73 protein-coding genes and 1 tRNA gene are annotated in these 88,870 nt (G+C 42.8%); 36 read left to right on the top strand and 38 right to left on the bottom strand.

Annotated elements, in window-relative coordinates; all coding sequences use genetic code 11:
- Positions 1 to 138: 138 nt before the first annotated feature.
- The 9 genes from QVO99_RS04495 to QVO99_RS04535 all read left to right on the top strand — a co-directional run bounded on the left by QVO99_RS04495 (position 139) and on the right by QVO99_RS04535 (position 11,797).
- Complete coding sequence (locus tag QVO99_RS04495; RefSeq protein ID WP_042519608.1) at positions 139 to 891, top strand: ABC transporter ATP-binding protein; 753 nt, start codon at positions 139 to 141, stop codon at positions 889 to 891.
- 18 nt (positions 892 to 909) lie between these two features.
- Complete coding sequence (locus QVO99_RS04500) at positions 910 to 2,148, top strand: ABC transporter permease (protein ID WP_022316408.1); 1,239 nt, start codon at positions 910 to 912, stop codon at positions 2,146 to 2,148.
- Positions 2,145 to 3,257: a sensor histidine kinase gene (locus QVO99_RS04505; protein WP_022316409.1), complete on the top strand. Its 1,113-nt coding sequence runs from the start codon at positions 2,145 to 2,147 to the stop codon at positions 3,255 to 3,257. The genes QVO99_RS04500 and QVO99_RS04505 overlap by 4 nt, the downstream gene beginning before the upstream one ends.
- Positions 3,232 to 3,945: a LytR/AlgR family response regulator transcription factor gene (locus tag QVO99_RS04510; RefSeq protein ID WP_022316410.1), complete on the top strand. Its 714-nt coding sequence runs from the start codon at positions 3,232 to 3,234 to the stop codon at positions 3,943 to 3,945. The genes QVO99_RS04505 and QVO99_RS04510 overlap by 26 nt, the downstream gene beginning before the upstream one ends.
- A gap of 316 nt (positions 3,946 to 4,261) precedes the next feature.
- Positions 4,262 to 4,334 (top strand) — tRNA-Pro (locus tag QVO99_RS04515).
- Between the two features lie 182 nt (positions 4,335 to 4,516).
- Positions 4,517 to 6,130: a CTP synthase gene (locus tag QVO99_RS04520; RefSeq protein WP_044072024.1), complete on the top strand. Its 1,614-nt coding sequence runs from the start codon at positions 4,517 to 4,519 to the stop codon at positions 6,128 to 6,130.
- 50 nt (positions 6,131 to 6,180) lie between these two features.
- Positions 6,181 to 8,076 carry a membrane protein insertase YidC gene (gene yidC / locus QVO99_RS04525; RefSeq protein WP_022316412.1) on the top strand — a complete coding sequence of 632 codons (1,896 nt, stop codon included), beginning with the start codon at positions 6,181 to 6,183 and terminating at the stop codon, positions 8,074 to 8,076.
- Between the two features lie 81 nt (positions 8,077 to 8,157).
- Positions 8,158 to 10,323: a S9 family peptidase gene (locus QVO99_RS04530; RefSeq protein ID WP_288176961.1), complete on the top strand. Its 2,166-nt coding sequence runs from the start codon at positions 8,158 to 8,160 to the stop codon at positions 10,321 to 10,323.
- Positions 10,324 to 10,384: 61 nt separating this feature from the next.
- Positions 10,385 to 11,797 carry an MFS transporter gene (locus tag QVO99_RS04535; protein ID WP_022316414.1) on the top strand — a complete coding sequence of 471 codons (1,413 nt, stop codon included), beginning with the start codon at positions 10,385 to 10,387 and terminating at the stop codon, positions 11,795 to 11,797.
- Between the two features lie 668 nt (positions 11,798 to 12,465).
- On the opposite strand, the gene QVO99_RS04540 is transcribed toward QVO99_RS04535, so the two are convergent.
- Complete coding sequence (locus tag QVO99_RS04540; protein WP_022316415.1) at positions 12,466 to 12,849, bottom strand: DUF3127 domain-containing protein; 384 nt, start codon at positions 12,847 to 12,849, stop codon at positions 12,466 to 12,468.
- Positions 12,850 to 13,068: 219 nt separating this feature from the next.
- On the opposite strand from QVO99_RS04540, the gene dnaN reads away from it, so the two are divergent.
- The 13 genes from dnaN to rho all read left to right on the top strand — a co-directional run bounded on the left by dnaN (position 13,069) and on the right by rho (position 29,585).
- Positions 13,069 to 14,193 (top strand): DNA polymerase III subunit beta, encoded by a 1,125-nt coding sequence (gene dnaN, locus QVO99_RS04545; RefSeq protein WP_022316416.1) that lies wholly within the window; start codon positions 13,069 to 13,071, stop codon positions 14,191 to 14,193.
- Between the two features lie 370 nt (positions 14,194 to 14,563).
- Positions 14,564 to 15,427 carry a 3'-5' exonuclease gene (locus QVO99_RS04550; protein ID WP_022316417.1) on the top strand — a complete coding sequence of 288 codons (864 nt, stop codon included), beginning with the start codon at positions 14,564 to 14,566 and terminating at the stop codon, positions 15,425 to 15,427.
- Positions 15,421 to 16,662 (top strand): bifunctional phosphopantothenoylcysteine decarboxylase/phosphopantothenate--cysteine ligase CoaBC, encoded by a 1,242-nt coding sequence (gene coaBC / locus QVO99_RS04555; RefSeq protein WP_022316418.1) that lies wholly within the window; start codon positions 15,421 to 15,423, stop codon positions 16,660 to 16,662. Before QVO99_RS04550 ends, coaBC begins: the two co-directional genes overlap by 7 nt.
- Before the next feature lie 38 nt (positions 16,663 to 16,700).
- Positions 16,701 to 17,609, top strand: coding sequence for a DUF4835 family protein (locus QVO99_RS04560; RefSeq protein WP_022316419.1), 909 nt, complete (start codon positions 16,701 to 16,703; stop codon positions 17,607 to 17,609).
- 73 nt (positions 17,610 to 17,682) lie between these two features.
- Positions 17,683 to 19,344, top strand: a complete 1,662-nt coding sequence (recN, locus tag QVO99_RS04565; protein WP_022316420.1) for a DNA repair protein RecN — start codon at positions 17,683 to 17,685, stop codon at positions 19,342 to 19,344.
- Between the two features lie 63 nt (positions 19,345 to 19,407).
- The gene (locus QVO99_RS04570; protein ID WP_022316421.1) at positions 19,408 to 21,087 is read left to right on the top strand and encodes a tetratricopeptide repeat protein; all 1,680 of its coding nucleotides are present in this window, start codon (positions 19,408 to 19,410) and stop codon (positions 21,085 to 21,087) included.
- Positions 21,088 to 21,232: 145 nt separating this feature from the next.
- Positions 21,233 to 21,646, top strand: a complete 414-nt coding sequence (locus QVO99_RS04575; RefSeq protein ID WP_022316422.1) for a 2-amino-4-hydroxy-6-hydroxymethyldihydropteridine diphosphokinase — start codon at positions 21,233 to 21,235, stop codon at positions 21,644 to 21,646.
- Positions 21,643 to 22,935 carry a M64 family metallopeptidase gene (locus QVO99_RS04580; protein ID WP_022316423.1) on the top strand — a complete coding sequence of 431 codons (1,293 nt, stop codon included), beginning with the start codon at positions 21,643 to 21,645 and terminating at the stop codon, positions 22,933 to 22,935. Before QVO99_RS04575 ends, QVO99_RS04580 begins: the two co-directional genes overlap by 4 nt.
- Positions 22,932 to 23,600 carry a tetratricopeptide repeat protein gene (locus tag QVO99_RS04585; protein WP_022316424.1) on the top strand — a complete coding sequence of 223 codons (669 nt, stop codon included), beginning with the start codon at positions 22,932 to 22,934 and terminating at the stop codon, positions 23,598 to 23,600. Before QVO99_RS04580 ends, QVO99_RS04585 begins: the two co-directional genes overlap by 4 nt.
- Before the next feature lie 408 nt (positions 23,601 to 24,008).
- A complete protein-coding gene (locus QVO99_RS04590) occupies positions 24,009 to 24,611 on the top strand; it encodes a riboflavin synthase (protein ID WP_022316425.1) in 603 nt (200 codons plus the stop codon).
- A gap of 137 nt (positions 24,612 to 24,748) precedes the next feature.
- Positions 24,749 to 25,360, top strand: coding sequence for a ribosome biogenesis GTP-binding protein YihA/YsxC (gene yihA / locus QVO99_RS04595; RefSeq protein WP_022316426.1), 612 nt, complete (start codon positions 24,749 to 24,751; stop codon positions 25,358 to 25,360).
- Between the two features lie 126 nt (positions 25,361 to 25,486).
- Positions 25,487 to 27,280 carry a ribosomal protection-like ABC-F family protein gene (gene abc-f, locus QVO99_RS04600; RefSeq protein ID WP_022316427.1) on the top strand — a complete coding sequence of 598 codons (1,794 nt, stop codon included), beginning with the start codon at positions 25,487 to 25,489 and terminating at the stop codon, positions 27,278 to 27,280.
- Positions 27,281 to 27,533: 253 nt separating this feature from the next.
- Complete coding sequence (rho, locus tag QVO99_RS04605) at positions 27,534 to 29,585, top strand: transcription termination factor Rho (protein WP_022316428.1); 2,052 nt, start codon at positions 27,534 to 27,536, stop codon at positions 29,583 to 29,585.
- 241 nt (positions 29,586 to 29,826) lie between these two features.
- Here the strand turns inward: rho and QVO99_RS04610 are convergent, their stop codons facing one another.
- The 11 genes from QVO99_RS04610 to QVO99_RS04660 form a co-directional block, all read right to left on the bottom strand.
- Positions 29,827 to 30,354: a 30S ribosomal protein S16 gene (locus tag QVO99_RS04610; RefSeq protein ID WP_022316429.1), complete on the bottom strand. Its 528-nt coding sequence runs from the start codon at positions 30,352 to 30,354 to the stop codon at positions 29,827 to 29,829.
- A 154-nt stretch (positions 30,355 to 30,508) separates the two neighbouring features.
- Positions 30,509 to 31,183: a lipocalin-like domain-containing protein gene (locus tag QVO99_RS04615; RefSeq protein WP_022316430.1), complete on the bottom strand. Its 675-nt coding sequence runs from the start codon at positions 31,181 to 31,183 to the stop codon at positions 30,509 to 30,511.
- A gap of 83 nt (positions 31,184 to 31,266) precedes the next feature.
- The gene (locus QVO99_RS04620) at positions 31,267 to 32,073 is read right to left on the bottom strand and encodes an MBL fold metallo-hydrolase (protein ID WP_022316431.1); all 807 of its coding nucleotides are present in this window, start codon (positions 32,071 to 32,073) and stop codon (positions 31,267 to 31,269) included.
- A 357-nt stretch (positions 32,074 to 32,430) separates the two neighbouring features.
- On the bottom strand, positions 32,431 to 33,018 hold the full coding sequence (locus QVO99_RS04625) for an IMPACT family protein (RefSeq protein WP_288176962.1): 588 nt from the start codon (positions 33,016 to 33,018) through the stop codon (positions 32,431 to 32,433).
- A 112-nt stretch (positions 33,019 to 33,130) separates the two neighbouring features.
- Positions 33,131 to 34,378 carry a DUF1015 domain-containing protein gene (locus tag QVO99_RS04630; protein WP_022316433.1) on the bottom strand — a complete coding sequence of 416 codons (1,248 nt, stop codon included), beginning with the start codon at positions 34,376 to 34,378 and terminating at the stop codon, positions 33,131 to 33,133.
- A gap of 44 nt (positions 34,379 to 34,422) precedes the next feature.
- Positions 34,423 to 35,343 (bottom strand): NAD(P)-dependent oxidoreductase, encoded by a 921-nt coding sequence (locus QVO99_RS04635; protein WP_022316434.1) that lies wholly within the window; start codon positions 35,341 to 35,343, stop codon positions 34,423 to 34,425.
- 127 nt (positions 35,344 to 35,470) lie between these two features.
- Positions 35,471 to 36,538 (bottom strand): 3-phosphoserine/phosphohydroxythreonine transaminase, encoded by a 1,068-nt coding sequence (gene serC, locus QVO99_RS04640; protein ID WP_022316435.1) that lies wholly within the window; start codon positions 36,536 to 36,538, stop codon positions 35,471 to 35,473.
- A 286-nt stretch (positions 36,539 to 36,824) separates the two neighbouring features.
- Positions 36,825 to 37,901, bottom strand: a complete 1,077-nt coding sequence (gene mnmA, locus QVO99_RS04645; protein WP_022316436.1) for a tRNA 2-thiouridine(34) synthase MnmA — start codon at positions 37,899 to 37,901, stop codon at positions 36,825 to 36,827.
- 33 nt (positions 37,902 to 37,934) lie between these two features.
- Positions 37,935 to 38,510 carry a Maf family nucleotide pyrophosphatase gene (locus QVO99_RS04650; protein WP_022316437.1) on the bottom strand — a complete coding sequence of 192 codons (576 nt, stop codon included), beginning with the start codon at positions 38,508 to 38,510 and terminating at the stop codon, positions 37,935 to 37,937.
- Between the two features lie 9 nt (positions 38,511 to 38,519).
- Complete coding sequence (locus tag QVO99_RS04655) at positions 38,520 to 40,118, bottom strand: OmpP1/FadL family transporter (protein ID WP_022316438.1); 1,599 nt, start codon at positions 40,116 to 40,118, stop codon at positions 38,520 to 38,522.
- Between the two features lie 43 nt (positions 40,119 to 40,161).
- Complete coding sequence (locus QVO99_RS04660) at positions 40,162 to 41,097, bottom strand: hypothetical protein (protein ID WP_022316439.1); 936 nt, start codon at positions 41,095 to 41,097, stop codon at positions 40,162 to 40,164.
- 218 nt (positions 41,098 to 41,315) lie between these two features.
- Here QVO99_RS04660 and prmA point away from each other — a divergent pair, with 218 nt between their 5' ends.
- The 5 genes from prmA (at position 41,316) to serS (ending at position 46,877) form a co-directional block, all read left to right on the top strand.
- Positions 41,316 to 42,218 carry a 50S ribosomal protein L11 methyltransferase gene (gene prmA, locus QVO99_RS04665; RefSeq protein ID WP_022316440.1) on the top strand — a complete coding sequence of 301 codons (903 nt, stop codon included), beginning with the start codon at positions 41,316 to 41,318 and terminating at the stop codon, positions 42,216 to 42,218.
- Between the two features lie 172 nt (positions 42,219 to 42,390).
- Positions 42,391 to 42,708: a 50S ribosomal protein L21 gene (gene rplU, locus QVO99_RS04670; protein ID WP_022316441.1), complete on the top strand. Its 318-nt coding sequence runs from the start codon at positions 42,391 to 42,393 to the stop codon at positions 42,706 to 42,708.
- A 21-nt stretch (positions 42,709 to 42,729) separates the two neighbouring features.
- On the top strand, positions 42,730 to 42,993 hold the full coding sequence (gene rpmA, locus QVO99_RS04675; RefSeq protein WP_022316442.1) for a 50S ribosomal protein L27: 264 nt from the start codon (positions 42,730 to 42,732) through the stop codon (positions 42,991 to 42,993).
- Between the two features lie 289 nt (positions 42,994 to 43,282).
- Complete coding sequence (locus QVO99_RS04680; protein WP_022316443.1) at positions 43,283 to 45,496, top strand: RelA/SpoT family protein; 2,214 nt, start codon at positions 43,283 to 43,285, stop codon at positions 45,494 to 45,496.
- 91 nt (positions 45,497 to 45,587) lie between these two features.
- On the top strand, positions 45,588 to 46,877 hold the full coding sequence (gene serS, locus QVO99_RS04685) for a serine--tRNA ligase (protein ID WP_022316444.1): 1,290 nt from the start codon (positions 45,588 to 45,590) through the stop codon (positions 46,875 to 46,877).
- A gap of 136 nt (positions 46,878 to 47,013) precedes the next feature.
- Here the strand turns inward: serS and ilvA are convergent, their stop codons facing one another.
- On the bottom strand, positions 47,014 to 48,207 hold the full coding sequence (ilvA, locus tag QVO99_RS04690) for a threonine ammonia-lyase (protein WP_022316445.1): 1,194 nt from the start codon (positions 48,205 to 48,207) through the stop codon (positions 47,014 to 47,016).
- A gap of 97 nt (positions 48,208 to 48,304) precedes the next feature.
- A complete protein-coding gene (locus QVO99_RS04695) occupies positions 48,305 to 49,225 on the bottom strand; it encodes a glucosaminidase domain-containing protein (RefSeq protein ID WP_022316446.1) in 921 nt (306 codons plus the stop codon).
- Between the two features lie 182 nt (positions 49,226 to 49,407).
- Here QVO99_RS04695 and QVO99_RS04700 point away from each other — a divergent pair, with 182 nt between their 5' ends.
- Both QVO99_RS04700 and QVO99_RS04705 read left to right on the top strand, forming a co-directional pair.
- Positions 49,408 to 49,797, top strand: a complete 390-nt coding sequence (locus tag QVO99_RS04700) for a thioesterase family protein (protein WP_022316447.1) — start codon at positions 49,408 to 49,410, stop codon at positions 49,795 to 49,797.
- Between the two features lie 322 nt (positions 49,798 to 50,119).
- The gene (locus QVO99_RS04705) at positions 50,120 to 50,545 is read left to right on the top strand and encodes a hypothetical protein (protein WP_044075325.1); all 426 of its coding nucleotides are present in this window, start codon (positions 50,120 to 50,122) and stop codon (positions 50,543 to 50,545) included.
- 27 nt (positions 50,546 to 50,572) lie between these two features.
- Here QVO99_RS04705 and QVO99_RS04710 read toward each other — a convergent pair whose 3' ends face one another.
- The 4 genes from QVO99_RS04710 to QVO99_RS04725 all read right to left on the bottom strand — a co-directional run bounded on the left by QVO99_RS04710 (position 50,573) and on the right by QVO99_RS04725 (position 56,674).
- Positions 50,573 to 51,298 (bottom strand): DUF5932 domain-containing protein, encoded by a 726-nt coding sequence (locus QVO99_RS04710; RefSeq protein ID WP_022316449.1) that lies wholly within the window; start codon positions 51,296 to 51,298, stop codon positions 50,573 to 50,575.
- A gap of 47 nt (positions 51,299 to 51,345) precedes the next feature.
- A complete protein-coding gene (locus QVO99_RS04715; protein WP_022316450.1) occupies positions 51,346 to 54,873 on the bottom strand; it encodes a DUF5112 domain-containing protein in 3,528 nt (1,175 codons plus the stop codon).
- Between the two features lie 4 nt (positions 54,874 to 54,877).
- Positions 54,878 to 55,546 carry a bifunctional 4-hydroxy-2-oxoglutarate aldolase/2-dehydro-3-deoxy-phosphogluconate aldolase gene (locus QVO99_RS04720; protein ID WP_022316451.1) on the bottom strand — a complete coding sequence of 223 codons (669 nt, stop codon included), beginning with the start codon at positions 55,544 to 55,546 and terminating at the stop codon, positions 54,878 to 54,880.
- 102 nt (positions 55,547 to 55,648) lie between these two features.
- Entirely contained in the window at positions 55,649 to 56,674 is a 1,026-nt protein-coding gene (locus QVO99_RS04725) for a sugar kinase (RefSeq protein WP_022316452.1), read from the bottom strand.
- 207 nt (positions 56,675 to 56,881) lie between these two features.
- Between QVO99_RS04725 and QVO99_RS04730 the strand changes: the two genes are divergently transcribed.
- The 7 genes from QVO99_RS04730 to QVO99_RS04760 all read left to right on the top strand — a co-directional run bounded on the left by QVO99_RS04730 (position 56,882) and on the right by QVO99_RS04760 (position 65,816).
- Positions 56,882 to 57,946, top strand: a complete 1,065-nt coding sequence (locus QVO99_RS04730) for a LacI family DNA-binding transcriptional regulator (RefSeq protein WP_022316453.1) — start codon at positions 56,882 to 56,884, stop codon at positions 57,944 to 57,946.
- Positions 57,947 to 58,044: 98 nt separating this feature from the next.
- Positions 58,045 to 59,541, top strand: a complete 1,497-nt coding sequence (locus tag QVO99_RS04735; protein ID WP_022316454.1) for a UxaA family hydrolase — start codon at positions 58,045 to 58,047, stop codon at positions 59,539 to 59,541.
- 431 nt (positions 59,542 to 59,972) lie between these two features.
- Entirely contained in the window at positions 59,973 to 61,268 is a 1,296-nt protein-coding gene (locus tag QVO99_RS04740; RefSeq protein WP_022316455.1) for a Na+/H+ antiporter NhaC family protein, read from the top strand.
- 1 nt (position 61,269) lies between these two features.
- On the top strand, positions 61,270 to 62,058 hold the full coding sequence (locus QVO99_RS04745) for a hypothetical protein (protein WP_022316456.1): 789 nt from the start codon (positions 61,270 to 61,272) through the stop codon (positions 62,056 to 62,058).
- 56 nt (positions 62,059 to 62,114) lie between these two features.
- Complete coding sequence (locus tag QVO99_RS04750) at positions 62,115 to 62,831, top strand: glycoside hydrolase family 25 protein (RefSeq protein WP_022316457.1); 717 nt, start codon at positions 62,115 to 62,117, stop codon at positions 62,829 to 62,831.
- Between the two features lie 82 nt (positions 62,832 to 62,913).
- Positions 62,914 to 64,080, top strand: coding sequence for a zinc ribbon domain-containing protein (locus QVO99_RS04755; protein WP_022316458.1), 1,167 nt, complete (start codon positions 62,914 to 62,916; stop codon positions 64,078 to 64,080).
- A gap of 35 nt (positions 64,081 to 64,115) precedes the next feature.
- Positions 64,116 to 65,816, top strand: coding sequence for a bifunctional metallophosphatase/5'-nucleotidase (locus QVO99_RS04760; protein WP_022316459.1), 1,701 nt, complete (start codon positions 64,116 to 64,118; stop codon positions 65,814 to 65,816).
- A 9-nt stretch (positions 65,817 to 65,825) separates the two neighbouring features.
- Here QVO99_RS04760 and QVO99_RS04765 read toward each other — a convergent pair whose 3' ends face one another.
- The 20 genes from QVO99_RS04765 to QVO99_RS04860 form a co-directional block, all read right to left on the bottom strand.
- Positions 65,826 to 66,827 carry an AMP-binding protein gene (locus QVO99_RS04765; RefSeq protein WP_369678106.1) on the bottom strand — a complete coding sequence of 334 codons (1,002 nt, stop codon included), beginning with the start codon at positions 66,825 to 66,827 and terminating at the stop codon, positions 65,826 to 65,828.
- Complete coding sequence (locus QVO99_RS04770; RefSeq protein ID WP_022316461.1) at positions 66,806 to 67,837, bottom strand: o-succinylbenzoate synthase; 1,032 nt, start codon at positions 67,835 to 67,837, stop codon at positions 66,806 to 66,808. The genes QVO99_RS04765 and QVO99_RS04770 overlap by 22 nt, the downstream gene beginning before the upstream one ends.
- 88 nt (positions 67,838 to 67,925) lie before the next feature.
- The gene (gene menB / locus QVO99_RS04775; RefSeq protein WP_022316462.1) at positions 67,926 to 68,753 is read right to left on the bottom strand and encodes a 1,4-dihydroxy-2-naphthoyl-CoA synthase; all 828 of its coding nucleotides are present in this window, start codon (positions 68,751 to 68,753) and stop codon (positions 67,926 to 67,928) included.
- Between the two features lie 6 nt (positions 68,754 to 68,759).
- A complete protein-coding gene (gene menD / locus QVO99_RS04780) occupies positions 68,760 to 70,472 on the bottom strand; it encodes a 2-succinyl-5-enolpyruvyl-6-hydroxy-3-cyclohexene-1-carboxylic-acid synthase (RefSeq protein WP_022316463.1) in 1,713 nt (570 codons plus the stop codon).
- A gap of 45 nt (positions 70,473 to 70,517) precedes the next feature.
- Positions 70,518 to 71,573, bottom strand: coding sequence for an isochorismate synthase (locus tag QVO99_RS04785; RefSeq protein ID WP_288176963.1), 1,056 nt, complete (start codon positions 71,571 to 71,573; stop codon positions 70,518 to 70,520).
- 62 nt (positions 71,574 to 71,635) lie between these two features.
- Positions 71,636 to 72,058: a PaaI family thioesterase gene (locus QVO99_RS04790; RefSeq protein WP_022316465.1), complete on the bottom strand. Its 423-nt coding sequence runs from the start codon at positions 72,056 to 72,058 to the stop codon at positions 71,636 to 71,638.
- Positions 72,059 to 72,198: 140 nt separating this feature from the next.
- A complete protein-coding gene (locus QVO99_RS04795) occupies positions 72,199 to 73,467 on the bottom strand; it encodes a phosphoglycerate kinase (protein ID WP_022316466.1) in 1,269 nt (422 codons plus the stop codon).
- 273 nt (positions 73,468 to 73,740) lie between these two features.
- Complete coding sequence (gene rsmA / locus QVO99_RS04800) at positions 73,741 to 74,547, bottom strand: 16S rRNA (adenine(1518)-N(6)/adenine(1519)-N(6))-dimethyltransferase RsmA (protein WP_022316467.1); 807 nt, start codon at positions 74,545 to 74,547, stop codon at positions 73,741 to 73,743.
- Between the two features lie 51 nt (positions 74,548 to 74,598).
- Complete coding sequence (gene cdd, locus QVO99_RS04805; RefSeq protein ID WP_022316468.1) at positions 74,599 to 75,072, bottom strand: cytidine deaminase; 474 nt, start codon at positions 75,070 to 75,072, stop codon at positions 74,599 to 74,601.
- Positions 75,073 to 75,099: 27 nt separating this feature from the next.
- Positions 75,100 to 76,539 (bottom strand): right-handed parallel beta-helix repeat-containing protein, encoded by a 1,440-nt coding sequence (locus QVO99_RS04810; RefSeq protein WP_231556900.1) that lies wholly within the window; start codon positions 76,537 to 76,539, stop codon positions 75,100 to 75,102.
- A 193-nt stretch (positions 76,540 to 76,732) separates the two neighbouring features.
- On the bottom strand, positions 76,733 to 78,673 hold the full coding sequence (locus tag QVO99_RS04815) for an NAD(+) synthase (protein WP_022316470.1): 1,941 nt from the start codon (positions 78,671 to 78,673) through the stop codon (positions 76,733 to 76,735).
- 28 nt (positions 78,674 to 78,701) lie between these two features.
- Complete coding sequence (locus tag QVO99_RS04820) at positions 78,702 to 79,790, bottom strand: DUF2027 domain-containing protein (protein WP_022316471.1); 1,089 nt, start codon at positions 79,788 to 79,790, stop codon at positions 78,702 to 78,704.
- Positions 79,791 to 79,811: 21 nt separating this feature from the next.
- On the bottom strand, positions 79,812 to 81,029 hold the full coding sequence (locus QVO99_RS04825; RefSeq protein WP_288176966.1) for an S-adenosylmethionine:tRNA ribosyltransferase-isomerase: 1,218 nt from the start codon (positions 81,027 to 81,029) through the stop codon (positions 79,812 to 79,814).
- A 188-nt stretch (positions 81,030 to 81,217) separates the two neighbouring features.
- Positions 81,218 to 81,898: a phosphatase PAP2 family protein gene (locus QVO99_RS04830; RefSeq protein ID WP_022316473.1), complete on the bottom strand. Its 681-nt coding sequence runs from the start codon at positions 81,896 to 81,898 to the stop codon at positions 81,218 to 81,220.
- A 9-nt stretch (positions 81,899 to 81,907) separates the two neighbouring features.
- The gene (locus tag QVO99_RS04835) at positions 81,908 to 84,475 is read right to left on the bottom strand and encodes a BatD family protein (protein WP_022316474.1); all 2,568 of its coding nucleotides are present in this window, start codon (positions 84,473 to 84,475) and stop codon (positions 81,908 to 81,910) included.
- 47 nt (positions 84,476 to 84,522) lie between these two features.
- Positions 84,523 to 85,212: a tetratricopeptide repeat protein gene (locus QVO99_RS04840; protein ID WP_156132542.1), complete on the bottom strand. Its 690-nt coding sequence runs from the start codon at positions 85,210 to 85,212 to the stop codon at positions 84,523 to 84,525.
- A gap of 24 nt (positions 85,213 to 85,236) precedes the next feature.
- On the bottom strand, positions 85,237 to 86,256 hold the full coding sequence (locus tag QVO99_RS04845) for a vWA domain-containing protein (RefSeq protein ID WP_022316476.1): 1,020 nt from the start codon (positions 86,254 to 86,256) through the stop codon (positions 85,237 to 85,239).
- Between the two features lie 129 nt (positions 86,257 to 86,385).
- Positions 86,386 to 87,384 carry a vWA domain-containing protein gene (locus tag QVO99_RS04850; protein ID WP_022316477.1) on the bottom strand — a complete coding sequence of 333 codons (999 nt, stop codon included), beginning with the start codon at positions 87,382 to 87,384 and terminating at the stop codon, positions 86,386 to 86,388.
- Positions 87,385 to 87,394: 10 nt separating this feature from the next.
- A complete protein-coding gene (locus QVO99_RS04855) occupies positions 87,395 to 88,459 on the bottom strand; it encodes a hypothetical protein (protein WP_022316478.1) in 1,065 nt (354 codons plus the stop codon).
- A gap of 30 nt (positions 88,460 to 88,489) precedes the next feature.
- Positions 88,490 to 88,870 (bottom strand): DUF58 domain-containing protein (locus QVO99_RS04860; protein ID WP_441295404.1); only part of this gene is annotated, 381 nt, incomplete at its 5' end.

Below are 88,870 nucleotides of genomic sequence, written 5' to 3' on the forward strand. Positions count from 1 at the left end.
TCGCCAAACATTCACCCCTGAATATAAAATCTCAGCATAAATTGAAAATAATGGTCAAAACATTTGGATATTAACATAGAAAGCGATTTGGGATAAAAACGTGCTTGGAACTTGAATAAATTCATGAATCAGAACAATATGGACAGTAAAAAAGTCGTTATAGAATTACAGAACGTTAAAAGAGAGTTTCTTGTAGGCGATGAGATGGTACATGCCTTGAGGGGCGTCTCTTTCAAGATATACGAGGGTGAATTCGTAACCATCATGGGTAAGTCGGGCTCCGGAAAGTCTACATTGCTAAACCAGCTCGGATGCCTCGATACTCCATCAAGCGGTGAATATCTGCTCGACGGGGTATCGGTGAGAACAATGTCAAGACCACAACGAGCCGTGCTGCGCAACAGAAAAATAGGTTTCATATTCCAGAACTACAATCTGTTGCCAAAGACCACCAGCATAGAGAACGTAGAGCTTCCCCTGATGTACAACTCAGACGTTTCGTCAACAGAAAGACATGACAGGGCAATTGAAGCCCTCAAGGCAGTGGGATTGGGTGACCGCCTATACCACAAGTCCAACCAGATGTCAGGTGGACAAATGCAACGTGTGGCCATAGCCCGTGCCTTGGTGAACAACCCTGCCGTAATACTTGCTGACGAAGCTACAGGAAATCTCGACACGAGGACATCGTTTGAAATCCTCGTGCTCTTCCAGAAACTCTTCGCTGCAGGAAGAACTATAATATTCGTGACACACAATCCCGACCTGGCCAACTATTCGAGCCGTAACATCATGCTCAGAGACGGCAAGGTGATAAGTGACGAATACAACAACAACATACAGTCGGCAGCCGAAGCACTTGCACAATTACCGCCAAGCACCGACGAATAAACCAATGAGGACAGAACAATGAATTATAGCAATCTTTTCAAGATAGCCCTCAGAGCTATAGCCGCCAATAAAATGCGGTCTTTCCTTACAGCCCTCGGCATTATCATTGGCGTGGCTTCGGTCATTGCCATGCTTGCCATAGGCCAGGGATCAAAGAAAAGTATACAAGCAAACATTGCCGAGATGGGCTCTAACATGATAATGATAAACCCTGGAGCCGACATGAGAGGCGGAGTGAGACAGGATGCCTCATCAATGGAAACCCTGAAACTTGCCGACTATCAGTCGCTTAAAGACGAATGTAAGTACATTTCAGCAATAAGTCCGGTGGTGAATAAAAGCGGACAATTCATCTACGGCAACAACAACACCCCATCTACTATCTATGGAGTGAACACCGACTATCTCTCAATCCGCCAACTCAGCGTGAGCGATGGAGATATGTTTTCAGATGAAGACATAAAGTCAAGCGCAAAGGTATGCGTTCTAGGACAGACCGTAGTTGACAATCTCTTTCCCGACGGCAGCGATCCCATCGGGCGTGTGGTGCGTTTCAACAGCATACCTTTCAGAGTCGTCGGAGTGTTGAAGAAGAAAGGATACAACACGATGGGTATGGACCAGGATGATCTCGTGCTTGCCCCATACACTTCTGTAATGAAGAGGATACTCGCACAGACGTATCTCGGAAGCATCAACTGTTCTGCAATAACAGAAGGGCTTACAGACAAGGCTACAGACGAGATAACCACAATACTGCGTCGTAACCACAAACTGAAAGAGGCCACAGACATGCAGGAGACCGACGATGACGACTTCAACATACGCTCACAAGAGGAACTTGCATCAATGATGAACTCAACCACAGATATGATGACCATTCTGCTGGGATGTGTGGCAGGCATTTCACTTATAGTGGGCGGCATCGGAATCATGAACATCATGTATGTGAGCGTGACAGAGAGAACCAAGGAGATAGGACTCAGAATGAGCGTTGGAGCACGCGGAGTGGACATCCTTAACCAATTCCTCATCGAGGCGATACTGCTCAGCGTGACAGGAGGCATTATCGGCGTACTGATAGGAGTCTGTTCATCATATGCCATCAACCTCATTGCCCACTGGCCGATATACATACAGCCATGGAGTATCGTCATGAGCTTCGCCGTGTGTACCTTTACAGGTGTGTTCTTTGGTTGGTATCCGGCAAAGAAAGCAGCACAGCTCGACCCTATCGAGGCTCTCAGATATGAATGATTAAATATAAGAAGAACAAACTCAACGCCATGAACTCATACAAGAAGGCCCTTGTCGCTATCCACGTTGCCGTATGGCTCGTGATATTAATATCCCCGCTCACATTCTTCGATAGAGGTGACCGTTTTGAAGCAGACAAGCTGATACCGATGTTTTCCACACCAATTGCCATGATGCTGGTGTTCTACACCACTTATCTATACCTCACGCCCAAACTGTTGCTCAAAGGACAAAAGCGTAAGTTCTGGACATATACCATAGCATTGGTGATACTAATGGGATTAGGGCTACATATCTGGTTTCAGGTGAGCCATAGGGTATTCTTCCATCCGGAACATCACCTGCATCCGATGAAAAAGATGAGAGAGCCGAATGCGTTGATGGACTTGATATTCATTTTGAGAAACGTTTTCAACATGACTGTTACTGCAGCCATAGCAGCCATGTCGATACTGTCAATCAAATGGCAGTCGTCAGAAACGGCACGTCGGGAAGCAGAGATGGCAAAACAGGATGCAGAGCTGAAGAACCTGAGGAATCAGGTCAATCCTCATTTCCTGCTCAACACCCTCAACAACATCTATGCCCTCACAGCCTTCAACCAGCAGAAAGCACAAGAGGCGATACTGGAACTCAGCGGTATGCTCAGGCATATCCTCTACGATAACCAGCAGGACTTCGTCAGACTCGACGATGAGATTAAGTTTATCCACAGCTATATCAACCTTATGAAAATCCGCATTCCGAAGACTACCAAGATACAAATCGACGTCAACGTGCCCAAAGACACGGAACTGAGGATTGCTCCCCTAATTTTTATCTCGCTGATAGAGAATGCCTTCAAGCATGGTATAGGAACGGCAGAAAACAGTTTCATACACATAAACATATATGCCGACCGCAACCATATCGCATGCGAGATAGAAAATTCAAATTTCCCCAAAAACGACACCGACAGAAGCGGTCACGGCATCGGCCTTGAACAGGTGGGCAAACGCCTCGAACTTGCCTACCACAAAAAGTATACATGGGAAAAAGGAACAAAAGACAATAACAAGATTTATTATTCTAACATATATATTTATGACACTAAACTGCGTGATAATTGATGACGAGCCGCTGGCAGCAGAGCTGCTGGAAAGTTATGCTCAGAAGGTGCCCTTCCTCAGAGTGGAAGGAGTGTACAACAGTGCCACACAAGCAATAAAGACCATACGCGAAAAAAAGATCGACCTGATATTCCTCGACATCCAGATGCCGGAACTCAGCGGACTGGAATTTGCAAGGATAATCAGCAAGGAAACGAAAATCGTGTTCACTACGGCTTTCAACCAATATGCGATTGACGGCTACGATGTCAATGCTCTCGACTATCTTCTGAAACCCATCAGTTTCGAGAGATTCCTGCAGACTGCAAACAAGGCCCTCGAGTGGTTTGACATTCAAGACAGACAGAAGACAATGCGCGAAGACCGGTTCGTGTTCGTGAAAAGCGAATACAAGCTGCAGAAAATCAACTTCGACGACATCCTTTATGTAGAGGGTGTTAAAGACTATGTAAAATTTTATTTCACTGACAGTTCTAAAAACATCATGTCTCTAATGAACATGAAGAAGGTGGAGGAATACCTTCCTTCGCCAGAATTCATGCGCATACACAGATCATACATCGTACACATGCCCAAAGTGGAACTGGTCGATCGCTTCCGCATTGTTATCGGTGACCAATATCTCCCCATCTCAGAAAGCTACAAAAACGAAATGCTAAAATACATTGACAGCCACTCACTAGTATGAGGATAATACAACAATAATGCTTGCAAACCAACAAAGGGGATGTGACAGACCACCATTCGTCTATAATCCATCCCCTTCCCAGCTCTGATATTAATCAGACAATTGCAATACGGGTAAGGTAAAAACAATATTTAATAATGTGGAAATTGTGTTTTTAGGAAAATCTCTGTAAACTATTAAAAAAAGAGCATGCAATTTAATGCTTTTTTCTTGAAAAGTTTTGCAGAAACAAAAAAAATCCGTACCTTTGCACCCGCAATCAAGAAACAAACACAACAAGAGTTGCAGGAACAAGAAGATTGTCAAGACAAACAATCGGGGTGTAGCGCAGTTGGTAGCGTTCCTGGTTTGGGACCAGGCTGTCGCAGGTTCGAGTCCTGTCACCCCGACACAAGGAGAATGATTTCGGTCATTCTCTTTTTTTTATTCTTCTAAACCAACCTCAATCCGCTGACCCATAATTCTTCATAGAAGAAAAAAGCGAAAAAAAGCTAATCCTTTGGCTATAAATGTTTTTATTGTTAACTTTGCAAATCGTTTGAATATTATAAACAATAAAAACAACAAGACCGTGACTGAAACCAAGTACATCTTCGTCACTGGCGGTGTAGTATCATCGCTCGGCAAGGGAATTATCTCTTCTTCAATAGGTAAGTTATTACAGGCAAGGGGCTACAATATCACAATCCAGAAATTCGACCCCTACATCAACATCGACCCAGGAACCCTGAATCCGTATGAACACGGTGAATGCTACGTCACCGTGGACGGTATGGAAACAGATCTCGACCTCGGACACTACGAGAGGTTCACAGGCATTCAGACCACAAAGGCGAACTCACTCACCACAGGACGCATATACAAGGCTGTGATAGACAAGGAGCGACGTGGCGATTATCTGGGAAAGACGATTCAGGTAGTTCCGCATATCACGAATGAGATAAAGAGGAACATAAAGTTGCTCGGAGAGAAGAACCACTACGACTTCGTAATAACGGAAATCGGAGGAACGATAGGCGATATAGAAAGCGCCCCATACCTTGAGGCGATAAGACAGATGAAATGGGAACTGGGCAAGAATGCAGTATGCGTACATCTAACCTACGTACCCTATCTCAAAGCAGCCGGAGAACTGAAGACCAAACCAACTCAACACTCCGTAAAAGAGCTTCAGAGCGTCGGCATACAGCCCGACATTCTCGTGCTGCGAACCGAGAAACACCTCGGAGACGGAATACTCAAGAAAGTGGCATCCTTCTGCAACGTCGACTTCGACTGCGTCGTACAAAGCGAAGACCTGCCTTCCATCTATGAAGTGCCCGTCAATATGCAGAATCAGGGACTCGACTCGGCAATCCTCAAGAAGATGGGCATTGAGCCGGGAGAGACTCCTGCACTCGGACCATGGAAGAGCTTCCTCGAAAGAAGACAGAAAGCCACAGAAGAAGTACATATAGGTCTTGTCGGCAAATACGACCTTCAGGATGCATACAAGAGCATCAGGGAGAGCCTCTCTCAAGCCGGCACCTACAACGACCACAAGACCGTCATTACGTTCATCAACAGTGAGAAGCTCACTGAGGAGAACGTGGCAGAAAAGCTGCAGGGAATGGACGGCATAATGATATGTCCCGGATTTGGACAGCGTGGAACAGAGGGCAAGATCGTTGCAGCCCACTACACCAGGACTCACGACATTCCAACTTTCGGCATCTGTCTCGGAATGCAGATGATAGTTGTGGAATTCGCGAGAAACGTGCTTGGCTATGAAGATGCCAACAGCCGTGAACTCGATGAGAAGACGGAGCACAACGTGATCGACATCATGGAAGACCAGAAGAACATCACCGACTTGGGTGGAACGATGCGACTCGGCGCCTATGAATGTGTACTGAAACAAGGATCACGCGCCTTTGAAATCTACAAGAAGGAACACATACAGGAGCGCCACCGTCATCGCTATGAGTTCAACAACAGCTTCGAGCAGGAATACGAGCGTGCAGGAATGAAATGTGTGGGACGCAACCCAGAGAGCGACCTCGTTGAAATCGTGGAGATACCAGGACTGAAATGGTATATCGGAACACAGTTCCATCCGGAATACTCAAGTACGGTGCTCAAACCGCATCCTCTTTTCCTTGACTTCGTGAAAACAGCTATAGCCTGCAAGAAGGGTAAGAAATGACAACCGGTTAATAACGCAATATTTATCAGAAAAACAACTTATTTTTGACAATGGATAAAAACACCATCACGGGCTTTGTGCTCATCGCAGCATTGCTCATCGGTTTCAGTTGGTACAACAAACCGTCAGACGAGGAAATAGCCCAGCAGCAGAGAGTGCAAGACTCCATAGCCAATGTGGAGAAGAAGAAAGCAGCAGCAAAACAGGTTGCCGATGCAGCCGCAGCCAAGGCAAACGCCCAGGCGCTGGCAACAGACACCACAGCCCTCTTCCATGAGGTGATGTCAGGAAAGGCAACAGACGTGACACTCCGCAACGAAAAGGTAGAACTCACGCTCAACACAAAGGGAGCCACAGTACAGAAAGCCGTAATCAAAGGGTTCGCCGACCGCAACGGCAACAATGACGTGACGCTCTTTGACGCTAAAGACCAGCAACTCAAATTCATGCTTGCAGGCAAGGAGACAAACCTCGTGACGAGTGACATGTATTTCACGCCTTCAAATGTCACCGACTCTACGGTAACGTTCACTGCAGCAACAGCTAACGGAAAATCTCTCACTATTTCATATAAGCTGGGCAAAGACTACATGCTACATGCCTCTATTCAGGCAAACGGCATGGCAGGAATGTTCTCTCCGAACTACAACGCGATTGATGTGGAATGGACAGACAAATGTCGTCAGCAGGAGAAGGGCTTCACTTTCGAGAACCGTTATGCGTCGCTCACATACCATCTGACCGAAGGCGGAACCGACTATCTTAACGAGGGCAAGGAACTGACCGACGAGACTGTTGAGGACAACATCGACTGGGTTGCATTCAAGAACCAGTTCTTCAGTGCCGTAATGATAGCAGAGAAGGACTTCGGCAAGAATGCCAAGATGACAAGTATTCCGCAGGAGAAGGGTTCTGGTTATCTGAAGCAGTACGGAGCAAAGATGAAAACATTCTTTGACCCGACTGGAAAGCAGCCTACAGAATTAGAGTTCTACTATGGTCCTAATGATTTCCGTCTGCTGCAGAACGTAGAGGAAGAGAGCAAGTTCGGCAAAGACCTTGAGATGCAGCGCCTGGTTTATCTGGGATGGCCTCTGTTCCGAATCATCAACAGATGGTTCACCATTTACGTTTTCGACTGGCTCACCAAGCTCGACATTAATATGGGTATCGTATTGATTCTCATCACTATGCTCCTCAAGTTCATCACATTCCCGCTTGTGAAGAAGAGCTACATGTCTTCGGCCAAGATGCGTGTGCTGAAACCAAAGCTCGACGAGATAACGAAGAAATACGACAAGCCAGAAGACCAGATGATGAAGCAACAGGCAATGATGGCAGAATATTCCAAGTATGGCGTCAGCCCCCTGAGCGGTTGTCTGCCAATGCTCATCCAGATGCCTATCTGGATTGCTATGTTCAATTTCGTGCCTAACGCCATACAGCTAAGAGGTGAGAGCTTCCTCTGGATCAGTGACCTATCTACCTACGACCCAATCATAGAGTGGCACACCAATCTGTGGCTCATCGGCGACCACTTGAGTCTCACGTGTATCCTCTTCTGTGTAGCCAACGTATTGTATTCAATGATGACAATGCGCCAGCAGAGAGACCAGATGGTTGGCCAGCAGGCTGAACAAATGAAGGCAATGCAGTGGATGATGTATCTCATGCCAGTGATGTTCTTCTTCATGTTCAACGACTATTCTGCCGGACTGAACTTCTACTACTTCATATCACTCTTCTTCAGCGCTGCAATCATGTGGACATTGCGCAAGACCACAAACGATGAGAAGCTTCTGTCTATCCTCGAGGCCAAATACGAGGAAAACAAGAAGAACCCGAAGAAGACCAGCGGACTTGCCGCACGACTCGAGGCCATGCAGAAGCAGGCCGAGGAACTCCGCAAGCAGCGCGAGGAGATGGAAAGAAGAAAGGGCCACTAAGTATCAAACAACAAGTCTGTAAAGGATTCCAGGCGTTGCATAATGCCGGAATTCCTCGCAGGCTTTTTTACCTTCTATATTATGAAAAAATCAATTATCATCGCCATGGCTCTCTCATTGGGATGCCATAGCCTAAAAGCACAGACCACAGTGGAAACAATCGGAAAGAGCAACGTCACGCTCAGCAGCAACAAGATGACTCCCGAGGCCCTTTGGGCAATGGGACGAATTGCATCTGCCCAGGCGTCACCCGACGGAAAGCTCATCGTATACCAGGTGGGCTACTACAGTGTGAAACAGAACAAGAGTCGCCAGGTAATCTGCATCATGGATGCCAACGGCAAGAACATCCGTCAGCTCACTACAGCTTCTGCAAGCGAGACTGATCCAGCATGGATAGAGGGTGGCAAACGCATCGCCTTCATTTCCGGAGGACAGGTCTGGTCTATGAATGCCGATGGAACAGACCGCAGGCAGCTGACCCACGACAAGACCGGCATAGACGGTTTCAAGTTCTCGCCAAGTGGCACACAGGTAATCCTCGTGAAACAGATAGCCTATCATGAGAGCATCAAGAAGAATCCGTCAGACCTGCCTTTGGCCAGCGGAAGGCTCATCACCGACCTGAACTACCGCCACTGGGACGAATACGTGGAGACTATCCCCCACCCTTTCTTGGCTGATGTCACAGCCGAGGGCATAACCGAAGGCACAGACATCCTTGCCGACGAACCATACGAGTGTCCCATGAAGCCATTCGGAGGTGTGGAGCAGCTGGCATGGAGCCCTGATTCAAAGAGCATTGCATATACATGCAGAAAGAAGTCAGGAGTGGAATATGCCACTTCTACAGATTCTGACATATATCTCTATGAACTGGCTACAAAGCAGACCAAGAACCTCTGCAAGCCAGCCGGATACGTAGCACCCAAGAACGACACTTCAAAGTCAAAGAAATTCCAGGCTGTGAACTCTGCCGAGAATCTGAAGAACAACCCTGGCTACGACATCAACCCCAAGTTCTCGCCCGACGGCAAACGCATTGCATGGCAGAGCATGGCACACGACGGATATGAGAGCGACAGAAACAGACTCTGCGTCTATGACTTCGCCACCGGCACAAAGCTGTATGTCACAGAGAAGTTCGACTCCAACGTGGATGACTTCTGCTGGATGGCAGATTCCAAGACCATCACTTTCATCGGTGTATGGCACGGATGCGTGAACATGTATCGCACCGACCTGACAGGAAAGGTGGAGCAGATGACAAACGACTGCGCAGACTTCGTGTCCGTATCTCTTGCCAACAGCGGCAACAAGCTGCTTGCCATCCGCCAGAGCATGTCGGCACCAAACGACATCTTCGTGGTGACGCCGGAGAAAAAGGCTGAGAAGTCGAAGGTACAGCAGTTGACTTCGGAGAACAAGGAAATCCTTTCTCAACTCTCTCTCGGCAAGGTGACAGAGCGCTGGGTGAAGACTACCGACGGCAAGGACATGCTCGTATGGGTGGTATTGCCTTCTGATTTCGACGAGAACAAGAAATATCCTGCTCTGCTCTTCTGCGAAGGCGGCCCACAGAGTCCTGTATCACAGTTCTGGAGCTACCGTTGGAACATGCAGATAATGGCAGCCAACGGATACGTGGTGGTTGCTCCTAACCGCCGCGGACTGCCAGGTTTCGGTTCTGAATGGAACGAGGAGATAAGCGGCGACTGGACTGGCCAGTGCATGAAAGACTATCTCAGCGCTATCGACGACGCTGCCACACTGCCATTCGTTGACAAAGACCGTCTCGGTGCCGTTGGTGCAAGCTTCGGCGGCTTCAGCGTTTACTACCTCGCAGGCCATCACGACGGACGTTTCAAGTGTTTCATCGCCCACGACGGTGCTTTCAACCTCGAGTCTATGTATACCGACACCGAGGAGGCCTGGTTCAGCAACTGGGAATACGACGATGCCTTCTGGAACAAGGACAAGACTGCCAATGCCAAGAGGACATACGACAACTCTCCTCACCATTTCGTTGACAAATGGGACACTCCTATACTCTGCATCCATGGCGAGATGGACTACCGCATCAATGCCAACCAAGGTTTCGGAGCCTTCAATGCAGCCCGCCTGAGAGGCATTCCTGCAGAACTGCTGCTCTTCCCCGACGAGAACCACTGGGTTTTGAAACCACAGAACGGCGTTCTCTGGCAGCGCACATACTTCAACTGGCTTGACAAGTGGCTGAAGAAATAAACTTTTCAAATGAAAATATAAAAGAAAAAGGAAAATAAAAACAATTAAAAAAAGAATTAAAATGGTTCAAACAGTTAAACAACTATTAAATGACAAGGCATGGGCACGCTGGACAGCCCTCATCCTTATCGCTTCCATGATGTTCTTCGCCTACATGTTTGTCGATGTAATGTCACCAATCCAAGCTCTCATGGAGAGCGAAAAAGGCTGGGGTCCTGACACGTTCGGAACTTATGCCGCTTCTGAGTATATCGTCAACGTGATGGGCTTCCTCATCATCGCCGGTATTATCCTCGACAAGATGGGCGTTCGCTTCACAGGAGTCCTGTCTGCCTCTATGATGTTTATCGGAGCGCTGATCAAGCTCATCGGAATCTCTGATTGGTTTGCCACGACCGGTTTTCACGACTGGCTCAACACCTGGTGGGTGTCTCTTCCTGCCAGCGCCAAGATGGCATGCTTCGGCTTCATGCTCTTCGGTTGTGGTTGTGAGATGGCAGGAACAACAGTTTCAAAGGCCATCGCAAAGTGGTTCAAGGGCAAGGAGATGGCTCTCGCCATGGGTCTCGAGATGGCTATCGCCCGTGTGGGTGTGTTCGCCATCTTCTCAATCTCACCAATCATCGCGAGCAAATTCGGCACTGTAGTAGCTCCTATAGCATTCTGCACCGTCCTCCTGCTCATCGGTCTGATTACGTTCATCGTGTTCACATTCATGGACAAGACACTCGACAAGCAGCTCGGTGTGTCTGAAGAGGCTGGAGAGTCTGAGGAGGAATTCAAGTTCAGCGACCTTGGCAAGATTTTCTCTTCACAGGTGTTCTGGATAGTTGCCCTTCTCTGTGTGCTCTACTATTCAGCCATCTTCCCATTCCAGCGTTATGGCGCAAACATGCTGCAGTGTAACCTCGACGGAATTTCTCCATCCGATGCTGCCAACATCTTCCGTTGGTTCCCTATCGGTGCTGCTGTCATCACTCCATTCCTGGGCAATTTCCTCGACCGCAAGGGCAAAGGCGCTACGATGCTCATGGGCGGTGCGCTGATTCTCATCTGCTGCCATCTCGTGTTCGCATTCGTATTGCCAGAGACAAAGAGCCCGCTGATTGCCTACACCACCATCGTGCTCCTCGGAATCTCATTCGCTCTCGTGCCGGCTGCATTGTGGCCAAGCGTTCCAAAGATTATCGACGAGAAGATTCTCGGTTCTGCATACTGCCTTATCTTCTGGGTTCAGAACATCGGTCTTTGCTTCGTGCCAAAGCTCATCGGCAACTTGCTCGCTTCTACCAATGAGAACAACCCTGCCGTTATAGCAGCCAAGAAGGCGGGTGCAGACTTCATTCCTTACGACTACACGGTGCCACTCGTAGTGTTTGCGAGCTTCGGCGTTGTTGCCCTTCTCTTCGCCATCTATCTGAAGGCACTCGACAAGAAGAAGGGCTTCGGTCTGGAGGAGCCAAACATCAAATAATGACGCACATCATGTGGGGTCCTTTATCAGAAGCCCATATAGCATAATTCTTGCCTTGACATAAAGGCGCATCGGTCATCAGGTGATTGACGGATAGGTCTTGAAGACTATCCACAATTCCTGATGACCGATTTTTATTAGCATATTGGAAACCGACATTTGGAACATTATACCATGTAGGTATCTACGAAAAATGAATAAAAATACTTTCAGAGGCTACCGACGATGAACATATTGTAAAAGTGAATCCATGCGTTTGAATCCGTTTATTTTACAAAATAGTACCAAAAGTACCAAAAGTCCCAAAGTCCCAAAGTCCCATAAGTGCACTATATTTTGTAAATATAATGATAATACATTGATATATAATATATTATAGAAAATGAAGAATCGTCTTGGGACTTTGGGACTTTGGGACTTTTGGGACTATTTTGTAAATTATTTTCAACCACTTACATATTCCATTCCATTAATAAGTACTCATATTTCCTAATTGTTTCAAATAAATTTGCAATTCTATCGTTGTCCGGTTATTCACATATATGGGAAAAAACGAACAATTGCGGACACAAAAAAATGCCGCAAGAAGCATTACACCTCTTGCGACAATATCAATTCCCTGTCACTACAACGGGAAAAACCGTTTGCTCAATCGACGGTTTTCTGCTTTAGAAAGGCAGATCATCAGTAGACTCGCCTGTAGCGGCAGCTTCCGGCTGTGCTGGCGGGAATGGTTCCGGAATTGCCTGTTGCGGAATCTCTGCCATAGGCTCCTGCATTGGCAGCTCCACTTTCCATGCACGGATAGAGTTGAACCAACGGTCATTCCACTGGCGTGCGTCGATATCAAACGACACCTTGACAGTGTTGCCAACAACGAGCATGGAGGCAAACTGGCTGATTCTGTCGTTGCCGAAGACCTCAAAACACATCTTCTTGGGGTACTGCTCCTCTGTCTCTATCACATACTCCTGCACCTTCCATGGGTTGCCCGTCTTTGAGGTTCCCTCACGAGGGGCAAGCACAGCTATAACTTTTCCTTGTATTTCCATTTGTTTTTCCTTCTTTATGGTTTGTTCTGCGAAATTACCAAAATAGTTTTAAAAATAAAAACATTTCATTTTATTTTTTGCTCACCACAAGGTTTTTTTGTATTTTTGTAGTCGTTATCTGCCAGACGCCAACAGGTCGTAAAATAAGAAGAAAATAGCGTCCGGCAAAGCAAGGACAACGATAAACAACAATAAAAAACAACAATAAAATACACAATAATGAGAATCACATTGTCATGCGCGGTGCTAAGCAGCCGCCTTCTTACACTGTCGAAAGTGCTTAACAGCAAGAACTCACTACAGATTCTGGACTGCATCCTTTTTGATGTAAAGGACGGAGTGCTCACGCTCACCGCTTCTGACAAGGAGAACGAGCTCACCACCAGTGTGGAACTCGACGAGGCTGATTCCGACGGAAGGTTCGCCATCAGCAGCCGCACCATCATCGACGCCGTTAAAGACCTGCCGGAGCAGCCAGTCACGCTCACAGTAGACCTGAACACCTACTCCGTGAGCATTACATTCCAGAACGGAGGCTATACCTTCACGGCACAGAATGCCGATGAATTCCCTATGGCACAGCCAGTAGGCGACGGGGCAACGACAATCACCATACCATCCGGCATCCTCGCCGACAACATCTCGCGCACATTGTTTGCCACAGCTAACGAGGAAATCAGACCTGTGATGAACGGTCTCTATTTTGACCTCAACCAAGAGGCATTGGCAATCGTGGCAAGCGACGGACACAAGCTCGTGAGAAACAAGATACTGAGCATCACCAACGAAGAGCCTGTGTCGTTCATCTTGCCGAAGAAACCCGCCACACTGCTCAAGAACGCGCTGACCCACTACGACACACCTGTAGAGATACGCTTCGACAACCTCAATGCAGAGGTGACATTCGCAGCAGGCAACTTGAAGTGCAGACTCATAGAAGGCAGATATCCCAACTACAACTCTGTGATTCCAACCGACAATCCATGCCAGATGACCATCGACCGCAGGGCTCTTCTCGGTTCGGTGAAGCGCATCCTGCCATTCGCAAGCGAGAGCAGCCAGTCCATCCGTCTGCGCCTAGGCATCGGACAGGTGGAGGCGTCGTCAGAGGACATCGACTTCGCGACAAGCGCAAAGGAAACCATAGTATGCGACTACAACGGAACTCCTATGAGTATCGGCTTTAAAGGCCCTTCGCTCGTCGAGATCCTCTCAAGCCTGACAAGCGACGAAGTGTTGATGGAGCTTGCCGACCCAAGCCGTCCGTGCCTCATTTTCCCATCAGAGCAGCCTGAGGGGCAGAATATCCTTATGCTCATCATGCCGATGCTGCTGAACGACTAAAACCAGAAAGGGCAAACATATATAGGCAACAAACAAAACGGCAGGGAATACCGGGGAGCACCGACAAGCCAAGAAGGCCGAGCACCTCTCCCCTATGCCAGACGACAAGGAATAAGAAAAGGAATCAACACAGCCTGACACCATTCTGAATGGCAAAAGACTATGACGTCCTTCTCTTGTTCCTTGGTTCAGATAAGGCATAAACACCATCAGAAAACGTGTACAAACCCTTTGACAACAGAAAAAAGGCTGGTTGCTTGTCAAAAAACAACCTGGTTGCGTATAAAATAATGGTGAGTTGCCCATCTAAAACAGGTAGATTGCATTGACAAAACAATATTAAATTAACCATAACACACATAATATACAGATGAAACTGAATCTGACAAGGCCACTCGTAGTGTTCGATCTTGAGACTACAGGACTCGATATAGTGAGAGACAGAATTTTCCAACTATCATATATAAAGGTATATCCCGACGGAAAAGAAGAGAGGGAGAATATCTTTGTGAACCCAGGAAAGGAGATTCCACAGGAGGTGGTTGAACTGACCGGCACATCAAACGCCGATGTGGCAGACAAGCCCACATTCAAGGCCCTAGCCCCGGAACTGGCAGAGAAATTCGCAAACTGCGACTTCGCCGGTTTTAACTCCAACCACTTTGATCTGCCGATGCTCGCTGAGGAATTCTACCGTGCAGGCATCAACTACGACTTCAGCCAGTGCAGACTAATCGACGCCCAGACGATATTCCACAAGATGGAGCGCCGTAATCTGGCTGCAGCGTACAAGTTCTATTGCGGAAGGAAAATGGAGGACGACTTCGACGCCCACCGCGCCGACCAGGACACTGAGGCTACATATCGTGTGCTCATGGGAGAACTCGACATGTATGCGCCTGGGAAGCAAGAGGAAGAAGAACGCCAGCTGGAGAACGACATGGACGTTCTGGCACAGTTCTCAAAACAGAACGACAACGTGGACTTCGCCGGACGCGTAGTATGGAAGGAAATGAAAGACGCCAACGGACAGCCTATGCTAGACACCGACGGCAAGCCCATGAAACAGGAGGTGTTCAACTTCGGCAAATACAAGGGAGTGCCCGTTGAAGAAGCATTGCGCCGCGATCCGGGTTACTACAACTGGATGCTCACAAGCGACTTCACGAGCGACACCAAGCAGGTACTGACACGCATCAAGATGAGAGATCTGAGGAGGGGGCAAGGATGCTGAAAGGAAAGAAAATCGTTCTCGGCATAACAGGTAGCATCGCGGCATACAAAGCATGCTACATCATCCGTGGACTGATAAAGGCTGGGGCAGAGGTTCAGGTCGTGATAACGCCATCAGGCAAGGAGTTCATCACTCCCATCACGCTGTCGGCACTGACCCACAAACCGGTCATCAGCGAATTCTTCTCTCAGAGAGACGGCACCTGGAACTCACACGTAGACCTCGGTATCTGGGCCGACGCCATGCTCATAGCACCATGCACGGCATCAACGATTGGAAAGATGGCAAACGGCATTGCCGACAACATGCTCATCACCACATATCTCTCGATGAAAGCACCAGTGTTCGTAGCTCCCGCCATGGACCTCGACATGTATCGCCATCCGTCAACACAGCAGAACATGAATACGCTTCTGGGCTATGGCAACCATATCATCGAACCCAAGAGCGGATTTCTTGCCAGCGGACTTGAGGGCAAGGGCAGAATGGAAGAGCCGGAAGAGATAGTGAGACAGCTCGACGCATTCTTCGAAGACAATGACAACGCGTTTGAAGACACGTGCCACACTCCTGCCTGCAAGGAAGGACTGCCACTCAAGGGCAAGAAGATAATGATTACCGCCGGACCTACATACGAGAAAATCGACCCTGTGCGCTTTATAGGCAACTACTCAAGCGGCAAGATGGGCTTCGCCCTGGCTGAAGAATGTGCGAGAAGAGGCGCTGAAGTAACGCTTATCGCCGGACCAGTGACGATGAAATGTTCTGACATGATAAAAAGAATCGACGTTGAGAGCTGCGATGAAATGCATAAGGCAGCCACAGAATGCTTCGCCAGCCAGGATGCAGCGATATTGTGTGCGGCAGTTGCCGACTTCAAACCTAGCCACGTGAGCGACAGGAAGATAAAGCGTGAGCACGACAACCTCGTGATAACGCTAAGTCCGACCCACGACATTGCCGCCGCTCTCGGCAAGGCAAAGCAGGCTGGACAGAAGCTGATCGGATTTGCACTGGAAACCAACGACGAGGAGATGAACGCAAAGAAGAAACTTGCGAAGAAGAACCTTGACTTCATAGTGCTCAACTCCACACGCAATGAAGGCACCACTTTCAGAAGCGATGACAACATGATTTCCATTATTTCGCCAGACGGCAAGAAGGATTATCAGAAAAAGCCGAAGACAGAGGTGGCAAGCGACATCGTAGACGAGATGGAGAAACTTTGGAAATGATGATTTCTCTAACAAAAAGACATAAACCACTACACATCATGAGAATACGACTGATTTGTCTGTATGCACTGCTCATCGTGGCAACGGTATCCGCCGGAGCACAGGAGCTGATAGCCAAGATAACTATCAACCACAACCAGATACAAGGCACCGATGCCAGCGTCTTCGACAATCTGAAGGAGACGCTGGAGCAGTTTGTCAACGACAGGCAGTGGACGGATTATCAATTCCAGAAAAACGAAAGAATCGTGTGCAACTTCAACATAACGGTGACTAAATACGACCAGTCATCGAACAAGTTCACATGCAATGCACTAATACAGGCAAACAGACCGGTATACAACTCGGCATATAACACTACCTTATATAATAATAAGGACAACGACTTCAACTTCGAGTTCGCACAGTTCGACCAGCTCAACTTCAATGAAGAACAGATAGACAACCAACTGACGGCTCTATTCGCCTATTACGCCTATCTCATCATCGGACTCAACCTCGACAGCTTCTCACCAATGGGAGGTGAAGACATACTGCAGCGCTGTATGAACCTCACCAACAATGCCCAGAACCTGAACTTCACGGGATGGAAATCATTTGAGACCGACAGAAACAGATTCGCCATCATAAACGACTACCTCGACGGAGCGATGAAACCGTTCAGACAACTGCAGTATGACTACTACAGAACTGGACTCGACGAAATGGCAAACAATGTGGAACGCGGAAGGACGAACATCACCACCGCTCTCGAAACCAATCTCAAGAAGGCTCATGACGACAAGCCGCTGAGCAGTCTGCCTGCTATATGGACTGACTTCAAGAAAGACGAGCTGGCAAACATCTATAAGGGCAAGGGCACGCAGAAGGAGAAAGAGGCCATATACGAACTGCTGTTCTCCATCAACCCATCGCAGAACAACTCGTGGGAAAAGATAAAAGAATGACAAGGAGGAAGATTTTCAAATGATTTTCTTACCGAATATACTCTCTATTTAACCACTTTAGCAGAAAACAGAAATGCTGAAACAACTATATATCAAGAATTTCGCACTCATAGACACGCTCGATATGGAATTCTTTCCTGGGTTCTCTGTGATAACAGGAGAAACAGGAGCCGGAAAAAGCATCATACTCGGAGCCATAAACCTGCTGCTCGGACAGAGAGCTGACTCCAGACAGATAAAGAAAGGAGCTGACAAATGCGTAATCGAAGCTCATTTCGACCTCTCGAGATACGACATGAAAGCGTTTTTCGACGAGAACGACATTGAATATGATGCCAACGACACCATACTGCGAAGGGAACTTCTGGCTTCAGGAAAGAGCAGGGCATTCATCAACGACACACCGACATCACTCGCCATTACGAGAAAACTCGGCGAACAGCTCATCGACATACACAGCCAGCACCAAAACCTCATGCTAGGCAACGAGGACTTCCAGCTGAAAGTGCTCGACATTATGGCACAAAATGCAATATTACTTGAAGAATACCACTCGGCATACGACAAATTGCAGAAAGCGCGCAACAATGTGGCTGAAGCAAAAAGGGAAATGCAGAAAGCCATAGAGAACGAGGAATTCTACAGATTCCAGCTAAATGAACTGCAGGCTGCAAATCTGCAACACGGAATGCAGGAACAACTGGAAGCAGAACAAGAAAAGCTGAACCATGTGGAAGACATAAAAGGCACACTGTACCAAGTGGACGTCATGCTGAACGGGAACGGCGAGAGAAGTCTCGTAGACGACATACGCGAAGCTGCAAGGACGTTGGCTGGCATCAGCAACGTGTATCCCGAAGCTGCCGGCATGGTAGAGAGAATGGAGGACTGCCATATAGAACTGAAAGACATAGCACAGGAAGTGGGGGCAAGCATGGACGGAATAGAGATAGATCCGGAGAGACAGAAACAGGTAAACGAAACCCTCGACATGATTTACTCACTGGAACAGAAACACCACACGGACTCCGTGGACAGGCTCATAGAAAAAAGAGACGAACTGGAACAGAAGATCCTCAACATTGACAATGGTGACGAAAGACTGAAGGAACTGGAACAGAAACTCTCCGAGGCTAATGCAAACTGCAAGGAAGTGGCTGGCAGACTGACGGCAACAAGACGAAAGGCAGCGACAACGGTGGAGAGAGGAATGAAAGACCGGTTAGTGCCTTTGGGAATACCAAAGGTGAGATTCAGCATAAGCATCGAACCGAGAGAGTTCCAAAGAGACGGCTGTGATGCCGTGGCATTTCTATTCAGTGCCAACAGCAGCAGCGACATGATGCCTATTTCACAGGTGGCATCAGGAGGAGAAATCGCAAGAGTGATGCTCTCGCTGAAAGCCATGATCAGCAACGCCGTGAAACTCCCGACAATCATCTTCGACGAGATTGACACAGGAGTGAGCGGAAAGATTGCCGAAAAAATGGCACTGATAATGCAGGAAATGGCCCAAAGCGAAAGACAGGTGATAAGCATCACCCATCTGCCACAGATTGCTGCAAGGGGAACTACACACTACAAGGTGTATAAGGAAGAAACGGAGAACGGAACTGAAAGCACAATGACAAGACTCAATGATGAGCAACGCGTAAATGAGATAGCGCAGATGCTGAGCGGATCAGACATCACCGATGCAGCAAAGCATAATGCCAAGGACCTGTTGGGAGCATGAAATGCCCGTAAACCCGTTTGCTTGGCAAGAAGAATCCCTTATCAATCCGTCAACAAATATAAAATGAAACATATAACAATTTTCAAACTGATATTCTCATTGGCAGCATTAATTCTGCCAGCAACAGTAAAAGCACAGTCGGCAGCCGTAAAGAAAGCATCGGAAAGCGTGTTCACGCTGACCACATTCAATGCGGACGGAAGCATACATGCCACAAGTCATGGAGTGTTCGTAGGCAAGAGCGGTGAAGCAATAAGCAACCTGAAACCATTCTTAGGCGCCAGCAAAGCTGTAGCAATCGATGCAAAAGGAAACAAGAAGGACGTAACACGCATCTTGGGACTGAACGATATTTATGATGTGGTGAAATTCAAAGTGGATGGCAACACGAAACCTGCAGCCATCGCCAACACTGCAACTACGCCAGGCGGCAAACTGTGGCTTCTGCCCTACTCCAACAAAAGTGCGAAACCAGAAGCAGCGACAGTGAAGAGTGTGGAGAAATTCATGGATAAGTTCTCATACTACATCTTCGACTATTACGCAAAGGAGACAACTGAAGCTTGCCCGTTCGTCAACGACAATGGTGAAGTGGCAGGACTGTTGCAGACATCAACGACATCGACGGAAGCTCACGCCACAGATGCAGCCTTCATAATGCAGCTGACAACAAGCGGACTGTCGGTCACCGATGACACATACAGGAAAATAGGTATACCTGCAGCATTGCCAACGGAAAAGAACCAAGCCATGCTGGCTCTGATGCTCGCCACACAGAGCAACGACTCCCTGAAGAGCGAGGCGACAACAAGCGACTTCATAACCGCCTTCCCCACCCTTGCAGACGGCTATGTGGCAAAGGCTGAAGCTGAGGTAAACAGAAACGACTTTGAAGCAGCACGCAAGACAATGGAGACAGCTGTGGACCGCACAGAACCCAAAGACGAAATCCATTACAACTACGCAAAGCTGATGTATATGAAGGAGTTGTACAGAAGCGATATCGCCTACGCCCCATGGAGTCTTGACAAGGCCATCGACGAAGTGACAAAGGCTTACAGCATAAACGCGCTGCCAATATACAAAGATCTGGAAGGACAGATCCTCTTCGCCAAGAAAGACTACCAGAAGGCTTATGATACATTTATGGCGCTTACAGACAGCAAACTGAAAAACGGCGATCTGTATTACAATGCAGCTCAATGTAAGGACATGATGAAGGCTCCTGACACAGAAGTGCTCGCATTGCTCGACAGCGCAGTGAACAACATCGACACGCTCAACGTGAAAGAAGGCGCAAAATATTTCATCATGAGAGGCGACGTATATAACAGGATGGAGAACTACCGTCAGGCAGTGTTCGACTATACACGCTACGAGGTGATTGAAGGAAAAAGACAAACTCCCCAATTCTACTACGTCAGAGAACAAGCTGAAGTTAAGGCAAAACTCTTCAAACAGGCACTGTCAGATATCGACATTGCCATATATCTAGCCCCTGATGAAACATCCTTCAAGGCTGAAAAAGCATCACTGCAACTCAGACTCAACCTTATCAGCGAAGCCATGCAGACTGCTGAACAATGTGTGAAAGAAGCTCCTGACTATTCAGACGGATACCTCATCCTCGGACTGGCACAGATAAACTCCGGCAAAAAGGAGGAGGGACTGGCGAACCTCGACAAGGCAAAAAATCTGGGCAACAGCCAGGCTACTTCACTGATAGAGAAATACAAGAAATGAAAACAGTATTGATTGACAAGAAACAATAACGAGAAATGCGGTTCTGTAGATTCCACATCCAACTACAAGAGGATAGAATTATCACTTGAACATGGACATGAAATCTACAGGACCGATTCCAGGACCTTATACTAATACGAAAAGGATGGACAAAGGAACAAGAATCATCGTCTCAATAGGCAGCAACTTCAACGCCAAGGAGAATATCACACTGGCAAAGCGGAAACTGGCTTTCATGCTGGGCAACGATACCGTGTTTACCAAAGAAATGTGGACAGACCCCATTGGAATAGAATCGGAGAAGTTTATCAACTGCATCTGTTTCTCCACGACGAAGCATACGTTGTCGCAAATCACGAAAGCATTCAAACAACTAGAAAAACGATGTGAGAGAAGCAAGAAGAATGACTTGATGAACAGAATAACTCTCGACATCGATATTCTGATGTATGGAGAAACGAAACTGCACATAGACGATTGGAACAGAGACTATATCAAGACTCTGATGAACGACTATGACAACAACAAGGAATTATTCATTATCGACAAGACACTATGACAAAAAAGCTATTATTACTCTCAGTCGTGGCTCTTGGATGCCAGACGACATCATTGAAGGCACAAGACTTCAACAAGTATTTCACAGAAAACACCCTGAGAATAAACTGTATCTTCGGAGGTAACGCCAACGAGCAGCATATCTTCGTGGACAACATGAATTCCATTCCAGGATGGTATGGAAGAAAGACAAGACTCGGAGAGTTTCCGGTGGAGGGAAACGCTCAATTTGAAATGAGAGACCACAAGACAGGAAAGGTGATTTACAGAAACTCCCTCTCTACCCTCTTCCAGGAATGGCAGACATACGACGAGGCCAGGACATCAAACAAATCGTTTGAAAATGTCATCCTCATGCCTATGCCTAAAGATTCCGCCGAAGTGACCATCAAACTGAAGAACAACAGGAGAGAAACCGTGGCTTCAATCACTGAGACCATTGCCCCCAAAGACGTGCTGATAAGCAAAAAAGGCAGTCACCCTACGCCATACGACGTCATTCACAAGGCTGCAGACACCTCAAACTGCATCAACATTGCCTTCCTTGCAGAAGGATATACAGAAACCGAAATGGAGAAATACATCAATGATGTCAAGATTGCGACTGACGCAATCTTCGCTCACGAACCATTCTTGGAATACAAAGACAGATTCAATGTCATTGCTGTGAAGTCGGTATCAGAAGAGAGCGGGACGAGTGTACCGTCCAAGGGCATATGGAAGAACACTGCATTGGGATCCAACTTCGACACTTTCCACAGTGAGAGATACCTTACGACACTGAACCTGAAAAAGGTACACGACTGGCTCGCTGGTACTCCATACGAACATATTATCATATTGGTAAACACCGATGTTTATGGCGGAGGAGGTATACTGAACTACTATAACCTGAGTTCCACAGGACACAAATCATTCAAGCCTGTCATCGTACACGAGTTCGGACACAGCTTCGCAGGACTCGCAGATGAATACGCCTACGATTGGGAAGAGATTCCGATGTTTCCTCTCGACGTAGAACCATGGGAGGCCAATATCACCACCCTTGCCGACTTCAAAGGCAAATGGGAAAGCCTCATAGAGAAAGGAACTCCGATACCTACACCTGAGACAAAAGACGAAAAGAAGGCAAAAAACAAAGTGGGATACTTTGAAGGAGCTGGATACAGGACCAAAGGTGTATACAGAGGGGTGCAGGACTGCCGTATGAGAACGAACGCCTGCAAGGAATTCTGCATCGTATGCAAAAACGCTCTCACAAAACTAATTAAATTCTATACTGGAGAATGAGAGGCATCAGAACTCTGATCATCTTCATGTTCATCACTGCTGTCTGCAACACAAGACTGCCAGGACAAACAGTCAATGGCATGCCTGACAAAGAACAGCTGACAATAGCACTGGAATACTTCAGCAGCGGCAAATACATCGAGGCGCGAAATATACTGACGCGCCTCGATAAAAGATACAAGCTGAACCCCAGGTTCAAGGCGTATATTGGATTATGCTTCTATTATACCTGGGAATATGACAAAGCCTGCAGATACCTTGACCCGTATATAGCAGACCTGGAAGTTTATGCCCCACACGAAAGAAGCGTGTACTTCTTTGCAGATGCAGAAAGCCATTTCCTGCTCGAAGAATACGACAGGGCCATACCGCTATATGAGAAAACGCTTACCGTATGCTATGGCAAAGAAAAAGGCGATGTGTTCTTCAGGCTAGCCTACTGCTATATGAACAGCAAAGAATGGCAGAACACTCTCGATTGTCTAGACTCCGCATTATCATTTTATGAACAATTCGGATATCCGGAAGACAAAAGCGCAAGAGTGATTCAGATACAGAAGATGATTGCAGGATGCAAGAAAAAACTCAAACAAGGAAACAAGACAAACAAAGATAATGTAAAGCAAGAAAACACGACTGAAAAAACAAAGATGAAATGCGATTGAAACATAAGTGTATCATGAGAGAAGACAAAACAATTTTCATGTCTTGTTGTAAATGAAAAGCAAAATTTAATGCAAATAATTTGCAATAAGAGAAAATAGCATTATCTTTGCAACACGAAAGAAATACAAAAGAAATAGACCGTATCGGTTCGATCGGGATACTCATCAATAATAAAACGAAAACCGAGATGATTTCTTTTGCTAATGGCGGGCCACATTCCCCAGCAATGAGGATAGCTGTAAAGCCGGTGGATTACAAAGGCGGAGAACTCTCAAATCTTTCTAGCTCGGAGTTTCATCACATCATCGGTGCGGTCTTTTTTTAAATACAAAAGCGGTGGCACTTCGTCAAGACACGAAACACCGCTTTTCTTCTTGAAATTTTAAATCATAAAAACTTTTATAAATATGTTCTCAGGAATAGTAGAAGAATTCGCTACTGTGACCAACATACACAGATATGGTGGCAATATCGATTTTACACTCACATGCTCATTTGTAAACGAACTCAAAATAGACCAAAGCGTATCTCACAACGGTGTATGTCTGACCGTAGTGGAGATAAAGGACAATACATACACCGTGACGGCTATGAAAGAGACACTTGACAGAACGAATCTCTCACTACTCGAAGTGGGAGACAAAGTGAACGTGGAGAGGTCGATGATAATGAATGGAAGACTCGACGGACATATAGTGCAAGGACATGTTGACGAGACAGCAAAGTGCATCGACATGAGAGATGCCGACGGCAGCACATATTTCACCTTTGAATACAAGAACAACAAAGAGATGGCACAGCGTGGATATTTTACAGTGGACAAAGGTAGCGTAACGGTGAACGGAGTGTCGCTCACGGTTTGCGAACCAACCGACAATACCTTCACTGTCGCCATCATACCATACACAAGGGAAAACACGAATTTCTGCGATATACAGGTGGGAACAGTGGTAAACATCGAGTTTGACATTCTCGGCAAATATATAGCAAGGCTGAAACATTTTGACTGATAATGTTTCATGTAAAAAAAGTGAAGCAAAACGACACATAAAGCCTAATCATGAAAACCATACGAAGGAGTCTATGATAAATTGCCATACCCTACACATTTTTTCATGACAGGACAATAACAGAGAAAAACATAAACATGGAAATAAACAAATCGGAATTCGTCATAAGCAGTGCTGAGACAACCAAATGTCCAAACGACAACAAGCCGGAATACGCATTCATAGGCAGAAGCAACGTTGGCAAATCTAGTCTCATAAACATGCTCTGCAGACACAAAGGATTGGCCAAGACATCTGCCACACCAGGAAAGACCCTGCTCATAAACCATTTCATAATCAACAATGAATGGTATATAGTTGACCTGCCCGGATACGGATATGCCAAGAGGTCCAAGACCGTGCAACGTAAGCTCGAACAGATGATACAATCATATATCCTGCAGAGGGAACAGCTTGTAAATCTATTCGTGCTTATAGACATCAGACACGACCCACAGAAAATTGACACCGACTTCATAACATGGTTGGGACAAAGCGGCATACCATTCTCTATAATCTTTACCAAGGCTGATAAAATAGGAAACATGCAGAAGGCGCAAAAAGCAGCCAACAAATATATGGACACCCTAAAAGAAACATGGGAGGAACTGCCTCCCTATTTCGTGACAAGCAGCGACAAGGCTTTGGGAAGAGACGAAGTGCTCGACTACATTGAAGGAATAAACCGGGAATTGACAACAGAAGATTAATATTTGATGAGCATACAAACAAACGAGTTGACAAGACATTACTCAGAAAAACGACAACAAACATAAAATGGTGCGTCAACTTGTCTACTCGTCAATTTGACTATTCGTTTACTAAATACACACACTATGGCAAGTCAGAAACCTTTTCTTGACGTACAGAACCTGACAAAGACATTCGGAGCACAGGTGATTTTCGACAATATATCATTCAGCATTGCAGAGGGACAGAAAGTCGGACTAATAGCAAAAAACGGAACAGGAAAATCCACACTGCTATCCATACTGACAGGCAAAGAAGACTACGATGCGGGAAACATTGTATATAGCAACGGAATAAAAGTAGGATATCTGGAACAATCGCCGACCTTCGACCCAAACGAAAGCGTGCTCGACGCATGCTTCAACCACGACGGCAAAGAAGAAAAGATACTCAAAGCGAAACAGATTCTCACACAACTGAGGATTGCCGACCTCAACCAGCCTATGGGACAACTAAGCGGAGGACAGCAAAAAAGAGTGGCGTTAGCTAATATACTCATCAACGAACCCGACATGCTCATTCTGGATGAACCTACCAACCATCTCGATATAGAGATGACAGAATGGCTAGAAGGATTCATCGGCAGAGGAAACAAAACGCTGCTTATGGTTACACACGACAGGTTCTTCCTCGACAGAGTATGTTCCATAATACTGGAACTCGACGACTTCACCATATATAAATATAAAGGCAACTACAGCTACTATCTGGAAAAGCGACAAGAGCGGATAGACAATATGAGAACTGAAGTGCAGAGAGCTAACAACCTTTATAAAAGGGAACTGGAATGGATGAGAAGAATGCCGCAGGCGAGAGGACACAAAGCGAAATACAGAGAAGACGCATTTGTAGAGCTTGAGAAAGTGGCAAAACGGAAAATCGAAGAAAGACAACTCCGACTCAAATCAAGCAATGTTTATATCGGAAGCAAGATATTTGAATGTCAATACGTGTCAAAGGCTTTTGATGACAAAGTGATACTCAAAGATTTCTACTACAACTTCGCCAGATACGAAAAAATGGGTATAGTCGGAGACAATGGAGCAGGGAAATCAACATTCATAAAACTTCTGTTAGGAAAAATACAGCCAGACTCAGGAAAATTTGACATTGGAGAAACTGTGAAATTCGGGTACTTCTCACAGGAAGGACTCAAATTCAATGAAGAACAGAAGGTGATAGACGTCATAACAAACATAGCTGACTATATAGACGTGGGAGGCAAGAAACATTTGTCAGCATCACAATTCTTGCAATATTTCCTTTTCACACCAGAACAGCAACACAACTACGTGTATAAGCTAAGTGGAGGAGAAAAGCGAAAACTATATCTTTGCACGATACTGATGGCAAATCCCAACTTTCTCGTACTCGACGAGCCAACAAACGATCTTGACATCCAGACACTACAAGTGCTTGAAGAATACCTTGTGGACTTCCCCGGTTGCGTTATCGTAGTAAGCCATGACCGTTATTTCCTCGACAAAACCGTAGACCATCTACTTGTATTCAAAGGAAATGGAGAGATAAAGGATTTTCCAGGAAACTACACCCAATACCGTGATTGGAACAGCATAATAACATCTGAAGAAAGAGAAAAGAAGGAAAAAGAGAAAAAAGTCACCGTACCCTCAAAACATAAAGAAAGCCAACAAGGAGGGAAAAGGAAAATGACTTACAAGGAGAAATGCAAATATGAACAACTGGAAAAAGAAATTACAGAGTTGGAAAAAGAACAGAGACACATAGAAGAAGCTCTCAACTCAGGCACACTAACTGTGGATGAACTGACCAATAAGAGCATCAGATTCTCTGAAATTAAGCAGATAATTGACCAAAAGTCATTAGAATGGCTCGAATTGGCTGAGATTGAAGAATAAAACAAAAATATAGATTTCAACACGACAAACATAGAGGATTCTATAAATTGATTTCAAGTCGCGTCTGAATATAATGATATTTACGACATGACAAGGAACCGCAAGTTAAATTTGGTTAACCAATAGGTAAATTACCAATTAACAAAGCAAATGTTTGAAGAATGTTTTGTATATTTGCAAAATCATTAGAAACACCCTTTGTTTCTGTTTTTTTGAAACGAAAATCATATAATTTTTTCACACATAATTTATTATGTATAGCAAAGACGAATTACTATCGAAGGATATCTCCGAATTGGAGGATATTGCTAACAATATTGGAGCACAGACCACTCCGTCTGACTCAAAAGAGGTTATTGTATACACTATCCTGGACAAACAGGCTGAAGTGGAAGGCAACAAGAATCCTCTTGGCACAAAACGCAAAAGAACAAGGATAACGAAAAAGGAAACTGACAAAGTTTATTCAGTCAAAGGTGCTACTGGGGAAAACTTCGACTTAAAGAAAAGCAAGACGACACCAGCAACCAGCCAATTGCCGCTTTTTGAGGAGCCTGTTGCCGACAGCAAAGACTCTAAGTCTGCAGAAACAGAATCGGCAGAAGAGGCCACTCCTAAAAAAAGGACAAGAAGGACAAAAGCCCAGAAACAAGCTGATGAACTAGCAAAAGAAGCTGCTGAGACCATTCAGGAAATTGCAGAAATGAAGCCAACTCCAGAATCAACCGAGACTGAAGAAAATCAAAATATAGGTGAGACAACAGAAACCATCGCCCCTTTGTCAGCAAACGAAGAACCAAGCATGGAAGAGCCCTCAATATCTAAGAAAACAGATAACACAGACGACATCATGACCGCCACACCTGAGGCACAGTTCGCATTAAGCGACAACGACAGCGAAGACGGTGATATACAGGCTGACCTTATTGCACAGCTTCAGGCGAAAGTGAATGCCCACAACGAGAAAATTGATGAGTCATATGAAGCAGGGATTGCAGAAAATAAAATTGACGAAGTGTGGGAAGGAGATCCTGGTGATGGTACCGACTTCATAACTATAGTAGACTTGCCAATAGAAGACCAAACAGCAATGCCCAACTACGACATGTTTGACAATCTAACCGCATCGGTTACAAATGACAATATGTTTGCAGTTGACGAGAAACAGGAGACTCAATACAATTTTGACGACATAATAACGGCAAACGGCGTATTAGAAATTATGCCTGATGGATATGGTTTCCTAAGATCCAGCGATTACAACTATTTGTCATCGCCAGACGACATATACGTCTCGAACGCACAGGTTAAGAACAACGGACTGAAGACTGGTGACGTGATAGAATGCCATGTGCGACCACCACACGATGGAGAAAAGTATTTCCCTCTGACATCAATAGATAAAATCAACGGAAGGACTCCATCAGAAGTGAGAGACAGAATGCCTTTTGAACACCTTATTCCATTATTCCCTGAAGAGAAGTTCACATTATGCGGCAACCCTGCAACAACAAATCTAAGCACGAGAATTGTAGATCTCTTCGCTCCAATAGGTAAAGGTCAGAGAGCCTTGATCGTGGCACAACCAAAAACCGGTAAGACCGTACTCATGAAAGATATAGCCAACGCTATAGCAGCTAACCATCCAGAAGCTTACCTCATGATGCTGCTTATTGATGAACGTCCGGAGGAAGTTACCGACATGGCCAGAACTGTAAATGCAGAAGTAATCGCCTCTACTTTCGACGAGCCAGCAGAAAGACACGTAAAGATAGCAGGCATCGTATTGGAGAAGGCCAAGCGTATGGTGGAATGTGGCCACGACGTAGTGATATTCCTCGATTCAATAACACGACTAGCACGTGCATACAACACTGTTGCTCCTGCAAGTGGAAAAGTTCTCACCGGTGGTGTTGACGCAAATGCCCTGCAGAAACCGAAACGTTTCTTCGGTGCAGCACGAAACATCGAAAATGGTGGCTCGCTGACCATTATCGCAACAGCTCTTATTGACACTGGCAGCAAGATGGACGAAGTAATCTTTGAAGAGTTCAAAGGTACAGGAAACATGGAGCTCCAACTCGATCGCAGCTTGAGCAACAAACGTATATTCCCTGCAGTAAACCTTGTTGCGTCAAGTACACGTCGTGACGACCTACTACATGACTCTACTACACTGGAACGCCTGTGGGTAGTAAGAAATTCCATTGCCGACATGACTTCCGTAGAAGCAATGAACACTATCGGAGAGTATATGAAGAAAACAAGATCCAACGAAGAATTCCTAATGGCTATCAATTCGTAAAAGGACTTATCAAAACTGATTATACTTCACAATAGACGAGAAAACAAGCAGAAGAGTTAATGTGAGAGTTTTCAGAATATCTGGAACTATTCAAGAAGACAATTTTCCTTGTTTTCTCGTCTTTCCTTTTATACACTCGTCAACATTAGTGTCCCTATTTTAACGGGACACTAATGACGGAAAGTCAATAAAAAAAGGAAGCCATGTGGCTTCCTTAAGTCGTTTTGCAGAAAAGAATAATTTATTCTGCCTCGTTTGAAGTCTCCTCAGCAGGTGCTTCAGATGCTTCGCTTGCCTTAGCAGCTTCAATTGCAGCTTTCTTTTCTGCAACTTTCTTGGCGATAGCTTCATTGACTTTCTTCTCCTCGGCCAAATTCTTCTCGTAAGTTGCCTTCTTTTCATTGGCGACACCATTACGAACTGAATCGAGCTTGGCTGCCTTCTCTGACTTCCAAGCGTCAAACTTAGCCTGTACAGCAGACTCGTCAAATGCACCCTTCTTAACACCACCGCGCAAGTGCTTCATCAAATAAACGCCCTCGCCTTTCAAGATGTTACGAACAGTGTCAGTTGGCTGTGCACCAACTTCTACCCAATAAAGAGCACGATCAAAATTCAAATCTACTGTGGCTGGATTAGTGTTTGGATTATAAGTACCAATCTTTTCAGTAAACTTTCCATCACGTGGAGCTCTAACGTCAGCGATTACGATGCTGTAAAAAGCATAGCCCTTACGACCACCGCGCTGTAATCTGATTTTTGTTGCCATTTAAATTTTTATTTTTAGGTTTGAATTTAATGCCATTAACTCGTAGTGGCGTGCAAAGTTAATAAAATAATATGATTTGTCGAATGTTGTTTCGTAATTTTGAGTATATTTTAACAAATATCACTAAAAAACATCAAGCATTGATTAAAATTAACTATTTCGACTTCTCTAATCTTACTCCGCATTCCATTCCCTCAACACCTGACAGGTATGAACTGATTGTGCCAAGCATAGAATTATTGTACATTGCTCCTGCAGCACTTGCAAATTTAAGGAGCTTTGTCGCATCCATGACAATCAGCAATGAATTACCGTCAATCTGTGTGGTTCCCATTATCTGCTGAATTCCACCTGAATATGTCAGTTTCACATTCTTGCCTTCAATGGTATAGGTTCCGGTGACAGTTTTCTTGGCAATTGCCTGTGTGAAATTGCCTTTCTTGTCAAAGGTCATCTTGAACTTCCCTGCCTTAATGCCATATTTGTTAAATACAGTGTTAAGTTTATTCTCAATAGCTGTTGAAACTAGCTTTCCTCCTGCTTGTTTCAGAAGGCTTGAGCTTTCAAACACCACAGCTGGTTCTTTATAAACCCACGTTCCGACAATCTTGTCAGCAGTAGCGACTTTGCTGTTTTGGAAAATAGATGTAAGCCCCTCATAAATATCTGAAAGCTTACTTCCTTCTGTCTTACTGCCGTTTTGCTTGTTTGACATTCTGTCAGCTACGTTACCCAAGATTCCACCTAGAATATTCTGAGATGATGCAACTGATGCCCCTCCAAACCACAAAGAAGCGACTACCATGGTCTTGATAAATAAATTCCTCATGTTCGTTTTGTTGTTAAATTAACTAAATAATATATGTTATAGTCCTTGTCCTGCAGGATTCATTGCTTGCTCTCGCCAGTGTATCATAACAAGTTGAAAATGCCGGTTGGCTGTCTGCGTCGAAGAATATCTACTTCTATATCGCCTCCCATACGCAAGCCATTTTCTTGAAATTCCTTTTCTATTGTCTTTCTCAATAGCTCAGGATGATTGTTCTCTTCACTTAAATGGCAGAGCCAAATGTGCTTCAAGCCTTTCATATAGCATTCACATATAGTCTGAGCGCATTTTACATTGCTCAAATGTCCATTCCCACCTGCTATTCTATCTTTAAGATATTGTGGATATGGACCATTCTGTAACATCGATTCGTCATGGTTGGCTTCCATAACCAGATAATTGCATTTTCTTATATTGTCTCGGATAGTATCTGTAATATGTCCAATATCTGTCATGAGGCCAAAAACGACGTCATGATATTCTATTGTATAGCCCACATTACCACAACTGTCATGCGGAACGTCAAAAGGAGTGATCTTGAAGTCACCAATCTCTATGGTGTCATCTCCAGGTAAGAAAACCCGTTTGTTTGCCGCATTAATTTTCTTTCGTACACAATAGTTTTTTTGTATTCCTTTGTGGACTGCTTCTGTAGCGTAAACAGGAATCTTGAAATCATTACTTATTGCCCCTACTGACTTGACGTGGTCTGCATGGTCATGTGTCACAAGTATAGCGTTGATTTTAGTAAAGGACAATCCATATTCCTGGAAATATCTTTTCATGGATCTTATACCAACGCCAGAATCCAACATTAATATAGTATTATCCGACATTAACAGATAACTGTTTCCGCTGCTACCGCTGCCAAAAGATATAAATTTTAGCATTTCGTTCGTTATTTTATTCTTTAAATGTGCAGTCTAAAACCTATATGTATTTACCTATCGAACTGCATTAATCGTGCAAAGGTACAAAGTTTTAGGTTAAATAATAAAGAAAACAAAACATTAATTGGCATTTCGCGGAAGTTTTACGCTGGAAAATATGCGACAAATGTACGACATTGGTAATAATTCTATTAAAAGTAGCTTACATTTAAATGAAAAGTAACCTATATTGGGGATATAAGTAACTGTTTTAAATGTGCAGAACAGCTATTTTTATACGCCAAAGAATGCATATTGCGACGACATTGTTTTAAAGACCAACATATCCAATGACTTTGATAGAAGTGTGCCTAAATATCATTCAAAGGACAAGCTGTTCAACTTATTTTTCAGTTCGTCTGCCTTCGATCTCCTTATTGAGAGTGTAATCGTACAGGTGTTGTCAAACTCTTGCGAAATAATCTGTGGTTCCATTGTTTTTACTACTTTCATGACTCCGTTCATCATGACATATGGGAAAGTGAATGTTATTTTTTCCTTAATGTACTTCTCTTCAATAACGCAATGTGACAATGCATCTGCAGCTGCGGTTCTATAAGCTACAATCAACCCTCCGGTGCCAAGATTTACACCTCCATAATATCTTATGACGACTATAAGAATGTCAGTGAGGTCATTTGATACTATTTGTCCATAAATCGGTTTTCCTGCGGTGCTGCTTGGTTCTCCGTCATCATTCATTTTATAGTCTGCCTTATCAGCCCCTAATACATATGCATAACAGACATGTCTTGCGTCATAATATTTTTTTCTATAGATAGATAATATTTCTCTTATTTGTGCTTGTGATTCTACATGATGGGCAAAAGCAAGAAACTTGCTGCGTTTCTCACTGTAGAAACCCTCCCCTATTGTTTTTGTGATTGTCGTGTATTTATCTTCCACTTTTAATACTGTAATTTCTTGATGACGATTATCCTTACTCTGTTTTAATCAAAAGTAGGCGCACCAATAATAAAATTATTGAGTGCGCCTTATTTAGTGTGTTCCTTGTTTCTTATGCTAATTCATGGATGATAAGTCCTGATCTGAGTTTAGGTTCAAACCATGTTGCCTTAGGTGGCATAATCTTGCCACTGTCTGCGATATCCATTATTTGCTTCATTGTTACAGGATAAAGTGCCAAAGCCATCTTCATCTCACCAGAGTCGACTCTGCGCTTAAGCTCTTCCAATCCTCTCAAACCGCCGACAAAGTCAATTCTCTTGTCGGAGCGGAAATCCTTAATTCCAAGAAGTTCGTCGAAGATAAGTCTGCTTGACACATCAACGTCGAGAACACCAATTGGGTCATTTGGATTATAAGTACCCTCCTTAGCAGTCAGACTATACCAATTTCCGTCAAGGTACATAGAGAAATTGTGCAATGCTGTCGGCTTGTACAGGTCAGTTCCCTTGTTTTCAACGATAAAGTTCTTCTCCAAGGCCTTGAGGAAATCCTCTGATGAGTAACCGTTCAAATCTGTCACAACCCTGTTGTAATCAAGAATTGTCAACTGAGAAGCCTGGAAACAAACAGCCATGAAGTAGTTGTACTCCTCATTGCCTGTGTGGTTAGGATTCTGTTTTGCTTTTTCTGCACCAACCAGAGCTGCAGCTGCAGAGCGGTGGTGACCATCTGCAATATACAAAGACGGCATTGCAGCAAATTCATTGGTAATGAGATCTATGTCTTCCTTGTCTGAAATCACCCAGAACTTATGGCCGAAGCCGTCAATAGGAGCTATGAAATCGTATTCCGGCTCTGTCTTCGCATATTTTTCAAGCAGGGCATTAAGCTTTTCGTTATCAGGATATGCAAAGAAAACCGGCTCAATGTTAGCGTTGTTTACGCGAACATGCTTCATACGGTCTTCCTCTTTATCTCTACGTGTAAGCTCATGCTTCTTGATTGTGCCGTTCATATAATCCTCTACACGAGCACCAACCACAATACCATATTGTGTCTTGTTGCCCATTGTCTGAGCATAAATGTAGTAGTGCTCTTCGTTGTCCTGAACCAGCCAGCCGTTATCCTTGAATTTCTTGAAATTCTCAGCTGCCTTATCATAAACACGTGGGTCATACTCACTTGTACCTGGCTCAAAGTCTATCTCTGGCTTTATGATATGATATAGACTCATTTCATTATCGCCAGCTTCTGCTCTTGCCTCTTCTGAATTAAGAACATCATATGGTCTTGATTCTACCTTCTCAACGAGGTTTTTCGGAGGTCTGATGCCTTTGAATGGTTTTATTGTTGCCATATCTTTATGTCAAATTTGAATTATTACAAATATGTTAGCAAATATTATTTGTTAACCTGGAACTTTGTACAACCCTCTGCAAAATAAGCATTGATCTGTTTAGCGGCTGCTATACCTGCATTAATGTTAGCCTCTGCTGTCTGAGCGCCCATCTTCTTAGGGGTGCTGAAATAACGACCTTCTGCCTTCTCTGCAAATTCTGCATCAAGATCAGGCTTGATATCTGTAACGAACTTGAGGTCTGTGCGCTCCTGCAAAAGTGCTACAAGTTCCTCTTCGTTGATAACTTCTTTTCTAGCTGTGTTAACAAGGATACCACCCTTCTTCATCTTGGAAACCAGCTCCTTGTTTATGCTCTTCTTGGTCTCGTTTGTAGCAGGGATGTGTAGTGAAACGACATCACATGTAGAGAACAACTCTTCCTGGTTGTCAACAGCATGAACGCCACTCTGCTCAATTACTTCCTTAGGACAGAATGCGTCATAAGCATAGATATCCATACCAAAGCCCTTAGCAATGCGAGCAACATTTCTTCCTACGTTGCCATAAGCTAAGATACCAAGTTTTTTACCCTTCAGCTCTGTACCAGCCTTGCCGTTGTAGAAGTTTCTGACAGCGTAAACCAATAGACCAAATACCAACTCAGCAACTGCGTTTGAGTTTTGTCCTGGAGTATTTTCAACCACAATACCCTTTTCTTTTGCGTAAGCAGTATCAATATTGTCATAGCCAGCGCCTGCACGTACTACAATCTTAAGCTCCTTAGCTGCATCAAGCACTTCTGGAGTAATCTTGTCTGAACGCACGATAAGTGCGTCTGCATTGGCTACTGCGTCAAGAAGCTGCTGCTTTTCTGTATATTTCTCCAACAATACAAGTTCATGGCCTGCATTGTCAAGCTCTGCCTTGATTCCATTAACTGCTACTGGTGCGAATGGTTTTTCTGTTGCTACTAGAATTTTCATAATTATAAGGTTTAAATTATTACACTTTAAGGTTGACTTATGATTAAATAGTCGAAAGTATTTTTTTAAATCAAAACCCATGCTTCAGTATGGAGCACGGGTTTGATTGATATTGTCTTATTCAGAATTAGTTCTGTGCTTCGAATTCCTGCATGCACTGAACGAGAGCCTTAACACCCTCTACGCTCATTGCGTTGTAGCAGCTTGCGCGGAAACCACCTACTGAGCGGTGACCCTTGATGCCGACCATGCCCTTAGATGTTGCGAAATCAAAGAACGCTTTCTCAAGTTCCTTGTACTCATCGTTCATAACGAAGCAAATATTCATGAGTGAACGGTCTTCTTTTGCTACTGTGCCACGGAACAACTTGTTGCGGTCAATTTCTGCATACAGAAGTTCTGCTCTTTCGTGCGCTCTTCTGTCCATTTCTTCAACACCACCGTTCTTCTTGATCCAACGAAGAGTCTCAAGGCAGGTATAGATAGGAACTACTGGAGGAGTATTGAACATACTGCCCTTGTCAACATGAGTCTGATAGTTCAACATCGTAGGTATCTCACGTTCAACCTTACCCAGAGCTTCATCCTTAACGATAACCAATGTTACACCAGCCATAGAAAGGTTCTTCTGTGCGCCAGCGTAGATACAGTCATACTTTGCAACATCTACCGGACGGCTGAAGATATCTGATGACATATCACCAATCAGAGGAACGTTTACGTTTGGCTCCTCGCGCAGCTCAGTACCGTAGATAGTATTATTAGTTGTGATATGAAGATAATCAACATCATCTGGACAAGTCCACCCCTTTGGAATAAAGGTGTAATTGTCATCAGCAGAAGAAGCTACTTCAACAACCTCTCCAAAATGCTTAGCCTCCTTGATTGCCTTCTTTGACCACACACCAGTGTTCAGATAGGCAGCCTTCTTCTTCAGGAAGTTACATGGAATCATACAGAATTCCAATGAAGCACCACCACCAAGGAACAGAACTGAATATCCTTCTGGAACGTTAAGCAACTCTTTAATCAAAGCTGTTGCCTCGTCAATAACTGGCTGGAAATCCTTTGATCTGTGGCTGATTTCTGCCAAAGACAAACCAATACCGTTAAAATCCAGAATCTGCTTTGCAGTGTTTTCAATTACTTCTCTTGGAAGAATTGAAGGACCTGCGTTAAAATTGTACTTCTTCATTCGAAATAATAGTTTTAGGTTAATGTTTTTCAATTGCGAAGTTACGCCTTTTATTCGAACTCGCAAAATATTTTGAAGGAAATTTCGTTTAAACTGATAAAGACTTCATCTTATTTATATAATAATGTGGGATGATTGTATCAGAAACAATACATAATGACGGTAAGGTAATCCTAATGGAAAGTAAAAACTGTTGAGACACCACGAAAAACACTCTAGACGATTTCAGAATGCGCAATCAAAATGATTGTTAAGGCTTGAAAAGTATTTAAAAATTTACAATTTGTCAAATGGCTGTGATTTCACCACTACCGTAACACCTATGGTGATTTTCGTCATAGATGACGCAAAACTGTCCTGGTGCAACACCATGGATGAATTCTTCTGCATGAACAACAAAATCCGAATCGCCTGTTATCTCAATTCTTCCTTTATGATACTCTGGTGTATGGCGTATTTTAAAAGTTATTTTATCCATATTGACCCTTTCTGTCAAATAATGAAAATCCATAACGGGGAATTCTTTCTTGTATGCAGTCTGAGGGTTATAGCCATGGCTGACATAGAGGATATTGTCTTGCACATTTTTCTTGACAACGAACCATGGTCCACCTCCAAATCCAAGACCTTTACGTTGGCCTATTGTGTGGAACCACAATCCGCGATGTTTGCCAATTATTTTTCCGGTTTCAAATTCTATTACGTCGCCTATGTTTTCACCTAAATACCTGCGTATATATTCATTATAGTTGATCTGACCTAAGAAACAGATTCCCTGACTGTCTTTTCGCTTTGCATTTACAAGTTGTTCTTTTTCAGCGATTATCCTTACCTCGTCTTTCTGGAAGTGACCTATTGGGAATATAGCTTTCCGTAATTGCCATGAATATAGTTGTGCTAAAAAATCTGTTTGGTCTTTTACTGGGTCTGGACTGGTGACAAGCCATTTTCTTCCATTCTCGTCAATCTCAGTCTGTGCGTAATGTCCTGTTGCAATCAGATCATATTTGTAACCAATCTTTTCATGAAATGCACCGAACTTGATCAAACGGTTGCACATCACGTCAGGATTAGGCGTAAGACCTGCCTTGACTTTTTCCATCGTATAACGAGTAACCTCATTCCAGTATTCTTTATGGCAATCGATCACAGCAAGTTTACATCCGTATTTATGAGCTACAGAGGTTGCCATTTCCAGATCTTCTTCTGATGAACAATCCCATTCTTCCTTCTCTTCTGGGCCGATTTTTATGTAAAAACAGTCTGGTGTCAGACCTTTTTCCGCCAGTTCATATAAAACGACAGAACTGTCTACACCACCAGACAATAATACTGCTATTTTCTTATCCTCTAATTTTTCCATTATTATGCTATACAGATATTTGCGTACATTTTACTAGAACTCTTCAGTTAGCGTCTGATAAATACGCTGCACCGGTAATCCCATCACATTGAAATAACTGCCATCAAGATGTTCCACTCCCACATGTCCTATCCATTCCTGTATGCCATAGGCTCCTGCCTTGTCAAATGGTTTGTATTTAGAGACATAATAGTCTATCTCAGTGTCTTGAAGTCGTTTAAATGTCACATTGGTGTTAACGGAGAAAACTTTTTTCTTTTCCTTAGTTGATATGCAGACCCCTGTGATTACTTGATGGGTTTTCCCACTTAACATTTTTAGCATCCTGACTGCATCATTTATGTCGTGGGGTTTACCAAGTATTGTATCATCACAAACGACTATAGTATCTGCCGTTATAACCATAGTGTCACCTGACAGGAGGTCGGTATAAGCAGAAGCCTTCTCTTCGGCAATATAGCGGGCAACTTCCTTGGCCGGCAGGTCTTGAGGGTATGTCTCTTTTATCCCTTCACGTACTAAAACTCTGAAGTGGAGGTCCAAACCGCTAAGGAGTTCCTTGCGGCGCGGACTTCCACTGCCTAAAATGATATTATATTGTTTGATCATAAACACAATTTAGAAATGATAGCCTAAAGTCAACAGCAGCTGATGCCGCTTGTTGCTTACCTTTACGGCATCACATAGATTAGACATGTCTTTTACTTCTGATATATAATCTGTGAAAGCATGGAATTTTCCATTCTGTACAGAATACTGATATGCCAGATCAAGCGAGAATTTGTTCAATGTATAGCCAATTCCGCAAGTTACACGATTGATGGACTCCCAATTGGTATAATCCGTTGTAGACGCATAATAAGACCCTGGAGAGTTGATTGTTCCGTCCTTATAACCCACACTCTCGTATTTAGGGGAAACATAATTGTAGCCTAGGCGTATTGCCAAATTATCATCAGCCTTGAACTCCATTCCGAGTTTCAAGGTACTTACGCCTTTCAGAGTGCTTTCTGTATGGTCGTTCATCTCTCCATCTGACGAACTGTTCGAATAGTAAGTATCATAATACCAGTCATAATCGCCACCATCGTTAATTCTTGAATCGAGCGTACTGTAATCCGAATATTCATAACCTGCACCTATGGCTAGATAATTGTCGAAGGTAGTACCAAGGCTCAAGCCGAACTTCCAAGGAGTGTACAATTTGAAATCATATGACTCCCCGATATTTCCCGTGTCGTAATAGCCGAAATTGTCAGCTAATGAGCGGTTGTCAATAGTGGTGTAATTTGTTGTAGTCAGATCATACCAAATTGGAGTAGCTATCGATAGACCTATACGGAAGGGCGAACTTTCTACCGGACGGAATATAATACCAGCTTTGACATCAAATCCTGTACCAGTCACCTTTCTGTTGTCCGACAATGATGTTTTACCAATACTCTTGTCCGAACTATCTAATAACGCCTCCGTGTATTCTCCATACGATTTGTAGTGAACGTCATGAATTCCAAATGTTATTCCCAAATACACACGGTCATTTATATTGCCACTCAAGTTGAAATCGTATGTTCCGATATATCCACTGTGAGTCCTGTTGAAATCAAAGTCTGAAGCTCCTAAATAACCGTCGATGTACCCCTTGTTCTTATCGTCAAAAGCAACAGGCAAAAGGGTATTTGCATAAAGGTAGTCGACTTGGTTGAACGAGTTGTCGTTTCCGACATAAGCCCCACCCTTGTCAGAAAGGTCAAAGTACTGGTCTTGACTCTTCAGGAATGTTTGCTTGTTTTGCGAAGACAAACCATCCAATTTGCCGGTTGCAGACAATATAAAGTCAAAATTCTTACTTTTGTGATAATTGAATGCGAAATTCATGAATGAGCTACGACCTGTACGCCTGGAATACACGAATCCAATCTGGTCAAAGCTGAGATTTGTCTTTTTACCATTTGCAAAGGTCTTACAGTCTTGTTGCGATACGATGCCGAATGAAACATTGGCAGAAGAGTGTCTGAATAGTCCAATGCCAGCAGGGTTTGAAGATATGGTGGATATATCAGCACCCAACGCATCCAGAGCACCTCCCATACCAATATATCTTGCAGTGCCATTTAAATCCTGATCTGCAATTTTTGCATTTTCATATGTCTCCTGTGCCATGGCGCTAGAATATGCGAACAATGCTACAGCAGAAAACAAAGCTATTTTTTTCATAATCAAATATTATATTTTAAAGTCCAATAATAACGTGTATTTGCTATCTCCTTCCTCCAAAGTGTCCGCCACCGCCGGAGCGACCGCCACCAAAGTTACTTCCGCCAGTGAAGCCACCTCCTCTGTTTACGGAAGATCCTGTGTTGAAAGACGAGTTGTTACGGTACGTAGAATTGCTATCATATTCCCGTGTCCTTATGGTTCTATTCTCTCCAAATTCATTGTTGTTGCGGTTGTTGCGACGATATCCAGAGTTATTGGTGTTCCTCATTCCCTGCCTGTTATAAGCATCTGTATTTCTTCTGTTCGTGCTGGTGCTTCCTCTGTACCCGCTAAAGTTGGTTCTGTTATTGCGAGGATTACCAACCCATCCGTGGTTAGTCGTTCCTGAAACGCCTCCATTGTGAGGATTATGGGCAACCGTTACCCCAAAATATGGCTTGTACCAACCAGAGAACCACGGGTCATACCATCCTGTCCAATAAGTAGAATACCAAGGGCTATACCATCCTCCATACCATCCGTATCTATAAGGCCATCCCCATCTATATCCATAATAGTCATACCAAGAGGCATAATACAAAGGACTTCCTGTTATCCACGGGTCATAAAACCATAGGTCGTCAAAATAACGCCATCTGTTTAATCTTGAATAGTAGTCCCATTCTCCATTATAGTCAATATCACAAGGGGCGTCATCATAAGAATATGCAGAATCCGTATCAACACCGTCAATATTAATGATGTCATTAGTCAAAGAGTCATTGGTCACATATTTATAAGTGTTGCCTAATCCTCTCCTATTGTATTCGTCAACATCCCGGGTGGAGCCAGCGTCGTATTTTGGGGCTTTATCCCCCATGACAATCGTAGTTTTCTCCCTCTTGCTTTGTTTGGGTGAAAAATACATGTCGTCCTGTGCCATTGATACTGAAGGTAAAACTACAGACAATAATAAAGTGAAAACTAATCTTTTCATGTTTTTATCTCCTAAATCTTATATTGCTTGGGATATATATATCCACAAGTGCTGTCGTTAATAATTACTAAATGCAAAAATAGATTACTTTCAAATGCAAAAATACGGAAAAACCCTATATCATGATAGGTTTTCTCCTATTTTTTATAATTTTGCAATAAAATTTACGGAAAGAGAAACAAATTCTCTTCAGAAGAATACAACTAACAATTCAAATAATGAAATATTACAAGACTGTTTTTTTCATAAAAAATACTGATGGGAAAAAAACAATACAGGGGCCGTCTTTTTCCATGGCATGCGATATCTGCGCCGCCTTATGCGGTACGGTAGGATATGAGTCATTTGAAGAAAACGAAGGTGGAATTTCCGGATACATCCAGAAAGAGCTATACGACCGTTCGTCTTTGGAAAAGACTTTGGAGGATTTTCCTTTGGACACCTTCTCCATTTCTTTTGAAACAGAAGAAGTAATAGACAAGAATTGGAATGAGGAATGGGAAAAAGGAGGGTTCAATCCGATTATAATCGGTGACCAATGTATTATACATGACTTGAAGCACCCTTCAGACAAATCATATCCCATAGATATTACAATAGATGCATGCCAGGCGTTTGGCACCGGTACACACAACACCACAAGGATGATTGTTGAAGAATTGCTGAAAATGACATTGCAAGACAAACGTGTGCTGGATTGTGGATGTGGAACTGGTATTTTATCGGTTACCGCAGCAAAATGCGGTGCAGTAGCTGCATATGGATATGATATTGACGAATGGAGTGTTAGCAATACGATACATAATGCCAAACTGAACAGTCTGGAGAATGTTTCAGCGTTGAAAGGGGATTCAACGTTATTGTATGAGGAATTAATGGGGAAATATGATATTGTTTTGGCAAACATAAACCGCAATATTCTTTTAAACGATTTGCCAACATTAGCAAATTCAATGGCAGACAATGGCACTCTCATAATTAGTGGCTTTTATAAAGAAGATGAATCTGTTCTTATTGCAAAGGCTCGTGCGTTGGGGCTAGTTGAAGAAAAGAGAAACTCTTCAGATAATTGGGCTATGATTAAATTCCTAAAAAGACAAGTCAACTTTAGTAAGCATTAGTTTTTCTAATATTAGTTAATATTGCTTAATTAACGATATAAAAATACATTCAAGAGAAAGGAAATTAATTTTAAATGAGTAATTTTGCATCCGATTTTTATCTGTCAAGGCTCAAATAAGACATAACACGAGGTTATGCGCCTTGCAGACCAAACCCGTTTTATATAACAAAATGTACGCAATTGTAGAAATTAACGGTCAGCAGTTTAAGGTTGAAGAGGGCAAGAAATTGTTCGTTCACCATATCCAAAATGCTGAAGAAGGTCAGACTGTAGAGTTTGACAAAGTGCTTCTCGTAGACAACGAGGGAGCTGTTAAAGTAGGAGCACCTGCAGTAGAGGGTGCGAAAGTTGTTTGTGAAGTGGTTAACCCACTTGTTAAAGGTGACAAGGTGATTGTCTTCAAGATGAAGCGTCGTAAAGACGAGCGCAAACGCAATGGTCATCGTACACACTTCACACAAATCGCAGTTAAACAAGTAATCGCTTAAAACAAAGGAGGACTAGTAGAAATGGCACATAAAAAAGGTGTAGGTAGTTCTAAGAACGGCCGTGAGTCAGCTTCACAGAGATTGGGCGTGAAAATTTGGGGTGGTCAGAAAGTCATCGCAGGCAACATTATTGTTCGTCAGCGTGGTACTAAGCACAACCCAGGCTTGAATGTCGGTATTGGTAAAGACGATACTCTTTATGCACTTGTTGACGGAGTAGTAAACTTCCGCAAAGGTCGCAAGGACAGAAGCATCGTTTCAGTACTTCCAGAAGCTGAAGCTTAAATAAAAACAAACTTATTCCAAACAAACATAAGAGTCTCATTAGAGGCTCTTTTTTTTTATATAGGCAATTTAGATTGTCTTTTTAACAAGTTATAAGTAGAAAATATTTATTCCGTTGATATTTTCTATGAGTTTTGCATTATCTTTGCAAATAATTATCAGAATGCAGGGAAATCAATTTCATACCCTATCAGTTCTTGTCGCTTGGTTATAACAGGTTTTTAATCAAAATACGGCATACTTGATTTACATATTTGAATTTCAACAATATTTAATTTGACCTTTGCTTATGGACAAAAAACTGTTTTTTACGAATAACGAGAAATCTCAAGTTCTTGAAGCCATAAAGGAATTAAGAAATTCGCAAAACTATGTATTGACAAAGTCTGATGAATTGAAAGTCTTTCAGTCTTTGAAGCAGGCTATAATACAAAAAAGAATACAAAGAGATATTTTTGGACTTAATCCAATATTGTCAAGCATACAGACAGCATTAATAGCCATTGAAGAAATTGGACTAAAACGGGATGGAGTTGTAGCTGTTTTGCTTTATTCGTGTTTTACGGAAGAAACGGAAAATGATTATGATAAATACGAAAAAGAATTCGGCAAGACAGTAGTAAGCATTCTTAAAGGACTTGTACACATACAAGAGTTATACAAGAAAAATCCCGTAATAGAAAGCGAAAATTTCCGTAACCTTCTTCTTTCATTTGCAGAAGATATGCGTGTGATCCTTATCATGATTGCCGACAGGGTAAATCTGATGAGACAGATTCGCAATACTGAATGTGAAGAAGAAAAAAAACGCGTGAGTGAAGAAGCAAGCTACCTCTATGCTCCACTTGCCCACAAACTAGGACTCTACAAACTCAAAAGCGAGTTAGAGGATCTTAGTCTTAAATATCTTGAGCATGATGTTTACTATATGATAAAAGACAAGCTCAACGAAACGAAAAAAAGTCGCGATAAATATATAGAAAACTTTATCAAGCCTATAAGGGAAAAGTTGGAAGCCGACGGATACAAATTCCACATGAAGGGGCGTACCAAAAGTATCCATAGCATTTGGCAAAAGATGAAAAAGCAGAAATGTGAATTCGAAGGAATATATGATCTTTTCGCCATACGTATTATTATTGACGCTCCTTTAGAATTGGAAAAGATACAATGTTGGCATGTCTTCGCTTTGATAACAAATATGTACCAACCCAATCCAAAGAGATTGCGTGACTGGCTGAGTGTGCCCAAATCTAACGGATATGAAAGTCTTCACATAACGGTGAAAGGACCTGAAAACAAATGGGTTGAAGTTCAGATAAGAACAGAAAGAATGGATGAAGTCGCAGAACGTGGACTTGCAGCTCACTGGCGATACAAAGGGATAAAAAGTGAAGGGGGCATGGACGAATGGCTTACGAGTATTCGTAGAGCTTTGGAAAACAATGACGACATGCAGGTCATAGATCAATTCAAAATGGACTTGTATGAAGACGAGATATATGTCTTTACCCCCAAAGGAGATTTGATGAAATTTCCTAAGGGCGCAACGGTTCTTGACTTCGCTTATCGCATTCATTCTAACATAGGCAATCACTGTGTCGGTGCCAAAATAAATGGTAAAGTTGTTACTTTCAGACATATCCTGAAGAGTGGAGATCAAATAGAAGTAATGACATCAACCGTACAGAAGCCTAAACAAGATTGGCTCAACATCGTTAAAACCAGCAGAGCTAGGGCAAAGATACGCCTTGCACTTAAGGAGACACAAGTGAAAGACGGGCTATATGCAAAGGAAATGCTTGAAAGAAGGATGAAGAACCGTAAGATAGAAATGGATGAGGGCACTATGTCCCATTTGATCAAAAAGCTCGGTTTCAAAGAAACAAATGATTTCTACAGGCAAATTGCTGATGAGACATTGGATATCAATCATGTAATTGAAAAATATCAGGAGATTCAAGCTTATGACAACAACCTCCAAGGTCAACAGCAGACAAGAAGCGCAGACGAATATAGCTTTGAGAATTCAATCAAGAATTTTACAAAATCCAATGGAGATGTACTTGTCATTGACCGCAATCTGAAAGGCATAGACTATCAATTGTCAAAATGTTGCAATCCGATATATGGTGATGATGTCTTTGGCTTTGTAACAGTAAGCGGTGGAATAAAAATCCACAGAAAAGATTGTCCAAATGCTTTGGAGATGCGCAAACGTTTTGGGTATAGAATTTTACAAGCCAGATGGAGTGGCAAAGCAGACTCTAAATACACCATAACATTAAAGATAATAGGCAATGACGATATTGGCATTGTCAATAACATTACAAGTGTTATATCCAAGGAGGAGAACATAATGATGAGAAGCATTAATATTGATAGCCATGACGGACTGTTCAGTGGAAATCTTGAAATAAACGTCGAAGATACTTCCAAATTGAACCAGTTAATAAAAAAATTGCGCGTTATAAAAGGCGTAAAACAAATTATAAGATTATAAATAACGTTTTTTTAATCAAAAACATTAATTTTGCATAAAGAATACGTGCTTATTCTCAGAATGATAAAACATTAATTTAATACATAAAAATATGCTTACACTTAAACTTGTCAGTGAAGAAACTGAACGTGTAATTAAAGGTCTGGAGAAAAAACATTTCCCTGGTGCCAAACAAGCAATTTATGATGTCTTGGCTCTAGACAAGATGAGACGCGAAACTCAACAGAAACTTGACAAAGAACTCCAAGAGGGTAAAAAGAAAGCTGCCCAGATAGGCGCTCTGATGAAAGAGGGTAAAAAAGATGAGGCAAATGCTATAAAAGAAAGCGTAGCCGCATTGAAGGAAGAGTCAAAATTACTTGAACGAGAATTAAACGATATACAGCAGAAGTTAATCGATCTTCTGCGAACAATTCCGAATATCCCTTGCGATGAAGTTCCTGAAGGAAAAGACGCTTCTGACAATGTCGTAGTTAAGGAGGGTGGAGAAAAACCGAACCTTCCTGAAGATGCTATGTGCCATTGGGATCTTTGCAAGAAATTCAACCTTATTGATTTTGACCTTGGAGTAAAAATCACAGGAGCAGGATTCCCTGTATACATTGGAAAGATGGCTCGTTTGCAAAGGGCTTTAGAAGCATTCTTTCTTGAAGAAGCAAGGAAAAGTGGCTATCTCGAGGTACAACCTCCATACGTTGTAAATGAAGCTTCTGGTTTTGGTACCGGACAGCTTCCAGATAAAGAAGGTCAGATGTATCATTGTAACCTGGACAACTTGTATCTTATTCCTACAGCAGAGGTGCCGGTGACGAATATTTTCAGAGATGTCATTCTTGATGAAAATGATTTGCCAATCAAGCGTTGTGCCTATTCTGCATGTTTCCGTCGTGAGGCTGGCTCTTATGGCAAGGACGTGAGAGGATTGAACCGACTTCATCAGTTTGACAAAGTAGAGATCGTACGTATCGACAAGCCAGAACACTCATATGAGTCACTTAAGGAAATGTTAGATCATGTAGAGAATCTGCTCATTAAGCTTGAACTCCCTTATCATATTCTCAGACTTTGTGGCGGAGATATGAGTTTCACATCTTCAATATGCTACGACTTTGAAGTATGGAGTGCTGCTCAAGAAAAATGGTTGGAAGTATCTTCTGTCAGCAACTTTGAAAGCTATCAAGCAAATCGCTTGAAATGTCGATTTAGAAATTCTCAGACCAAAAAGACAGAATTGTGCCACACATTAAATGGTTCGGCTCTTGCATTGCCGCGAATTGTCGCCGCTTTGATAGAAAACAATCAGACACCAGAAGGTATAAGAATACCTAAGGCATTGGTACCTTATTGTGGATTCGACATTCTTGATGACAAAAACTTCTAAAAAATTGAGAGTTGGATAACTTAAGATTGAGACATTTTTAAAGGGAGAAAGTTTTCAAAGCTTTCCCCCTTTAAAATTTAAAAGGATAGTCATGATGCTTCAATAATTATCCTATAATTACATAATAGTGTAAACCTTAAACAAGTTTAAATCCACTTTCTCTCAGTGCGTTGTTTATAGCTGCGACATGCTCCTGGTTACGAGTCTCGCAGATTACTCTCAAGATGCAGCTGTTAACCTTCTCGCTATCGCTATTCCTGTCGTGATAAACATTTGTGATGTTAGCACCTGCCTTAGCGATAACTGAAGCCACCTCTACTAATTTGCCAGGTTTGTCATCAAGCTCGACATTGATGATTGCAATTCGTCCACTCTTTGCGAGTCCACGTTCAACAACACGATTGAGAATAGTGACATCAATGTTGCCACCGCTCACAATGCAAACTACTTTCTTACCTTTAACAGGTACCTTGTTAAACATCACTGCAGCAACGCTTGTCGCACCAGCACCTTCTGCTACAACCTTTTCCTTCTCAAGCAACTGAAGGATAGCTGCACAAATCTCGTCTTCAGATACAGTAACAATGTCATCAACATACTTGCTGCAGATTTCATAAGTCAATTCACCAGGCTCTTTAACGCAGATTCCATCCGCTATGGTTGAAACGGAAGACAGGCACTCTCTCTTATGAACATGCAGACTTTGAACCATGCTAGCAGCACCGGCCGCCTGAACGCCATATACTTTGATGTGCGGATTAAGTGTCTTCAATGCGAAGGCAACTCCACTGATAAGTCCACCACCACCGACAGGTACTACTACTGCATCTATATCTTTCACTTGATCGATAAGCTCAAGACCAATTGTTCCCTGGCCTGCAATTACATTCGGGTCGTCAAACGGATGCACGAATGTGTATCCCTTTTCATCTCTCAATTCGATAGCCTTCTGGTATGCATCGTCATAAACTCCAGGAACAAGACAAACGTCTGCTCCATATCCTTTCGTAGCTTCTACCTTGCTGATAGGTGCTCCTGCTGGCAGACAGATAAGAGACTTGATTCCATGTGCTGTAGCTCCCAAAGCCACGCCCTGAGCATGGTTACCGGCTGAACAAGCGATTACTCCGTGTGCCTTTTCCTCATCACTAAGCTGTGAGATCTTATAGCATGCGCCACGTACTTTGAAAGATCCTGTACGCTGCAGACATTCCAATTTGAGATAAACATCACACTCTGGATTTACTTGAGGCGCTTGGACAACTTCAGTTTGTCTGATTACTTTACTAAGCTCATAACGGGCTTTGTAGAAATTATCTAACTTCAACATATAGTTTGATATTTAATGTGTGTATTATATTGTATTAGTTTTAAACGATGCAAAAGTAATAAAAAAATAGATGCAACAAGCTAAATAATGATTTTTTTTATCTCACTCTCAGTTTGTCACCCACTTTTATTGAGTAATCAGGTGTCAAACCATTCATTTTATAAAGACTCTTCAGCCTTATGCCATATAATTGGGCTATACTATACATACTTTCGCCTGCTTTTACACGATGTGGGCGGCGCTTGTATTGTTTTTCTGCTTTCTTTTGCTTCTTCTTAAGGTATATCACCTCACCTTTTTCTAATTTGTCATTCTTTCCACGTTCATTAAAAGTGGCAATCTTCTTATATGACAATCCAAGTTCCCTGCCAAGAGATTTAAATGTGTCACCAGAGCGTACGATTACATAATAGTTCTTGTTATACATGTGGATAGGATGTTCTAATCCTCCATTAGCCGACTTGTCGTCTTTAAAGGATCTTTTCTCCATAAATCTGTCAAATTTCTTCGCTTTGTCATATTCATGAAGTTTATAGAGTTCAATTATACCAATAAGTTTCTGGGCGTACGTAGGACTTGTGGCATAGCCACATTTTTTCAGTCCCTTTGCCCATCCTACGTAATCTTTTGGATTTAAAGAGAACAGACCTTTATATCTAGGCTGCTTTGTAAGCAATAGACTATGGTCTTCATAACTTTCGAAAACATTGTTGTATGCTCTGAAGCATTCTTGCTTTTCATCATCGTCATGGTATGTTGTTCTGCCTGTCCATCCATGACACTTGATGCCGAAGTGGTTATTGCCCTTCATTGCCAGTTCGCTATATCCGGCCCCACTTTCCAGGAGTCCTTGGGCTAGAGTGATACTTGCAGGTATTTTGTATTTGAGCATTTGCTCAATAGCGAGGTCACGGTATTGATTAATATATGTCTGATAACGTTGATTCCATTTCATTTGCGCTGACAATTGCAGCACGTTCAGTATGAAAGTCAATATGATGATAAGTTTCTTGGTCATGTTGCATTTTTATTTATTCTACAAATATAAAAATAATATAGTAAATTACAAAATGAACTAGTGTTTTTTTATACTATATGATAAATATGTATCTTTGCAAAAAATAACAGTATCCTTGCACCGTCACTGATTTTTTCGGTCGTGTTGTGCTTGGTCTGCAATATTAAACAATTTAAATCAATATGGAATCAGGAATTAAATTTACATTAGAAAAAGTAGTTACCAATGAAATGACAGCTCGCAATATGGCAAGTGGTACATTGGATGTTTTTGCAACTCCCTCAATGATAGCACTCATTGAAGAGACTGCATGGAAAAGTGTCGCCCAAGAACTTGAAGAAGGAATGGGCACTGTTGGAATAAGCCTAAACGTAGAGCATGTAGCTCCTACTCCTGTGGGAATGAAAGTAAGATGCGAAACGGAATTGGTGAAAGTAGATGGTAGAAAACTGGATTTCAAAGTTGAGGTCTACGATGAGTGTGATTTAATCGGCAAGGGAACACACAGTCGTTTCATTGTAAAGAACGATAAGTTTCAGATAAAAGCAAACGGCAAACTTGAAAAAGCTTGATTTCTTATCATACACTAAAAGAATGGTTTAACGCATCAAGGCCAAATAGTTATTCTCCTTGCTGATCATTAAAGTTGCAGTCTTTAAGAGATTCATCCAATTTGGCCTTGATGTTTTTCATTTAACATCCAAGAATTTTACCATTAATTACACATGTCAAGGAATAAATGTATAACAGAAAGAATAGTAAAGCTGATTTGAAAAGACATACATCAAAATAAGTGGTGAGAATATTCTCATTCCATAAATCATGCATTCCACTGCATTTACCAATGTTGTTATACGTCGTGTTATAAAGCCTGTAGTCAAAGAAGTGACAAGCATGGCAAAGATGACAACTGCAACCAGACTGTTGCTAAAACAGCTAGGAATCAGATTTCCTGTAGAACTCAACAAAATGGCCTGCGGTAAGGTCGTGAGCAGCAACATCACTGTCAATATTAGTATGACTTCTACTACAAACACTAAAAAGGCCATTCGTTCTCTGAAGGTACAAGCTTTGAGAATCAATGATTTCCTCATCAATGATGAAAGTCCACTCTTCACGAATACTCCATATGCTATACTAGAAAGAATCATCCATACAAGGATATCCTTGTTGAGATTGCTTGTGAAACTTCCGAAAAACCACCTGATGCCCTCACCATTGAGCATTGATTTTATATGGGAATACGGAAATGTAGAACTTAGTATCCATGAAAGCAATATCAATGCAAGTTCTCCGATAGCCAATATACATACGCAATAGGCTGTAACCTTGATTGTTCTGGTTTCGTTATTCCTCATCTGGATGCAAATTGTCTAAATCTATAATTCTAAGTTCCAAGGCGCGAACAACGAGACGAGTTGCGTTAACCCCAAGTCCTCCATTACCTTTTGGAAACAGTTTCTGTACGAGTTCGTTCTGTCTTTTCTCCAAACTCTTCACTCCAAACGGTATTCCACGCAAGTTTGTTATCTGCTCTTTGGTGTAGCCCAAAGCAAGATGTCTAAGAAAGCGTTCGTCATATTCGTCAATTTCATAATTGACAAGAGCCTCCTGCCGCATTATGGCAGACTTGACGTCATGTTTGAAATGCTGTAATATTTTCTCCATGATAGGCTGATTGAACACATTTTTCTTTCCTGACATTACACTTTCTATATCTGCACGCGTCAACATCTCTCCAGTCTTCAAGATTATTCCGTTGCATCCAGCATCCATGACATCAAGCCAAAGTTTTTCGTTAAGTATTTCACCAGTAAAAATGAGGACTTTCGTTTCAGGGTATCTGGCTTTCGTTTCACGGCATATCTCAACACCTATTGTTGTAGAACCACCCAAGCCTAAATCCAATAGCACCAAATCAGGCACATTATCCTTCATTATCCGCCAATATTCCACTTCATTCTCTGCAGTTCCAACAATCTTGGCTTCTGGAACATCCGACTTTAATATGCCTTCAGTACCTTTTAATTCCAGAGGTACATCTTCGACTATAATTACTTTGAATTCTATCATATCTTTATTTGGATTATTATCTTTGGTTAAAAAAATTATTATTTTTGTTACTGCAGGCTAATAACGCGTGGGAGTGTTATTGTAATATCAATGTTGCCATCGGATTCAATCGCAGAAATGCCACACCCACACAAATTGGTGACATTACTTATCTCCCGCAATATTTGTCTGATGATTAGAAATGGAATATTTGCATGATTAGGAACGAATGGATTCTCCACTCCACCTGGTCTTTGGCCTCTCGGAACAGATGTGTATAGTTTTATATACGGCCCTCTTTCTGCTTTGTATTTATATGAAGGTTGCACGCCTTTATTCATTCTTCTTATTATTAGAAACATATAAGAAAAAAGTTCTTTGTCTCCAACAGTTTTCAAGTCACATCCTTTAAGATATTCCGACATGTTGATTTGGCTGCAGGCGAAGCGATAGGAACCAACTTGCATCTCAACCTGTGTGCAAAGAATTCCATACAATTCCTTATAATAATTCACTAATGCAGACAATTCATTCAAATCAGTATTAGCTTTTGTCAGGCCGTCTGGCAATGTTATGCGCGCTATGCGCTTTTTCGTGTCGGGGCTTTCCAAATAATTGTATATCCGCGACGGATAATACATGGTCTCATGCTTGATAGTGCTCAAACAATTATCCAATATGTTATTGCAAACATAAAGCCTGTCTATTTCATAATTCAATTTGCCAAGAGTGTCTTCTAGTATTTGAAGATTGTCTTTCAAATTATATTCTTGTTCAACCGTACTATGATATTCAGACAGAATTTTTGTAAATTCTTCTTTTATTGACTTGTCGGTTATACTATCGCTTATTCCAAGCAAGAAAGACAATTTGTCTTTCAGCTCTTTGTCACAGTCGACAACATTTTCTAGACGTTTCTTCAATTCTTTTATAGAACTGATTTTCATAGCATGCCTGTAATACAGCGTATAAGCTGCCATGAATAGCGCAATTAAAAGTATTACAAGAAGTACAATCGCTATGTTTTTATTCGTCTCTGATTGTTGCATGATTCTACAATACTCTCCAAGAGATTTGTCCGAATAAACTTCTTTGAAGAGTTTTGTATATATCGAATTGTTGTATTCGTATAAACCCCATTCGTGAAGGGCAAGTGCTGCGATAGCACTTTCATTTCTTATGTCAAGTATTATCTTATAGTTTGTACGGATACCCATCCTAAACCATTTCAGTTCAGGAGAATTAGTTGTGCTCGCACCGATTCTGTGCATAAACTCATGCCCATTCTTGTAAGTGCTGGCATAATGTCTGTTCAGCCATATTCTGGCAGAATCGGTAAACTCCAGAGTTTTGGAATAAGAAGCGTTGACATTTGAATAATAGGCAGAATCGGCGTATGTGGCTGCCATTTTAATGCAATAGTCAAAATCACTGTTTTTATGTTTAAATTTATAAATTGAACCGTTTGCGATTCCTAATGCAGGCATCATAAGCAAACATAACGCTGTTACTATTCCTTTGGGCAATTTGAAGAAGAAGCGACTGCCCTTCCCTACTTCGCTTTCTGCAGACAATTCACAAACATTGAATATCTTGCTTGATTTGCGGTATTTGTTAAGAATGCCTTTACAGTTCATGAGCCCGAAACCATGCCCGTCGCTTACCTTTCTGTTGAATACGCAAGACAATTCTTCACGGCTCATTCCCTTTCCATTGTCTTTAATGGAAATCTCAACATAATCGTCTTTCTCTTCAGCAAAAATTCGCACCATGCCCCCAGGAGCGGTGAATTTCCTGGCATTGTCCGCTATTGTGTTTATCATGAATAATGTCAACACCCTATCTGCTTTCACGCAGACACTTGTCTGTTCTACAACGAGAGAAATGCCTTGTAGTTCAAATACAGTTTTACTTTTGTTAACTATGTCAAATAGATCCTGAAGCTTGAAACTGACAATTTTGAGATATATCTCGCCCTGCTCTAACTTTATCCAATCCGTAAGAGTACTATTGTATTTCTCGATTGTCTGTGACAGTTCGGATATGTATGTGATTCTTTCTTCTCTATTTTGTGGTCTTTCTTTTCTTTTCATCAGTTTGTCAACCTCGTTTGCCATACGGTCAATGAGGGGCATGACGCTGTTTACAAGAAATACTTTCGATCTGTTTTCTATATTCCTTCTTTTGTTGTTCTCAAGATGTAGTTTCGCTATTGATATGTTATCTTCAGCGGCTTCAATTTCATCTTCTAATTTTCTTATTAATAGAGTGTTATCACTCTTTGACTTAAGCAATAGTTTGTCAAAGAATTCATATGGTGTACTATCAGCCGAGCGATGTTGTAGTAATTTGTAAATCAAAAGAGAAAGACATATAATCAACACGATGACAACAAGAATCATTATATTCATCGTTCTTGATGTCTGCTCTAGCATAGAGGCTCTTGCATCTAGCTCCATGTCCTGCCTTGTTTTATCCTGAAGATCTAAGTAAAGGTTTCTGTTTACGTCACTGTTGTATTTATCATCCATTGAAGAATATACAATGCTCAACTGCTCATAAATACTCGCCACAAGGTCTGGAGCCTGTCTTATTTTCTTGTCTGCCAATGATTTCTTCAGACAAATCAATGCGCTTTCATCATCTCCTATTTCCCTATAACATGCAGCAAGAGTTCTCAAAGAGCCTGCAGTCTGATATTCATCTCCATAATCCTTAAACATCTCCATTGACTTTTGTGCAAGATATCCAGCGAGTAGGGAGTCTGGCATGTTGTCACTGTTTAGGAAACCTATAGAAACTCTGTTGTTGTCAAGGATTATGGCTCTGTCAGACAATGACGTAAGGTGTTCGCTTACTGCTTGCATAGAGTTAGCTTCCCAGTAAACAAATCCGCTTTTTTTTGATAGCAGATAGCATTCAACAAGCATTTCATATTCAATCTGTTTTGTCTCTACCCTGTTCTTACTGTGTATTAATCCACCACTACCATATTGATATAGCATATTTAGATACTGACTTGTATCCTTTTGCATCAGTCCTTCTATATCAATTGATTTCAATTCCGCTAGAGACTGCTCAAACATTCCTACATAATAATAGTATGTAGATGCAACCAATGCATACTCTGTTTCAGCGTATATCAATCTTTTCTCATCTTTTGGCAATAGGTTATCACGCTCTTCGTTGATTCTCTTCAATCGCTGCAGAGCATGTTCTTTATAGTCATAGAACTCTTTGTTCTGGGCTTTCCTTTGGCAAAGCCTCATATACTGGACATCGGCAATAAGAAGTTCTATTTGATTGTTCGTCAGTTCCAGGACGCTATCAAGTTGACAAGCAGCGCGATCATAATCCATTTTTGCTATGCTTACAAAAGCCAAATTATTTAGGGCCTCCGCTTTGCCCGAAGAATAATTGTCTGAGGCTACAAATGCTTTCCTTGCATAGCAATAAGTTGAATCCAAATTTTTATAGTGGAAAGCATAAGATATTTCGTTCAGCCTGTCTGCATACTCGTGGCGAGAGTCAGTACATGCCAAACAAAGATAAAGGCTCCATAGGCAGACAACGCCTATGAAGCCCTTGTATGTCATAATATTATCCGCGAGCCTTAGCAATGTATCCGAGAGCTTCTGCACATTTGTCTGAAATAGCTTTCCAGTTCTTGGCAGCTACAACATCCTTAGGGAACAACTTAGATCCCATTCCTACGCAATAAACGCCGGCCTTAATCCAGGAAGTGAGGTTTTCCTCATCAGGAGAAACTCCACCTGTTACCATGAGTTTTGACCATGGCATTGGCGCTTTCAAACCCTTAACCAGTTTTGGACCTAAAACATCGCCAGGGAAAATCTTGCACAAATCACATCCGACTTCCTGAGCAGCGCCTACCTCAGACACGCTTCCGCATCCTGGAGTGTATGGGACGAGGCGACGGTTGCATACCTTTGCCACCTCAGGGTTAAACAATGGGCCAACTACGAAGCATGCTCCAAGTTGAATATAGAGAACCGCTGTCGCAGGGTCAACTACCGAACCAACGCCGAGGGCCATCTCAGGACATTCTACTGCAGCGAACTTCACCACTTCTTCGAATACCTCATGAGCGAAATCACCACGGTTAGTAAACTCAAAAGCACGAACTCCACCCTCATAGCAAGCCTTAACTACTTGCTTTGCCACTTCAGCGTCTTTATCATAAAACACAGGCACCATACCTGTCTGGCCAATCTTGTTCAAGACTGCCAATTTGTCAAATTTTGCCATATTTATGTTGTTGCTACTATTTTAAAAATTAAAATTAATACTGCGGATATTGACAGATAGTTTTAAACTGTCACCATCTGATGTTTTCCTTGTTCTCCGTTTTTATCGCTGTACACGACCTGAAGCATCACCACCGGCAAGATTCTCCACCTCTTCTTTGCTCATGAGGTTGAAGTCACCAGGAATTGTATGCTTCAAAGCAGAAGCAGCTACTGCAAACTCGAGAGCTTTGCCCTGATCTTCAGGCCATGTCAGCAAACCATGTATAAGTCCGCCTGCGAAGCTGTCGCCACCGCCTACACGGTCAATGATTGGCATGATATCGTAGTGTTTGCTCTGATAGAAGTCCTTTCCGTTGTAGATAAGGGCTTTCCATCCATTGTGAGTTGCAGAGTAAGACTCGCGAAGGGTCGAAACCACGAATTTGAATCCGAATTCCTTCATCATTCCCTGGAAGATTCCGTAATATCCCTCAGCGTCGGTCTTTCCACCCTCTACGTCAGCGTCTGGCTTAAATCCAAGGCAGAGTTGTGCGTCCTCTTCGTTGCCGATACAAACGTCAACATACTGCATCAAAGGTTTCATGATGCTTTGAGCTTTCTCTGAAGTCCAAAGCTTCTTGCGGAAGTTCAAATCGCAACTTACTGTTACACCGTGACGCTTTGCTGCCTCGCATGCGAGTCTTGTCAGCTCTGCAGCTTTGTCGCTTATTGCTGGAGTAATGCCGCTCCAATGGAACCACTGGGCTCCCTCCATGATTGAGTCAAAGTCAAAATCCTTGGCATCAGCCTCTGCTATAGAGCTTCCGGCACGGTCGTAAACGACCTTTGAAGGACGCATAGAAGCACCTGTCTCAAGGAAATAGATACCAAGACGGTTACCTCCGCGTGCTATGAAATCTGTATGTACACCATATCGGCGAAGAGCGTTTACTGCGCACTGGCCGATCTCGTGTGTAGGAACTTTAGTTACAAAGTAAGCCTCATGTCCATAGTTTGCCGCACTTACAGCAACGTTAGCCTCGCCACCGCCATATACGACATCGAATGAATCACTCTGGATAAATCTCTTCTGTCCAGGAGAAGAAAGGCGAAGCATGATCTCGCCCATTGTTACTACTTTAGCCATTTGTTTTTGATAAATTAATTATTTAAGAATGTTTTTGCCTAATTTTTCGTTTACAAAATTACAGTTTTACACCCATCCACACAAATAAAAATTGAAAAAATTGCGATTTTGTCAAAAATGAGCTTTAAAATAAGGTATATTTAAATTATTCTTCTTATTTTTGCAAATGAACAATCAAAAAAGTAGTTGACTAAGACCTCATTTATAATGACAGAAAAGGTTAGGATAAAAGATATAGCTGAAAAGTCTGGCGTATCGGTCGGAACTGTTGACCGAGTGCTTCACAACCGTCCAAACGTATCAAAAAAAGCACGTGAGAAAGTAGAAAAAGTGCTAAAAGAAATAAACTACCAGCCCAACATGTATGCAAGCGCTCTTGCATACAACAAATCATATCAGTTTTACTGTATTATCCCCCAACATGACTCAGAAGCATATTGGGAGGAAATTGAAGACGGAACAGCAAAAGCCTGTGAAACGAGGCGGGATTTCCATATAAGCACGGAAATTATGTATTACCAACGTTATGACATCAAGTCATTTGTCCAGACAACGAAAGAATGCCTGGAGAAGAAACCGAATGGGGTAATTGTCGTGCCTGCTGATATCAAGGTCACAAAACATTTCTGTGAGACGATGCATGAAAGGAAAATTCCGTTTATTCTGCTCGATTCTTATATTCCCGACGTCAACCCCCTGACATTTTTTGGCCAGGATTCATTCTCGAGCGGCAAATTCGCTGCCAAGATGCTGATGCTCCTGGCTGTTAATGATAAAGAGATAATGCTTTTCAAGCGCATGAAAAACGGCAAAGTGGCAAGCCGTCAGCAGGAGAACCGTGAATTGGGATTCCGTCATTATATGAATGAACATTTTCCGAATGTCAGGATTGCCGAGCTTGACGTACCCGTTGAAGGAAGTCCAGAGAGCAACGAGAAGAAACTGGAACAGTTCTTCTCTGCCCATCCCGGAATTAGAAACTGTATCACCCTCGGCTCAAAGGCCCATATCGTTGGTGAGTTTCTACTCAAGACCAATAGAAGAAGTGTACAGATAATGGGATATGATATGGTAGAAAAAAACGCTCAATGCCTGAGGAAAGGCTCCATTTCGTTTTTGATAGCCCAGCATGCTTACATGCAAGGTTACCACTGCGTTGATTCTCTTTTCAAGGCAATAGTGCTTCACAAGAAGGTGGATCCGACCAACTACATGCCAATAGAGCTGTTGTCGAAAGAAAACGTTGATTTCTACAGAAGAACTCAGTTGTAAGCCTGATGTAATGCATACTGAATCGACATCATTATGTGAACTGTTAAAAGACGGAAATTCAATTATAAAAACAAAATAATACAAATCAAAAAAACATCATGAATATTTCAGCATTCATCAAAATCAACCCTGCAGACTCTGTAGTGGTTTGTCTGCGCCCTATTGATAAAGGTGAGACAATCAATGTAGACGGAAAGGAGATAACCGTGCTCCAGAATACGCCTGCCGGCCACAAAATTCTGATCAAGGATACGCCTGCTAACGTGAACATCATTAAATATGGTTATCCTATCGGTCATGCTAAGGAGGACCTGAAGCAAGGCCAATGGGTAAACGAGAACAACCTGAAAACAAACCTTTCAGGTACGCTTACATATGAATATTGCCCCGTAAATGAGAAACTCGACATAAAGAAAGACAATCGCACGTTCCAAGGCTACGTTAGAAAGAACGGAGAAGTGGGCGTAAGAAACGAAATTTGGGTTGTGCCGACCGTGGGATGTGTTAACGGCATTGCCGAGCGCCTCGCCAACATGATTGAAAAGGAAACAAACTTAGAGGGAATCGACGCTGTTCATGCCTGGCATCACAACTTCGGTTGCTCACAGTTGAGCGAAGACCACGAAAACACCCGCAAGGTGCTGCGTGACATCGTTCTCCATCCTAATGCGGGAGCAGTGCTTGTCTTGGGTCTCGGATGTGAGAACAACCAGCCTGACCAGTTTGAAAAACTACTTGGCGACTACGACAAGGAGCGAATAAAGTTCATGGTTGTACAGAACGTGAAGGGAGACGAAATAGAAGAAGGCATGAAAATTCTACGCTCGCTTTACAAAGTCGCCAAGGAGGACAAGCGTACAGACTGCCCGCTGAATGAACTCCGCATCGGACTCAAGTGCGGCGGAAGTGATGGCTTCAGCGGAATCACGGCAAACCCACTTGTTGGTGAACTGTCCGATTATATCGTAGCACAGGGTGGTACGTCAATTCTTACTGAGGTGCCAGAAATGTTTGGTGCAGAAACTATACTGATGAACCGTTGTGAGAATGAAAATTTGTTTGAGCAAACTGTAAAACTCGTAAACGATTTCAAGGAATACTTCCTCAGCCATGGCGAACCTGTTGGTGAGAATCCTTCACCAGGCAACAAGGCTGGTGGAATATCCACTCTCGAGGATAAAGCTCTTGGGTGCACACAGAAATGCGGACGCGCACCTGTTAGCGGAGTACTCGGATATGGCGACAGACTTCAGGTTAAGGGGCTGAATCTCCTTTCAGCACCAGGCAATGACCTCGTGGCAGCAACGGCTCTTGCAGCTTCCGGTTGCCAGATAGTTCTCTTCACGACAGGTCGCGGTACGCCTTTCGGCACATTCATACCGACAATGAAGATTTCGACAAACAGCAACCTGGCCAATAACAAGCCTAACTGGATAGACTTCAACGCTGGCGAACTTGTAGAAGGTACAGACATGCCTACATTGCTTGATAAATTCATTGACAAAGTGATTGCTGTGGCAAGTGGAGAAAAGGCCAACAACGAGAAGAATGGTTATCGAGAGATAGCAATTTTCAAGAATGGCGTTACGCTGTAACGAAAGATTATCCATCCGTTTTTGTAGCTTTGCATTGACTGGATGAGAGATTACGAATAAGAAGGAGTCAACAGAGCGTCAAGTTCTTGACTCCTTCTTGTAAGTATATAATCAAGGCGGATATCAACAACAGGTCCCTGAACCTACAGTCAATTCGGAAGCAAAATGCAATTGGCCACGCCATTCAAGAAATTGTTATGCTCCAATTATAATCCTACGGATTTCAATGCATAAAGCAGCTGCTTGCAAACAAAAAACAGCGGGGTTTTAATACCTAACTCTATGAGTTGTAAATTCAAAGCGGCTGTTCACTATTTTCAAATAACAGAATAGTTCAGATTCTATAGTTAAGGAGTATTTGGAATGAACATGTTATAATAAAGTTTAACCATTAATATAAAAGAAGATATTTCCTAAAAGTCATAATAAGAATGCAAAACGAGAATTTAAACCATAAGAAAGGGCTTTTGGCGTTGTCACCGCTTATTCTCTTCGTGATAGTTTATTTCGTGTCGTCATTAATAGCAGGCGACTTCTACAAGATGCCTATCACTATTGCTTTCATGACAGCCTGCATATATGCAATAGCCGTGTCGAGAGGCAAAGCCTTCAAGCAGAGAATAGATTCCTTCTGCATCGGAGCTGGGGCAAAAGACATCATGCTTATGGCATGTATATTCATTATGGCCGGCGCTTTCGCAAATTCGGCCAAGACAGCTGGATGTATTGACGATACTGTGAATTTCACATTGAGCGTCCTTCCTGACAACATGATAATGCCAGGCCTCTTCATTGCGGCTTGCTTCATTTCGCTTTCCATCGGAACAAGCGTAGGAACAATAGTGGCTCTCACTCCTATCGCTGCAGGACTCGCCCACTCCACCGGCACGAGCGTCCCGTTAATGGTGGCAGTCATAGTCGGTGGGTCGTTCTTTGGCGACAATCTCTCGTTCATATCCGACACGACTATTGTTGCAACCAATACTCAGGGATGCAAACAAAGCGACAAATTCCTTGTGAATTCATATACCACAATTCCTGTCGCGATAATAGTAATGGTGGTATATATGTTTGTTGGCCAGGGAGTGAACTCACCAACCAACATCCCTTCGGCAAATATAATAAAAATCATACCTTATCTGATTGTCATCATATCAGCCATCTGTGGACTAAATGTTCTGATAGTTCTTACGTTAGGCATACTTTCCACAGGTGTTGTGGGCATGGCATTCAATGCGTTTGACTTCTTTGGCTGGTGTCAGTCGATGGGCGACGGCATTACGGCGATGGGAGATCTCATAGTAGTTGCCCTGTTAGCGGGAGGATTGCTCAAAACGCTGAGCGACAATGGCGCACTTGACTATCTGATACGCTTGATAACAAACAAGATAAGCAACAGAAGAAGTTGCGAGCTTACAATTGCTTCGCTCGTAAGCATAGTGAACGTGTGCACGGCAAATAATACTGTAGCCATTCTGACCGTTGGCTCCATATCAAAGGATATTGGCGACAAGTTCGGTGTAGACAACAGAAAAAGCGCCAGCATACTTGACACATTTTCCTGCTGCATACAGAGCATACTGCCATACGGCGCACAGATACTTATGGCTACAGGACTCGCAGCCGTGAGTCCGATGGATATCATCAGCCATCTATATTATCCATTCGTACTTTTTGCCGTTTCTGTAGGTTCGATATTGTTCAGATACCCTAAAAAATACAGTTAACATGAATACCGTACTTGATAATCTCATATCATTGTTGGACGATGGCGCATTCGGATCAAGACACGAGATTGAGCCAATGACAGCATTCAAATGGGGAGTTCTTTATAAAATATCAGTCATTGAAGACGTTGTCCCAATCGTCTTCAAGGCGATTGTTGCCCACGAAAGTGACAAGCATCTCGACATGCCATACGAAATAAAAGTACTATTCGCCAAAGGCACATTCTCTGAAAAAGACGGGGTGTCCTCGGATTTTGACTTTGAAGACCTTGAAATGCAAAACCTTAACTATATCGTCAAGAAGTATGTACTGAAAGACATCGTCTACAAGGAAAGACATAGTATTGACACTTCGAAGATATCTCTGGATTTTCTCGGTTTGATACTTCAAAACGCGAATGTCATACTGCGTCATGGGATACGTTTGAGAGGCATGATAGAGTTAGGGGTGTTTCTGAAGACAAAGGGACAGCTCGTTGACTTTGTGAAAGTGGAAAGCTGGATCCAGCGTCTGAAACTTAAGAAAATGGCAAGTCTCCAAGCAAGCGTATTGACGGAATTGTTTTCGTTCGAGACAGACGAGTTCCCATATATAAAGAAGTTTGACAAGCATGCACGACTGTTGACAGACCAATCGCTTATGAGAACATACAAGGCAAACAAGTTTGGTCGCTCATTCGGTAAATATAACATCACCAATTGCGTAAGATTCTATAGCTATTCACATTCTGAATCCTTATGCAAAATAATGTCGAACATATCAAAAAGTCTTTCAGAAATAGAGGAATAACTAATTAAGTTTAATTTATTTTGTCAAGCCTGAAGAATGAAGTAACTTTGCAAATCATGAAAATATTCAAAGAAATTAAGATTCTGGCGTTGGGCATAATTTCATTCTGTTCCACTTCAGTCAGTGCGCAATCATATGAATCATACGTGCAATGTGAAGACACATGCCGCCACATACATGGTATAGACTTGAGCCACTATCAAGGAGAGGTGTTTTGGGAAGCAGTTGGTGACAACAGCAAAATGGCATACGTTTATCTGAAAGCTACAGAGGGCGGGACACGTATAGACCCTACATACAAAAAGAACATCGAATTGGCTCATCGTTATGGGCTGAAGGTTGGTTCATACCATTTCTTTCGTCCAAAGGTGGATCTGGTTCAACAGATGGAAAACTTCAAATCTCAATGTAGACCAGGCGATCAGGATCTTCTACCGATGATTGACATAGAAACGACAAGCGGACTTGGTACAGAAGAATTCTGCGACTCGCTTATGAAGTTTCTGATTCTCGTTGAAAAGGAATACAGACAAAAACCGCTATTATATACTGGTACGAACTTCTACAACAAGCATCTGAAGGGAAAGATAGACGGCTACAAGTTGATGATAGCCCAATACTCCTCAAGAGAACCCAAACTTGCTGACAACAGAGATTTCGACATGTGGCAATACACAGCTAAAGGAAGGATAAACGGAATCAACACGTATGTAGACAAAAGCCGGTTCATGGGACGTCATAGCATGAGAGAAATACGTTTCAGGCATCATTAACGGCAGTACACAGAAATAATCCGATTATTGGGAGTATTAATAACAAAACATAGAAATATTCATTAAATAACAATAAATCATCATGGCTATTATAAAATGTCCAGAATGCGGCCATCAAATCAGTGACATGGCTGCAAGTTGTCCCAATTGTGGTATCAGAATACAGGGCAACATTCAGAGATGCCCACATTGTGGAAGCGTATATATCAAAGGACAACCAGTTTGTCCTGTATGCCATATGGCTCCAGACACTCCGGCAAGCCAAGGCAACACTGCTTTCACTCCGCAAGGCAACCAGACCTATCCACGACAAAACAATACAACCCAGGGGAATGTTCCTGCTAATCAAGAAGCTATAGTTACGCCACAGCCAACCCAAAGCAATAAAAAGAATATGATTATTGCTATTGTTATAGGTTTGATAGTGATACTCGGAGCAGGAATCTGGTATGCCTCTTCTATGAATACTCTTCATGGAGATGAGCAGGAGGCATATCTTAATGCGATGGAAAGTTCTGACCCGGCGGTGCTACAAGATTATCTTGACAGCTTCAGAGACGCTCCTCAGGAACACAGGGACTCCATTGAAGCGCACTTGAAGATTCTACAAATGAATGACGCAGAGTGGACTAACGCATTGTTGAGCAATTCCAAGAGTGCGATTCAGGCATATCTTGAAAAGCATCCTGACACTATGCACAAAGCAGAAGCTGAGCATAAGATAGACTCTATAGACTGGGCAACCTGTGTAAGACAGAATACTCCGGAAGCATTCCAGGCTTATCTCTCTGAACATAATGACGGAGAGCACGCTGTTGAAGCACAAGAAAGGCTGGACAAACTGGATGCCACAACTGTTAATGGTGAGGATAAGCAGTTGATTACTAGCATATTCCGACAGTTTTTCAACGGTATTAACAGTAATGATGAGATGGGACTGACGTCTGCTGTGAGCAGCACACTGCATTTCCTCAATAATGCTAACGCTACAAAGAATGATGTAATAACGTTCCTCCACAAACTCTACAAGGATGAAGTGAGGAGTCTTACATGGCGTCCTAACGGAGACTACAAAATAAAGAAAAAGGATATGGGCAACAACACATATGAGTATGACGTTGAATTCACGGTAGACGAATCTGTAAGTAATATCGATTCATCAAAAGACAAATTCAACCAATATAAAGTTGTAGGCCACATCGATTCAGACGGTAAGATATCAAGCCTGCAGTTAATCAAGATCGGATAAAGCCGCAATGTATCCCCACAGCAGATAAACAGAACATGCCTGATGTAATAATAAAAATTATACAGACTGGTGACATTCACGGTTGCTTCTTTTCCTATGATTTCATAAAGCGGAAAGAAGCAACCGCTTGTTTATCACGCATTTCATCATATATAGCTGGCGAAAGGCTGAAACTTGGCGACAACCTAATTTTGCTCGACCTCGGAGATATACTGCAAGGTCACCCTACATGTTATTACTCATCATTCGTAAATCGCTCTCATACATGTCTTGCAGCCAGAGTTCTTAATCATTTAGGTTACGATGCCGTATGCATTGGCAACCATGATATAGAGACAGGTCATGCGGTTTACGACAAATGGATAGCAGAGACACAAGCTCCAATACTTTCAGCCAATTATATCCGGAAGAAAGATAATAAACCTTATTTCAAACCTTACACCATTATTATAAGAGATGGCATACGCATAGCTGTGTTAGGAATAACTACAACGGCTATTCCATATTGGCTCAGCAGTTCGTTATGGCATGGCATAAGCCTTGAAAATCCTATTGAAAGTGCCAGACGTTGGATTAACACTATTAGAGAAGAAGAACCAGACCTCATTGTCGGTCTCTTTCATACAGGATGGACTGGTGGCATCAACGATGGTGATATGATTGAAAACGCATCCAGAGCCATTGCTGAAGAGGTTGATGGCTTCGACATCATCTTTTTCGGACACGACCACAAAAGCTGCAAAAAATGGATACGCAATAGAGAAGGGCGTGAAGTGCTATGCCTCAATGCCTCAAGCGACGCAATACAATTCAATGAAGTGGAAGTGACATTCAGTTCGGATGAAAAGAACTCAAGCGTGAAACATAAATGGTGTAAAGAACTCATACAGGAACGACAATTATTCTCAGAGAATTATCCTGTCAACAGTGATTTTGAAAAGCTTTTCAAAATTGATATCAACGAAGCGAAAGCACTCCTCGACGAAAGAATAGCTAATATTGATATACCATTACGCACTAGAGATTGTTTCTTCGGTGCAGCACCTCTGTCCTCGCTTATCCATAAAGTACAATTAGAAGCAACAGATGCTGAAATATCATTTGCCGCTCCGCTTGCCTTTGATGAGGAGATAGGACCGGGTGATGTGAGAATAGCAGACATTTTCAACATATACAAATACGAGAATTCTATATTCGTATTGAAAATGACAGGAAAAGAGATCAAAAGATACCTTGAATACAGATATGACTTATGGATAGAAACCATGTCGTCACCCTCTGACCACATAATGAAGATGATGACATACGAATACGAAGGCAAGTCGTTTACATTCTTCAAAAACTTAGTTTACAACTTCGAGACGGCTGCAGGCATCAACTATACTGTTGATGTTACCAAGAACTATGGCAATCGGATAAATATAAGAAGCCTTTCTTCTGGCAAATCCTTTCGCTTTGACACATATTACCTCGTGGCAATGCATAGCTATCGTGGCAATGGCGGAAACGAATTTTTGCTCAAGGGAGCAGGAATTTCTCATGAACAACTTAAAAGGAGAAAAGTTGCCGAGAGTAAGGAAGGTGAAAGAAATTATCTGATAAAAGAATTCAGGAAGAAACTCGTTTCTAATGATATATCATTCACAGCCAACTGGCACTTCGTCCCATTCGAATGGACTAGAGCAGCCATTGAACGGGACAAAAGATTATTATTTCCTGATGAATTATCTGAATGATATCAGATGTTACATTTTCTCAACTATGTTCTGCAATGCGCTGCGAGCAATCTTGCCGGTAGCAGTCATAGGAATCTTGTTAATTACGACATAGCGTTTGGGTTGCCAATACATGGGCAAAGTGGCTTCTATCTGTTCTCTGATGTTAGATAAATCCGCTTCTGTAAATGACCCCTGTACTACCATCACAACAATTTCTCCGAACTTCTTATCCGATTTTTTTGTTATGGCAAAGGGAGGGGCAATAATGGGCTCTAACATCTTTTCCACCTCCTCAATATGTATTTTGACACCACCGCTAATTATTACATTGTCTATCCTGCCAAGGACTTTAAATCGGTGTCCTTCAGAATCAAACTTCACAATATCATTGGTTTGCAACACTTCCGGACATATCTTCGGGGCATCTATGCAGAGACACCCCATTTCATTTACAGACAAATGAATTCCATCAAGTGGAATGTAATATTCAGAAGCAGTGGGGCCATTCAAACGCCTCATGGCTATATGCGACAAAGTTTCAGTCATGCCATAAGTACTCCACACGGCATTAGGGAAATGCTGAAGTTTACTGTATAGAAGATCATTGACTGGACCACCACCAATAATCAGGTTCTTTATTCTTTTCAGTTTGTCAGCCTCTTCAGGAACAGACAACGAGTTGAACACCTGCATAGGTACCATTGCGGCAAATGTGGGAATATCATCCAAATCTTTAAGAGGATGACTCGTCGGAGGGATGGAAATCAGTCTCATACCAGAAACAATAGTTCTCACAACAACCATCTTGCCGGCTATATATCGCAAAGGCATACAAAGCAAAGCAGAATCGTCAGAAGTAAGCCCAAGGAAAGAGCATGTCATCTTAGCACTTTCAATCATCCGTGACTTTTCGACTCTAATTGACTTCGGCTTACCTGTAGATCCACTCGTGTTCACTATAACAGTGGACAATGCGCTATTCCATTCTTTATAAAACTCATCAAGAGTCATTTCTTTCCTGTCATCCATATCTTGTCTCCACGTATCTCCGTCTGTGATGGCAGGTTGTCGGCAAACAAGGCACCTGTTCCGAGCCCCTGGGCCATCGTTATGTCATTACCGTAAATGTCGGATGTGAGCTGAGCTATGGCACTCAGACCAACGCTGCTCTCCAATGCACTTGTTATCCAACTACCTACATTCCTTTCTCGAGACTTCTCTATCCACTCACGTGTACTCTTCATTCCACCATGCAATGTGGGTTTCAGCACAATATATTGTGGCTTGATAAAATCAAGAAGATCATCCTTCATCTTTGGAATATTTACACCTATAAGTTCTTCGTCAAGAGCAATTGGCACTGGAGTATTTGCACACAGGTACGACATCTCATGCCATTGCTTCTGTCGTATAGGTTGTTCGATTGAATGAATATCGTATTTCGATAGCTCTTCTAGACGTGACATTGCATCACCAGCAGTGAATCCTCCATTGGCATCTACCCTTAGCTCAATGGCAGACTTCGAATATCTCTTCCTGATACTCTTTATCAGTGTCATTTCACTATCAAAGTCGATTGCCCCGATTTTTAGTTTCACACATCTGAAGCCTTCTGATAATTTGTCCTCTATACGCTTGTTCATCTCATCGAATGATCCCATCCATACGAGTCCGTTGATAGGAATACCAATCTCTCCTCGCGAAAATGGTGTATCGAAAAGCTTATCTCCATTCTCAAGATTCAGAAGAGCTGTTTCCAATCCAAACAAAGCCGACGGATAGGGCCGCATGAGCGAATAATCAATCCTGCCATTCTGCTTGAAAATTGAGCACAATTCCAGCAATCTTTCATCAAAATCGTCTGAAGCATCACAACTAAGATCAGGAAGCGGAGCACATTCTCCGATTCCCAATCTTCCTGGGATTTTATCGGAAGCAAGCTTTATCAGCCATATATCTCGTGTGGTGTAAATGCCACGAGATGTGCCAGCAGGCTGTTTGAAATGTAATCTCTTCTTCTCAATACTAATCTTATACATATCTACTGATAGCTTTAACTTCTAAAGTTTAAAATCAAAAGTATAGAAGTATGTATTTAAAAAATGGATACTCACTAATACTTGTAAATCAAGGCAGTTTAGGATACTTCCCAAAATCAGGCTTACGCTTCTCCAAGAATGCCTTGCCACCTTCCTGTGCCTCATCAAGGAAATAATAAAGCATGGTTGCATCACCCGCTAACTCCTGAATACCTGCCTGTCCATCGAGCTCCGCATTAAGTCCTGCCTTTATCATTCTCAGAGCCAATGGACTACGTTCCATCATTGTGTGGGCCCACTCCATACATTCGTCCTCAAGACTATCGAAAGGCACTACCTTGTTTACCATTCCCATTCTCTCTGCCTCTTCCGCAGAATATTGTCTACACAAGAACCATATCTCTCTAGCCTTCTTCTGCCCAACGATGCGAGCTAAATAAGAAGCTCCGAAACCTGCATCAAATGATCCCACCTTTGGACCTGTTTGCCCAAAAATGGCGTTTTCGCTGGCTATCGTCAGGTCACACATCAAGTGAAGCACGTGTCCTCCTCCTATCGCATATCCGTTTACCATAGCGATAACAGGTTTTGGCAAGGAGCGAATCTGCTTCTGTACATCGAGCACATTCAGACGTGGCACTCCGTCATTACCTACATATCCGCCCCTTCCTTTAACATTCATGTCGCCACCAGAACAGAAGGCTTTGTCGCCTGCTCCTGTGAGCAATACGACAGAGATATTCTGAGCCTCTCTACAGTAAGCGAAGGCAAGGCTCATCTCATGTGTGGTAAGTGGAGTGAAGGCATTTCTATATCGTGGTCGATTTATAGTGATTTTTGCCACGCCTTCACACTCTTCGAACAATATCTCCTTAAAATCGAATCCTTCGATTTTGTTCCAAATTCTATTTGCCATATATTTTTAAAATTTACTTTTTATCATTTTTTTCAATCCAACGAAAGCTTGCCGATCATAATCTGGAGATGTAAACACCTCAAGCACTATTGGACGATTTGTTTTTTCAATCAAGAAATGTGCCATTGAAATGCGCAGTTCCTCCTCATCTCGCACAGCCATGTACCCTATGTCATTTTGTTCGCATATACCCTTGGCCGTAGCGGTGTGTCTTCCCTCAACATACTTCATGATGTCATCTGGAATATTTAAGCCTTTCAACTGGGAGAATATTCCTCCACAATTATTATTAAGGATCATCACTCTAAAATTACCTTTCAGGTGGTTATTCCAAAGTGCGTTCTGATCATAGAAAAAACTCAAGTCGCCAGTAATGCAGAACACCATCGAGGATGTAGTAAGTGAGAAGCCAGCAGCAGTAGACACACTGCCCTCTATACCATTCACACCTCTGTTACACCATATGTAATGCGGTGAATACAGGCATCCTATGCGTATTTCCATGCTATTTGCATAATGAACTTCACTTTCATACTCCATGTCTTCTAGAGACTGCTCGAAACAACGTATCGCAAGCATTTGAGAATAAACGGGCACATAATCATCTATACACATTTCAATATGTATCATGGCTTTATCCCAATGCGTCTTCAGAATGTCTTGTGAAATTTCATTGTCAGCATTTCCTGTTTTTTCTGTTTGCTTTTCTTTGTAATTCTCTTTTGTCAAACGCAGTAGTGCTTTAAGGAAAAGTTTACAAGAACAGTCAATAATGCCAGTCTGACTCATAAACGTGTCGTGTATTATTCCATTATCGTTGATTTCCCAAAGAGATGATATTTTCTTAGTACGCAAATACCTCTTGGTATTTTTGCTCACCAAGGTATTGCCAAGAGAGAGCACCATATCAATATTCTCTATGGCGGAATTATCTTCGAATATATCTACTATGGCGTCAATCGGTTCAGCAGAAGCCGTGGACAATTGCTCACACATAACGATATAATACATCTTCAATTCTTTGACAATCATGTCGATTTCCTCATCATGGTATGGTAGTTGTCCAATGACAATAATCTTCCTTTCCGAAAGGATAAAATCTTTGATTATCTCCATTGCCCTGTATGGCAACACTTTTTCAGCTTGTAAAAATTCTATATCTTTTTTCACTGGCAAAGAAGTCTTGTTAAAAACAAATAATGGCTCATGCAGATGAATATTGATATGAACTGGCCCCCTATTGTCTCTAAGTGCTGCATTCAGAGCATTATTAATCAGTAGAGAAGAATAATTTTCTGCCTCGCCATTACTAATGTCATTTACATCAACCTCAGAATTGAAGAGACCATATGTCGGACCACATTGAACCATGGTCTGTCCATCATTTCTCTCTATCCATTCTTGCGGACGGTCTGCTGATATGAGGATTATAGGAACTTGCCTGTAATGTGCTTCTGCAATGGCAGGTAGTGTATTAAGAAAAGCGGAGCCTGAAGTAACGCACACTATGGTGGGTGTCCCTGTAGCTAACGACACACCAAGAGCATAGAAAGCTGCACTTCTTTCATCAATCACAGAGATGCATTCTATCTCCTTGACAGTTCTGAGATTACTTATAATAGGTATATTCCTTGAACCAGGACATACTACGGCTTTTTTGATTCCTTTTGCAATCAAAAGAGATGTTAGCAAATTGACTATGTTTTTGTCAGAATACATGTATTTTTAGTGTTTAATTCAATTAACAGGTCGTTGCAACCTGTCTCAGATGCAGTCCATCATTGTCTTCATTTTCAGTTCCGTTTCTCTCCATTCTTCCTCCATATTGCTTTCGGCAAGGATTCCGCCTCCTGCATATAGTTTATAACAATCGGAGAAAATTTCCATACATCTCAAGGTAACAAACAAATGACTGTCTCCATCTGTATCCACTACTCCACAGAATCCGCTGTAATATCGACGGTCATTATGTTCTTTGCTATTGATAAGACTGTATGACTCACCTGCAGGAACACCGCAAACTGCCGGCGTTGGATGTAATTGCCTTACTATATCACCAGGGCTTATTCTTGCAATACTATCTACTTCTGCGAAAAAATCACTTCTTAAATGCACTACATTGCCTGCAGATACTGTCGTAGGTCCAAGTTCTTCTATTTCAGAAAAAAAATAGGATAACCGTTTTTTTATATAAGAAGAAACGTATTGTTGTTCCCAGATGTTCTTGTTGCTCCAACAGGATATATCTATATCTGAAATCTTGCCAATCGCTTTTGATTCGTTATCGGATATAACCAGTCGTTTGTCCATCGTTCCGGCAAGTGCTATGGTGTGAAAGACATTTCCACAACGTTCTAAAAGAACTTCAGGCGTTGCTACAAGCCATACTCCAGTTTGGTCTGACGAAATGAGAACGATGTATGAATCCGAATTGTTCTCACATGCTTTCAGAAACATTCTTATCACATTCTTCTTGTTGTCGTCCTTTAAAACTAGACTTCTAGACAGAACGGCCTTATCAATCCTCTTCTCCTTAATCGCGGCTTTGAAACAGTTGAAATCTTCTTCGTATGATTTTCTATCATAGAGTTTTCCATTGTATGGCTTAAGTCTTTCATTTAGAACGCAACAGTTGCCATTATACATTACCTCTCTGAGGATATTATCATAATCAAGCTCCGTCACACGGCGGATAGGACTATCGAAAAGCACAGCCGGAGTGTCTTCTGTTATACAGAATGGTGCAAATACGAAACCATCAGCCTTTCCCAATTCTGAAAAGGAATGCAGCTTCTTGAGAGAACTTTCATCTTGTTTCACAATAACACATTTGTTCCCTGCTGAAGGGTAACGATATATCACAAAAGCGTCTTTCACGATAATTAGTCTTGAGAGTCTTTAGGAGTTAATACATAATTAGTGACATGAACGGTGGAAATCAGTTCCCCATGAGAGTTCACTATCGAAACCTCCCACACGTGAAGTTTATGTCCTTTGCTCACTAGACGAGCGTTAGCAGTAACTGTGTCTCCTTCCTGCACTGCTCTCACATGTTCTCCACTTACGCTAATGCCGACACATATTTTGTCCGGACATATTGAGCATGAGCCAACGCCAGCCAGATTTTCCGCCAACGCCAAGGATGCGCCACCACTCAAGAACCCGAATGGCTGACGGTTACGCTCATCAACTTTCATTGTAGCCTTGCATGTGTCCTGTTCTGGAGTAGAAATGAAATTCATCCCGAGAGCAGTGGAGAGGTTAGGCTTACGCTCTATTATCTTTTTTACATTTTCTATATCCATTATCTGATTGCAATATATATACAAAGGTAATGGAATTATGTTGAACCTACAAAAAAAGGTGTGCAAATAATGCACACCAATTCATATAATGTAGAATAATGAATCGTCATATTCTATAAAAAGACAAATCCGGCCTGTCTTTATTTCTCTATGGCAGCAACTCCAGGGAGCTCCTTACCCTCTATGGCTTCGAGCAAAGCACCACCACCAGTTGATATATAAGACACCTTATCGGCAAGACCGAACTTATTTACACAAGCTACAGAATCTCCACCTCCAATCAGAGAGAAAGCACCTTCTGCGGTTGCCTTTGCGATAGCTTCACCAATAGCGCGTGAACCAGCTGTAAATTCATCACACTCGAAACATCCTGCAGGACCGTTCCAAAGGATAGTCTTCGCTCCTTCGATGGCTGCAGCAAACTTGGCACGACTATCCGGACCAGCATCAAGACCATCCCAACCATTCTCAATCGCATTTGAAGGGAACACCTTGACCTGAGCGCCATCCTTGACTGAGAACGTCTTGAAATCATAGCCAGTGCAACATACAGAATCTGTAGCGAGCACAAGCTCTACACCGTTCTCCTTTGCCATTTTCTCCACGTTGAGTGCGACATCCAGTTTGTCAAGTTCAACAATAGAGTCACCTATCTCACCACCATGAGCCTTAGAGAATGTATATGTCATACCACCGCAAAGGATGAGCTTGTCAACCTTGCCAAGTAGGTTCTCGATGATGCCAATCTTAGACGAAACCTTTGAACCTCCCATAATGGCAACGAAAGGACGTTTTATATCCTTCAGCACATTGTCAACAGCATGAACTTCCTTCTCCATCAGATATCCAAGCATCTTATTGTCCTTGCTGAAGAATTCATCAATTACAGCTGTTGATGCGTGCTTACGATGTGCTGTACCGAATGCGTCCATTACATAACAGTCTGCATAAGAAGCCAATTTCTTGGCAAACTCTTTCTGCTTGTCTTTCATCTCAGCTTTTGCCTGAGCGTAGGCTGGATCTTCCTTGTCAATACCTACAGGCTTGCCCTCTTCCTCTGCGTAGAAACGGAGATTCTCGAGTAGCAAAGCTTCACCGGTCTTCAGTCCTGCAACTTCCTTGTCTGCATTAGCACAATCTGGAGCAAACTTCACGTCAACGCCAAGAGCTTCTGAAACGTTCTTGACAATCTGGCTGAGAGAGAGCTTTGGATTAACTTTACCTTTGGGCTTACCCATATGGCTCATCATGATGAGACTACCACCATCAGAAAGGACTTTCTTCAGTGTTGGGAGCGCACCACGGATACGAGTGTCGTCTGTCACATGTCCGTTCTCATCCAATGGAACATTGAAATCTACACGAACGATAGCCTTTTTACCTGCAAAGTTAAAATCTTCGATTTTCATAACTGTTTGTTTATCTATTAAAATTAAACTAAGTACCTTTGAATCAAGTCAGGACTTTACACTCGCACAATTGTGCATCAGTCCTTTCATACTGCAAAAATAATAAAAAATGATTGTTTAGAGAAACGTATCTGTGATTATTTTTCCTTTTTAATAGGCAACGAATTGTATTTGTAATATCGACCTTGCAAATACAAAGAAACGGAAAAGCCTGGCAAAGACCATTCCATCTCTATGTTGTCTTATAAATATTTGTTCTCAGTAGACATCATATCATTCCACGTTTCCGCTTTTCAACTGGTTGTCAACCAAATTTGTCAACTCTACGAATTGCAGTATCGTCAGTTGTTCAGGACGCTTTGTCATTAGTTCATGAGTAAAGAATTCATCATCATTCTTCAATTTTGAGAATATTTGCCTCAGAGAAACGCGTAACATCTTGCGCCGCTGATTGAAAACGGTTTTTACTACACGTTTGAAAAGATTCTCATCGCAACCGATATTCTGAACGTCGTTACGCGTCATCCTTATAACAGCACTTTTTACCTTTGGTGGAGGGTTGAACACATTTTCGTCTACTGTGAAAAGATACTCAACATTATACCATGCCTGAATAAGCACACTAAGTATACCATATTGTTTGTTTCCTGGCTGCGAAGCAATTCGCAGTGCTACTTCGCGCTGTATCATTCCTGTGCAGCATGGGATAATGTCGCGATTGTCAAGCATTTTGAAGAAAATCTGTGACGATATATCGTAGGGATAATTGCCTGTCAATACGAAAGGGCTGCCAGAGAATACGGTATGCAAATCCATTTTGAGGAAATCTTCACCGATTATGTTATCTCTCAGCATTGGATACGCTTCATTGAGGTATTCCACTGATTCCCTGTCTATTTCCACCACCTTGACTTCTCTTCCCTTTTGTGTGAGATATTGTGTGAGGACTCCCATTCCCGGGCCAACTTCAAGGATCGGAATATCCGGACAAGCGTCAACTGTGTCTGCTATCGCCTTTGCCACATTTAGATCCGTAAGGAAATGTTGTCCTAAATTTTTCTTTGGTCTTACAGCTTTCATCAATCAGTTTCGTTTCTATTTCAATTGTATTGTGATGCAGGAGAGGTCATTTCAGTCTAGATTCTCAAATGACAACGGCATCAGATTCTTAATCGATTCAATCACATATATAGCATTCTCACCATAAAGCACAATATGCAGTGGCTGTTGATATCTCTTTTCTATCTCTACCATCACCTGCCGGCATGATCCACATGGTGATATTGGCTGTTTAGTGAATCCGTTTTCGGTTCTTGCCGCTATGGCAATGGCCAGAATAGCCTTTCCCGGTTGTTGTGCCTGGGCGGCGAATATTGCAGAACGCTCAGCACATAGAGTGACACCGAAGGCGGCATTCTCCTGATTGGCACCGATGATGGTGCTGTCGTCAGACAATCTTATTGCTGCTCCGACTCTGAAGTGGGAATATGGCGAATAAGAATTGGCCGTAGCCTGTTTTGCCAAATCCACAAGTGCTTTGTCCTGTTCGTTGAGCTCATCATATACGCAAGACAATATCTCGATTTTTACATTGATATTTTCCATGATGTCTGTTCATTTTATGGTTTCATTTTATTCTTGTTCTTTAACTGGCTCCACATATTCATAACATCCCAAGTCTGGTTCATCGTCCCTCTTTCGTCCTTCTCTGTCAGTAGGCATGTAATAATTGTCTTCCTTGGTGCCCTTCCCGATGGCTTTGGAAACATTGCTCAGATGAAAATCAAAATGCTGTTTGTTAATATCCACCAGTTTGAAGTTTTTCTCTCCACCATAAACCGTGTCGGTAGCTACGGAATCAGCATCCTCCCATATCACATTTTTGATGTTATCTCCATTGTCGATGGAGTCAGTCCTGAGAATACAGTTCTGGAACTTGTATGTATAAGAAATTGTGGAGTCTGCGACAGAACCCATCACTACGTCATCAGCATATCCTGTCACGATGGAGTTGATGCAATCCATTTGATACAATGGGTATTTGTGGAGTGTTTCCCCGTCATTTTCACCATTGCTGAATCTTAAGGCTGCACCTCTGTTGGAGTCGAACGGATAGAATTGTGCTATGGTACAGTTCAGAAGCAATGCCCCTCCACCATGTATGGCAACGCAATCATTGAGAGTATTTGTCAACTGGCTGTTTCTCACATCGACTACACTGTTTACAGAACGTAGTCCGTAGCCTTGACAGTTATGCACTATGCTGTTATAAAATTTCAGCTTTAGTCTGCTGACATCAGAAGAGTCGCAGACGATGCCATTGAAAGTACTGTGCACATCGGTAAAGTTCATAACGTTTTCGTATGATGACGAATGGAAACGGATACCGTTCCATTGTCCGCTTACCATGTCATAGGGCAGATAGTCGAACATACGGTCGGTACGGTCGCCTCTGAACACAATGTTTTTTTCCGGAGTGCCTTCTGCCACGAGTCTGCCATAGACGTCAAGCCCGGCTTTTGAATGGAAATACAACGTTGTTCCTGGTGCTATGGTTGCAGTTGCAAGGCTATCGATGCGCATGTTGCCGTAGACTACAATCGGTCTGTCCGAAGATATCAACGTATCGTGGCTTACTTTGAGATCTTTCAATATCTCGGCATCCCACGAATATGCGTTGAGATTGATCTTCTGCTCCACGCCGCTTTCAAGTCTGAACACAAGATTGTCTTCTATTAGCTGAGGGTCAAGCTTGTTTGTCATAGGGGATGTCAGTTCCACATTGACAAAAACACTGTCCTTGTTTCTTATTTCCAGATTTGCAGTCTGAAATCCGGATTCCTTGCCGAGATATGTACCGTCGACGTTCACACGGAAACCAGACTGGTTCCCATTAGCGAGTCTGACGTTAGAGCATCTGATGCCATCGCCCGATTTGTTATATACCCAGAAAAACCTTCTGCTTGTGGGCACTCTCGAGAAGACTGTGTCCATGCTTATAGTGTCTGTAGAGAACGTGAGAAGGTGGTCTGGCGACGTCGTGAAGGAGTCGTCGTCAGTACATGCGGACATAATGACTGTCGCTGCAAATGCTAATAAGAATTTGTTAACAGAATATTTCATTAAATACATTAACGATTATTACTCTGAATTATTGTATTTTCTTTCAATAATTGCATTATTGCATAGTATGGAAAGCCTCACGCCATCCTTTTGCTTTATGAGGTTAGGGCTTTGCCTTTCGGCAAAGTCCTATATGGAAAGCTTACAAACTATCTATTTCCTGCAGCCAGAGGCTGGAATCTGCATCTGACGGCATTCTCCAATCGCCTCGCGGACTAAGACTCACGCTGCCCACTTTGGGACCATCTGGAAGACAGGAACGTTTGAACTGTTGATTGAAGAAGCGTCTTGCAAATATTGACAGCCAATGCTTTATGGTATCATCGCTGTATGTTTCCACTCTATTGTCAGTTCCATCAAATGCCTTCTTGGCAAGCAGGAATATTCTTGACGGCCGATAGCCATAGCGGAGGAAATAGTAGATGAAGAAATCATGTAATTCATAAGGACCGACAAGGTCTTCTGTCTTCTGTGCGATGTTTCCTGCCTCATCGGCTGGTGTCAATTCCGGGCTGATAGGTGTGTCGATGATGTCGAGGAGTGTATCACGCGTCTTTTCTTCCACCTCATTTTCTGCCACATGGCGCACCATATGCTTTATCAGAGTTTTAGGAATACTTCCATTGACACCATACATGCTCATGTGGTCTCCATTATAAGTAGCCCATCCCAATGCCAGTTCGGAAAGGTCGCCAGTGCCAATCACCATACCTGACAGCTTGTTGCTTAGGTCCATGAGTATCTGAGTGCGTTCTCTGGCCTGTGAATTTTCGTATGTCACGTCATGAACGTTTATATCCTGGCCGATGTCAGAGAAGTGTTGTTTCACTGAATCGGCGATGCCGATTTCCCGTATCGTAATTCCGAGTCCTTCCATCAGGGACATGGCATTAGAATGTGTTCTGTCAGTAGTTCCGAATCCAGGCATTGTAACTCCTACTATGCCTTTGCGGGATAACCCAAGTTTATCAAATGTCTTCACGCATACCAGCAGAGCCAATGTGCTGTCGAGTCCTCCACTTATACCGACTACCACGGTTTTGCAGTGGGTATGCACGAGACGTTTGGCAAGTCCCATCACCTGTATAGAAAATATCTCGTCACAACTATCGAACATATCATCTGTTAACGGGATGAAAGGCAATGGATTGATTTTTCTGATGAGCTCGAAATCTTTCTCTGCCACGGGTTGTGCATCTATTATTTCAGCCACATGGTCGCGTTGAGCGTTGGCATAAGTACTGTTTGAACGACGCTCATTGCGCAATTTCTCCACATCGATCTGAGAAATGACGGTCTGTGGGTCAAGGCTGAAGCGTTGGCCTTGAGTCAGAATGTTTCCGTTCTCGCAGATGAGGGCATTACCGCCATACACCACGTCTTGTGTGCTTTCGCCAAAGCCACAGCTACTGTAGACATACCCCGTTATCGTACGGGCGCTCTGTTGCGAGAGCAACTTTTCCAGATAGCTATGCTTTCCTATAAGGTCGTCGCTTGCCGAGAGATTGAATATCAGTTCTGCTCCAGAAAGGGCGAGTTCGTTGCTCGGCGGATTTGGCGACCATACATCTTCGCATATTTCCACGCCGAAAGTTACACCATCGTATGTACGGAATACTTTATGGCTTGCCGATAGTTTCACCGTCCTGCCTGCAAAACGTATTTCTGTGGGCTTCAGGTCTTGCGAAGACGAGAACCATCTTTTCTCATAAAACTCGCTGTAATTAGGCAGAAATGTTTTCACTACCACCCCCAGGATAGTTCCTTTTTGAATAACCATGCCGCAATTGAGCAGCAAGTCACCAGCCACGATTGGTACACCAACTATGCTTATGATGTCCAGACTGCGAGTGAAGTCAAGGAGTTTCATCACCGAAAGCTCAGCCTGTTCAATAAGGAGCCGCTGGCGGAAAAGATCCTGACAGGTGTATCCTGTAATTGAAAGTTCCGGGAACACGATTATCTCGACGCCCTTGCCTTCTGCCAGGGCTATTGCATTCTCTATCTGCTGCACATTGTATTGGCAGTTGGCAACCTTTACCGACGGTATGGATGCTGCCACTTTGATAAAGCCGTTTTGCATGTCTCTTGGTATTTTTATGAAAGAATCATCAGTGGATGGTTACCTGTGTGGCTCCGTATCCGTACTCCTGGAATGAAGCGTCCTGATATGTATACTTTTTGTACTTGTATCTCAATTCTCTGATTATGGCATTTCGCAACACGCCTTCGCCCTTGCCGTGGATGAAGATGATTTTGAAACCTTTCTTTTGCTTGAAACTTTCCAAAGTCTCACGGAACTTGTCAAGCTGAAAATTCAGCATGTCTGTATGCGACATGCCCGCTGTAGTGTCGAGAAGTTCATCGATATGTAGGTCAACGACAAGCGGCTCATTGTCATTTCTCTTGTGAGCAGTCCGGGCAGGAGCGGTAATCTCGATGCGTTGCTTTTCTATTATCTTTTCCTTCAGGTCGTCTGCCTCAATGGTGAGCGTCTTCATCGGTACTCCGTTCTCGACGACAGACATCACGAGAGCGTCTTCATCAAAGAAGTCGTTTTCTCTGAATGTGTGGAGCTTATAAAACTTTACAGGGTCTACTTTCAGTTTCACATCTAAACTTGGCTGAAGCTTGAATGGCTTGTCCGTTTTATACGCGTTGATTTGAATAGCTCCATTCTGGAAATCCTGCACATCATCTAATGTAAGCTTTGATATGAGCAGTTTGGTATTAGGTTCCAGGACGTTATGCGCAAGGAGTTTGTAGTCGTCTCCCTGCTGAAGTGAATATGTGAACGAGAGGAAAAAATTGCAGTCATTGATGAGATACATGAAGAATTCCGTCTTACTGATATTTTGCTTGTCTTTTGGAACAAAACCCAAATACAAGTTTATCTGGTCTGAATTCTCACGCTCATACACGTGTAGAGCTTTGGGAACGTTGCAATTCTGGGCAACAGGAGCGTTTGCCATGGCATTGGCGTGTGACGCCGGAATGTCTGGTTCCTGAATTTTCGGTGTTGTGGCTCCTGATAGCATTTTCGCCTGTTTGTCGTCGTTCACCACTACAAGGTCTTGCACCTGAGTCGGCACCTGGAATCCGTCTTCGTCTTCCACAATAGCAATGTTGTTGTTTTGAAAGCCAACGACAACTCCACCGCCTTTCTCACTGATGAATCTTACTTTGTCTCCTATTTTCATTTTTATTGTTTTCTTTTTTCGTTATGGTATTAATAAAGAGCTGTCGCCATAGCTCAGGAATCTGAACTCGTGTGACAATGCATAATCGTAGATTGATTTCCAATCGCCGTTGACGAATGCGCTGACAAGCAGCAGCAGAGTGCTTTGGGGCTGATGGAAATTGGTGACAAGCATCTTGACAATCTTGTAATCGTAACCCGGTACGATAATTATCTGTGTGGAGAAATGAATGGTGCTTATCCTCTTTGCTGACATATAGTCAAGAATTGCGTTTATCGCCTCTTGTGATTTGAGTTTCGGCAGGTTCTCGTCGTAAGGTTCCCATTGTCCTATGTGAAGCTTGGACTCTTCAATTTCTTTATCCGCGTGTAACTTTAGTCCCAGATAATATAGGCTTTCAAGGGTTCTTACGCTCGTTGTACCCACGGCAATAGTCTTGCAGTCGTGACTTATGAGCTTTTCGAGTGTACTTCTATGCACACAGATGAACTCAGAATGCATATCATGGCCTCCTATTTCTTCGGATTTTACAGGTTTGAACGTGCCGGCTCCTACGTGCAGCGTGATTTCCTCACGGTCGATGCCATGGTTGTCGAGATCGGAGAGCACAGAGTCTGTGAAATGCAGTCCTGCGGTCGGTGCAGCCACACTTCCCTTTATCTTGGAATATACCGTCTGATATGTGGTTTTGTCACTCTCCTGTGTCTCGCGGTTGAGATAAGGTGGTATAGGCAGTTCACCCATCGCCTCAAGTATATCTGCAAACGAAACCTTGTCGCCGTCCCAGGAGAAACGTATGAGATGCGAGGTATGATGTTCCTCAACATAGTTGGCGCGTAATGTCACGCAGATTCCCTTGATGTTAACCTCACGCTTCAATTCCTGTCCTTTCCATTTTTTCAGGTTTCCAACGATGCATAGCCATGAGCACTCTCTCGTGGTCTGAAACATCTGTTCATAGTCAGCGGGAGTATGGGGCTCAAGAAGAAATATTTCGATGAGAGCTCCTGTATCCTTTCTGAAGTGGAGGCGTGCCTGTATCACTTTCGTGTTGTTGAACACCATCATAGCACCCTTTGGCAAATGGCTTGATATGTTGTGGAAAATGTCTTCCTCTATCTTTCCGTGGTTGTATATCAACAACTTGCTTTCGTCTCTCTTTGCCAATGGGAATTTTGCAATCTTCTCATCTGGCAAAGGATAATTGTAATCGCTGATTCTTATCTGTTTTACGTCCATTTCCATATTTGATAAATTCTTTAAATTTGCTTTTATGACTTGGTGGATGCCATGTCTTGATGGTATAACCAAACTGTCTACATCAGGTAAATAGGTGGTTTGCATCAGACAAATAGGTTGATTACATGCAATAAACAGGCGGCTTATACCAGACAAACGTTATGTTTCCGACCTGCAAACTGGCTATTCTAACTTATAAACGATCTTAGTATGGCATAGAGAAACAAGAGTGACATTGTGAGCAATACAATGTCGATAGTAATTATTGTATAGCCTTTAGAAGTATACTGGCTGGAAATGAATTCCACATCGGGAAACATCCTGTCGTAGACCTTGAGATATACTAAATATAAAAGTAGTCCAACAAGCGCTCCCCAAGCTATGCCTACCAACACGTCGAAAGGATAATGCATTCCGAGGTACAGCCTTGTGTAGCAATTAATCAGAGCCCATGCCGTCATTGCGACAGTAAATTTCCTGTTTCTCACCAACAGTGAGAAGAACATTGTCAAGCTGGTGGTGTTTGCTGCGTGTGACGAGAAGAAACTGAAGTCTTTGTTGCTCATATCCCCTACTGTATATATTATTCCGTCAAGCATGTCATCGTTGATAGGTCGTGTCCTTCCTATCATAGGCTTGATGATAAAGTCACAGATTCCTCCAGAGAACATCACGCAACCGATTCCACACAGTATTATCAGCATTATCTTGGTCATGTTGTCATTGTTGCTTATCACGAGATAAAGCAATGCGATATAGAGCGGTATCCATGTGAACCCGGAAGTCAACGTAACCATCAGTCCGTCGAGGAACGATGATTCGCTGCCATTGACCAACTGCAATATGGCTAAATCTATATTCCCTGTCATTTTCGATATTTAGATTTTCTGAATTTGAGAAGAATGAAGCCATCCCTCCCTATTGTCACCTAGCTTTACGTGTTTCCAGTCTTTCATCGAGTCATCTATGATGTCAACACGTGTTCCTTCATGTATTACTGTAACACTTTTCCCCTTATCATCAGGCACGTCTTTCAGCTGCAACGATGGCACTACCACGATTGCTCCTCTCCGATTCTGATACTGGCTCTTTTGTTGATATGCACAAATCTGGGAAAGTACGAACAGAACGGCGAAAAACATTCCTGCAAAGAAGCCAACTTTGCGTCTCGTTACCTTGACCGAAAGTAGATATAAAGTGAAGAATGCCAGAGTGAGCACGAGAGAAAAAATTGACAATGCCGCCCATGAGTCGATACCCATAAGATTGACCAGCGACTTATACCATTGCACCAGGAACATCTCTGCTTCCGGTGTGATCTTGTCTATCGTCTTTGACTGTGCTATCTGCAGATTCAGCTTGATGTCGTCGTCGCTCGGCGACAACAATAGTGCACGCTCATAGCTGAGTATGGCAAAAGTAATGTTGTCCGTACGGTAATAGGCATTGCCCAGGTTATAATACAAATCAGCACTCTTCGTGGTCTTCAGCAACTCGTTATAATCTTTTATTGCCTGCTGATAGTTGCCTTTTTTGTACTCGTTGTCAGCATTCTCCTTTGTTATTGCGGATGCAGGCAATGCTGTCAGTACTGACAACATGAGGACGAGAATCAGTTTATTTGATTTTTTCTTGCTGTCCTTCAGTGAATCTTCTATCTGTGTTATCATATTCATTGCATCTTCGAAAATAGTATTCATGTCATTCGACATAGAAGACTGTGAATATCGTTCCAGCTCACAGGCATCAATGATTCCGATGAACTTCGTTGACAATTCTTCTCCTACACCGTTGGCAAGCAAAACACTCTCCACGTTGTTCCTGTTGAGCTCTCCGGCTGAAAGATTAAACTTCTCTTCGGCATACCCCCACATGGCTTTCAGTATATCCTCATAGAATGTGGAACTATTTCCTTTCAGCATTGAGTCATTAGCTGCCTTCAAGCGCTTCAGGGCAAGCCTGTTTGCAAGACGGCGCTTGCTTCTCACGGTGTCCTTGCCCAAAGAGATGTATTTTCTCGAGGCAACGGTCAGCAGTGAGAATGTCAGGATTATCATGGTGATGAGTACCCAATATCCTGTAGAACAGAAGAACATGTCGTCGAAATCATGCGAACTCTCGAAACCTTCGTGTATTGGTTGTATATCCTTGTTGCGCAGATCTGACTGATAGTCGCTCACGGACGTTCCGCTTCCATCACCTTTGCCTACTTTAATGGTGAATGGTTGGGTCTTTATTGTCTTGTATGAATTCGTGTTAGTGTCAAAATATGTGAACTCAATGGCCGGAATCGTATACTCGCCCTGATTTCTCGGCACAGCGATGAAATCGTATATCATGTTGCCTTCAAGTCCGTTGGCTGTCACCTTTGTCTTGTCGGTTATCTTTGGGTCATATTTATCGAAATCTTTAGGGAAGTTGACAACTGGAGTCTTGATGAGCTTCAAATTGCCCTTTCCGCTTACCACTACACGCAATGTGAACGGATCGTTGGCCTTGATATCAGACTTGTTTAGTTGCGCACTTATGTTGAATACGCCGACTCCTCCTGAGAAAGTTGCCGGTTTGGCGGGCAGAGGCAACACATTCAGTGTTATACCAGGTGCCACAATGTCGCGTTTCACTTCAACATAAGCCGATCCACCATTGAAAAAGGCTTCCACTGGGTCTACGTCTCTATTCTGCTGAACTACTGATCCCTTGAACACTATGCTTGGTATCTTCAATGCTCCGGACATCTGAGGATACATTATGTACTGGCTCCATGTTACGCAACGGTATGGTCTGCCATTGTGGTTTTCGATATGAAAGGATTTCTGTTGTGGCAATGGCACTTCAAGCGTGTGGAAGCCTGTAAGGTCAGGCATGTCACCCTTAAGTGCGTTGAGATCTACCAGCGTATATACTTTGTATGTCAGTATCACAGGCTCCTGTTCATATACCTTGTTCTTGCTTGCACTTACCTTTATGAAGAGATCTGAATTGCGGATTTCAGATCCTGCAGTCCTCATACGTGGTTGGTCGTCAGCTCCATTGTGCATCCTTGGCGTGCCATTTGCCGACATGCTCTTGCCCGTCACCTTTATTTGTACAGAACGTGAAGCGAATTTTCGCCCGTTGGCCACTACTGTTGCAGAAGGAATTCTATACGAGCCAGCTTTCGTGGCACACAGAATATATGTGAATGTCGTAGATGATGAACTGCTTGCATGTCCGTTTATCACCTGATAGCTCGACTGAGACGAACGGTATGGACCCGTTATCACCTCGAGTGCTCCAGGTATGCCGCCGAGATGCAGGTCACCAACGTCTTGCGTGTCAATCACATAAGTCAGTCGGAAATTCTCTCCCGTTTGCACGTGGGAGGGAACTGAGACATGCAGCCCCTGGGCGTGACACAATGATATGGCAAATGCCAATAGTATATTCAGTATAACTTTCTTCATTTTATATGATATAAGTATTTCTGGCGTATAATATAATTATCTCTGGATCACCAATTCTTCTCCAGCCTCCTGGTCTGTTGTTGTTGGCGACTGCGGTTCAACCTTTCTTGAGTCTCACGTTCCTGCTGCATAGCTGCATTAAGAAGCTGTTCAGCGTTGTCCTTGCTCATCTGAGGTTGATTCTGTTGCGGCTTATCTTGCTTCTGGTGCTTATCTTTCTGCTTTTCCTGCTTGTCTTTATTGCCTTTATCCTTGTTTTTGTCGCTCTGGTTCTGCTGTTTGTTCTTGTCGTTCTGCTTGTTGTCCTTCTGAAGCTTCTTACAGAGTACAAGGTTATAACGAGTTTCATTGTCTGAAGGGTTATTGCGCAAAGACTCAGAATAAGCTTTTATGGCATCTGGATACATCTTACTGCCCTGACAGATGACGCCTATGTTATGATAAGACTTTGACTTTCTGAACTTGTTCTTCTCAGTGCTTGCTGCCTTTTGGAAGAATTTTACGGCTTCCGACATCTTGTTCTGCATCATGAGGGCACATCCAAGGTTATAAAGGGCTTGCGGGTTTTCGTGATTGATTGACAAAGCCTTCCTGTATCTCACTTCCGACTCAGGATATTGCTTGGCTTTGTAAGCCTTGTTGCCCTGCCGGATATAGTCTCGGTCGGTCTGTGCTGATGCAATCACAGGAATCAGCAGGAGCAATGCTATTATGTATTTTCTTATTATCATCATCATTGGTCTCATGTTACATACTGGATGTTATTTCTTGAACAGTTTGATATTTCTGAACAGTGGGTTTTTCACTTCCAGCGTGAGTGCTTCGATTATTATAAGGAAAAGTGCCAGAAGTACAAAAGTCTGATACTGCTCGTCATATTCACTGTATACGGCATTCAACAGGTCGCCCTTCTGTAACTTGGCAAGTTCTTCGTCAAGTAACTCCTGTGCGCTGTTGGTGTTGTCAACATGGATATAAGAACCTCCGCCAGCTTTTGCAATCTGGCGACACATATCCTCGTTGAGTACAGACACGACTTCATTGCCGTGGTTGTCACGCATATATCCGCCATGCCCGTCTGGAATAAGTCCGCCTTTAGGCTGTCCGATTCCTAACACAAATACGTTAATACCCATTTTCTTTGCCTTCTTGGCAGCCTCTATGGCGCCTCCCTCGTGGTCTTCGCCATCGGTTATAAGCACTATGGCCCTTCCCAGATTGTTTTTCTTGGTAAAGCTGCTGCAGCACATATTGATGGCTCCACCTATGTCTGTTCCTTGTGTAGCAATAAGCCCGGGGGTTAGACTCTGAAGAAACATCTTTGCAGACACGAAGTCGGTTGTTATAGGCAATTGTATGAATGAACTACCCGCAAAGACCACAAGACCAACCTTGTCGTCTTTGAACCCATCGATCATATTTTCTATCAGCATCTTGCTGCGGTCTAATCTAGATGGGGCCACATCTTCAGCGAGCATGGAGTTGCTTATGTCCAATGCGACCATTGCCTCGATTCCGGCTCGCTTCTCATTGCTTATCTTTATGCCTGCCTGCGGACGGGCAGCAGCAATTATAAGCAATGCCAATGCCGTGAGCGTCATATAGAACTTTACAAGCGGCCTGTACTTTGAGCGTCCTGGCATCAACCCTTCTTGTAGTGCTTTGTCTACTATGCCGTTTATTTGTTTCCTCTTCCTTCTCGTCTGCACTGTCCAGATTATCATCAGAACCGGTATGACAAGCAGAAGATATAAATATTCCGGATTTGCGAATCTCAACATAATGTTTATGTTTTTTGCTTATATGCTATTTCCTGATTGTATGATGTTGACTCTCAAACTTCTAACGCAGTCTACTAAACTCAGAAAGTTTGTTGTCTCTATCGTTTTCTTGTTTATGTCCCTACGGTTTTAAGGAAGACGCCTGAATACTGTCAACCTCAGCAACATGTCGATTATCAAAATCAATACAGCCGCTATGGCGAATGGGACAAAAGCTTCAGAACGCTTGGAGAAGTTTTTCGTATTCAAACGAGTCTTTTCCAATTTGTCGATGTCCTTGTATATCTTTTTCAGTTCAGCAGTATTTGTAGCTCTGTAGAACTGACCGTCTGAAGTATTGGCAATACGCTGCAAGGTCTGTGTGTCTATATCTGCACGCATGTTAACGTATTTTACAGTTCCGCCCACATTGATTGGATAAGGAGCAAGGGATTTGCTTCCGATGGCGATAGTGTATACGCGGATATTGTAGGTTTTGGCAATCTGAGCCGCCGTTAGTGGTGATATGTCACCCATGTTGTTACTACCGTCTGTAAGCAAGATAACGACTTTGCTTTTCGTCTTGCTGTCTTTCAGACGGACTACTGCGTTGGCGAGTCCCATTCCTATTGCCGTTCCATCCTGTATCAGAGAACGTTCGGCCAAGTCTGTTCGCACATTCACAAGCATATTCAACAACGATTGGTGGTCGGTTGTCATTGGACATTGAGTGAAAGCCTCACCGGCAAATATAGTAAGACCGATATTGTCGTTCTCACGGTCCGATATGAAATCAGCCGCAACGGCCTTTGCTGCTTCTATTCGGTTTGGCTTGAGGTCCTGTGCGAGCATACTTGTCGATACGTCCATCGCCAACATGATATCGATTCCCTCAGTCTCTTTTTCGCCCCAACTGTTGCGTGTCTGCGGACGAGCAAGGACAATCACTATCAACACGAACACCAAGACGCGCAGCAGATGAGGCAATTCTATAAGCCGCAACCTGAGACTCTTGTGAACATTCTGATAGGCAAAGGTATCAGCCATTCGGAATGTTGGTTCGTATTTCTTCCTGTAGAGCAGACACCATAATATATATGGTATCAGCAGAAGGAGTAAAAACAAATATTCTATGTTTGCAAATTCCATGAAACTTTCTCTACACGATTAAATAAACCTTATATATCACTACAATCAACGCAAAAAGTGCAGCTGCCGTCAACACGACTATAGCCAGCTTCAATGTCCTGCGCTGACTCTTGACTTTCTTTTCTACTTCATTCTCTTCAACGACTAGCTTTACAGGTTTCTCTTCCTCTTTCTTGGTGTCATTGATGAACGATAGAGCATTGACGAGATTTTGGTCGTTCTCGTTGGCCAATACAGAATACTTTGCGAATTTCACGAGGTCTGCAGTACGGAAAAGACTAACCATCTCTTCAATCGCGCCCTCATTTTCACCCCGGAGCCTTTCTATAATTTCTGAGCTTGTCATTTCCATAGCATCGAAATTGAAGCGCTCAGCTATATACTGGCGAAGGATCATTGTCAGGCGGGTGTAATAACTCTTCTGATCTTCTGAAACAGCCGCCTTCTCTTCTTTTAGCTTTTCTATCTCGGTGATTGCCTTCTGATGGGCAGATACTTTCTTGATGAATTTTATCGGTTTTATTACAGACTTGTTGGTATTTAGTCTGTTTATCAGATATGCAAGCAGTATTAGCAATAATACAAACAATATTGAATATCCGAAGACAGTTGCCCATTCGCCCCAGCTGAAAGGATTGTCCTGCACATCCTTCGGACCGTAGAACTTCTCTGTGTGTACTGTATCCACAGGCATCGTCATTACTTTCAATGCGAGATCCTTAGTCTGATACGACTTTCCGTCTACCTTTATGCTCTGTGATGGAATGCAATATAATTTCTCGTCGAATGAAGTAAGCGTATAAGACTTGCTGTATTTTATGAGATTATCTTCAACTCCTAATGTGTCGATATTACTGCACTCCAGTACTTCCACTCCTGGGGTGATATATTGCGATCTTTCGAACTTAGGGAATGACATCTTATGATGCTTCTCATCAAGGGTGACACTAAGGGTCAACTTGGTCTGTTCACCTATCAATATCTGCATAGTGTCGATCTTCTGGTCTATGGTCACCTGCGACCATATCGACATTGTGAGCGACACAAACAATATAGATAGAAATAATCGTTTCATCTTTGTTATAAAATCTTATGAATAAAGTATTTACGACCTCAGCTTAAAGAGTTGTATGAGGCTCTTCACATAGTCTTCATTCGTAGCAATTGAGATATTGTCAGTATTGGTCTTGCTGAACAGTCTATCGAGTGACGCCCTCCTCTCCTGCCAATATTGGCGATGCGCATGACGTAGCTTCTTGTCACTCGTGTCGATATACATCTCATGTGAAGTCTCGGCATCACATATCTTGATGAGCCCCACATCGGGCAACTCTCTTGCGAACTGGTCGTATAGTTGTATAGCCACGACATCATGCTTCTTGCAGCACACTATCATCTGCTTCTCATAATCACCTCTGTAATAGAAGTCACTAAGAATGAAAGCGGTACAACGATGCTTCACGGCACTGTAAAGGAACTGAAGAGC

This window comes from Prevotella sp. CAG:592 (assembly GCF_000436015.1).
Classification (GTDB): Bacteria; Bacteroidota; Bacteroidia; order Bacteroidales; family Bacteroidaceae; genus Prevotella; species Prevotella pectinovora.

Coding starts and splice junctions, on each gene's coding strand:
- yidC (WP_022316412.1), top strand. CDS start 6,181: ATGGATAAAAACACCATCACGGGCTTTGTGCTCATCGCAGCATTGCTC.
- rsmA (WP_022316467.1), bottom strand. CDS start 74,547: ATGAAAGCTGTAAGACCAAAGAAAAATTTAGGACAACATTTCCTTACG.
- QVO99_RS04740 (WP_022316455.1), top strand. CDS start 59,973: ATGCAAAACGAGAATTTAAACCATAAGAAAGGGCTTTTGGCGTTGTCA.
- mnmA (WP_022316436.1), bottom strand. CDS start 37,901: ATGGAAAAATTAGAGGATAAGAAAATAGCAGTATTATTGTCTGGTGGT.
- QVO99_RS04500 (WP_022316408.1), top strand. CDS start 910: ATGAATTATAGCAATCTTTTCAAGATAGCCCTCAGAGCTATAGCCGCC.
- QVO99_RS04735 (WP_022316454.1), top strand. CDS start 58,045: ATGAATATTTCAGCATTCATCAAAATCAACCCTGCAGACTCTGTAGTG.
- QVO99_RS04495 (WP_042519608.1), top strand. CDS start 139: ATGGACAGTAAAAAAGTCGTTATAGAATTACAGAACGTTAAAAGAGAG.
- QVO99_RS04850 (WP_022316477.1), bottom strand. CDS start 87,384: ATGGAATTTGCAAACATAGAATATTTGTTTTTACTCCTTCTGCTGATA.
- serC (WP_022316435.1), bottom strand. CDS start 36,538: ATGAAGAAGTACAATTTTAACGCAGGTCCTTCAATTCTTCCAAGAGAA.
- rplU (WP_022316441.1), top strand. CDS start 42,391: ATGTACGCAATTGTAGAAATTAACGGTCAGCAGTTTAAGGTTGAAGAG.
- QVO99_RS04610 (WP_022316429.1), bottom strand. CDS start 30,354: ATGGCAACAAAAATCAGATTACAGCGCGGTGGTCGTAAGGGCTATGCT.
- serS (WP_022316444.1), top strand. CDS start 45,588: ATGCTTACACTTAAACTTGTCAGTGAAGAAACTGAACGTGTAATTAAA.
- abc-f (WP_022316427.1), top strand. CDS start 25,487: ATGGCAAGTCAGAAACCTTTTCTTGACGTACAGAACCTGACAAAGACA.
- QVO99_RS04725 (WP_022316452.1), bottom strand. CDS start 56,674: ATGGCTAAAGTAGTAACAATGGGCGAGATCATGCTTCGCCTTTCTTCT.
- QVO99_RS04650 (WP_022316437.1), bottom strand. CDS start 38,510: ATGATCAAACAATATAATATCATTTTAGGCAGTGGAAGTCCGCGCCGC.
- QVO99_RS04750 (WP_022316457.1), top strand. CDS start 62,115: ATGAAAATATTCAAAGAAATTAAGATTCTGGCGTTGGGCATAATTTCA.
- QVO99_RS04630 (WP_022316433.1), bottom strand. CDS start 34,378: ATGGCAACAATAAAACCATTCAAAGGCATCAGACCTCCGAAAAACCTC.
- QVO99_RS04535 (WP_022316414.1), top strand. CDS start 10,385: ATGGTTCAAACAGTTAAACAACTATTAAATGACAAGGCATGGGCACGC.
- QVO99_RS04855 (WP_022316478.1), bottom strand. CDS start 88,459: ATGAAACGATTATTTCTATCTATATTGTTTGTGTCGCTCACAATGTCG.
- QVO99_RS04770 (WP_022316461.1), bottom strand. CDS start 67,837: ATGTATAAGATTAGTATTGAGAAGAAGAGATTACATTTCAAACAGCCT.
- cdd (WP_022316468.1), bottom strand. CDS start 75,072: ATGGAAAATATCAATGTAAAAATCGAGATATTGTCTTGCGTATATGAT.
- QVO99_RS04560 (WP_022316419.1), top strand. CDS start 16,701: ATGAGAATACGACTGATTTGTCTGTATGCACTGCTCATCGTGGCAACG.
- QVO99_RS04815 (WP_022316470.1), bottom strand. CDS start 78,673: ATGCAAAACGGCTTTATCAAAGTGGCAGCATCCATACCGTCGGTAAAG.
- QVO99_RS04715 (WP_022316450.1), bottom strand. CDS start 54,873: ATGACATACAAGGGCTTCATAGGCGTTGTCTGCCTATGGAGCCTTTAT.
- QVO99_RS04550 (WP_022316417.1), top strand. CDS start 14,564: ATGAAACTGAATCTGACAAGGCCACTCGTAGTGTTCGATCTTGAGACT.
- QVO99_RS04505 (WP_022316409.1), top strand. CDS start 2,145: ATGATTAAATATAAGAAGAACAAACTCAACGCCATGAACTCATACAAG.
- menD (WP_022316463.1), bottom strand. CDS start 70,472: ATGTATTCTGACAAAAACATAGTCAATTTGCTAACATCTCTTTTGATT.
- QVO99_RS04615 (WP_022316430.1), bottom strand. CDS start 31,183: ATGAGGAATTTATTTATCAAGACCATGGTAGTCGCTTCTTTGTGGTTT.
- QVO99_RS04695 (WP_022316446.1), bottom strand. CDS start 49,225: ATGACCAAGAAACTTATCATCATATTGACTTTCATACTGAACGTGCTG.
- rpmA (WP_022316442.1), top strand. CDS start 42,730: ATGGCACATAAAAAAGGTGTAGGTAGTTCTAAGAACGGCCGTGAGTCA.
- QVO99_RS04765 (WP_369678106.1), bottom strand. CDS start 66,827: ATGGATGACAGGAAAGAAATGACTCTTGATGAGTTTTATAAAGAATGG.
- QVO99_RS04830 (WP_022316473.1), bottom strand. CDS start 81,898: ATGACAGGGAATATAGATTTAGCCATATTGCAGTTGGTCAATGGCAGC.
- recN (WP_022316420.1), top strand. CDS start 17,683: ATGCTGAAACAACTATATATCAAGAATTTCGCACTCATAGACACGCTC.
- QVO99_RS04655 (WP_022316438.1), bottom strand. CDS start 40,118: ATGAAAAAAATAGCTTTGTTTTCTGCTGTAGCATTGTTCGCATATTCT.
- QVO99_RS04530 (WP_288176961.1), top strand. CDS start 8,158: ATGAAAAAATCAATTATCATCGCCATGGCTCTCTCATTGGGATGCCAT.
- ilvA (WP_022316445.1), bottom strand. CDS start 48,207: ATGTTGAAGTTAGATAATTTCTACAAAGCCCGTTATGAGCTTAGTAAA.
- QVO99_RS04835 (WP_022316474.1), bottom strand. CDS start 84,475: ATGAAGAAAGTTATACTGAATATACTATTGGCATTTGCCATATCATTG.
- QVO99_RS04570 (WP_022316421.1), top strand. CDS start 19,408: ATGAAACATATAACAATTTTCAAACTGATATTCTCATTGGCAGCATTA.
- QVO99_RS04810 (WP_231556900.1), bottom strand. CDS start 76,539: ATGTCCGCATGTACTGACGACGACTCCTTCACGACGTCGCCAGACCAC.
- rho (WP_022316428.1), top strand. CDS start 27,534: ATGTATAGCAAAGACGAATTACTATCGAAGGATATCTCCGAATTGGAG.
- QVO99_RS04760 (WP_022316459.1), top strand. CDS start 64,116: ATGCCTGATGTAATAATAAAAATTATACAGACTGGTGACATTCACGGT.
- QVO99_RS04620 (WP_022316431.1), bottom strand. CDS start 32,073: ATGCTAAAATTTATATCTTTTGGCAGCGGTAGCAGCGGAAACAGTTAT.
- yihA (WP_022316426.1), top strand. CDS start 24,749: ATGGAAATAAACAAATCGGAATTCGTCATAAGCAGTGCTGAGACAACC.
- QVO99_RS04540 (WP_022316415.1), bottom strand. CDS start 12,849: ATGGAAATACAAGGAAAAGTTATAGCTGTGCTTGCCCCTCGTGAGGGA.
- QVO99_RS04580 (WP_022316423.1), top strand. CDS start 21,643: ATGACAAAAAAGCTATTATTACTCTCAGTCGTGGCTCTTGGATGCCAG.
- QVO99_RS04575 (WP_022316422.1), top strand. CDS start 21,233: ATGGACAAAGGAACAAGAATCATCGTCTCAATAGGCAGCAACTTCAAC.
- QVO99_RS04840 (WP_156132542.1), bottom strand. CDS start 85,212: ATGATGATGATAATAAGAAAATACATAATAGCATTGCTCCTGCTGATT.
- QVO99_RS04845 (WP_022316476.1), bottom strand. CDS start 86,256: ATGTTGAGATTCGCAAATCCGGAATATTTATATCTTCTGCTTGTCATA.
- QVO99_RS04720 (WP_022316451.1), bottom strand. CDS start 55,546: ATGGCAAAATTTGACAAATTGGCAGTCTTGAACAAGATTGGCCAGACA.
- QVO99_RS04700 (WP_022316447.1), top strand. CDS start 49,408: ATGGAATCAGGAATTAAATTTACATTAGAAAAAGTAGTTACCAATGAA.
- QVO99_RS04660 (WP_022316439.1), bottom strand. CDS start 41,097: ATGAAAAGATTAGTTTTCACTTTATTATTGTCTGTAGTTTTACCTTCA.
- QVO99_RS04635 (WP_022316434.1), bottom strand. CDS start 35,343: ATGAAAATTCTAGTAGCAACAGAAAAACCATTCGCACCAGTAGCAGTT.
- QVO99_RS04755 (WP_022316458.1), top strand. CDS start 62,914: ATGGCTATTATAAAATGTCCAGAATGCGGCCATCAAATCAGTGACATG.
- QVO99_RS04710 (WP_022316449.1), bottom strand. CDS start 51,298: ATGATAGAATTCAAAGTAATTATAGTCGAAGATGTACCTCTGGAATTA.
- QVO99_RS04825 (WP_288176966.1), bottom strand. CDS start 81,029: ATGGACGTAAAACAGATAAGAATCAGCGATTACAATTATCCTTTGCCA.
- QVO99_RS04590 (WP_022316425.1), top strand. CDS start 24,009: ATGTTCTCAGGAATAGTAGAAGAATTCGCTACTGTGACCAACATACAC.
- coaBC (WP_022316418.1), top strand. CDS start 15,421: ATGCTGAAAGGAAAGAAAATCGTTCTCGGCATAACAGGTAGCATCGCG.
- QVO99_RS04795 (WP_022316466.1), bottom strand. CDS start 73,467: ATGAAAATCGAAGATTTTAACTTTGCAGGTAAAAAGGCTATCGTTCGT.
- QVO99_RS04680 (WP_022316443.1), top strand. CDS start 43,283: ATGGACAAAAAACTGTTTTTTACGAATAACGAGAAATCTCAAGTTCTT.
- QVO99_RS04790 (WP_022316465.1), bottom strand. CDS start 72,058: ATGGATATAGAAAATGTAAAAAAGATAATAGAGCGTAAGCCTAACCTC.
- dnaN (WP_022316416.1), top strand. CDS start 13,069: ATGAGAATCACATTGTCATGCGCGGTGCTAAGCAGCCGCCTTCTTACA.
- QVO99_RS04820 (WP_022316471.1), bottom strand. CDS start 79,790: ATGAAAATAGGAGACAAAGTAAGATTCATCAGTGAGAAAGGCGGTGGA.
- QVO99_RS04510 (WP_022316410.1), top strand. CDS start 3,232: ATGACACTAAACTGCGTGATAATTGATGACGAGCCGCTGGCAGCAGAG.
- QVO99_RS04705 (WP_044075325.1), top strand. CDS start 50,120: ATGGCAAAGATGACAACTGCAACCAGACTGTTGCTAAAACAGCTAGGA.
- QVO99_RS04730 (WP_022316453.1), top strand. CDS start 56,882: ATGACAGAAAAGGTTAGGATAAAAGATATAGCTGAAAAGTCTGGCGTA.
- QVO99_RS04745 (WP_022316456.1), top strand. CDS start 61,270: ATGAATACCGTACTTGATAATCTCATATCATTGTTGGACGATGGCGCA.
- prmA (WP_022316440.1), top strand. CDS start 41,316: ATGAAATATTACAAGACTGTTTTTTTCATAAAAAATACTGATGGGAAA.
- menB (WP_022316462.1), bottom strand. CDS start 68,753: ATGGCAAATAGAATTTGGAACAAAATCGAAGGATTCGATTTTAAGGAG.
- QVO99_RS04585 (WP_022316424.1), top strand. CDS start 22,932: ATGAGAGGCATCAGAACTCTGATCATCTTCATGTTCATCACTGCTGTC.